Annotated in this window: 78 protein-coding genes and 2 pseudogenes (2 of these 80 running past the window's edge); 29 read left to right on the top strand and 51 right to left on the bottom strand. The window is 72.2% G+C overall.

The window, feature by feature from the left end; genetic code table 11:
* The 12 genes and pseudogenes from B1H29_RS04715 to B1H29_RS40145 all read left to right on the top strand — a co-directional run.
* Positions 1-169 carry the final stretch of a cation:proton antiporter gene (locus B1H29_RS04715; protein ID WP_079160021.1) on the top strand. The gene continues 1,127 nt to the left of window position 1, outside the view, so the window shows 169 of its 1,296 coding nt (coding positions 1,128-1,296); its start codon lies beyond the left edge, outside the window; its stop codon occupies positions 167-169.
* Positions 156-2,969 (top strand): AAA family ATPase, encoded by a 2,814-nt coding sequence (locus B1H29_RS04710; RefSeq protein WP_055420961.1) that lies wholly within the window; start codon positions 156-158, stop codon positions 2,967-2,969. Before B1H29_RS04715 ends, B1H29_RS04710 begins: the two co-directional genes overlap by 14 nt.
* 41 nt (positions 2,970-3,010) lie before the next feature.
* The gene (locus B1H29_RS04705) at positions 3,011-4,660 is read left to right on the top strand and encodes an NAD(P)/FAD-dependent oxidoreductase (protein WP_055420962.1); all 1,650 of its coding nucleotides are present in this window, start codon (positions 3,011-3,013) and stop codon (positions 4,658-4,660) included.
* 218 nt (positions 4,661-4,878) lie between these two features.
* Complete coding sequence (locus B1H29_RS04700; protein ID WP_079160020.1) at positions 4,879-11,277, top strand: type I polyketide synthase; 6,399 nt, start codon at positions 4,879-4,881, stop codon at positions 11,275-11,277.
* Between the two features lie 58 nt (positions 11,278-11,335).
* Positions 11,336-20,779 (top strand): type I polyketide synthase, encoded by a 9,444-nt coding sequence (locus tag B1H29_RS39810; protein ID WP_055420963.1) that lies wholly within the window; start codon positions 11,336-11,338, stop codon positions 20,777-20,779.
* An 11-nt stretch (positions 20,780-20,790) separates the two neighbouring features.
* Positions 20,791-23,214, top strand: a complete 2,424-nt coding sequence (locus B1H29_RS04690; protein WP_055420964.1) for a type I polyketide synthase — start codon at positions 20,791-20,793, stop codon at positions 23,212-23,214.
* Entirely contained in the window at positions 23,211-23,990 is a 780-nt protein-coding gene (locus B1H29_RS04685) for a thioesterase II family protein (RefSeq protein WP_055420965.1), read from the top strand. Before B1H29_RS04690 ends, B1H29_RS04685 begins: the two co-directional genes overlap by 4 nt.
* The gene (locus tag B1H29_RS04680; protein WP_199832429.1) at positions 23,987-24,523 is read left to right on the top strand and encodes a flavin reductase family protein; all 537 of its coding nucleotides are present in this window, start codon (positions 23,987-23,989) and stop codon (positions 24,521-24,523) included. The genes B1H29_RS04685 and B1H29_RS04680 overlap by 4 nt, the downstream gene beginning before the upstream one ends.
* A 157-nt stretch (positions 24,524-24,680) precedes the next feature.
* Positions 24,681-26,492, top strand: coding sequence for an NAD(P)/FAD-dependent oxidoreductase (locus tag B1H29_RS04675; RefSeq protein ID WP_055420966.1), 1,812 nt, complete (start codon positions 24,681-24,683; stop codon positions 26,490-26,492).
* Between the two features lie 713 nt (positions 26,493-27,205).
* Positions 27,206-28,357: a PLP-dependent cysteine synthase family protein gene (locus B1H29_RS04670; RefSeq protein WP_055420967.1), complete on the top strand. Its 1,152-nt coding sequence runs from the start codon at positions 27,206-27,208 to the stop codon at positions 28,355-28,357.
* On the top strand, positions 28,354-29,649 hold the full coding sequence (locus B1H29_RS04665) for an MFS transporter (protein ID WP_055420968.1): 1,296 nt from the start codon (positions 28,354-28,356) through the stop codon (positions 29,647-29,649). The genes B1H29_RS04670 and B1H29_RS04665 overlap by 4 nt, the downstream gene beginning before the upstream one ends.
* A 154-nt stretch (positions 29,650-29,803) precedes the next feature.
* Positions 29,804-29,970, top strand: a pseudogene (locus B1H29_RS40145) (DUF6596 domain-containing protein); the annotation flags it as partial.
* 123 nt (positions 29,971-30,093) lie between these two features.
* Here B1H29_RS40145 and B1H29_RS04660 read toward each other — a convergent pair.
* Positions 30,094-30,870: a peptidoglycan-binding protein gene (locus B1H29_RS04660; RefSeq protein ID WP_159027770.1), complete on the bottom strand. Its 777-nt coding sequence runs from the start codon at positions 30,868-30,870 to the stop codon at positions 30,094-30,096.
* 175 nt (positions 30,871-31,045) lie between these two features.
* On the opposite strand from B1H29_RS04660, the gene B1H29_RS04655 reads away from it, so the two are divergent.
* From B1H29_RS04655 to B1H29_RS04640, 4 genes are all read left to right on the top strand, one after another.
* Complete coding sequence (locus tag B1H29_RS04655; RefSeq protein ID WP_055420970.1) at positions 31,046-32,563, top strand: esterase/lipase family protein; 1,518 nt, start codon at positions 31,046-31,048, stop codon at positions 32,561-32,563.
* Positions 32,564-32,612: 49 nt separating this feature from the next.
* A complete protein-coding gene (locus tag B1H29_RS39120; RefSeq protein ID WP_079160018.1) occupies positions 32,613-33,365 on the top strand; it encodes a peptidoglycan-binding protein in 753 nt (250 codons plus the stop codon).
* A gap of 60 nt (positions 33,366-33,425) precedes the next feature.
* Positions 33,426-33,908: a hypothetical protein gene (locus tag B1H29_RS04645; protein ID WP_055420972.1), complete on the top strand. Its 483-nt coding sequence runs from the start codon at positions 33,426-33,428 to the stop codon at positions 33,906-33,908.
* Between the two features lie 306 nt (positions 33,909-34,214).
* Positions 34,215-34,550: a hypothetical protein gene (locus B1H29_RS04640; RefSeq protein WP_159027769.1), complete on the top strand. Its 336-nt coding sequence runs from the start codon at positions 34,215-34,217 to the stop codon at positions 34,548-34,550.
* 17 nt (positions 34,551-34,567) lie between these two features.
* Here B1H29_RS04640 and B1H29_RS04635 read toward each other — a convergent pair whose 3' ends face one another.
* The 17 genes from B1H29_RS04635 to B1H29_RS04565 form a co-directional block, all read right to left on the bottom strand.
* Positions 34,568-35,932: a DUF6519 domain-containing protein gene (locus B1H29_RS04635; protein WP_055420974.1), complete on the bottom strand. Its 1,365-nt coding sequence runs from the start codon at positions 35,930-35,932 to the stop codon at positions 34,568-34,570.
* A 68-nt stretch (positions 35,933-36,000) separates the two neighbouring features.
* Complete coding sequence (locus B1H29_RS04630; protein ID WP_055420975.1) at positions 36,001-38,142, bottom strand: hypothetical protein; 2,142 nt, start codon at positions 38,140-38,142, stop codon at positions 36,001-36,003.
* Positions 38,139-39,110, bottom strand: a complete 972-nt coding sequence (locus tag B1H29_RS04625) for a putative baseplate assembly protein (protein WP_244209060.1) — start codon at positions 39,108-39,110, stop codon at positions 38,139-38,141. The genes B1H29_RS04630 and B1H29_RS04625 overlap by 4 nt, the downstream gene beginning before the upstream one ends.
* Positions 39,017-41,356, bottom strand: coding sequence for a hypothetical protein (locus tag B1H29_RS39115; protein WP_244209021.1), 2,340 nt, complete (start codon positions 41,354-41,356; stop codon positions 39,017-39,019). Before B1H29_RS39115 ends, B1H29_RS04625 begins: the two co-directional genes overlap by 94 nt.
* Positions 41,353-44,154 carry a putative baseplate assembly protein gene (locus B1H29_RS04620; protein WP_055420977.1) on the bottom strand — a complete coding sequence of 934 codons (2,802 nt, stop codon included), beginning with the start codon at positions 44,152-44,154 and terminating at the stop codon, positions 41,353-41,355. Before B1H29_RS04620 ends, B1H29_RS39115 begins: the two co-directional genes overlap by 4 nt.
* Entirely contained in the window at positions 44,151-44,513 is a 363-nt protein-coding gene (locus B1H29_RS04615; RefSeq protein WP_055421583.1) for a GPW/gp25 family protein, read from the bottom strand. Before B1H29_RS04615 ends, B1H29_RS04620 begins: the two co-directional genes overlap by 4 nt.
* 5 nt (positions 44,514-44,518) lie before the next feature.
* Positions 44,519-44,872, bottom strand: coding sequence for a hypothetical protein (locus B1H29_RS04610; RefSeq protein ID WP_055420978.1), 354 nt, complete (start codon positions 44,870-44,872; stop codon positions 44,519-44,521).
* A gap of 7 nt (positions 44,873-44,879) precedes the next feature.
* A complete protein-coding gene (locus B1H29_RS04605) occupies positions 44,880-45,410 on the bottom strand; it encodes a phage baseplate assembly protein V (RefSeq protein WP_063787546.1) in 531 nt (176 codons plus the stop codon).
* On the bottom strand, positions 45,407-46,528 hold the full coding sequence (locus tag B1H29_RS04600; protein ID WP_055420980.1) for a hypothetical protein: 1,122 nt from the start codon (positions 46,526-46,528) through the stop codon (positions 45,407-45,409). Before B1H29_RS04600 ends, B1H29_RS04605 begins: the two co-directional genes overlap by 4 nt.
* A complete protein-coding gene (locus tag B1H29_RS04595) occupies positions 46,525-46,851 on the bottom strand; it encodes a LysM peptidoglycan-binding domain-containing protein (RefSeq protein ID WP_055420981.1) in 327 nt (108 codons plus the stop codon). Before B1H29_RS04595 ends, B1H29_RS04600 begins: the two co-directional genes overlap by 4 nt.
* 32 nt (positions 46,852-46,883) lie before the next feature.
* Entirely contained in the window at positions 46,884-47,525 is a 642-nt protein-coding gene (locus tag B1H29_RS04590) for a hypothetical protein (protein WP_055420982.1), read from the bottom strand.
* Complete coding sequence (locus B1H29_RS37055) at positions 47,522-47,827, bottom strand: hypothetical protein (RefSeq protein ID WP_055420983.1); 306 nt, start codon at positions 47,825-47,827, stop codon at positions 47,522-47,524. Before B1H29_RS37055 ends, B1H29_RS04590 begins: the two co-directional genes overlap by 4 nt.
* On the bottom strand, positions 47,824-49,023 hold the full coding sequence (locus B1H29_RS04585) for a DUF4255 domain-containing protein (RefSeq protein WP_055420984.1): 1,200 nt from the start codon (positions 49,021-49,023) through the stop codon (positions 47,824-47,826). The genes B1H29_RS37055 and B1H29_RS04585 overlap by 4 nt, the downstream gene beginning before the upstream one ends.
* Positions 49,020-49,214 (bottom strand): hypothetical protein, encoded by a 195-nt coding sequence (locus B1H29_RS04580; protein ID WP_159027767.1) that lies wholly within the window; start codon positions 49,212-49,214, stop codon positions 49,020-49,022. Before B1H29_RS04580 ends, B1H29_RS04585 begins: the two co-directional genes overlap by 4 nt.
* A 1,331-nt stretch (positions 49,215-50,545) precedes the next feature.
* A complete protein-coding gene (locus B1H29_RS04575; RefSeq protein WP_055420986.1) occupies positions 50,546-51,283 on the bottom strand; it encodes a hypothetical protein in 738 nt (245 codons plus the stop codon).
* Positions 51,284-51,287: 4 nt separating this feature from the next.
* A complete protein-coding gene (locus B1H29_RS04570) occupies positions 51,288-51,809 on the bottom strand; it encodes a phage tail protein (protein WP_055420987.1) in 522 nt (173 codons plus the stop codon).
* An 11-nt stretch (positions 51,810-51,820) separates the two neighbouring features.
* Entirely contained in the window at positions 51,821-53,662 is a 1,842-nt protein-coding gene (locus B1H29_RS04565; RefSeq protein WP_055420988.1) for a phage tail sheath family protein, read from the bottom strand.
* A 1,219-nt stretch (positions 53,663-54,881) separates the two neighbouring features.
* On the opposite strand from B1H29_RS04565, the gene B1H29_RS04550 reads away from it, so the two are divergent.
* Positions 54,882-56,180 (top strand): TIGR02679 family protein, encoded by a 1,299-nt coding sequence (locus B1H29_RS04550; RefSeq protein ID WP_055420990.1) that lies wholly within the window; start codon positions 54,882-54,884, stop codon positions 56,178-56,180.
* Positions 56,181-56,473: 293 nt separating this feature from the next.
* The gene (locus B1H29_RS04545; RefSeq protein WP_055420991.1) at positions 56,474-58,126 is read left to right on the top strand and encodes an N-6 DNA methylase; all 1,653 of its coding nucleotides are present in this window, start codon (positions 56,474-56,476) and stop codon (positions 58,124-58,126) included.
* 9 nt (positions 58,127-58,135) lie between these two features.
* Here B1H29_RS04545 and B1H29_RS04540 read toward each other — a convergent pair whose 3' ends face one another.
* The 3 genes and pseudogenes from B1H29_RS04540 to B1H29_RS04530 all read right to left on the bottom strand — a co-directional run.
* Positions 58,136-60,292 carry a UvrD-helicase domain-containing protein gene (locus tag B1H29_RS04540; protein ID WP_055420992.1) on the bottom strand — a complete coding sequence of 719 codons (2,157 nt, stop codon included), beginning with the start codon at positions 60,290-60,292 and terminating at the stop codon, positions 58,136-58,138.
* A gap of 40 nt (positions 60,293-60,332) precedes the next feature.
* Positions 60,333-61,331 (bottom strand): McrC family protein, encoded by a 999-nt coding sequence (locus B1H29_RS04535; protein ID WP_432280066.1) that lies wholly within the window; start codon positions 61,329-61,331, stop codon positions 60,333-60,335.
* 23 nt (positions 61,332-61,354) lie between these two features.
* Positions 61,355-63,064 (bottom strand): annotated as a pseudogene (locus B1H29_RS04530) (DUF4357 domain-containing protein); the annotation flags it as partial.
* Positions 63,065-63,355: 291 nt separating this feature from the next.
* On the opposite strand from B1H29_RS04530, the gene B1H29_RS04525 reads away from it, so the two are divergent.
* Positions 63,356-64,555 carry an IS110 family transposase gene (locus tag B1H29_RS04525; protein WP_055416408.1) on the top strand — a complete coding sequence of 400 codons (1,200 nt, stop codon included), beginning with the start codon at positions 63,356-63,358 and terminating at the stop codon, positions 64,553-64,555.
* Between the two features lie 83 nt (positions 64,556-64,638).
* Positions 64,639-66,954: a DUF2786 domain-containing protein gene (locus tag B1H29_RS04520; RefSeq protein ID WP_079160015.1), complete on the top strand. Its 2,316-nt coding sequence runs from the start codon at positions 64,639-64,641 to the stop codon at positions 66,952-66,954.
* 95 nt (positions 66,955-67,049) lie between these two features.
* On the opposite strand, the gene B1H29_RS04515 is transcribed toward B1H29_RS04520, so the two are convergent.
* From B1H29_RS04515 to B1H29_RS04475, 9 genes are all read right to left on the bottom strand, one after another.
* The gene (locus B1H29_RS04515) at positions 67,050-68,687 is read right to left on the bottom strand and encodes a hypothetical protein (RefSeq protein ID WP_055420994.1); all 1,638 of its coding nucleotides are present in this window, start codon (positions 68,685-68,687) and stop codon (positions 67,050-67,052) included.
* A gap of 33 nt (positions 68,688-68,720) precedes the next feature.
* Positions 68,721-69,119, bottom strand: a complete 399-nt coding sequence (locus B1H29_RS04510; protein WP_055420995.1) for a hypothetical protein — start codon at positions 69,117-69,119, stop codon at positions 68,721-68,723.
* Entirely contained in the window at positions 69,116-71,521 is a 2,406-nt protein-coding gene (locus tag B1H29_RS04505; RefSeq protein ID WP_055420996.1) for an AAA family ATPase, read from the bottom strand. Before B1H29_RS04505 ends, B1H29_RS04510 begins: the two co-directional genes overlap by 4 nt.
* Positions 71,522-71,795: 274 nt before the next feature.
* Positions 71,796-73,034, bottom strand: a complete 1,239-nt coding sequence (locus tag B1H29_RS04500) for an McrC family protein (protein ID WP_055420997.1) — start codon at positions 73,032-73,034, stop codon at positions 71,796-71,798.
* Positions 73,027-75,162: an McrB family protein gene (locus tag B1H29_RS04495; protein ID WP_055421584.1), complete on the bottom strand. Its 2,136-nt coding sequence runs from the start codon at positions 75,160-75,162 to the stop codon at positions 73,027-73,029. The genes B1H29_RS04500 and B1H29_RS04495 overlap by 8 nt, the downstream gene beginning before the upstream one ends.
* Before the next feature lie 100 nt (positions 75,163-75,262).
* The gene (locus B1H29_RS04490) at positions 75,263-75,715 is read right to left on the bottom strand and encodes a PIN domain-containing protein (protein ID WP_055420998.1); all 453 of its coding nucleotides are present in this window, start codon (positions 75,713-75,715) and stop codon (positions 75,263-75,265) included.
* Positions 75,708-75,995: a type II toxin-antitoxin system Phd/YefM family antitoxin gene (locus B1H29_RS04485; protein ID WP_055420999.1), complete on the bottom strand. Its 288-nt coding sequence runs from the start codon at positions 75,993-75,995 to the stop codon at positions 75,708-75,710. The genes B1H29_RS04490 and B1H29_RS04485 overlap by 8 nt, the downstream gene beginning before the upstream one ends.
* Before the next feature lie 63 nt (positions 75,996-76,058).
* Complete coding sequence (locus B1H29_RS04480; RefSeq protein ID WP_055421000.1) at positions 76,059-77,348, bottom strand: PIN-like domain-containing protein; 1,290 nt, start codon at positions 77,346-77,348, stop codon at positions 76,059-76,061.
* 118 nt (positions 77,349-77,466) lie between these two features.
* Positions 77,467-77,931, bottom strand: coding sequence for an ATP-binding protein (locus B1H29_RS04475; protein WP_055421001.1), 465 nt, complete (start codon positions 77,929-77,931; stop codon positions 77,467-77,469).
* A 167-nt stretch (positions 77,932-78,098) separates the two neighbouring features.
* Between B1H29_RS04475 and B1H29_RS04470 the strand changes: the two genes are divergently transcribed.
* A complete protein-coding gene (locus B1H29_RS04470; RefSeq protein WP_055421002.1) occupies positions 78,099-78,950 on the top strand; it encodes a helix-turn-helix domain-containing protein in 852 nt (283 codons plus the stop codon).
* On the top strand, positions 78,947-79,132 hold the full coding sequence (locus tag B1H29_RS04465; RefSeq protein ID WP_055421003.1) for a DUF397 domain-containing protein: 186 nt from the start codon (positions 78,947-78,949) through the stop codon (positions 79,130-79,132). Before B1H29_RS04470 ends, B1H29_RS04465 begins: the two co-directional genes overlap by 4 nt.
* A 23-nt stretch (positions 79,133-79,155) precedes the next feature.
* Here B1H29_RS04465 and B1H29_RS39805 read toward each other — a convergent pair whose 3' ends face one another.
* The 20 genes from B1H29_RS39805 to B1H29_RS04365 all read right to left on the bottom strand — a co-directional run bounded on the left by B1H29_RS39805 (position 79,156) and on the right by B1H29_RS04365 (position 106,219).
* Positions 79,156-79,284, bottom strand: coding sequence for a hypothetical protein (locus B1H29_RS39805; RefSeq protein ID WP_267891988.1), 129 nt, complete (start codon positions 79,282-79,284; stop codon positions 79,156-79,158).
* Between the two features lie 337 nt (positions 79,285-79,621).
* Positions 79,622-80,137 (bottom strand): hypothetical protein, encoded by a 516-nt coding sequence (locus tag B1H29_RS04455; protein WP_159027766.1) that lies wholly within the window; start codon positions 80,135-80,137, stop codon positions 79,622-79,624.
* A gap of 65 nt (positions 80,138-80,202) precedes the next feature.
* Entirely contained in the window at positions 80,203-80,520 is a 318-nt protein-coding gene (locus B1H29_RS04450) for a hypothetical protein (protein WP_055421005.1), read from the bottom strand.
* A 1,291-nt stretch (positions 80,521-81,811) separates the two neighbouring features.
* Positions 81,812-84,778, bottom strand: coding sequence for a carbohydrate binding domain-containing protein (locus tag B1H29_RS04445; protein WP_055421006.1), 2,967 nt, complete (start codon positions 84,776-84,778; stop codon positions 81,812-81,814).
* Between the two features lie 231 nt (positions 84,779-85,009).
* The gene (locus tag B1H29_RS04440; protein WP_234393156.1) at positions 85,010-85,957 is read right to left on the bottom strand and encodes an aldo/keto reductase; all 948 of its coding nucleotides are present in this window, start codon (positions 85,955-85,957) and stop codon (positions 85,010-85,012) included.
* 159 nt (positions 85,958-86,116) lie between these two features.
* A complete protein-coding gene (locus B1H29_RS04435) occupies positions 86,117-87,622 on the bottom strand; it encodes a GMC family oxidoreductase (RefSeq protein ID WP_079160013.1) in 1,506 nt (501 codons plus the stop codon).
* 177 nt (positions 87,623-87,799) lie between these two features.
* Positions 87,800-88,723 carry an SDR family oxidoreductase gene (locus B1H29_RS04430; RefSeq protein WP_055421008.1) on the bottom strand — a complete coding sequence of 308 codons (924 nt, stop codon included), beginning with the start codon at positions 88,721-88,723 and terminating at the stop codon, positions 87,800-87,802.
* Positions 88,720-89,808, bottom strand: a complete 1,089-nt coding sequence (locus tag B1H29_RS04425) for an ROK family protein (RefSeq protein WP_234393157.1) — start codon at positions 89,806-89,808, stop codon at positions 88,720-88,722. The genes B1H29_RS04430 and B1H29_RS04425 overlap by 4 nt, the downstream gene beginning before the upstream one ends.
* A complete protein-coding gene (locus B1H29_RS04420) occupies positions 89,789-90,163 on the bottom strand; it encodes a cupin domain-containing protein (protein WP_055421009.1) in 375 nt (124 codons plus the stop codon). Before B1H29_RS04420 ends, B1H29_RS04425 begins: the two co-directional genes overlap by 20 nt.
* Positions 90,160-91,326, bottom strand: a complete 1,167-nt coding sequence (locus tag B1H29_RS04415) for a sedoheptulose 7-phosphate cyclase (RefSeq protein WP_055421010.1) — start codon at positions 91,324-91,326, stop codon at positions 90,160-90,162. The genes B1H29_RS04420 and B1H29_RS04415 overlap by 4 nt, the downstream gene beginning before the upstream one ends.
* The gene (gene malQ / locus B1H29_RS04410; RefSeq protein WP_055421011.1) at positions 91,307-93,400 is read right to left on the bottom strand and encodes a 4-alpha-glucanotransferase; all 2,094 of its coding nucleotides are present in this window, start codon (positions 93,398-93,400) and stop codon (positions 91,307-91,309) included. Before malQ ends, B1H29_RS04415 begins: the two co-directional genes overlap by 20 nt.
* Positions 93,397-96,648 (bottom strand): HAD-IIB family hydrolase, encoded by a 3,252-nt coding sequence (locus B1H29_RS39990; protein ID WP_159027765.1) that lies wholly within the window; start codon positions 96,646-96,648, stop codon positions 93,397-93,399. Before B1H29_RS39990 ends, malQ begins: the two co-directional genes overlap by 4 nt.
* Before the next feature lie 13 nt (positions 96,649-96,661).
* Positions 96,662-97,585 (bottom strand): carbohydrate kinase family protein, encoded by a 924-nt coding sequence (locus tag B1H29_RS04400; RefSeq protein WP_055421012.1) that lies wholly within the window; start codon positions 97,583-97,585, stop codon positions 96,662-96,664.
* A complete protein-coding gene (locus B1H29_RS04395) occupies positions 97,582-98,715 on the bottom strand; it encodes a sugar phosphate nucleotidyltransferase (RefSeq protein WP_055421013.1) in 1,134 nt (377 codons plus the stop codon). The genes B1H29_RS04400 and B1H29_RS04395 overlap by 4 nt, the downstream gene beginning before the upstream one ends.
* Positions 98,708-100,801, bottom strand: a complete 2,094-nt coding sequence (locus tag B1H29_RS04390; RefSeq protein WP_234393158.1) for a glycosyltransferase — start codon at positions 100,799-100,801, stop codon at positions 98,708-98,710. Before B1H29_RS04390 ends, B1H29_RS04395 begins: the two co-directional genes overlap by 8 nt.
* Before the next feature lie 2 nt (positions 100,802-100,803).
* Positions 100,804-102,273, bottom strand: coding sequence for a phosphotransferase (locus tag B1H29_RS04385; protein ID WP_055421014.1), 1,470 nt, complete (start codon positions 102,271-102,273; stop codon positions 100,804-100,806).
* A gap of 7 nt (positions 102,274-102,280) precedes the next feature.
* Complete coding sequence (locus B1H29_RS04380; protein ID WP_055421015.1) at positions 102,281-103,081, bottom strand: ABC transporter permease; 801 nt, start codon at positions 103,079-103,081, stop codon at positions 102,281-102,283.
* Positions 103,078-103,887: an ABC transporter permease gene (locus B1H29_RS04375; RefSeq protein WP_055421016.1), complete on the bottom strand. Its 810-nt coding sequence runs from the start codon at positions 103,885-103,887 to the stop codon at positions 103,078-103,080. The genes B1H29_RS04380 and B1H29_RS04375 overlap by 4 nt, the downstream gene beginning before the upstream one ends.
* Complete coding sequence (locus B1H29_RS04370) at positions 103,884-104,930, bottom strand: ABC transporter ATP-binding protein (RefSeq protein ID WP_055421017.1); 1,047 nt, start codon at positions 104,928-104,930, stop codon at positions 103,884-103,886. The genes B1H29_RS04375 and B1H29_RS04370 overlap by 4 nt, the downstream gene beginning before the upstream one ends.
* Entirely contained in the window at positions 104,927-106,219 is a 1,293-nt protein-coding gene (locus B1H29_RS04365) for an aspartate aminotransferase family protein (protein ID WP_055421018.1), read from the bottom strand. Before B1H29_RS04365 ends, B1H29_RS04370 begins: the two co-directional genes overlap by 4 nt.
* Before the next feature lie 259 nt (positions 106,220-106,478).
* On the opposite strand from B1H29_RS04365, the gene B1H29_RS04360 reads away from it, so the two are divergent.
* Positions 106,479-107,546, top strand: a complete 1,068-nt coding sequence (locus B1H29_RS04360) for a glucose-1-phosphate thymidylyltransferase (RefSeq protein ID WP_055421019.1) — start codon at positions 106,479-106,481, stop codon at positions 107,544-107,546.
* Positions 107,543-108,520, top strand: coding sequence for a dTDP-glucose 4,6-dehydratase (gene rfbB, locus B1H29_RS04355; RefSeq protein ID WP_055421020.1), 978 nt, complete (start codon positions 107,543-107,545; stop codon positions 108,518-108,520). The genes B1H29_RS04360 and rfbB overlap by 4 nt, the downstream gene beginning before the upstream one ends.
* A 70-nt stretch (positions 108,521-108,590) precedes the next feature.
* On the opposite strand, the gene B1H29_RS04350 is transcribed toward rfbB, so the two are convergent.
* Positions 108,591-109,631: a LacI family DNA-binding transcriptional regulator gene (locus B1H29_RS04350; RefSeq protein ID WP_055421021.1), complete on the bottom strand. Its 1,041-nt coding sequence runs from the start codon at positions 109,629-109,631 to the stop codon at positions 108,591-108,593.
* Between the two features lie 258 nt (positions 109,632-109,889).
* Here B1H29_RS04350 and B1H29_RS04345 point away from each other — a divergent pair, with 258 nt between their 5' ends.
* The 5 genes in view from B1H29_RS04345 to B1H29_RS04325 are tightly spaced (at most 27 nt apart) and all read left to right on the top strand, a layout consistent with a single transcriptional unit that may run on beyond the window.
* Positions 109,890-111,164: an extracellular solute-binding protein gene (locus B1H29_RS04345; RefSeq protein ID WP_055421022.1), complete on the top strand. Its 1,275-nt coding sequence runs from the start codon at positions 109,890-109,892 to the stop codon at positions 111,162-111,164.
* Positions 111,165-111,190: 26 nt separating this feature from the next.
* The gene (locus B1H29_RS04340) at positions 111,191-112,213 is read left to right on the top strand and encodes a carbohydrate ABC transporter permease (RefSeq protein WP_079160011.1); all 1,023 of its coding nucleotides are present in this window, start codon (positions 111,191-111,193) and stop codon (positions 112,211-112,213) included.
* Positions 112,210-113,094, top strand: a complete 885-nt coding sequence (locus tag B1H29_RS04335; RefSeq protein ID WP_107095373.1) for a sugar ABC transporter permease — start codon at positions 112,210-112,212, stop codon at positions 113,092-113,094. Before B1H29_RS04340 ends, B1H29_RS04335 begins: the two co-directional genes overlap by 4 nt.
* A 27-nt stretch (positions 113,095-113,121) precedes the next feature.
* Positions 113,122-114,807, top strand: coding sequence for a glycoside hydrolase family 13 protein (locus B1H29_RS04330; RefSeq protein WP_055421023.1), 1,686 nt, complete (start codon positions 113,122-113,124; stop codon positions 114,805-114,807).
* Positions 114,795-115,343 carry the 5' portion of a LacI family DNA-binding transcriptional regulator gene (locus B1H29_RS04325; protein WP_107095374.1) on the top strand. It continues 510 nt past the right edge of the window, so 549 of the gene's 1,059 nt are visible here — the first part of the coding sequence; its start codon is at positions 114,795-114,797; its stop codon lies off the right edge, out of view. The genes B1H29_RS04330 and B1H29_RS04325 overlap by 13 nt, the downstream gene beginning before the upstream one ends.

The following is a 115,343-nucleotide window of genomic DNA, read 5'->3' as shown; positions in this document are numbered from 1 at the left end:
CATGATCCTCATGGCGCTGGTGACCACGGCCATGACCGGACCACTGCTGACCGTGATCGACCGCCGCGGGGGTCTCGCGTCCCTGCGGGCCGGCCCCCTCGCCTCCGACAACGACGTCATGGGCGACGGCATCGGCACGGGTGGAAGGGGTAATCATGCGGCTCGTTGAACGTGACGACGAACTCGCCGCCCTGGGGGACATGCTCCGGCACGCGGCCGGAGGCCGCGGCGGGGTCACCGTCGTCAGCGGTGGCATCGGCAGTGGCAAGACCGAGCTCCTCGACGTGGTGCGCGAGCAGGCGACGGACGCCGGGTTCCTGACACTGCGGGCCACCGGGTCCTGGGCCGAGCGCCACTCTCCGGGCAGCGTCCTGGGGCAGTTGCCGCGGTACGCCGGCGCGCTCGCCGACGAGAGCGACGTCCTGGCCCAGGCGCTGCGACGCGTCGGCTCCATCCGCTCCGACGCCGACGGCGGAGCCTTCGAGCGGTGGCCGCTCGACCCGGCGACCACGGCCGCGCTGCACCAGTTGTCCACGGAAGTCGTGCGGATCTCCGAGCAGGCGCCCGTGCTGTTGTGCGTCGACGACATCCAGTACGCGGACGCCCTGTCCCTGCACTGGATCCTGCAGCTCGTGCGGGTCCTGCGCACCTCGTCCATCGCGCTGGTGGTCGCCGAGTGCACCCTGTCGAACTCGGTCCACCCCCATCTGCACGCAGAGCTGCTGCGCCATCCGAACTACCGGCGCCTGGATCTCGGCAACCTCTCACCCGACGGTGTCACCGAGGTGCTCGCCGACCACACGGACGCCGCCAGGGCCGCGGGGCTCGGCGCGGAGTGCCATCGCGTCACCGGAGGGAACCCGCTCCTCGTACGGGCCCTGGTGGAGGACCAGCGGCACAGCACCACGCTGTCCGACACCGCGCCGGAACTCGTCGTCGGGGACGGCTACGCGGATACCGTCCTGAGCTGTCTGCACCGTGGCCGTACGCCCGCCCTGCAACTGGCACAGGTACTCGCCGTACTGGACGGGCCGGACCCCGGCATGCAGCTCGCCACCCGGCTCCTCGAACAGGAGCCAGCGGTCGTCGACCAGTGCGGAGCCGCGCTGGAGGAGGCGGGGCTGATCGCGGACGGTCGGCTGCGCCACCCCGTGGCCCGCGCCGCGGTGCTGCGCAACCTCTCCCCGTACCTGCGTCGCGACCTGCACCGCAGAGCCGCGGAACTGCTGTACAAGGACGGGGCGAGCGCCGTCCGGATCGCCCCCCACCTCCTCGGAGCCGAGCACGACCTCGAGAGCTGGGCCCCCGCCATACTCCGCGAGGCAGCCGAGCGCTACCTCGCGGGCAACCGTGCCGCGGACGCGCACGCCTGCCTGGACGCGGCGCTCTCCGCGAGCCAGGACGACGGCGAGCGCGTCGCGCTCAAGGCACAGTTGGCGGGCACGGCCTGGGTGCTCAACCCCTCGATCAGCGCCAGGCACCTGGGTGATCTCGCCTCGGCGCTGCGCGACGGACGGCTTCCCGACCGGCACGCCCTCATGCTGGCCAAGCACCTGCTGTGGCACGGCCGCTTCGAAGAGGCCGTCGAGGCCATCGAGCGGATGGGAGAGCGAGCCGACCCGGACCCCTCGAACGACGCCGAGATCCGGGCCACCCGCGAACTCCTCTCCTCCACCTATCCGCCGCTGGTCCACTCAGCCGTGCTCGCCGTACCGTCAGCCCCGGGTCCCGCGCCGGTCCGCAGGGCGGACGGCGACGCTCGGATCCGGGGCGCCGCGGCGCTCACCCGGGTGCTCACCGGCGGGCCGAGTACCGCCGCCGCCGACGACGCGGAAGCGGCCATGCGTGAGCTGCGGCTGGGCAAGAACACCCAGGAATGGATCATGTGCGCGGTCGCTGCGCTGCAGTTCGCGGACCGTTTCGACGCGGCCGGTAGCTGGTGCGACCACTGGCTGGCCGAGGCCCGGGCCCGCAACGTACCGCTGTGGGAGGCCGAGTTCGCCTCCATGCGGGCGGGCATCCTGCTGCGTCAGGGCGACCTGGAGAGCGCACGCCGGCTGTCCGAGACCGCGCTGGCGAAGGTGTCCGCCAAGAGCTGGGGGGTCTGCCTCGGCGGACCACTGGCCAACCTCGTGCAGGCGGCCACCGAGATGGGCGACTTCGAGGCCGCCGAGGAGTACCTCGAAGTGCCGGTGCTCGACGGGATGTTCTCCACCCGTTTCGGCCTGTACTTCCTGCATGCCCGAGGCCGCTTCCACCTGGAGACCGGCCGTCCCTACGCCGCGCTCGACGACTTCTCGGCCTGCGCCGAGCTGATGCGCGGCTGGGGCTTCGACCAGCCCGCGCTGGTGCCCTGGCGCTCCGAGTCGGCCCGTGCCCACCTCGCCCTCGGCGACCGTGACCGGGCGCACGCGCTGGCCCGCGAGGAGTTCTTGCTGCTCGGCCCGGATCGCACCCGTTCGCGCGGCATCACCCTGCGGGTCCTCGCCGCCACCGGAGACCCCGCGGACCAGGTCGGGCGGCTCACCAGGGCCGCCGAGATCCTGCAGGAGAGCGGCGACCGGCTGCAGGCGGCCGGTGCGCTCGCCGACCTGGGCCGCGCCCACCGCGAGACGGGCCGTCCTTCGCGCGCGCGTCCCGTCCTGGAGCTGGCCGCCCGGCTCGCCGAGCGGAGCGGCGCGAAACCGCTCACCGCCGCCGTGGCCTGCGACCTGGCGGAGATCGGCCGGCGCGGCGTCCGTGCCGCGGGCGACCGCGCCGAGCGGGCCGCCGCCGTCGGCCGGCTCAGCGGCGCCGAACGACGGGTGGCCGCGCTGGCCGCGCGCGGCCACACCAACAGGGAGATTGCCGAGAAACTCTGCATCACCGTCAGCACGGTGGAACAGCATCTCACCCGGGTCTTCCGCAAGATCGGCGTGCGGGCGCGCCGGGAACTCCCCGCGGAAATCGTCCTCGACATGGCCGAATGAGACACACGCGCATGCGACCCCGACAGTGAGGGAGACGACATATGACCGCCTCGAACCCGAGCGCCGAACAGTACGACGTGGCGATACTGGGCAGTGGTATGGCCGGCGGAATGCTGGGAGCGGTCCTGGCCCGCAACGGCGTGAAAGTTCTGCTGCTCGACGCGGGAACTCATCCGCGCTTCGCGGTGGGTGAGTCCACGATCCCCTACACGTCGGGAATGACCCGGCTCATCGCCGACCGTTACAACGTACCCGAGCTGAAACCGCTGTCCAGCCACAAAGGCATCAGTTCACAGGTGTCCAGGTACTGTGGACAGAAGCAGAACTTCGGGTTCGTGTATCACGAAGAGGGGAAGCTGCAGGACCCCGGGAAGATCAATCAGTTGGTGGTTCCGTCCGCGATCCGTACCGAGACGCATCTCTTCCGCCAGGACATCGACTCGTATCTGTTCAATGTCGCGGTGAAATACGGAGCCCACCCGCGCCTGGCCACCCGCATCGCCGATGTCGAGATCGACCCGGAAAAGGGTGCGCTGCTGCGTACCGAGCGCGGTGAGGAATTCCGTGCGAGCTATGTCGTCGACGGCAGCGGATTCCGCTCGCCGCTCGCCGAAAAGTTCGAGCTGCGCGAGACACCGACCCGGGCGAGGACCCACTCCCGCACGCTGTTCACCCACATGATCGGCGTGACGCCCTTCGACAAGGCGCCGGCGGCCAGGAAGCACGATCAGCCCAACCCGTGGCATCACGGCACGCTGCACCACGTCTTCGACGGCGGCTGGCTGTGGGTCATCCCGTTCGACAACCACCCGGAGTCGATCAACCCGCTGTGCAGCGTGGGCCTGACCCTCGACCCCCGGGTCTTCCCCAAGGACGAGACCCCCGGCCAGCAGGAGTTCGACGCGTTCCTCGGGCGGTTCCCGGAGATCGCCTGGCAGTTCAGGAACGCCAAGGCGGTACGCCCCTGGGTGTCCACCGGACGCCTCCAGTACTCCGCCAAGCAGGTCGTCGGCGAGCGCTTCTGCCTGACGTCGCACGCCGCCGGATTCATCGACGCGCTGTACTCGCGCGGGCTGACCAACACCCTGGAACTCGTCAACGCCCTTGGCTGGCGGCTCATCGCGGCCTCCCGCGACGGAGACTGGTCCCAGGAGCGGTTCAACTACCTGGAGACGCTCCAGCAGGGCCTGTTCGACTTCCACGACGATCTCGTCTACAGCTCCTTCGTGGGATTCCGGGACTACGAACTGTGGAACGCCGTCAACCGCACCTGGATGCTCGGCACCATGCTGGGCAATGTGATGCTGGAGGACGCCTATTACCGGTACACCCGCACCGGGGACGAGGATATCCTCCTGGAGCTGGAGAACAGTAAGCGCCCGGGATCTCCGCTCCCAGTCAGTGATGGGTTCAACAGAATGGGCGTCCTCGCGCGCGAAGTGTGCGAATCCGTCGAATCGGGATCGGTCACACCTACCGCGGCCGCCGCCCGGATTCTGGAGCACGTCCGGCAAGCGGACTTCATCGCTCCGTCATTCAGGTTCGGCGAGCGTGACACCCGGTGCTTCAATATGTCGCCGGCCAAGATGGCGACCAATGCCGTGTGGTGCCGCAGGGAGGCCCCGCCCGAGATCGGTCCGAGAATGATCAACGCGAGCAAGGGCCTGGTGCGGATGCGGCTGCGCGGCTGAGTGCGCGAGGTACACCACTCCGCACCGGGAACGACAAACCCCTACCGAATAGGTAGGGGTTTTCGCTTGAGAGCGCGAAATGAGGGGTGTCGAGGCCGTTCCCGATCAACGTACGCTGCCGATACCTCTCGGGATTCTCTCCACACCGAGTGTGTCGCAGTGCGACGAAGTTCAAGGGGGTTTCCGCCCCGGATCCGTAACCGTCCGGAAGGCAGCGCATGGTCGCGAACACAGCAGACGACGCCGCGGAATCCATCGCCGTGGTCGGCATGGCAGGCCGCTTCCCGGGAGCCGCCGACACGGACGCTCTGTGGCGGCTGCTGATGGACAGGGGCGACGCGATCGGCCCGGTACCGGCGGACCGGTGGGACGCGTCCGCGTCCCTCGACCCGGAACGCGAGATCCAGGGCGTCGGAGGGTTCCTGGAGGACGTGGACCGCTTCGACGCCGCCTTCTTCGGCATCTCACCGCGCGAGGCCGCCGCGGTCGACCCGCAGCAGCGCCTCATTCTCCACGAGGCCTGGCGGGCCCTCGAGGACGCCGGCGTCCGCGCGAGCGACCTGGAGGGCACCCGCACCGGTGTGTACGTGGGAGCCTCCTGGCACGACTACGAGCTGCTGCGCAAGGAGCGTGCCGCCCGGCCCACCCCGCACAGCCTCGTCGGCAACGCCCTCGACGTGATCGCCGCTCGGGTGTCGTACGTGTTCGGCCTGCGCGGGCCGAGCCTGACCGTGGAGACCGGCTGCTCCTCCTCGCTGGTGGCGCTCCACCTGGCGGCACAGGCGTTGCGCCAGGGCGAGATCGAGGCGGCCCTCGTCGGCGGTGTGAACCTGATGCTCGACCCCCATGTGACCATCGGGCTCACGCACTTCGGGGCCCTGTCGCCCGACGGCCGCTGCGCGACGTTCTCGGCGCACGCCAACGGCTTCGTACGCGGTGAAGGCGTCGCCGTCCTCCATGTGAAGACCCTGGAACGCGCCCTCGCCGACGGCGACCGGGTGCACGCCGTCATCCCGCGCACCGTCGTCAACAACGACGGCGGCGGCGAGAGCCTGGTCACGCCGAGCCCCGAGGGACAGCGCGACCTGCTCACGCGCGCGTACGGGGACGGGGTCGTGCCGCTCGACTCCGTCGCCTACATCGAGGCACACGGCACCGGCACCGGACGGGGCGACCCGATCGAGGTGACCGAGATCGGCCGGGCCGTGGCCCGGCCCCGCACCGGCGGCCCGCTGGCCGTCGGCTCGGTGAAGACCAACATCGGCCACCTGGAGGCGGCCGCGGGGATGGCGGGACTCTTCAAGATCCTGCTCGCGCTGCGCCACCGCACCGTTCCGCCCAGCCTGCACTCCGCCGAACTCAACCCCGGCATTCCGTTCGACGACCTGAACCTGCATGTCGTGCGCGAGCCCCTGCGGCTGCCGGCCGGAGGGACACTCGCGATGGGTGTGAACTCCTTCGGCTGGGGCGGCACGAACGCGCACGTCATCGCGGTGAGCCCGCCCGAGCCGACCGCCGAGGCGACCCGCGGGGACCTGTCCAGGGGCCCGGCGACGGGCCTGGCGCCCCTGGTGCCGCTGTCCGCGAAGGACCCCCGGGTGCTGGCCCGCCGGGCAGCGGAGCTCGGGGCCGCGCTCGACGGCCTCGACCTCGCCGATGTCGCGGGCACCCTCGCCAGGCGGCGGGACCACTTTCCGGTGCGCGCCGCGTTCCTCGCCGCCGACACCGCACAGCTCGCCGGCAAGCTCGACGCGTTCGCCACCGGGGGCGCCGAGGTGGACGGCGTGGCCCAGGGCCGGGCCACAGGACGCGGACGCACCGCGTTCGTCTTCCCCGGACAGGGCTCGCAGTGGAGTGGAATGGGCCGCGAACTGTACCGGGACAGCCCGCTGTTCGCCGACGTGATCCGCCGCTGCCGGGCCGCCCTCGCCCCGCACGTCACCTGGGACCTGCTCGACATCTTCACCGGCGACGCGGGCGACGCGTGGACCAAGCGCATCGACATGCTCCAGCCCACTCTCTGGGCCATGTCACTGGCCCTGGCCGAGGTGTGGCGGGCCTCGGGTGTCGAGCCGGACGTCGTGCTCGGCCACAGCCAGGGCGAGATCACCGCGGCCACCCTCGCGGGCATCCTCAGCTACGAGGACGCCGCCCTGGTGACGGCACGGCGCAGCGCGATCGCCATGCGTACCTCGGGACAGGGCCGGATGCTCGCCGTCGACCTGGACCGGGAGGCGGCCGCGGCGGCGCTCGAGGGGTTCGAGGACAGTGTGTCCCTCGCCGTGCACAACGGACCCAACTCGTGCGTTCTCTCCGGAGAGAAGGACGCCGTCCTGATGCTCAAGGAACTCCTGGAGGCCGACGGCACGTACTGCAGGCTCGTCAACGTCGACTACGCCTCGCACAGCCCGCAGATGGACCCGCTCGAAGCGGACCTCCTCACCGCGCTCGGGCCCGCCGCACCGCGCGAGGGCACGATCGCCCTCATGTCGACCGTACGGTGCCAGGTCCTCGACGGCGCCGAGCTGGACGCCGCCTACTGGGTGGAGAACCTGCGCAGCCCGGTCCTGTTCGCCGACGCGATGGAAGCGCTGCTCGACGACGGGGTCACCCACGTCGTCGAGATCAGCCCGCACCCCGTGCTGGCCCCGGCCGTCGAGCAGCTCGGTGCCGGGCGGGAGCGACAGCCCGCCGTGCTCACCACGCTGCGCCGGCACCATGGCAGCCCCGACGACCTGGCGCTCGCGCTCGCGGAGGGTTACGTCAGCGGTCTGGAGCCGTTCGGTTCGCTGCCCCGCACCCCCCTGGCGCCGGTGCCCGGCTATCCGCTGGAGGGCGACCGGCACTGGACGCCGCCGCGGCAGCGCGGTTCCGGCGCGGTGCGCGGCTTCGACCCGGAGCCGGTGCCCGCGCCCGGGCGCCCCGATGTGTGGCAGGCGGATCTCGAACTCGCCGTGCCGGACCTGCCGTGGCTCGCGGACCACCGCGTGTACGACACGGCCGTGCTGCCCGGTGCCGGGATGCTCACACTGGCCGTGCACACGGCACGGGCCCGCCTCGGGGCAGGCTCCCTGCGCGTCGACGACGTCGTCTTCCACAAGGAGGTCACGGTCGGCGACGACCCGGTGCGGCTGGCCGCCGAGTGGCACGGCGACGGCGGCGCGCGCGGCGCGTTCCGCCTCCTGTCACTGCCCTCGCAAGCCGCGGAGTGGACGGTGAACGCGACGGCACGCGTCGCCCCGGACCACGGCCGGGAGGCACTCCCGGAGTTCCCCGCCTGGTACGACGATGAGGTGGGGTACGGCCCGGACGCCCGGTACCGGGACGCCCCGCACGGCGTCCCCGCCCCGGCCGGCCCGGTGGCCGCCGACACCTTCTACGACACCTGTGCCGCGCGCGGCCTCCACTACGGTCCGGCCTTCCGCTGCGTGAGGTCGGTACGGGTGCGGCCCGACGCCGGCGAGGCCGTGGGCGAGGTGGTGCTCGGGGAGCGGCTGCGCGCGTCGAACCGGCGGCACGTCCTGCACCCGGCGCTGTGGGACGGCGCGTTGCAGGTCTCGCTGTGCCTTGGCGGCGCGGACGGAGAGGCACTCGTGCCCACGTCCGTGCGCGCGGTGCGGCTGCTGAACGACCACGACCAGCCGGTCACACGCCTGTGGTCGCACGCCGTGCGGCGCCCGGAGGGCGACCTGGACGTCATCGTCTTCGACGAGGAGCGCAAGCCGCTGCTGCTGATGGAGGGCCTGACGCTGCGGCCCCTGCCGGGCGGCGGCGGCGCGGTGTCGGACGCGGAGCGGCTGCACCGCGTGGAGTGGACCGACACGGAGGACGGAACAGAGAGCGGAATGGACGGCGGCACGCTGGCCGGTACCGACGCCGGCCGCTGGCTCGTCGTGGGGGAGACCACCGGCGTGCCCGCCGAACTCGCCCGTGCACTGGAGGAATCGGGCGCCCACGTGGTGTGTGCCGAGGCGCCGCCGCTCACGGGCGACGGGCAGGAGCTCGACCTCGGTGCCGTCGGCGCCGGTGAGGTGGACGGAGTCGTGTTCGTCGCGCCGGGGCCCGCCGCGGGGCACGCGGCGCAGCGTGCGGGCCTCGGCGCGCTCGCCGCGGTCGTCCGCGGCTGCGTCGCACTCGGCGTACCGCCCCGGCTCACGGTGGTCACCGACCGCGCGCAGGGGGCGGGCGGCGAACACGTGCCCGACCCGGGCGCCGCCCAGTACTGGGGTTTCACCCGCGTACTGCGCAGGGAGCACGGCGAGCTGGAACCGCGCCTGGTCGACGTGGTCACCGACGGTGCCGACTGGGCGAAGACCTGCGCCGCGGAGATCCTCGGCGCGGGCACCGACGACCAGGTCGCGCTGCGGGGCGGGCGACGGCTCACGGCCGGCATCGTGCGCGGTCCCGCGCTCGGCTCGGTGACGGGGCTGCCCGCGCCGCGCACCGGCCCTCAGCCGTTCGCGGTCCGGCCCCTGCCCCGGGGAACCGTGGACTGCGTACCGTTGGAGCGGCGCGCACCCGGCCCGGGCGAGATCGAGATCGAGGTCTCCGCGGCGGCTCTGGACCAGACCGACGTGCGTACCGCCGGAGCCGGCCCACGTCCGCCCCGCCGCGAGGGCGGCACCCCCGGAGCCTCGTCCGCCATTCCACCGTCCGACGGCGTCACCACGGGCGCCGGCCCGGGCGCGGCGGTGTTCGGGCACTCCTGCGCCGGAGTCGTCGTCGCGGCCGGTCCCGACGCAGGCGGACTCGCCGTCGGCGACCGCGTCGTGGCCTACGCGCCCGGCGCGCTGGCCAGCCACCTCACGGCGCACGTCGGACGCGTCCGGCCGATACCCGACGGACTCGGCGACGAGGACGCGGCCGGGCTGGTCCTCCCTCTCGTGACCGCCTGGCACGCGCTGACCGGTCCCGGCCGCCTGCGCCGGGGGGAGACGGTCCTCGTCCATACGGCGGGGGACGGACTCGGCGCCGCCGCCGTGCGGGTCGCACACGAACTCGGCGCACGCGTCATCGCCTCCGCGGCCACCACCGAGAGCCGTGCCCGGTTCACGGCACTGGGCGTCGGCGACGTCTTCGACAGCGAGGATCCGTACTGGCACGACCGGGTACGCGCGGCCACCGGAGGCCGAGGGGCCGACATCGTCCTGGGGCCGCTCACCGGTACGGCCGTTCGGTCGGACCTCGAACTCCTCGCCCCGGGCGGCCGGTTCGTCGACACCGGCGACCACGGCCCGGGCGGCGGCTCGATCGGGCTCGACGCGCTGCGCGGCGGCGTCAGCCTCGCCACCGTCGACATCCCCGCCCTGGTCAGGACGGAGCCCGAACGGTTCGCCCGGCTCCTGCGCGACGTGTGGGATCTCGTTGCCGAAGGACGGCTGGAGGCTCTTCCGGTGCGCCGTCACTCCTTCGCCGACGTGCCGCGCGCCCTGCGCGACGTACCGCGCGGCGAGCGCGTCGTCCTCACCGGGCCGAAGGACATCACCGGTGTGACACCCGTGCCGCTTCCCGGCGGCCGGTTGCGGGCCGACGGCACCTACCTGATCAGCGGCGGTCTGGGCGCGCTCGGGCTCTCGCTCGCCGAGTCCCTCGCCCGCGCGGGAGCCGGACACCTGGTCCTGCTCGGCCGCTCGGCGCCGCCCCCGGAGGCGGAGCTGCGGCTCGCGGCGCTGCGCGTCGACGGCACCAGGGTCGAGACGGTGCGCTGCGACGTCGGCGACCGTGCGGCCCTCGACCGGGTGCTCGCCGAGAGGCGCGCGGTCCTGCCGCCGCTGCGCGGGGTGGTGCACGCGGCGGGGCTCCTCGACGACGCAACGGTCCTCAACATCACCTCCCGGCAGCTCATGTCGGTGCTCACGCCGAAGGCGGACGGGGCGCGCAACCTCGACGCGGCGACCGAGGCCGATCCACTGGACTTCTTCGTCCTGTTCTCCTCGGCGGCGACCCTCGTCGGCAATGCGGGCCAGGCCGTCTACGCCGCGGGCAACTCCTATCTCGACGCGGTCGCCGAATCCCGCAGGCGCCGCGGTCGTCCCGCGCTGAGCGTCCAGTGGGGCCCGGTCACCGACGTCGGTCTGGCCGCCGACGCCGACGGGCGGCGCGGTGCACGGCTCGCGGAGCGCGGCATGGGCGGCATCACGGCCGAGGAGGTCTGGCCGGCCCTGGTGCGGCTGCTCGACGGGGACGACCCGGTCGTCGGCTACGTACCCATCGATCTGCGGCAGTGGTTCGACGCCTATCCGGACACCGCCGCCCTCAAGAGCTGGGAGCGGCTGCGCGCCGTCGCCCGCGACAGCGGGCACACCGGCGCCTCGGGTGCCGAGTTCCGTGCGCGGCTGCGCGCGGCCGCCCCCGAGGAGCGGGCCCCGCTCGTGGAGGCCACGGTGCGCGAACTCGCCGGCCGCGTACTGCGCGTGGACCCCGCGGCCATGGACGGCGAGACGCCGTTCAAGGAACTGGGTCTCGACTCGCTGATGAGCCTGGAACTGCGCAACCGGCTCGAGGCGGCGCTCGGCCTCAAGCTGTCGCCCACCCTGCTGTGGTCCTACGGCAGCCCGACCGCGCTCGCCGGAGCGCTCGCCGGGCAACTGCTCGCGGCCCCGTCGCAAGAGCAGTGAGCGAGCCCACCACACCGCTTCCTACCTCCGTCCCACCCGTCTGCGAGGAACTCCGCACATGGACAGTCCCCACCAGGATCACCAGGAACACCGCGAGGCCGACGGCCCGACCGCGGACGGCGCGGCGCCCGGAACCAAGCAGACCCCGCTGACCCGCGCCTTCGCCACCATCCGCAACCTCCAACGGCGCCTGGACGAGCAGCAGGCCAACCAGCCGATCGCCGTCGTCGGCGTCGGCCTCCGGCTGCCCGGCTCCATCGACGGCCTGGACGGCTACTGGACGGCCCTCGCGGAAGGCCGCGACCTCGTGCGGCCGATGCCGGCCTCCCGCAAGGGCCCCTTCGCGCGTGAGTGGGAGGGGCTGCCGCAGCGGGGCGGCTTCCTCGACGAAGTCCTGGACTTCGACGCCGACTTCTTCGGCATCAGCCCCCGCGAGGCCCGCCACCTCGACCCGCAGCACCGCATGCTGCTCGAAGTGACCTGGGAGGCACTGGAGAACGCGGCGCTGCCCGCCGACGCACTCGCGGGCACCAGCGCCGGTCTCTACCTCGGCATCATGTGGCAGGACTACCGGGACTGGCTCACCGGGGAGCCCGACGCCTACTGGACGACCGGCAACGGCCACAACTTCGCGGCGGGGCGCATCGCCTACGCCCTGGGGCTGAACGGCCCCGCCATGTCCGTCGACACGGCCTGCTCCTCCTCGCTCGTGGCCGTGCACCTCGCGGTGCAGGCGCTGCGGCGCGGCGAGTGCGAGACGGCGTTCGCCGCCGGAGCCAACCTGATCATGTCGCCGCGGTCCATGCGGCTCGTGCAGGAGACCCGTTCCCTCTCACCGGACGGGCTGTGCCGCACGTTCGACGCGCGCGCGGCGGGCTTCACCCGCGGCGAGGGCTGCGGGGCCGTCGTTCTCAAACGCCTGGACCACGCGCTGCGCGACGGGGACCGCGTGCACGCCGTGATCCGCGGATCGGCGCTCAACCAGGACGGGCGCTCCGGCGGCTTCACCGCACCGAACGTCCTCTCCCAGGTCTCCCTCATCGAGACGGCCCTGTCCACGGCCGGACTCGAACCGTCCGACATCGGATACGTCGAGGCGCACGGCACCGGCACCTCCCTCGGTGACCCGATCGAGATGGAGGCGCTCGCCACCGCCCTCGGGCGGCGCAACGGCGGGGCGCCCCTGCCCGTCGGCGCCGTCAAGACCAACTTCGGTCACCTGGAGTCGGCGGCGGGAATCGCCGGGCTCGTCAAGGCGGCGCTCTGTCTGCGGCAGCGCCGGATCCCGCCCGTGGTGCACTTTAGGACGCTCAATCCGCGTATCGACCTCTCCGGCACGGGCATCACCGTGCCCACAGCTCTGGAGGAGTGGCCCGAAGGAGCCGGAGACCACGCGGCGGTCAGCTCCTTCGGGATGAGCGGTACGAACGCGCACGTCATCCTCGGCCTGCCGACCGACGAGGAGCGCGCCGCGCACGAGCAACCCCGGCCCGACGTACCCGTCAGGGAGTTCGAGCTGTCCGCCAGGACGCCGCAGGCGCTGCGCGCACTGGCGAGCGCCTGTGCCGAACGCCTCGGCGGGCTGGCCGACACCGACTACGCGGCCTTCGCGCACACGGCGGGCGCCGGCCGGGCACGCCTGGAGGTCCGGGCCCGCGTCGTCGCGGGCGATCCCCGCACGGCGGCGGCCGCGCTGCGCGCCCTGGCGTCCGGCACCCCCACCCCGGACGTGTCCGTGGTGGACACGGCGGACGGCGACGCCCGGGCCGAGCGACCCGGCGGCGACCTGCCGCGTCGGGTCATCGACCTGCCGGGCTATCCGTGGCAGCGCCGGCGGTACGCGCCCGAAGGCATCGAGAAGCGCGCCGTGGAACGCCCGGACGCCGAGCCGACGCGCCGTCACCGACTGGTCTGGGAGGAAACGGAGCCGCCGGCCGCCACGGCGGCGGACGCGATGGCCCCGGACCTGGTGCTGGCCGGCGACGACGGTCCGCTCCTGACCGGCCTGGTCCGGGAGGCGGCGGCGCGCGGCGCACGCGGAACGGTGCTCGTGCCGCCGGACACGGTGCTGCCCGGGACGACGGACTGGGAACGCGCCCCGCTGCCCGCCGACCCCGACGAGTGGCGCGCCTTCTGGGCGACGCGAGCCGGGACCGGAGTGTCCCGCCTCGTCCTCGCACTGAAGGCGACCGCGTTCCCGGACGAGGACGAGATCCGGAGCCAGGCCCAGACCGCGACCGACACCAATACCGCGACCGACACCAATACCGCAGCCGATACCGATTCCGATACCGATACCGATACGGCGACCAAGGTCCGGAACGGAAGCGGGACCGGTGGCGCCGGCCGGAGCGACGACCCGAGGCGGCCGTCCGTGCCCGGCGCCGAGCTGTGCGCCGCCGTCACCGCCGCCGTCACCGTGGCGGCCGAGTCCGTGGCGGCCGAGTCCACGGGCACCCCCGCCGCCCTCGTGTACGCGGTGACACGCGCCGCCCGCCGCACCGGCCCCGCCGACCGGGTGGCCGCCACCGACCACGGCGCCCTGCACGGACTCGCGCCGGTACTGGGCCTCGAACTCCCCGCCGCCTGGGGCGGAGTCGTCGACCTGCCGCACGCGCCGACACGCGACGACCTCGGTGCGCTGCTGACTCTCACCGCCACCCGGGCCCCGCAGCCGGACGGCGCGCAGCCCCGGATCATGGAGGACCTCGCAGCCGTGAGGGACGGGCGCGTCCTCGGCGCGCGACTGCGGCCGGAGCCCCTGCCCGACACCACGGGACTGCCGGTACGTCCCGACGCGACCTACGTGGTCACCGGTGGACTCGGCGCAGTGGGCCGGGAGTTGTCCGCGGAACTGGTACGCCGCGGCGCACGGCACCTGCTGCTGATCGGACGCAGGGACGAGGACGCGCTGGGGCGGCAGGCCGCCGACGCGCTCGCCGAACTGAGGCGGTGCGCCGGGCGGGTGGTCTACCGGGGCGGCGGCTGCGACACGCCGGCCGCGCTGGCCGCCGCCTGCGCCCCGCTCGACGAACTGCCCCCGGTGCGCGGGGTGATCCACGCCGCCGGCACCGTCGAGCGGCACCCGGCCGCCCGTACCGGCGCCGCCCTGTTCGGCCGCGCCCTGCGGGACAAGGCCGCGGGCGCCTGGTGGCTGCACCGGGCCGCTCGGGACTGGGACGTGGACTTCTTCGTACTCGTCTCGTCGGTCTCCGCCGTGTGGGGCACCGATCAGTGCGCCGCCTACGCCGCGGCCAACGGAAGCCTGGACGCCCTCGCCGCGCACCGCGTGTCCCGGGGGCTGCCCGCCGTGAGCGTGGCCTACGGCCCGTGGGCACTGGACGGCCAGGGCATGGCCGACGGCGCGGCGCGCGACCAGTACGCCCGTCTCGGTGTCGGGGCGCTCGACGCCGAGGCGGGGCGCGCGGTCCTGGCCGCGAGGCCGGCCGCGGACAGCGGGCACGTCGTGGCCTGCCCCCTGGACCTTCCGCGCTTTCGGCGGTTGATGTCCGCGCTGCGGCCCCGCGGCCTGACCTCCGTGCCCGAAGCGGCTGGGGAGCGGTCCGACCGGGCCGCATCCAGCGAGCCCGTTGTCGTGCACCGGCTCGCCGAGCTACCGGACCGGGCTCGCGCGGACGCGGCCGGCACCCACGTCGCCCGCATCCTCGCGGACATCCTCGGACACGACGACGAACGGTCCGTGCGCCGCGACACCGGCTTCTTCGACCTCGGCCTCGACTCGATCGCGGCCGTCGATCTGGTGGCCAGGCTCTCCGCCGCCTTCGTCACGCCGCTGCTGCCCGCCGATGTCTTCGACCATCCCACCGTGACCGAACTGGCCGCGTTCCTGTTGACCAGGTCCGCGAGCGGGACCGATCCGGCCGCCCCGGGCGGCCCCGCCCCCGAGCCCACCGGGGCGAAGCGCCGTCGGCGCCCCGTCCCCGAAGCCGACGCCGGGCCGGCCCGGGTCCCCGCCGCCGTAGCCGAAGCGGCGCAGCGCGCCGACGACGGAGCACTCGACGACGGAGCACTCGACGACGGAGCACCCGAGGACGGCACACCGGACGCGGGGGAACCCGTCGCCATCGTCGGTATGGCCGGGCGCTTCCCGGGCGCCGACTCCGTCGACGAACTGTGGGACCTGCTCCGCGAGGGCCGGGACGGCGTCGGCACCATGCCCCGCGAGCGCCGGGAGGCACTGCACGTCCGCGACGACGGGCCCGTCACCAGCGACCAGGGCGGCTATCTGCGGGACATCGACCGGTTCGACGCCGACTTCTTCGGCATCCCGGCCCGCGAGGCCCAGAATCTCGATCCGCAGCAGCGGCTCCTGCTGGAGTCGGCCTGGCACGCCCTGGAGGACGGCGGCATCGACCCGCGCCGCCTGAAGGACACCAGGACCGGTGTGTTCGTCGGCGTCAGCTACGCCGACTACGCGCGCCTGCTCGCCCAGGGGGGAACGGACGGGCTCGACGCGTACTACGGCACCGGCACCGCCCTGAACGCGGCGGCCGGGCGCATCGCCTACGTGCTCGGCCTGACCGGACCCGCCCTCGCCGTCGACACGGCGTGCTCCTCGTCGCTCGTGGCGCTCCACCTGGGCATCCGGTCGCTGCGCTCGGGCGAGAGCGACACCGTGCTCGCGGGCGGCGTCAACGTGATCCTCGACCAGACCGCGTCCATCGCCGTCAGCCGCGCCCACATGCTGTCGCCCGACGGGCGCTGCCGCACCTTCTCCGCCGACGCGAACGGGTTCGTGCGCTCCGAAGGCTGCGGAGTGCTCGTCCTCAAGCGCCTCGCCGACGCCCTGCGCGACGGCGACCCCGTCCTGGCCGTCGTGCGCGGCAGTGCCGTCAACCAGGACGGCGCCTCGTCCGGGCTCACCGCGCCGAGCGGCGCCGCACAGGAGGCGATGCTCACGGCCGCCCTCGCCGACGCGGGGACGGACGGCGCCGAGATCTCCTACCTGGAGGCCCACGGCACCGGCACCACGCTCGGCGACCCCATCGAGATCGGCGCGGCCTGGCGGGTCCTCGGCCCGGACCGCAAGCCGGGCGCCCCGCTGAAGATCGGGTCCGTCAAGAGCAACATCGGGCACTGCGAATCCGCCGCGGGCATGGCCGCGGTCATCAAGACGGTGCTCGCGCTGCGGCACGGACTGCTGCCCGCCAATCTGCACTTCTCGGAACCCAACCCGCACATCGACTGGACTTCGATGAACCTGCGGGTCGTGGAGAGCCCCACACCGTGGCGTGCCTCCGCGGGGCCGCGCGTGGCGGGTGTCTCCGGCTTCGGCTTCACCGGGACCAACGCGCACATCATCCTGGCGGAGGCCCCCACCCCCGCCCCGGACGTCGACCAGGATCCCGCCCCCGGCACCGGCACCGAGACGGCCGACGATCCCCGGGCCGCCCGGCCGCTGTGCCTGCTGCCGCTCTCCGCGCCCGACGCCGCCGGACTCGACCGGCTCTCCTCCGCATGGCGTCACCGCATCGAACGGGCCGCCCCCGGGGAACTCCCGGGCCTCGCCCGCACCGCCGGCGCCGGCCGCGCCCACTTCCCGTACCGCAGGGCGCTGCTCGGCCGCGACCGCGACCAGCTCCTGGCGGGGCTGGACACCCCGGCGCCCGCCCCGCGGCAGGGCGGCGGCCCGCCGCGTGTCGCGTTCCTGTTCTCCGGCCAGGGCAGCCAGTACGCCGGCATGGGGCGCGAACTGTACGAGACCGAACCGGTGTTCCGTTCCGCGTACGACTCCTGCGACCGCGTCCTCGCACCGCTGCTCGGCGCCTCACTGACCGACCTCGTCCTGTACGCGGACGACCGAACAGCCGTGCACGAGACCCGGATCACCCAGCCCGCCCTGGTCTCCCTGGAGTACGCGCTGGCCGCGCTGTGGGAGTCCTGGGGGGTCCGGCCCGACGTCGTGCTGGGGCACAGCGTCGGTGAGATCTCCGCGGCGCTGTGCGCCTCGGTGATGGACCTCGACACGGGCCTGGCACTGATCGCGGAGCGTGCCCGGCTGATGCAGGCCACCGAACGCGGCGCGATGCTCGCCGTCGTCGCGCCGGAGCAGGACGCGGCGGCCTGGGCGGCGGAGGCCGGGCTCGACCTCGCCGCGGTCAACGGACCCAAGGCGACGGTTGTTTCCGGCGCCCCCGACGCGGTCGCCGTCCTGGAGAAGCGCCTCACCGGCCTCGGGGTGCGCCACCGCAGACTCAGCGTCTCGCACGCCTTCCACTCGGCGCTCCTCGACCCCGCCCTCGACGACTTCTCGGCGGCCCTCGCCCCGCTGGAGTTCGGACCGCCCGCCGTACCGCTGGTGTCGAACGTCACCGGCCGGCCGGCGGGTCCCGACGAGCTGGACGCCGCGTACTGGCGCGAGCACGCCCGCCGGCCCGTCCGGTTCCTGGACGGGGCACGGGAGCTGGCGGCACTCGACGTGGACGTCTGCCTGGAGATCGGACCGGACCGCACCCTCGTCAACCTCGTCAAGGCCGCGGGCGTCGCGTCTTTCGACGGCACCGCCTTCTCGCTGCGGCGCGGCGCTCCGGGCGGCGACACGATGCTCACGGCCGCCGCGAAGCTGTACGAGCTGGGCAGGGACCTCGACTGGCGGCGCGTCGGCGCCGCCGCCCGCGGCCGCTCCACGGGCCGGCTCGCCGCCCCGCTCTATCCGTTCGCGGACTCCAGGCACTGGACGCCCGCCGCCGCGCGGACGGCAGTCCCGGCGCCCCCGACCGCCACGGGGACGGGAGAAGCCCCGCCCTGGGGCGTCCCGCTGCGCTCACCCGCCCTGCGCGGCCGCGTCTTCGCCACCCGGCGCGGCACCGACTACCCCGCCCACCTCACCGACCACCGGCTCTTCGGCGTCGTCTCCGTGCCCGGCGCCTCCCAGACGGCCACGGCCCTCTCGGCGCTCGGCAGCGGCGGCACCCCGGTCGCCCTGGAGGACCTGCACTTCCCGCGCGCGCTGGTGCTGCGCGACGGCGAACGCTACGACCTGCAGATCATCGAGGCCGAACAGGCCCACGGCGCTCGCACGGTGAGCGTGCAGAGCCTGGTCGACGCCGGGCGCGGCCGGTGGCAGGAACACCTCGCCGCACGCGTCGTCGACCCGGGCCCGGCCGGGACGGCGCCGCCGCCCGACACGCGGGCCTTCGTCGCGAACGCTTCCACCCATGTGGACGGCGAGCGCTTCTACGCCCATCTGCGGGCCCTCGGCTACCACTTGGGCCCCTCCTTCCGCTGGATCCAGGAGGTGTGGATCGACGGTGACGAGGCGGTCGTACGCTTCGCCGAACCAGAGCGGATGAACGAGAGCCCGGACGGATACGAGATCCACCCGGGCCTGCTCGACTCGCTCCTGCAGTCCACGGTGGCCTTCGCGGTCGCCCGGACCGCACCCGGCTCCGTCACCGAGGAGACGTCCCTCGCCATCCCGTTCGCGGCCGCCCGGGTCGACTTCCCGGGACGGCCGCCGCGTGGCCCGGGCAGCGAACTCTGGGGCCACGTCCGGGTCGTACGCGATGCGCACGCCCGCCGGCCGGCGGACTTCCACGCCATCGGATCGGCGGACCTGCGGCTCTTCGACGGCACGGGTGGGACGGTGCTCGCCGTCGAGGAGTTCCGGTTCCGCGGTGCGCCGCGGGCGCTCCTGGAGCGGTCACTGCGGGAGCGCACGGGACATGCCCACGAGATGACCACCGAGCCGGTCACCGTCGCGGAGCCCACCGGGCGGCACCGGATCGCCGTCGCCGGCGCCGACCAGCCGCCGATCAAGCTGCTCGTGCGCGCCTTCGAGCAGCTCGGTCACCGGGTGACCACCGTGGACGCGCCCGAACTCCTCACCGCGGACGCGGACGCGGACCTGATCGTCGACACCCGGTTCGTCCTGCCGCCCGGCGGACCCGGCGCCGGCAGTCCGCCCGAGGCCGTCCTCGGCTGCGCGGCGGCGCTGGCCCGCACCCTGCGCGAGACGCCGCGGCACATCCCGTACGCCGTGATGAGCGCGGCGCCGCCCCCCGGCGCTCCCGGGCCCGACCCGGCGGCGCCGCTGCGCGACGCGCTCTGGGGGCTGCTCGCCTCGCTGGAGGCCGAGCAGCGGGACCGCAGTCTGCTGCGGGTCACGTCGCGTGCGGGAACCGGCCCGGACACCGTCGCCCGCGTCCTCACCGGAGCCCTGGAGGCAGGATTCCCCGAGCCCCGCCTGGAGATCGGCGCCGAGGGCACCGCGGCGGTCCGCCTGGTGCCGCGGGAAGAGCCCCTGCCCGACGGCGCCCCCGAGGGCGTCGCGGGCGCCGCCGCGCTGATCACCGGAGGCCTGGGCGCGCTCGGCCTGAGCACGGCCCGCGTCCTCGCCGGCTGGGGCGCGTCCGCCGTCACGCTCATGAGCCGTTCGGAACCCGACGCGGCGGCTCGGCACGTCATCGACGAGCTGACGGCGGGCGGCACCGCGGTCCAGGTGGTGCGCGGCGACGTCACCGACGCCGAGGACTGCCGACGCGCCGTCACGGAGGCCGCACGCCGGGCGCCGCTGCGGCTCGTGCTCCATCTGGCGGGCACCACCGACGACCGCGCCTTCGGACACCTCGACGAGCAGGCCTTCGCCGCCGTGTTCGCCGCCAAGGCGTCCGGCGCGGCGCGGCTCGCCGACGCACTGCGGGACCAAGGGCGGACCGAGGACCTGACCGCCCTCGTGCTGTACTCCTCCGTCTCGGCTGTGCTCGGCTCGGCGGGACAGGCCAACTACGCGGCCGCCAACGGCTACCTGAACGGTCTCGCCCGGACCCTGCGCGCCTCGGGCCTGCCCGCCACGAGCGTCTCCTGGGGGCCGTGGCAGCCCGCCGCCAAGGGCGGCCTCGCCGGGTCCGACGCCACCCGGCGGGCCATCGGCAGGCTCGGCATCAGCCCGCTCGACGACGAGGCCGCGGCCGGTCTTCTGCATCTCGCCGTCGCCGGGCAGGCCCCGCACCTGGTGGCCGTCGCCGTGGACACCGCGCAGTACGAACGGGCCGCGGGCCCCGCACGGGCGGCACTGCTGCGCGGCACCTCCCCGGCCCCGGAGCGGGAAGCGGACGGGGAGCCGCGCGGCTGGCTGCGACAGGACCTCGAGGGGCTCGACGCCGAGGCGGCCGACGAGCGACTGCGGACCGCCGTGCGCGAGTTCGCCGCCGAGGTGCTCGGCGAGCGCTTCGAGGCCGACGACGACCTGGGCTTCGGCGATCTGGGCCTCGACTCGATCATGGTCATCGATCTGCGGACCCGGCTCTCCCACGCCCTCGCCACGGACCTGCCCGCGACCGTCGCGCTCGACCACCCGACGGTCGCGCTCCTCGCCGCGTACCTCGCGGACGGCGCGGCCCGCACCGGGCAGGAGCCGGAGCCGGCCGCGCCCCGGACACCCGCCGCCGAACCGGCCCTCCCCCCGGCGGCCGACCCCGCGGCCCTGTCGTTCGACGAACTAGTCCAGGCCGTCCAGGCCGATCTGACCCGAGAGAAGTGAGGACGGACACCATGGACCCGGCGGAGATCCGTCAGCTTATGGAGGACCAACTCAGGCTGTCCCGGCGGCTGCGGGACCGGATACGTGAACTGGAGGACGAGCGGCGCGCCCCGGTCGCCGTCGTCGGCATGGGTCTCAGACTGCCCGGCGGCCTCACGTCCCCCGAGGCGTACTGGGATTTCCTGCGCGGCGACACCACGGCGTACTCCGGCATCCCGGAGGACCGTCCGGGACTGCGTGCCGCCTACGACCCGGACCCCGCGACCCCGGGGCGCAGCTACGTCGACACGGCCGGGTTCCTCGCCGGCATCGGCCACTTCGACGCCGAGTTCTTCGGCATCTCCCGGCGGGAAGCGAAGCTCCTCGACCCGCAGCAGCGACTGCTCCTCGAAACCGCCTGGGAGGCCCTGGAACGCGCCGGCATCGCGGTGCGGCGCGCGGACCGGCTGCCGGTCGGCGTCTACCTCGGCATGATGGCGTCCGAGTACGGCGAACGCCTCGAGGACCGCACGGACATGAGCCGCATCGATCCGTACTACACCACGGGCGGCGGCCTGTGCTTCGGCGCGGGCCGCATCAGTCACACGATGGGCTTCTCCGGCCCCGTCGCCAGTGTGGACACCGCCTGCTCCTCCTCTCTCACGGCGCTGCACCTGGCGCTCAAGGGGCTGCGCGCGGGCGAGTGCCGCTACGCGCTGGTGTGCGGCTCGAACCTCCTCCTGTCGGCCCATCTCATGGTGTCCCTGTGCCGGACGCGGGCCCTCGCCCCCGATGGCCGCTCGAAGTCGTTCCTCGCCTCCGCCGACGGATACGGGCGCGGCGAGGGCGTCGGCGCCGTCGCGCTGATGCGGCTCGCCGACGCGGAACGAGAGGGCCGCCCGGTGCTCGCCGTGCTCCGGGGCTCCGCGATGGGCCACGACGGAGCCGCCTCCGGCCTCACCGCGCCGAACGGCTCCGCCCAGCAGGAGGTGATCGGTGCCGCACTCGCCGACGCCGGGGTCGACGCGGGGGAACTCGGCTGGATCGAGGCGCACGGCACCGGTACCGCGCTCGGTGATCCCATCGAGGTGGGCGCGCTCGACGCCGTCCTCGGTGACGCCGTCCGTGCCCGGGGACTCCCGCTGCCCATCGGCAGCGTCAAGGCGCGCATCGGACACCTGGAAGCCGCGTCGGGCATCGCCGCCCTCATCAAGACGGTCCTGATGCTGCGGCACGGGGAGATACCGGCGGCCGCGAGCCCCGACGACGGGCCGCTCAATCCGCACATCCCCTGGGACAGCATCGCCTTCACCGTGCCGCGCGCCAACCAGCCCTGGCCCAAGGAGCTGCCGCGTCGCGTCGCGGGCATCAACTCCTTCGGGATGAGCGGCACGAACGTGCACGTCGTGCTGGAGGCATACGACCCCGCGCCCGCCGGCGGCGGGGCACCGGTGCCGGCCGGCGAGGCCGGCGTTCGCGCCCCCGAGCCGCATCCGGAGCTGATCACCCTCTCGGCCCGGACCCCCGGGGCTCTCCGTGAACTGGCCGACACGATCGCCGACCTGCTGCACAAGACCGGTCCGGACGAGCTCCCCGCCCTCTGCCACACACTGCGCAGTGGCCGCGCTCCCCAGCCGTGCCGCGTCGCGGTCACCGGCTCCGCACCGGCCGAGCTCGCCGACCGGCTGGCCCGGGCCGCACGGGCGGCGGACGGCGCCACGCGCGGGAGCAGCCCGCTGCGCCGGGTGACGCTGCGGGTGCCCGACGGCGTCGCCGCGCCGGCCCTGGCCGCGCTGGCCCGGGAGTTCCCGTGGCTGTTCGAGGGACCCGCCGAACCGGCCGCTCCGGAGCACCGACTGGCCGCCTTCGTGAGCGAGTTCGGCGTACCGGTCCGTCCCGGCGCCGACGCGTCCGGTGACGTCTTCACCTACCCCGCGGCGGAGGGCGACGACGGCGCGGCAGCCCACCGTCTGGCGCTGCTCACCCTGCTGGGGCGGCTCTTCGAGGCCGGCGCCGATCTGCGCCCGGATGCCCTGTGCGCCCCGGGGACGCCGCTCGTCGGTGACCTGCCGACGTATCCGTTCCAGCGCGAGCGCTACTGGGTCGACGAGCCGAGCACCGGCGTACCGGGCGATGGACGCCCGGCAGCGGGGGCCGACGGCGCGGCGCCGTCCGGGAGCTGGACGCGCGAGCGGATCCACGCCCATCTGCTCGCCGTGCTCAAGGACGCCCTGGAGGCCACCGACGACCCCGACATGGAGTGCTCCTTCCTGGAAGCGGGTGGCGACTCGTTCATCTCCACGCTGTTCATCACCAAGGTCGAGGAGCGCTTCGAGGTCGGGCTCACCCGTGAGGAACTCCCGCTCGACCTGCCGTTGCGCACCCTCATCGGCAGGCTCGCCGACGACATCGCCGCGGGCGAGTCCGCGGCCACCGAACAGGAGCGGCACCGGTGAGCGCCTTCATCCGCCCCCGGCGCAACGACGACCCGGCGCTGCGCCTGGTGGTCTGCCACCACGCCGGCGGTTCCGGCAGTGCCTACTTCCCGCTGGCCGCACACGTGCCCGCGGACTGGGACGTACTCCTCGTCGACCTGCCGGGCCGCGGCCGCAGGCACCGCGAGACACCACTGCGCGACATGGGAGCCATGGCGGCCCGGGTCACCGAGGACGTGCTGCCGTGGACCGGTCCGCCGCTCGCGCTCTTCGGGCACAGCATGGGCGCCGTCGTCGCGGTGGAGACCGCCCTCGCCCTGGAGAAGCGCGGGACACCCGTCGTCTGGGTCGGTGTGTCCGGGCGGCTCGCGCCCGCGGACTGCCGACCCGTCGCCCATCTCGACCCGCGGCTGCCCGACGAGGAACTGATGGCGGGGCTCAGCGCGATGGGCGGCATCCCGGACCGCTTCGACGAAGTACCCGAGTTCCGCCGTCACTTCCTGCGCCTGGTCCGCCACGACCTGACCGCGCTCGGCACGGTGCGGCCGAACGCCCCGGCCCGCGGGCTCGCCGCCCCGCTCACCGCCTTCGGCGCCACGCGCGACGCACTCGCGCCCGTGGGACTGCTGGCCAACTGGGCCGCCGAGACGAGCGGTTCCTTCACCCGGCAGGTCTTCGAAGGCGGCCACTTCCACTTCTTCGAGGACGGCTTCGCCGCGCTGGGCCGGTCCCTCGCGGACGAGGCCCGGTGCGCGCTGCGTGCCCTCGATCCGATCCCGACAGGAGGCCCGGCATGACCGAGACGAGGATCGTGCGGGAGGACATCGACATGCGCGCGCTGATGACGGGGTTCCCCACCGGCGTCTGCGTCGTGACGTCCCTGGACGACGGCGTCCCCTGGGGTATGACCTGCACCTCCCTGTGCAGCGTCGCCCTCGATCCGCCGACGCTCCTGGTGTGTCTGCGCCGCGGCAGCCCGACCCTGGGCGCCGTCCTGGCCAGCAGGGCGTTCGCGATCAACCTGCTGCACGACGAGGCCCGGTCGTCCGCGGAACTCTTCGCGTCCGGCGCCGCCGACCGCTTCGACCGCATCGCCTGGCGGGCCGACGACGGCGCCTGCGGACCGCACCTGGTGCTCTCCGCCCACACCGTCGCCGACTGCGAGGTCAGCGAGGCGAGCGAGGTCGGCGACCATGTCGTGATCATGGGCCGGGTACGGCGCGTGAGCATCCTCCAGTCCCAGCAGCCCCTCCTGTACGGCCTGCGTCGGTACGCGACCTGGCCCCAGGCCGTGGCCGACACCGACCCCCATCTCGACTTCATCAACTAGGCCGTCGACCGGCCCCAGCCACCGGGGCGGTGACGGGCCGGTGCGGTTGAGCAACCTGGAAGGTGCCGACGCCGGGCCGCCTCCATACGCTCGGAACGGACCGGACAACCGCCGGAACCCTCTCCCGTGCCTGCCCTGCCCGACAAGAGGAGACGATGTGCCCGCCAACCAGGACGTGGTCAAGGACCCGGCAGGCAAACGCGTGCGAGCCGATGTGTGTGTCATCGGGTCCGGCATCGTCGGACTGATCAACACCATCGCTCTCGCCAAGCGTGGACTGTCCGTCGTCTGTATCGACCAGCCCACCGAGAAGCAGCAGGAGAGCTACAAGGTCGGCGAGTCCCTGCTGATCTTCTCCAACGCCTTCCTGCGCACGCTCGGCGACTTGGACGACTCGCTCAACAAGTCGTTCCAGAAGGCGGGCTTCTGGATGGCCCACGGCCTGGAGGGCCGCACCTCCTTCGACGACGGCGTCTCCGAGTGGGGTTTCCAGAGCAAGTTGCCCGAGCGCTGGTACGAGAAGTTCACCAACCCCTACTTCCCGCGTGTCATGTTCCAGGACTCGCAGATCGTCCGACCCGAGATCGAGGCCGAGCTGCGCGAGCGGGCCGGCGCCATGGACGGCGTCACGCTGCTGAACCGCGGGCTGGTGCGCGACATCGAACTCGGCGACGACACCTCGGACCACGTCCTGACCTGGGTGTCGCGCAACAAGAAGGAGACCGGCGAGATCGCCGCACGCTGGATGGTCGACTGTTCGGGACGCGCACGTCTGCTCGCCCGCAAGTACGACCACGACCTGCCCTTGGACGAGGAGTTCAGGACCACCGCCGCATGGGCGCAGTTCAGGAACTGCGACGACTCGCTCTTCGACGACCGCTGGAACTACCGGTTCCCCGACGGGGACGTGGCGCGCCGGGACCGCAACACGCTCCACCTGTGGGGCGACGGCTACTGGATCTGGCTCATCCGGCTGGCCGGGGACCGGGTCAGCATCGGCGTCTCCTACCACCGCGGCCGCCCGCCGGAGGACGGCAACGCACGCGAGGTGTTCTGGAAGGTCCTGCGCCGCTATCCCATGCTGGACTGGCTCAAGGAGGAGGACGTCCTCGAGTTCAGCGCCTACCGGGACGTTCAGCACTGCACCGACACCTTCGTCTCGCCGAAGCGGTACGCGATGGTGGGCGACGCCTCGTCGATCATCGATGCCTACTACAGCCAGGGCATCTCCCTGTCGATGACCGCCTCCTGGCACGTGGCGAACATCGCGCAGCGCGACATCCGGGACGGCACTCTCGACCGCGACTACCTGGACCACGTCAACCGCGCGGCGACCGCGGACTGGCGCATCATGCGCTCGATGGTGCGCTCCAAGTTCAGTCCGGCGATCGCGGACAGCCGCTTCTTCGTCCTCGACCACCTCCTGGACCTGACGATCTTCGGAGCGGCGATGCTCGGCCGGTTCCGCGTCTCGCGGTGGCTGATGGAGACCGGCGGCCGCACGAGCCAGGAGACATCGGAGCACGCGGCCCTGCGTGAAGGGCTCGGCCGCCGGCTCTTCCTGTCGCAGTCGGCGCCCTGGCACCACGTCGACCCGCATGTGGTCGCATCGGTGGTGGAGCGGTGGCACCGCAGCCTGGAGCGCCATGCCGTCTGGCGCCTGGACAGCGGGGTGAGGCTGCCCGCGGTCAAGGCGGGTCTGCGGGCGCACGCCGCCGTGCCGGGCGTCTGGAAGCTGCCACTCAAGCAGCGCGCCGACGCGGTCGACATGACGCTGCCCGCGCCGGCCAGGGAGCCGGAGTTCCTGCAGGTGAGGGGAGACGAGTACCGGCCCGTGCACATGGCGGTCTCCGGCACCGCGCTGCTCACTCTCGCGTCCGTCGCCACCCTCGTGGACGTCGCGGATACCCAGGTGCGCAAGCTGCGCGGGCTCGCCGGAACGCTCCGCCGGCGCAAGGCGGGCTGGTGACCTCCGGGCCCCGCCGGTCGAAATCCCGACGCGGTCCTCGACCGGCGGGGCCGTCATACCACGGCGCAGGGAGCCCGTGGTGAGGCCGGCGCGGCGGCCGGGTCCGCACCACACCGGCCGTCATGTCCGTTGCCGCACGCGAGGCACATGAGCCGTGGTCCCTCGCGCCATGCCGCCAGGGGGCGCCGCGGCCTGCCGTCTCACGCCTTCGGCCGGCCGGCCGCTCACCGCCCCGGTGAGCGCCGCCGACGAGAGCGCCGCTCGACCGTGCACGGCCGCTGCACGCGTCCGGCGACGCCGGCGGCGGTCCCTGTCCGTCTTCGGCGCCCAACGGGCCGGCCACCTGCCGCCCGCGGTGACGCCCGCTCACCTCTCCTGACGGGACGTGAGGCGGAGAGGACGGCAGCAGGCGGACAGGACGGCATCAGGTGGGCACGCCGGTGCTCGCCCCGGCCCTGCCCGGCCTGACAGCGACGTGCTCGACGACATCTCGCGAGAGTGATCGGCTCGTGGCGGAAGAGGAGTGAAGCACCATGACCCGCCACCGGCACGCGGTGCTCCCCGTGCCGGTGGCGCACGCGGACCACGCCGTTCGAGCCCTGCACGCCGCAGCCGCCGCTCCTGCGCAGGACCGGGTCACCGGTCCGGAAACGGGCGGCATGCGAGAGATCAGCACCCGACGCGCCAATCACCGAAATGATGAGAGCCGACTGATGCACTCTCCGAAAGCCACCCCCCTCACCAAGACCGGCCGCGCCGCCCTTTCGGGGCTGGTCGGCAACACGCCCCTCCTCCACGTCGGCGAGCCGTTCGCTCCCACCGGTCGGGGGTTCTGGGCGAAACTGGAAGGCTTCAACCCCGGCGGCATCAAGGACCGCCCCGGCCTGCACATGGTCGAACGCGCCCGGGCCCGCGGCGACCTGCGGCCCGGGGGCCGGATCATCGAGTCCACCAGCGGCACCCTCGGCCTCGGCCTGGCCCTGGCCGGCATGGTCTACGGCCACCCGGTCACCCTGGTCACCGACCCGGGCCTGGAGACACCCATGACCCGCCTCCTGACCGCGTACGGCGCCCAGGTCGACGTCGTCTGCGACCCCCACCCCGCCGGGGGCTGGCAGCAGGCCCGCCGCGACCGTGTCACCCAGCTCCTGCGGCAGCACACCGACGCGTGGTGCCCGGACCAGTACAACAACCCCGACAACACCTCGGCGTACACCCCGCTCGCCCTGGAACTGGCCGCCGGACTCGCCCACATCGACATGCTGGTGTGCAGCGTCGGCACCGGCGGCCACTCCGCCGGCGTCTCGCGGGTCCTTCAGCACCTCTACCCCGGCCTGAAGCTCGTGGGTGTGGACACCATCGGTTCCACGATATTCGGCCAGCCCGCCCGTCCCCGCCTGATGCGGGGGCTCGGGTCGAGCATCTATCCCCGCAACGTCGCCTATGACAACTTCTCCGAGGTGCACTGGGTCGCCCCGGCAGAGGCGGTCTGGGCCTGCCGGCGGCTGGCCTCGTCGCACTACGCCACCGGTGGGTGGAGTGTCGGCGCGGTCGCCCTGGTCGCCGGCTGGCTCGCACGCACCACGCCCGCGGACACCCGGATCGCCGCGATCTTCCCGGACGGGCCGCAACGCTACCTGGGCACGGTGTACGACGACGACTACTGCGCCGCCCACGGTCTGCTCGGCTCCCCACCCGGGCCCGAACCGGAGCTGATCGGCCGTCTGGACGAGAAGGAAGTCACCCGCTGGACCCGGTGCGTCAGCGTGGTGGACCCGCTCGTCCTGGCCGGGGACGCGGGTGTGCGAGAGCCGGAGGCCGCCGGGCAGGCGCCGTCCGAGGCGGATGCGGAGGGGGACCGGTGAAGGGAACCCTCACGCAGGTCCGCACCTACGAGCGAAGCGTCCAGCTATTGATGGTCAATCAGTTCACCATCAACCTCGGCTTCTACATGCTGATGCCGTACCTGGCCACGCACCTGGCCGGGCCCCTCGGACTGGCCGGATGGCTCGTGGGCCTGATCCTCGGCGTGCGGAACTTCAGCCAGCAGGGCATGTTCCTGGTCGGCGGCACGCTGGCCGACCGGCTCGGCTACAAGCCGATGATCTTCGCGGGGATGGTACTGCGCGTCATCGGTTTCGCCATGCTCGGGCTCGTCGAATCGGTGCCCGCGCTGATCGCCGCGTCCGCCCTGACGGGACTGGCCGGCGCCCTGTTCAACCCGGCCACCCGCGCCTACCTCGCGGCGGACGCGGGGGACCGGCGGGTCGAGGCGTTCGCCCTGTTCAACGTCTTCTACCAGGCCGGCATCCTGCTCGGCCCGCTGGTCGGCATGGTGCTCACGGGGCTCGACTTCCGGATCACCTGCCTGACGGCGGCCGGTATCTTCGCGGTCCTGAGCGTCGTGCAGATCCGGGCCCTGCCGGCGCGCCGGGCCGACGACGCGAACGGCCGGGCGGACGGCCGCCGGGAGAGTGTGCCGGCGCAGTGGCGGAGCATCCTGGCCAACCGGCCGTTCCTGCTGTTCTCGGTCGCCATGATCGGCTCGTACGTGATGTCGTTCCAGGTCTATCTCGCGTTGCCGCTGGAGGTGCGGCGACTGGGCGGCGAGGGGGACTTCGGAACCGCGGCGGTCGCGGTCCTGTTCGCCGTCTCCGGGCTGAGCACCGTCCTCGGCCAGACGAAGGTGACCGCCTGGTGCAAGGCGCGCACGCAGCCCGGCCGCGCGCTCGGCTTGGGCCTGCTGACCATGGGAGCCGCGTTCCTGCCGCTGCTCGCGGCCACGGCCGTACCGGTACCCGACGGCGGGGTCGGGCGCTGGCTGCTCGCCGCCGTACCGCCGACGCTGGCCGCGTTTCTGCTGGCGCTGGGGACCATGATCGCCTACCCGTTCGAGATGGACACCATCGTCAGCCTCTCCGGTGGCCGCCTCGTCGCCACCCACTACGGGCTCTACAACACCATCTGCGGCGTCGGCATCACCCTCGGCAATCTGCTCACCGGAGCCGCGCTCGACGCCGCCCGTGCCGCGGGCATGGCGGCGCTGCCGTGGCTCACGCTGGCAGCCCTCGGCCTCGCCTGTGCCGCCGCTCTGTACGGGCTGGACCGAACCGGCCGCCTGAAGCCGCCGGCACCGTCCGTGCCCGCCACCGCCTGACACGGGCCCTCATCGCCGAGGGCATCGCCGAGGTGGTGCCGACCTCAGGGCAGGCCGGTGCGGGCGGGGCCGCGCGTGGCTCGTTGCCGCCCGTTGACCGTTCTCCGCGATCGTTCCGCCCGATGTGGCATCGGGTGGCTCGACGTCGGGCCCCGCACATGTCCTGCGCCGGCTGCTGCCCGCCGAGCGGGAGGTCACCGGCCTGCTCGCGCTGATGCCGCTGGTCCACCCGCGCCGCCGCCCGGACCGGCCCCGGCGGTGAACTCGTGCTGCCGGAGACGGGACCGCGGTCGCTGGGGCCGGGCGGAGTTCGCGGAAGGGCCACTCGCCCTGGCCGGCACCGAGCCGGAACACGCCCCTCTCCGACGCCGACTGCGCGAGGTGGAACCCCGGCCCCGGGCCGACCGGTGCCCAACGTCCTCTCGACCGACGCCTGGCGGCCCTTCATCCGCCCTCGGCCTGCAGCCCCCGCGCCCGCAGGGCCGTCGCCAGGGCCACGCGGGTCGCGCTTCCGCAGATGCCGTCCTGTGCCAGGCCGTGGCTGCCCTGGAACGCCGTCGTCGCCGCCCGGGTCTTCGGACCGTCGAGGCCGTCGGCGGCGCCGGGGTCGAAGCCGAGGGCCGCCAGTGCCTCCTGCACGCCGCGCGTCGACCCGAGGTGGAACACCTTCGAACCCCCGCCCCCGCCGCCTCCGCCCCCTCCGGAAACCGGCGGCGACCCGTCCTGACGGAAGGTGACCGGGGTGACCGTCCCGGTGTTCGCCGTGTCCAGGAAGGCCTGGTACAGATCGACACCCTGATACCGGCCGCCGGGGGCGCCCCCGATGATCTCGACCAGCGCCAGATGCAGATGCGAGGCCGTGGGCGGGAACCGGTGGACGTGCCCGAGCACGTCCCCCCGGGACACCCGCGAGCCGACGGCCAGCCCCTCCGGGACGTTCGTGAGATGGGTGTAGAAGCCGCCCATCATGTCGTTCGGGGCGCGCATGAACATCTGGGCGCCGTAGACCTTCTCGTTGTCGGCCGAGGGGTCGTGCGGGCTGTACTTGGTGACATGGGCGTCGAACGCGGCGTGCACCGCCGTGCTCGCACCCGCGCCGAGGTCCATGCCGTACTCGATGTACCACTCGGGAGGCTGGTGCCCTCCCGTTCCGGGGCCACCCATACCACCGGTGAACCCGCTGGGGAACGGATTCGACACGTCAATGGTGAATGCGGACACCTGTCTCGCTCCTTGCTTCGTGACGACTGCCGAAGCGGCCGATCCGTTGTCTTCCCAGTCTCCTGCCATCTGTCTTCGATGGCGGCTGCAATCAGCTCTCCTGAAACGGAGTTTGTGGAATTCGAAACGAACTCTTCAGTGGCTGCCGGACCGCATGGAGCCTAGACTGAAAAACATGGCAGAGATCCCCATCGTCTACGTCAGGGGATACGCAGGCGGTACCTCCGGTGTGAACAGTGTCGTCAAGGATCCGTTCTACGGATTCAACGAGGGATCGACACATGTCAGGGTGGGGCCGCAGAACAAACCAGAATTCCACCAGTTCGAAAGCCCCTTGCTGCGCCTGCACCTCGACGAGGGCTACGAGATCCTCGTCCAGGGAAGCCAGGAGGCCTACCTCGACAGGCACGACGACATCCCGGCCGCGAGCATCTGGGTGCACCGCTTCTACGACGAGTCCGCGACCACATGGGGCGGCGAACCCCGCGAGTTCCGTCTCGAGGACGCCGCGTCCGATCTGCTGCGGCTCATCGACACCCTCAGGGCGAAGACGAAGGCACCCCGGGTCCACCTGGTGGCGCACTCCATGGGCGGGCTCGTCTGCCGCTGCCTGCTGCAGAAGATCCTGCCCGACCTCGGCCGAGCACCGGCGGACTGCGTGGACAAACTGTTCACCTACGGCACCCCGCACGGCGGCATCACCTTCGACGTCGGTCTCGGCGCCGTCGAGCGGCTGCGCGACGCCATCGGTTTCAACGGGGCGGACATCTTCGGACCGCAGCGCATGTACGAGTACCTGACCCCGGAGGCAGAACTGGCACGGCAGCCCGATCCGCCGCACGGCTGGAGCGCGCGAGAGATGCCCGACGGGCCGGGCTCCTTCCCCGTCTCGCGCGTGTTCTGCCTCGTCGGTACCAATCCCACGGACTACGAGGTGGCGCTCGGCCTGTCCTCGTTCGCCGTCGGCGCCCGCAGCGACGGGCTGGTGCGGATCGACAACGCCTACGTGCCACGCGCCCACCGGGCCTACGTGTACCGCAGTCACAGCGGCCGGTACGGGTTGGTGAACGCCGAGGAGGGCTACCAGAACCTGCGGCGTTTCCTCTTCGGCGACACCAGGGTCGAGGCCGACCTCGTCGACCACCGGCTGTCCGGCGAGGGCGAGCACGTCACCTGGCAGGCGGAGGTGAAACTGGCCGTGCGCGGCCTGCCCGTCGTCTTGCACGAACGGCAGGCCGCCCAGTGGTGCCCGCTCCCGCTGCCGCCGCCCGATGCCGACGGCGCGCCCGCCGCGCCCGTCACCCTCGCCACCACCTTCCTGCGAAGCGGCGCCTCCCGTCCCGCCGACAGCACCACCATGCGCTACGCCCTGGAGGTGCGGATCCTCTCGCTGCGGACGCGTGACGGGCTCCTGTGGTTCAAGGACCACCTGGAGCAGACCGCCGACTTCTCCGACACCCTCATCGTCGACATCGGCACGAACGAGACCGGCCGTCCCGGCGTGTGGGCGGACTGGAACTCGGTCATCGCCGGCACGATCCGCGACCACCGGGCCACCGGAACGCCGCGTCCCGCCGACGACGAGGAGTCGGGCGGCGGAGTGTGGCGGGTCCACGTTCCCCTGCCCGACTCGGCACGGTCGATTCTGGGTGAGAGGGCCGCGATCCGGCTCACCGCGACACCGTGGGAATGACCGTGTCAAAAGGACCACCAGCCAGCCCGCTCCACTTTCGGAGGCAAGCATGCCTTGGCCTGAAGCACCGGACATGGAACCCGGTGATGTCGTCAATATCCTCGGTGTCGACCACGTCTTCTACGACGAAGTGATGCGCACCGGCGGCACCGTTGCCTGGAACAACCAGAATCCCGGGAACATCGTGCGTTCGGGGGAGGCGGAGAGATATGGTGCCTACCCCGGAAAGCAGAATGGCGGCTTCGCCGTCTTCCCCGACGAGGCGACGGGCTTCGAAGCCATCCGCCGCTATCTGGCACGACGCGGGGACAGGACGATCTCCTCGGTGATGCACGACTACGCCCCCGCGAAGCACGGCTCCAACGACCCCGCGGCGTACGCCCAGAAGGTCGCCGCCGCCCTCGGGGTCGGAACCGACACGACGCTGGGCTCCCTCGACGACGGCCAACTCACCACGCTCGCCTCCGCGATCCAGCAGATCGAGGGGTGGCGGCCCGGACAGACCCACGGCCCCGGCGCCCTGCCGGGAGACGTCGCGAGGTGGCTGGCCGACCACCCCGGCCGCGCCGAACGCGTCGCCGCGGACCAGCCGTTCGCCCGGCGGGGGACCGTGGCCGAAGGGGTGAAGAACATCCAGCGGCGCCTGAACGGGCTCGGCCGCACCCCGCCCCTCGACGTCGACGGAAACTTCGGCCCGCGCACCGACGAGGCCGTGCGCTGGTTCCAGGCGAACCACGGTCTGACCGCGGACGGCATGGTCGGCAACAAGACGTGGCGGCGGCTCATGGAAGTCCCGGGCTGACCGCACCAAGGGCGACACACCAGGACCACAGCCCCACAGCACCACGACAGGAGAAGCACCATGTCAGCCACCGCGACCATCCTCGACGCCTACTGCATCCGCGCGGCCACCGGCACCGACGCGTCCGTGAACGAGGCGGTGGGCGCCCTGGCCGGCAAGATCCCCCTGAGCAGCATCGGCACGTCTCTGCAGGACTTCGTCGCGTCCGTTCCCCAGGCCGTCGCGGCGATCGACGCCGCCCGGGGCGACCCCGACAACCTGTACATCACCACGAGTACGGAGGGAGACCTCGACAACGCGGTCTGGCCCGGCAACGGTTCGACGGGGACGGTCGGATCGGGACAGACCCAGCCCCTGGGCATGACCGTGCCGGTCGACTTCGTGCAGAACGTCTCCCTGTGGGACTACGACGACGTCTCCAGCGACGACCTGCTGGGCTCGATCCGCATCGAGGAGTCCGAGCGCGGGCAGGGCCCCATCGCCAAACTCGCCACGTCTGCCGTGGAGGGATCCGTCTACTACGTCACCTACCGGGTCGACTAGACCGTGGAAGGCGGCTGGGCTTGCGAGATGTGCGGCACCGATGTGCCGCACGGCGCGCAGCGGTGCCGGGGTTGCGGTGCCTATGTCCCGTTGTACGACGACGGCGAGGGGCCGGAACCGCGGCCGGCCCGGCGGAGGGTCCTCCGGCCGCCTCCACCCCCGCCTCCGTCCCCGCCTCGCCGGGTCCCACCGCCCCCGGTCCCACCGCCTCCGGTCCGCGACGATCCGCCACCCCCACCGCCCGCCCCGCCGCTCCCGGTGGGCACCCTGGCGGGCAGCGGCCTGGTCGAGGGAGTGGCGCGGAACGTGCAGCTCCGTACCGAAGTGCAGGGCAGTTCCGGCAACACCAGCTCGACCGTGGTGTGCAACTTCCGCGTGGAGGTGCACGACCGGCAGGACCGTCCCCTGCGGCTCGTCCCCGTGGAGATGCGCGGCTACTCCTTCGAGGGCGCCGTCAACGAAGGGGACCGGGTGCGCGCCCGGGGCAAGGTGAAACGCGGCACGCTGCGGGTCAAGCGTCTGCACAACCTGACGACGGGAGCGCAGGTGTCCGCCCGCACCACGCCCGTGGCCCTGGTGATCCTGGCGTTCGCGCTCTTCGCTGCCTGGGCCGTCTATCTCTTCGCGTTCGCGGGACGCTGACCCGGTCGCCGCCGGACCTACCGCCGCGGGGGGAACGGCACCCGCAGGTCCACCAGCCGGAAGTCGTCGCCGTCCCGCGGCTCCAGGAACGCGAGCGGGGCGTAGTGATAGTGGACGCCGTGCGGGCGGCGCTTGAGCGGCTGCCCCTGGCGGCCGCGTGGCCACTCGACGTCAGCGGTGAGAGCCCTGGCCGGGAGCAGCCAGTAGTCACCGCGGCGGTAGACGCGCGGCCTGTCCTGGCTCGGCTCGAAACGAACCTCGACGCCGTCCTCGAGCGGCAGCCACTCCCCCTCGCGCAGGGGAAGGCCCATCGCGTCACCATGCCCGCCGTCCCGCCCGCTCGCTCCCTGGTCCCAGCGGCGCAGCAGCGGATGACGAGTCGGCACCCGGCCGGCGGACCGGTGGAACGGGTCGTCGTCGAGATCGCCGTCCAGGGTGACCCGGTACTCGTCGTAGTCGATCCTCTGGACGATGTGGAGCCGGCCGCAGTCCTCGTCGGGCCGGTCCGACGCCCCGCGGCAGACCACGGCGTCGTCGACGATCTCCACCACGTCACCGACGTCCACGCCGAGCTTGTCGTCCCGGCCCAGCGTCTCCAGTTCGACCTGTGTCCCGGACACGCCCCGTACGGGCAGGACCACGGATCCGTTCTCCCGCGACCACTTGAAGGTCGCCGTGCCCTCCCTGCCGCCCCGGTGCACCTCCACCCGGTACAACTGGTTCTCCGGGCCCCGGTAGCCGGACGACGGGACCGTCCCGTCCGGCAGGGCGGCCGCCTCCTCGGGGCGCCGGGTCCGCGCGGCGAGCATGCCGCGCGGCTCGAAACGGCTGCCGACGCGGTCCCGCAGGAAGCGTCCGGCGCTGCGCATGTCGGGCGTGAACGAGCCCGGCTCCAGCGGGAGCACGCACACCTGCCAGACGACCCGGGTGCGCGCCGTCGTGTCCGGGCCGTTCGGACCAAGGGCCGTCTCCCGGATCCACGGCGCTTCCAGGGCGGTGACGAACCGCTCCCACACCCGCAGGTACACCAGGAAGGGGCCGGTGGGCAGTTGGTCGCGCGCGGGGTCCAGGTGCCCGTCGGGCTGGTCCCAGTAGTCGGTGCCGTCGCACTCGCACAGGATGCCGTCGACGTACATGCGCCCCGGGGCCAGGGTGAAGGTGTCCCCGTCGTAGCCGTCGATCCCGAACCCGCCGATGCCGTTGGGTTCGGGCGGGTAGGCCGCGGGACCGAGGACGTCGGCGGCCAGGGTGCGCACGTAGTGCAGGAGGATCGCCGTCTGCTCGTTGAAGTCGGCGTCGAGCTGAACCCGGCCCTGCTGGGACAGAACGGAGGAGAAACGCCGAGCGGGATCGAAGATGACGCGGGAGAAGTCGCCGTGCATGCGTGTGCTTCCTGCCTAAACCGGGGGTGGACGGTACGGGGTGGTCGAAGGGTGCTTCCGGGCGGGACTCAGGTGGCGAAGAAGAGCCCGGCGTCGCATCCGGCGGGCGTGTACTCGGCCAGCCTGGTGCGCAGGTTGTCCGCCCGCTGCGGCTGGAAGAGGTGGTGCAGCGCGCCGGGCTCCGAGCCGTTGTCGCCGCCGCGGCGGATTTCCTCTGCGCAGGTGTCGGCGAGCCGCACGTAGCCGGAGATGCCGTACCGGGTGCCGGCGAAACGCAGCGTCACCCGCTCCGGATCGCCGGAGTGCTCGGGTTCGCAGTGGAAGCGCGGCGGCGTCACCGAGCCCGGCGGAAGCCAGCAGAACCGTACGGAGCCCCGCTCGCACCGGTCGATCCGCACCTCGCCGTTCAGCAGGCAGTTCTCCAGCACGTCCACGGCCCGGGCCCGCACGGACCCGATGACGGTGGTGCGCCGGGCCGTGAGGACGACGTCCGCGGGGGCACCGTCCGGGGAGCCGAGCGCCGTCGCCTCGCGCAGGGTCGCGTCCAACACGCTGTCGCACACGTCGACCCGGTTGGGCTCCCACCCGTCGCGGCCCGCCACCGTGACGGCGCCGAGGACGCTGTACCGGATCTCGGTGCGGACCGGGCTCCCGGCGATGTCCAGGCTGGGCGCCCCCGGCGCCAGCGGCGTGCCCCGGCCCTCCAGTTCCCAGCCCGGTACGAAGGTGCAGTGCCGGACGACGAGGCGGTCCACGCCGCCCCGCACGCGCACGCAGCCACCCGTCACCAGCAGCCCGTCGAGGACGATGCGCGCCGTGGCCTCGGACCGGGGCCCGTTCTCGGGACCGGTGATCGTCAGCGCGCGCGGACGGTCGTCGCCGTGCCGGCCGCGCAGCCGGACGACGGGACGGACCCCGTCGGCGGCGCGCAGAGTGAGCCGGTCTCCCGGGTCGAGGCGGATGTCGCCCGGATCCTCCCAGACGTCGTTGGCGGTGATCTCCACGATCGCCTCCGCCTTGTGCGGATGCCCCCGCTTCGCCGCCTGCCAGTGGTCGAGCGCGTCGGCGATGCTGCCGTGGTCCTCGCCGGGACCCACCCGGTAGCGCTCGGTGCTGTCGGCGGGCGCGGGCTCGGTGCGGGGATACTCGCCGCCGCCGAGGTCGGCCGAGAACGCGTGGTGGTACGTCACCCGGACGCCGTGGGCGGGAGCCGTGCCCGGCGGGAGCATCAGGCGGCCGAGGACGGGGTCGACAGCCACCTGCCCGGCACGGGGCCGATACCGCCAGGCGGACAGGTCGGCGGCGACGATCCGGTCGAGGGACACCACGTCGTCCACGGCGTCGGGACCCGTCCACACACACAGGCTCTTGCCGGGCCCGTAGTAGTCGTAGAGCTGCTCGGCGAGGGCCCTGCGGCCGATGGGCCCCGGGACGTTCGTCTCGTCCGCGACGTGACAGCTCGACGGCTCCGGCACGGGGGCGGTGAACAGGGGTGTGTCGATGGCGAGCACGTTGAAGGTGTAGCAGGCCCGGTCGCGGTCCAGGCAGTGCGCGGGGGCGCGTGTCACGGAGTAGGGGCGCAGCCGCCACAGGTGCAGCCCGACCGACTGGATGCCGTAGCGGCCGGGGCGGCGGGCGGAGCCGGCGCGCGGTACCTCCACGGTGCGGGCGAACTCGTCGAAGGGGCCGCCCAGTCGGTCCAGGGCGACGGGGTGGCGCAGTTCGACGAGTCCGCCGGGCGCCGATCCGCGGCGCCCGGACCCGGCCTCGGAGGTGCAGCGCCGTACGGACTGCGTGACGCACAGCAGACGGCGGTGCTCGACGGCCCGCGCGGGCCACCCGGCCACGGCCGACGCGAGGTCCTCCAACAGCGCCAGGGTGCCCTTGCGGCGGCGGTTGACGACGGTGTCGGCGACATCGCGGCGGGGCACCACGACGGCCGGCAGGCCGGTTCCCCGCGAGATGCCGTCGGACAGGGCGGCGGCGGTACCGGGCAGGATCTCGTACCCGACGAGGTCCCCGATGTAGGGCACGACCCAGTCGTCGCAGGTCTCGATGAACCAGTTGTCGTAGAGCCGCTCGATGTCCTCCTGGAGGAGGGCGACCTGTTCGGCGACGACCGTCAGCAGGGCGCGCAGCGGCCCGCCTTCCTCAGCGTCGCGCCGACGGTGCACGGTGGGCAGCAGCGCGTACAGCTCGTCGGGGGTCATGGGATCCTCCGCAGGATCAGAGTGTCGGGCACGGTCGGGTCGAGCAGGACCAGTTGGGCGGGGCGCATGACCGGGCGCGGCGTGGCCCCGGCGGTCCAGCGGCCGGCCGGACGTGCGGCGACCAGGTGCCGCAGCAGCATCGTCGGGGCCTGCGCGGCGTCGACGGCGGCGGTCGGGTCCGGCGTGCCGCCCTCCGCGGCGCCGTCGGAAGGCACCGGGGCGCGGACCGCGCGCGGGCCGGCGGGCAGGGCGGGAACGCACGAGACGACGGAGGGGTGTTCCGCGAACCGCACGACGGAGGCCGCGTCCGCGCCCTCGGGTACGCCCCCGAAGGCGTCGACGTCGACGAGGTCGACGCCGGCCACCGCATGCGCGGCGGCGACGACGGCGCTCAGGTACACGGGACGGCCCAGGTGCGCCCCCGCGAACCCCAGGCGGTCGGCCAGCGCCTCGCGCACCCGCCGCTCGACCTTCTCCGGGAGGTGACCGGGGGCCGTGCGCACGCCCAGCACCACCACGAGCCGTACGCGCTCGCACGGTTCGACCCGCACCGGCAGCATGGGGTCGCCATACCGGCGCAGTGCCGTGCGCAGCGCGTCCAGCAGGGGCGAGTCGGCGTCCAGCGGGGCGTCGTCGGCGGCCGCCACCGTGACGTGCAGGACCGGGCGGTCGCCGTCCACGCTCCGGCATGCCACGGCCTTGCCGACGCCCGCGAAGGCACGGGCGAAGGACTGGAAGTCACGCACCGACACCAGCCGGTCGAAGGCGGCCTGCCGCAGGGGGACGGCCCGGCGCAGCTCCACGGGGCCGTCGGCGTCGGCCCCGCCGGTCGCGGGCAGCGGGTTGGTGACACCGCTGACTCCGAGCGGCCTGCTCACGACCTGGTTGATCCGGTCGGCCGCGACATTGCCGGCGCGTCCGCCGCCGACGCGGTAGCGGGCGGTGACGTTCTCCGTGCCGGAGGGCAGGCGGGCGCCCTGCCGGCCGTCCCCGAACTCCACGACGGCCCGCCCCCGGGGCCCGCCCGCAGGCTGAACACCCGCGCCGACGGCCCCGCCTCGCTCAGGTCGGCGGTCCGCCGCCACGCCACGTCGTCGACGCGCACCGTGAGGGCCTCCTCGCCGCCGTCGGCGCCCGCCGACGGCAGCCAGACGAGCGGGCCCTGCCGCAGGGGCAGCACTTGGCCGGCCCGGGCGGCGTCACCGCTGCCGAGCACTTCGGTGACGGTCTCGCCCGCGGTCGCCGGGACGACGTTGCCGTGCACGACGACCGTGTCCCGGACGTAGCGGTGCGCGAGCGGCGCAGTCAGCAGCAGCGTGGTGCGCACCCGGTCGTCGCAGGACGTGCCGTCGAAGGCGTGACGTACACCCGCGAGGACGGCGAGTTCGGAGCCCGGCACGCCCGCGCGACGACCGGTGGCCGTACCGTCCTCCGGCACGACGTCCGTGCGCTCGCCCGAGACGACGAGCAGCCTTCCGGGGGCCAGCCCCTCGAAGAGCGCGTCCAGCGGCACGATGCCGCCCGCCAGGTCGTCGGGGTCGGGCGAAGGAGCGAGCACCAGCGGCTCACCGGCCGCCCACACGGTAGTGGTCCGCCGGACCGAGACGTCCTCGCAGTCCTCGGTCCACGGCTCGGCCAGCCGCAGCCGCGTCACCCGCAGGGCGTCCTGGTCGTTGGCGACGGACAGCCGGCCCACCTCGACGACCCGGATGACGCGGATGCGCGTCCGGCCCGCCACCTGCACGGCGATCCAGCTACCCGGCTGGATCTCCTCGTGCACCGCGTCCAGCAGCAGAACGTCGTTCGCGAGCGGGTCGCCTCCCTCAGACCGGGACGGCGTCGCCGCGCGCAGCAGCCGCTTCACCCGGCCGTCGTCCGGGATCGAGGCGCCCAGTGGGGTGGCGGTGACGCGAAAGTGCTGCACGCCGGGCGGCGCCGTGGCCGGAAGGGAGACGGCGGACAGCGCCTGGTACAGGGACTCGGTGAGCCCGGGCCGGTTGCCGGCCAGCAGCCGGGGCAGCGCGTCGGACCCGGCGCCCAGGGCGTCGGTGACCGCCGCGGACGGCCGGGGCGGCGGCTTTCCCGGGCCGAGCGCGTGCAGCAGCGGGTCCACCGCGTGCACGACGCGCCCTCCGGGGCTGCCGAGGTCCCGCAGCAGCGCCTCCCCGCCGGCCGGCGCCGTCGGCGCGGGCTCCTCGGTCAGGCGCCGGACGGCAACCTGGACGGTTGCGAGCCGTACGGCGGCCCGCTCGGCCAGCGCGTCCGCGTCCACGTCGTCGCCGAGGTCGGAAAGACGCTCACGAAACCGGCGCAGCATGCGGTCCAGCCGGGCCGCGAGCGTGTCCGGATCGCGCAGCTCCTCGGCGCGTTGCCGCACGTCCCGCAGCGTGTCCAGCAGGTCCTCGAACGGCCCCCGCGACGACGCCCGCCCCGCGGCTTCCTCCATGTCCTCCCCCAGCGCCTCCACCGCGTTGTCGAGCTGTCGCGGCGGGTCGGGAACCCGCAGCCGCACGGTGGTCCGCCCCACCGCGGGATCCCGCTCCAGGCCCGCCACGAGCCGCGTGAGGCTCAGGCGCGCGTCGGGATAGGTGAACAGCAGGCGGTCACCGGGGCGCAGGGCGTGCTGCAGCCCGTCCACGTCGATGGAACCGATGCCGGTGGCTACGTCGGGAGTGAGCGTGGTCGGGAGCGTGGTGCGCACCGGCAGCGTGTTCCACTCCGCCCTGGCGGTGAGGTCCCTGGTGGTCTCGAACACCGTGGGCAGCCCGCCGGGCTCGGGCTCGCTCCTGACCTGCGAGCCGGCCGGTACGACGCAGGACGTCCCGGCGTCCAGGGTGTAGGCGAGATGGGTGGCGGCCGCGAGCGCCGGGCGCGGCCGGTGGCCGACCAGCCGGCCGAGCCGGGTCAGGGAATCCTGCTCGGTCGCCGTGCGCAGGAACCCCTCGTTGGCGATGCGTTCCTGGTAGAACGTCAGCACGTCGGCGACGACGGCCCAGGCGTCGAGCAGGGCGATCGAGGGGTCGTCCGGCTCCCGGCTGGTCAGCGCGGTCAGCGGCGTCCGGGCGCCGGCCGGGGACAGCCGCGCCAGCATCGCGTCGAGGAACTCCCGGTGGCTGCCCACGCGGTAGGACAGCGCGGGCAGTCCGGGCCGGTTCCACACCCGTGCCGGGCCGCGTCCGCCGGGGCCCTGCCCGCCGGTGGGGGTGCCGGTCATCGTCCGCCTCTCAGACGCAGGGTCAGACGCCCGTTCTCCGGGCGGGTGACGTCACCGTCGAGCCGCGGGATCTCCAGGGGCCGCAGGCGCAGCTCCCCGGAGGGCGGTACGTCCGGCCTCTCGGCCTCCGCTCCGGCGGCCCGGGACCTGCGCAGCAGCGTCACCTCGGCGTGCCGGACCCCGGGCACGCCCATGCAGAGCGCCACCAGGGCACTGGCCCGCACCGGGGTGCCGAAGGTCAGCGCCGACGGGTCGAAGAACCCGGGTGTGCCGTCGGTCCGTCGTCCCGGCAGGAAGTCGCGCAGCAGCGCCTCCCGCACATGGGCGGTGACGTAGTGCGGGTCGACGAGCACGTACAGGGCCACGTCGAGCGGGACCAGCAGGGCGGGGCGCGTGACGACGTCGTGGCCGATACGCCGGTAGCGGTGCAGCACGGCGCGCACGTCCGCCAGCAGCGACGGCCACGGCACGGTGGTGCCCGCAGGGTCGAGGGCGACGTCGGCCTCGTACCAGCTCCCCGTCCAGCGCAGGGTGGCGGCGGCGCGCCGCACCTCGGGATGGCCCGCGGCCAGGGTGGCGTAATCCTCGGCGGTGACGGCGCGCAGCAGGGCGCGGAAGGGGGCGCGCGTGGCGGCACGCCGCGCCTCGGCCACGGGCTCCGGATCGGTGCCGCCGGTCACCGGCACCGGATTGCGCACGCGTGTCACGGACGGCAGCTCCGTGTCCCGGTGGGTGAACCGGTTGACGGCCTCGCTGCCCGCGTTGCCGGACCGGCCGTTGCCCACCCGGTAGGTGACGCGCAGCCGGGTTCCCGGACGGGGCGCCTGTCCGCACCGGCCGTCTCCGAAGCGGAGGGTGAGCACGCCGTCGTCGTCGGTCTCGCCCACGACGTGGCGGTCTCGGGGACCGCTCCCCAGGAGGTCCCGGCGCGGGGTCCACCGAGCCCCGGCACCGTCCGTCTCGTCCGTCTCCGTCACGTGCAGCACCGGCAGCGCCGCACGGGGGTCGGGGCGCAGCGCGGTGCGGGCCGGGCCGTGCAGCGCGGGGTTGTCGCGGTGCAGGGCCTGAGCGGCCCCGTGGCCCCAGGTCTGTCCGAGTTCCCAGGTCGCGTCCCCGGGATCGAGGACGTATCCGGACCGGGCCCGGCGCACGAGTGTGTCCAGGCGGCGCCGCTTGGCTGCGAGCAACTCGTCGAACCTGCAGAGCAGCCGCGCGACGGTGTCCTGGCGGTCGGCGGCGTCGGCGAGGTCGCCGACCACGGACGCGCCGAACCACGTCCGCAGGAAGTCACGGTCGTCCTCGTCGAGCCGGGCCGCCTCGTGGTGGAGATCGCGCAGCCGGCCGCGTGCCTCGGCCGCGAGGTCGAGCAGCCCTCGGGCCTGTGCGGCGGCGACGTCGTCCGGGCGGGGGTGCGGCGGCGACCAGGTGACGGGCGTGCCGCGCACCGTCGCCGTGAAGGGCCGCGTCCGCGCGGCGCCGTCCGGTCCGTCCGGCGCCTGCGGCACCTTGACGGTCTCGTCGGTGTCCCCGCCGGGCAGCCAGGTGCTGTCCAGGCCGTGTTCGACGAGGAGGGCGTTGCCGTGCGCCACGACGGACGCGCCGGGCCGGCCGTCCGGCCCCGGAGGGTTCCGCACGGACAGCGGGAAGGTGAGGGCGTCCTCGTCCGCCCAGGCGATCTTCACGACCGGGGTGCCGGAATCCGCGTCGACGTCGCGGGTGGCGCGGGTGAGGCGGACGGCCTGCCGGTGTCCGGGGTCGGGCGCGCCGCCACCGGGGCCCTGCGTCTCCTCCAGGACGAGAAGGTCACCGGCCTTCAGGTGCAGCGCGCGCTGTCCGCCGTGCCCGTCGACGAGGGCGGCCCGGGTCGTGCCGACGGGCAGCCGGAACGCGTCCTGACCCCAGGCCCACAGAGGTACGCCGTTGTGCTCCGGGCGCAGCAGCACCGTGCGCCGCTCCAGCGGTTGGTAGACCGGATGCGGTCCGGCGGTGAGTGCTTCCCGGGACATCGCCGGGCCGCCGGCCCGCGCGCCCGCGTCCTTGGGCAGCGCGGTGAACGCCAGGTCGTCGGTCCGCACGGTCAGTGGCGCGGACGTCTCGACACAGACGACGGTGCGGGCCGCGCAGCCGTCGTGCATGGCGTGGCCGACGAGGCGGGCGTGCCGCCGCACCGAGGTGCGCAGCCGGGCGGTGTCCAGGTAGGCCTCGGTGGCCACGGCGTCCTGCTGGTAGCTGAGCCGGTCGCCGACGTGGGCCAGGAGCTCGACCAGAGTGACCCAGAGGTCGGGCACGTGCCGCTCGTTCCACTGCGGCAGGGTGAGCGACAGCCGCTCCAGGAGCAGGCGGCGGAAACTGGCGTAGTCCTTGGCCAGATAGTCGATCGCGGGCGCCGGGCCCACGGGCGGCCCGTCCGCGGGGACGATACGCGGCGCTCCCTGCGGGTGACGGCGCACACCGGGGTCGAAGGTGAAGTCCGCTTGGTCGTGGGCGCCGTGGAAGCCGCGTCCCAGCAGCCGCAGCCGGTACGCGGATTCGTCGCCGGGCCGGTCCAGGTCCAGCCGGAGCCGGGTCACCCCGACGCCGTCCGGTTCCGGCCCGGCCTCGGGGGCGACCCGCACGACGCGGACGCCGACGACGCGCCGACCGCCCTCGATCAGGAAGCTGTCGCGGTTCACGCGCTGCGGAAGGGCGCCGAAGAACGTGACGGTCAGCGTCCGCCGGTCCGGGTGCGCCCGTACCTCCGCGATACCGGCCGGTCCCCCCGCGCGCAGGTCGTCGTCCGGGCCGTCCAGCACGGTCATGAGAGGGCTCCTGCGCTCACCGTGACGGTGCGGTGCTCACCGGTCGCGGTGAGGACGTAGGCGACGTGTACGTGCAGTGTCGCCTCCTGGGAGGTCACGGTGAGGGACTCCACGGTGAGCAGGTCGCCGAGCCAGCGCTGCAGCGCCGCCTGCGCGGTCACCTCCAGGGTCGCGGCCAGCTCGGGGCTGTTGCCGGCGAAGACCAGGTCGAGGTGGTTGCACCCGAAGTCCGGCCGGTTGACGCGCTCTCCCGGACTCGTGAACAGGACCAGTTCGACCATGTCCCGCACATGGTCGGCGTGGCCGGCCGTCGCCGTGCGGCCGCGGGCGTCGACCCGGTAGGGAAACTCGATGTCCATCGCGGTCACGTCCCCCGGACCCTGAGCTGCGTCGCCTGCACCATCGGCGGGTTCGGCGGCGGCGTGCCCACACAGATGGCCGGGGCGACGCCGACGGGCGGGGACGGCTGGAGCAGGGCCGGCAGGCCGCCCACGAACACCCGGGTCGAGGTGTGCAGCCAGGTGACGCTCGTGCAGGGCGGCGCGCCGAGCGTGGCGGCCGGGAAGCCGCACCCGGCCACGTGGAACGTGTCGGCGCTGGTGGCGACCGGGTGGGGGCCCACCAGGACGCGCCGCTGGACCGGAGCGGGGATGGTCACGAGGCCGGGCGGGTGGGCGCACGTCATCAGGGCGCCGTGGTGGAGCAGCAGTCCGGACATGGCTTCCTCACAGCACCGTCAACGCGCCGTTGTTGACGGTGACCTGAGGCCCGGCCAGTTGGACGGTGGCCAGTCCGGGCCCGCACGAGATCTCGATCGACGTCTCGTCGATCCTGATGAACGGGCCGTTCTCCCCGTGCAGTTGAAGTTTGATGCCCCCGCCGGGACCCGGCATGTCACTGATCACCAGGGCGTTTCCGGAGGGCGTGGCCAGGACGATCTGCGGGACGCCCGGCGGCGCGGTCCTGGCGGCCGACGGGACGTCCCCCGCCCCGCTCCGCCGGAATCCGACCCACACCGCCCGCTCCGGGTCCCCGTCGAGGAACCGCACCCACACCCCGGAATCCGGGGGCGGCACCACGTACATGCCGCAGTCCAGCGGTGCGGTCCACACGGCGGCCTCGGCGCCCAGTACCTCGGGGACACGCACCCGGAGTCTGCCGACTCCGGTCGGGTCCACGGCCGAGACCACGACACCCTCGTACATGCCGTGCCACTGCCTCGTCCGGGCTGTCGTCGCTGTCGTCGCTGTCGTCATGGGGTCACCGTCCTGGTGTCGGCGCCGAGTCCGTCGCGGACCAGCGTGAAGTGCTGCCTGAAGGTGTCGCGGGTGAGGTCGTGGGTGACGCCCGCCACGAAGTAGCGCCCGTCGTACGCCTGTCCGGCTCCGCGCACCCCCACCAGCCGGTGCGCGCTCAGGACATGGCCGTAGCGCAGCACGTCGAGCGTGCCGCGGCCGGTGACGGCGTCGGTGGCGAGTCGGCTGCCGAGTCCGGCCAGCATCGTCCTGGTCAGGGTGCGGCCGGTCTGGTCGCCGAGCGTGCCGGTGCGCTGGACCTGTGCGGGGCTCGCCGCGAGGCTCCTGCGCAGCAGACGCGGCTCGGGCGCGATGACCTCGGAGGCGGTCGTGGACGGCGGTTCGAGGCGGTGGGTCCGTTGGTCGGAGTCGGCCAGGGCGTCGAACGCGAAAGACAGCTCCTCGACGTTGTCGGCGGCCCCGCAGCCGGTGGTGAGGGCCGGTTGCAGGGCCCCGTCGCGGTTCTGCGGGCCCCAGTAGGCGGTGCTGACGCCCGGCGCCGGGCCGTGTTCGACGTGGAAGACGTGTCCGACGTCAGCGGCTGTCGACCGGAGATAGGCGAGATCGGTCGACGACTGGACCGGAATGTCGAGCAGCGGGTTCGGCTGGTCGGTGAGCACCGGCGCCACGGTCCGCGGTGTGATGCCGTACTGCGCGTACGAGGCGCAGACCGTGGCCGCCCGCAGGTGCGGTGGCAGTCCGGGATAGGCGCGCCTGACATGCTCCAGGTCCATCAGCGCGGACAGGTCCTCGCCGGTGACGACGAGGAACGACCGGCCCGGCTCCCGCGCGGCGTGCATCTCCTGATGGGTGATCACCCCGTCCATGAGGACATGGCACCGGCCCGCCAGGACCACGGCGACCACGACGCGCTTCCTCGGGTGCAGCGCCCCGTCCGGCATGACGGCCCGGGCCGGCTCGGATCCGGCGCTGACGGCGAAGGTCAGTTGGAAGCCGCCGGTCCGGCCGCTGGCGGAGGTGATCCGCGCGCCGCGCAGCGCGTCGACGAGCGCCGCCGGGGCCGGGGCGGGCACGACGTCCCCGACGAGGAGCATGAGGTGCAGGGCCTGGGCCGTCACCGGGCGAACCCGCCGCCGACGCCCGGCGCGGACGCCTCGGCGGGCAGAGTGATCCGCAGCCGCCGGCCGGGCACGGCGGTCAACTCGTCCGGACGCATCGCCCTGTTCGCGTCGGCGATCCGCCACGACTGCTCGGGGTCCCCGCACCGCCGGGCCGCGATCAGGTCCAGCCGGTCCCCGGCGGCGACGACGTGCTCACCCACGGCCGTGAGCTCCTCGGGCCGGGGCAGGAAGCGGCGGCGCAGGTGGGCGACGGTCCGGCCGTCCGGGAACGTGTACGTGGTGGTGGGCACCGCGTGGTACCTGCTGCTGGGCTCGATCATGCCCGACCTCCTCCGGCCTGGTGGTGCACGGCTCAGCCCCCCGCGTAGCCGACTGCTCCGGGGCCGTATCCGACGAGCCCCGCGAAGCGTTCCCTGCCCTGCTGGTACTGCAGATGGAGACCGCCCGCACGGTGGCTGAAGCCGACGTCGTCGACGGTGAGGATCCGCACCGTGAGCGTCACTCGCGCCCGGATCGGGTTCAGCTCCCCGTCGTACGCCTCCTCCGTCACGTCGATGCCGAGCATCCGGACGGGCAGCACCCGGCGCGGGCCCAGCACCAGCACCGGCAGTGGGGCCTGGACGGGGGCGATCTCCAGGATTCCCCTGGCGGCCAGATCGTTCTGCCGGGTCAGTTGCTCGACCGTGGGACTGACGGCCGTCTCCAGCACGGACAGCATTCCCAGCAGCCCGGATTCCGCGGGTGGCGCCGGACCGCCCGCCGCACCCGGCTGGTCGGTGGCGTCGAACTCCGCCTCGATGCGGAAGGTCTCGCGGGGCGGTCCCGGCAACCGCAGTGCCTCCAGCCGGTCCCCGGCATCCGCGCCGATGCCCCGCGGGCGGAGCGTGCGGGTGATGCTGTCGGGGTTGTACTGGAAGGGCACGACGCGCAGCACACGTCCCTGTTCGGGATCGAGGAAGACGATCCCGCCCCGCCGAGGCGCGAGTGCGGTCATGGCCTGTGCTCACCTGCCCGCGGTCGTGGCCGCGCAGCCTCGTGTACGCCCAGCTCCCGCAGGACGGCCAGGGCGACCTGCCGGCCGAGAGCGGTGAGCGCGGCATCCGCCGGTACGGAGCAGCGGCCGGCCCTGCCAGGGCCGGTGCCGTCGGCCCCGGCCCGGTCCCGGTAGGCGGGGCCGAGGCCGAGCCGCGCCGCGACTTCCGCCTCCACGGCCGCGCACAGCGCCGCCCGGGACGGCGCGGTGGCCGCATCGAGCTCCAGTCGGCGGATGTGCAGTTCGACACGGCTGGTCGTCATGTGATCACCACCGCCGTGTCGGCGTCGAACCGCTCGGTTTCCGCGTCGGTCAGCGGGCTGTCCACCCCGTCCACGCGAAGGCGCAGCGGATACCGCCCCGGCGCGCCCGCGGCCAGCCGGAACCGCAGGGTGCGGGTGGCCCGCGTGAAGGGCTCGGCTGTCACCGGCCGACTGTCCACGAGCAGTTCCACCCGCTGGCCCGGGTGGACAGCGGATGCGCAGCGCACCTCCAGCACCGCGGCTCCCTGCGGGTCCCGTACGGCGGTCAGCGGCAGGGCGCTCGTGACACGCGGCGCGACGCGCAGTGTCCGGGGCCGGGTGGCTCGTTCGCCGCCGTCGGCAGCGCTGAGCACGACGACCGCCGACCAGCAGCCCGCACCGAGGTCCTCGCCCAGCGTGGCGCGCACCGCGTCGGCCCTGTCGGCGCGGGCCGGCAGCACGACCGGCGGCCCGCCGAGCAACATGTGCGTCAGGTGTACGCTCGGCGCTCCCGCGGCCAACCCGCTGCCGCTGAGCACGATGTCGGACCCCGGTGCGGCGACGGAGGGCCGGACGGCATCCAGCACCGGCCACGGCGCCGCCGCCGTCGGCGCCGCCACGGGCCCGGCCCCGGCCTCCCCGCGACGCAGCACCGGCAGGGGCGTGCGGCCGGGAGCGGAGCTGTCGATGAGCACGACGCGGGCCTCGTAGGCCACCGACAGCCGGTAGCCGCCGCCCAGGGACGTCCACAGGCGGCACATCTGGTCGGCCGTCAGCACCGACGGCGTGAGCTTCACCGGTTCCTGCTGCAGGTGCAGATCGCTGAAGTCCGCGGCGGCCCTGAGATCGTCCGCGCGCAGCTCGGGCCGGTCGTGCAGCGCCGACATCGCCGCCCCGATCAGCCGCTCCGCAAGGGTGGAGTCGTCCCCCGGCGGCGCGTACGCGGAGAACAGGTAGTGCAGGGCGAGCGCGAGCGCCGGGTGGCGGGTCTCACCGGGGTGGGTGCCGACGGGGTCGGTGTTCCGCCAGGCCGGGTCGACGTCGGTTCTGTACAGGAAGACGTTCAGCGCCGGTCCGGTACGCGCGGCGTCGGCGTCGCCCGCGCCGTTGGGGTGACGGGCCGTCACTTCCGCGCCGGGCACCGTGTGCTGGACGGCTTCTCCCAGCACGGCCCGCACGGTCTCCGTCACCGCGGCGATGGCGAGCGCGTCACTCACGGCCGCCTCCCGAGGTACTCATCGAGGTTCAGCCGCGACCGCCGCTCCGGAGCCGGGGCGTCGACGACAGGCTCGGCGGGCGTGGTGTGCACGACCAGACGGTCGATGGTGACGCGTACGACGGTGTCCGCGGGCTGTGCCGCCGGGGGCGGGGTTCCCCTGTCCGGCGCGGTCGGCACCGGTGGAGCCACGGGGTGATCGGGCGGTGCCGGCGAGCCGGAGGGGGCCCGGCGCGTCACGGAGGCGGGCCGACGGGAGACGGGCGTCGTGGTACGGGCGGGTCGGGCGGGTACGGAAGGCGGGCTCGGAGGCGAAGACGTCCGGGGCGTGTCCGCGACGGGGCAGGCGGCGGACGACTGCGGGGACGGCGCGCCCCCCGCGACGCGGGGTGCGGCGGGGCGGCCCGGTGACGCCGCTGTGGCTTCAGCGGGTTCGATGATCTCAGCGCCCTCGGTGGCCGCGGCGGTGCCGGCGGCCGCTGGTGCCTCGGGGGGCGTGGCGGAGGTCGACTTGCCGTGTGCCGACGCGGAGGGGGCCCCGGCGGAGCCACCGACGTGGGCACGCCGCACCGCGGGGGCGGGGGCGGGGTCGCGTCGCACGGCAGGTCCTTGTCCTGGAGCGCGCGGGACCTCGGGAGCCACGCCCGGCCGCGGCTCCGGTTCCCGCGCCGCCTCGGGGCCGGGCATCGTCGGCTCCCGCGATGACACGTCCGGGTACTCGCGGATCCCACGGGTCCCGTGCGAACGCAGGTAGGGCGGGGGAGAGGCCGGCACGGAGTGCGCTGCCGACGGCGCGGAGGGTGAGGCCTGCGGTTCGCCGGAAGACGGCGTGGCCGTGAGAACCGTGGGATCGGTCCGGGTGGGCGTATCGACGGCGGACGCAGGCCCACAGGCCGGCGGCGGGGAGGCGAACGCGCGATGCCCCGCACCGACGGTGGGCCGATGCGGGTGGTCACGGCTATCGGGACGGTAGGGACGGTCGGGGCGGTTGAGGTGGACAGGACCATGCCCCGGTTGCCCGTCGGCGGTAGGGGTGCGGTCCTCGTCCGTCGGTGACGGGTCGGCCGACGCGGTGCGATCACCGGTCACGGCGCCGGTACGGGAAGGCCGCGGGTTGCCGACGTACGGGGGCACGGACGCCATCCGCTCACCAGGAGCCTCCCCCTTGTCCATGTCGTCAACGCCGTCATCGTCGTCATCACCGGCTCCGGCGACAGCCACAGGCCGGGACGGCGTGTCCGGCGGGGTCGGCGAGATCGGCGGCGTCGAACCGGCCGCATCAGTCGCCGTCGCGGAGGCCGCCGTGTCAGGCGGCATGTCGACCGCCGTCGCCGGACTCGTGGTCGCCGTCAGCTCCTCCTCAGCCTCCACGAGCTCCGCGTCCGCCCGGTCCGCGTCCGCCCGGTCCGCGTCCGCCCGGTCCGCGCCGCCCGGCAGGCGTGGCGCGCGGGGGTCGAACGCGTGGGGCGCCAGCGGTCGCAGGCGCGGGCCCGGCGCTCCCAGCAGCCGGTCCACGAAGTCGGTCATCCGGAGCTCACCTCCAGATAGAACCGCCGCCGCGCCGGGCTGACCGACAGCACGTCGGCCTCCGACCAGCCGTAGGCCCGCGCCAGAGCGTGGACGTCGTGCAGGACCCTGCGCGCGTAGCCGGACACGTCGGCCCACACGTGGTCGGCGATGTCGAGGGCGGCCTCCCAACGGTGCTCGCACTGCGGGCAGTCCAGCGTCAGTACGGTGTCGGCCCCCGGGTCGAGCTCCGCCAACCGCGGGGCCAACGCGTCGAGTACGTCGTCGGGCAGATCGTCGACGGGCGGACTGACGCTCAGCACGCATCGGCGCACCAGAGTCCGGCGTGCCCCGGGCGCCGTGGGGTCGACGGCCCGGACGTCCCGGCCGGTGAGGGCACGGTAGGAGATCGTGAAGCCGCCCGTCGTCAGCGTGGCCGTGGCCGGGACGGCGGCTGCCTCACCGGTCCGACCGCCCGCCGCGGCCGGTCGCAGCTCTTCCGCCGCCACGGTGACGTCGAGGCCGTCGCCGCACGCCGGGCAGTCGGTCGTGCAGGGCAACACGTCGCCGAACGCGCCGCACCGAAGGTCCAGGAGGAGGGTGTTGACGGAGCTCAACGGCAGGTCGGCGACGTCCGGTTCGCCGCGGGACGCCATCGTCATCGAAGCGATCAGCAGGGCGCGGGCCGTCGGCGTGCTGTCGAGTCCGCCCTCCCAGACCTCGAGGACGTTCGCCTCTGTCAGTCGACGCGGCATGCTGTCACCCGGCGGTATCGGTGAACTGCGGCTGCTGCGGCGGGTCGGTGTGTTCCCGCACCCAGCCGTGGTGTTCCACCTTGATCCGCTCGAAGGCGACGGCGTTGGACCCGGCGTCGAGTTCGTGCAGGCCATGGTATTCGGAGACCCAGCAGTCGTGGACGGAGTAGGACAGCACCTGCTGGCCGCCCTCGTCGAAGACGTCGATGATGAGGTCGCGCCGGAAGTCCTTGAGGGAGGTCTCCAGGCCGCCCGCCGAGTTCTTCAGGCTCCAGACCCTGTTGGCCCATTCCTCGAAGGCCGTGTCGATGGTGCATCCCCGTTGCAGGGTGATGGCCTCGTACTCGGTGCGGCCGGGGAGCTTGCGGCTGGTGCCGGGGTCTCCGCCGTCGCGGTGCCGGATGACCTCGGTCGTCCGCGTGAGTCCGCTGACCTTGCTGATTCCGGCGATGTAGGCCGTCTCCCCGCTGAACTTCACCCGGAACCGGAAGTTCTTGAAAGGATCGCGGCGTGTGACTTCCGGCATCGGTCGTCCTCCTAGACCTGGATCTGACCGGCGAGTTGCTGGATGTGGACGATCACGAACTCCGCGGGTTTCAGCGGGGCGAAGCCCACGTGGATGTTCACGATTCCGCGGTCGATGTCGTTCTGGGGGTTGGTGTCCTTGTCGCACTTGACCAGGTAGGCCTCCTGGGGAGTCCGGCCCTGGAACGCGCCCGCGCGGAACAGCGAGTTCATGAACGCGCCGACGTTGAGCCGGACCGACGCCCACAGCGGTTCGTCGTTCGGCTCGAACACCACCCACTGCGTGCCGCGGAACAGGCTCTCCTCGATGAAGAGGGCCAGGCGGCGGACCGGCAGGTACTTCCATTCGTCGGCGAGCCGGTCGGCCCCGCGCAGGGTGCGCGCCCCCCAGGCGACCGGGCCGGCCGCCGGCAGCCGCCGCAGGCAGTTGATGCCGACCGGGTTGAGACGTCCGATCTCCGGATCGGTCAGCGGCACTTCCAGGTCGCTGACACCGCTCAACGAGGCGTCCGTACCGGCCGGGGCCTTCCACACGCCTCGCTGGACATCGGTGCGGGCCAGGACACCGGCCATCACCCCGCAGGGCGGAAAGGGCCGGACGGCTCCGCCGAGCAGAGGGTCGGGCGCGAGGACGCGGGGGTAGTAGACCGCGGCGTTCCTGCCGCCGTCGCCCGCTTCGACCTCCTCCGCACTAGCGAGGACGGCGGCCACGACACCGGCGTTCGAATCGCCGCTCGGTTCCGGGCTCGTCCACTTCGGGGGCGGGTCGACCAGGAGGACGGCCCGTCGTTGCAGGCACAGCCGCAGCGCCTCGGCCCGCAGGGACTTGGCCGCGCCCTCCCTGTGCTCGTCGAGCCAGTGGGCGTCCGGAAGGCAGAGCATGTTGAAGATGTCCGTCTTCAGCAGTTGGTACAGGCCGGTCTTCAGCGACGCATTGCCCGCGTAGGCCGCCAGGGGCGGCGGAGACGTTTCCCTGTCGGTACGGCTCGCGTCGGCGTCGACCGGTGCGTAGTAGAACGGCGCCTGCCCTTTTGGCGCGTGCGGTGTCCTGGCCGCGAAGGGATCGGAAACGTCCTTCGGGACGGCGTTGGCCTGCGGCACCGTGTCGAGTGAGGCGCCGGGGGCGACGCGGACGAGCTGGGAGGACTCCAAGAGCTGGGCGAGACCGCGCGGACTGCCCGGCTCGACACTGACGTTGAGGTACCGCTCCTCGGCGCCGGTCGCCATGTCGCGCACGGTCAGGTTGAACAGCTCGCGCGGCGGGTCGGGGTTGTCCCTCAGCTCGGACGGTTCGAACTCGGAGGTGTCGTGGTCGACACGGGCGCGCAGCTTCCGCGCCCACCGCCCCGGCGAGGCGGCGACGAGGCCCGGCGACCCGGTGGGCTCCCCGCCCGGACGACCGGCGGCCTGCCTGCCGGCGCCACCCGCCCCGTCCCGTCCTCGGTTCTGTTCACCGGAGGCCACGTCGTCCCCTGCGGCGTGGGAGGGTTCCGCCGCCTCGCCGTTCTCCGCGGGCGGGGACGGCGGCCGGGCGGGCTGTCGCGCGGACGGGGTCGTCGGGAGAGGCAGGTGGACGACCTCCTCGTCCTCCTTCACCACCCTGACGATCTCGGCCTCGCTCCCGCCGTTCAGGTAGAACTGGTACACCGCGTAGCTCATCGGGCAGTTCGCCTGGAGGCCACCGAAGTTGGCCTCGTAGTCGGCCCAGCCGGTGATGTGCACCGGCCGGTCCACCGGACCGCGCGGGGCGTGACCGACGAACGCGGCAACCGAGGTCGGAACGCCCGCGATCGTCCTGACGGAACTCTTGACCTCGTCGATGTAGACGCCCGGGTAGGTGACGTTCACCGGCATGCCAGCACCTTCTCTCCGTCCGGCGTGCGCCCGGCCCGGTGTCTGCGGGGGACTGTGCGAGGGACGTGGGTCCGCCGGACGTCGGCCCGGCAGGACGCTGATCGTGATCCACGATCACCGTATACAGAAAAATCGGATCACTGCGCTCTGTGCGCCGACGGGCTGCTTCGATCAGGTGATGCCTGCCCGCTGGTCGGCGGCATGGCGTCTGACAGGGACGCGCGGTGTCGATCATCCGTGTCACGTACTGCTCGGCAGCGTCAGTGAGGCCGAGGCAGCGGTCCAGGGGGCCTGGCCGCGCTACAAAAGGCCACGCCGACGCGATCCACCTCGACCAGGGCCTTCTCGCCGGCCGCCGTCACCCGCATCTCCACCGACGTGCCGCGCTCGGCCCGCGTCCGGCGGGAGACGTACGTCGGACCGTGGCTTCCGCAGCCGCCGCTGACCGACCACTGTGAGGGTCCGGAGCGGTCGGCGGAGCTGATCGGGTCGGGGCGTCCCGTAGTCGCGGCCGGCGCCGGTGGAGCACCAGCCAGTCATGGTCCCACTCGATCGCCTAACGTTTTGGGGCCGGGCGAAGCTCCGGGATGCCGGGTGCCTCGAACGACTTCCAGGTCAATGCGGAGGGTGGCTCCGTGCTCGACGAAGTGCGTACCTGGCACGTCGTCAGGTAAGTCAGCATCTGGTCAGCATTAGTCCTCGCGCATCCCGAGACGGACGCCCGAACGGGTGTTCGGCCGACGACCTGGGCGTCACCCTCGACTGGAAGCTGGCGGACGGTGTCGAAGCCGATGTCAAGGCGGCCGTCGACCTCCTGCGCAGCCCCTCCGGGCTGCGCACCCGTGAGCAGTCCGAGCAACTCCGCGACGTCCTCCAGCGCCGTATCGAGGACGCCCGCCGCGCCGACCCGGCCGCCGGCTATGCCGCCCATCTGCGCACCGCCCTGGACTACCGCGGCTGGTTCGCCTTCATCTCCTGGGTGGTGAACGACGCGGCACCGGGCAGCCGGGGAGACGGCCCTCCCGCCGGCCTGGCTGGCCGAGCTGGAGGGCCGCCCGGACCTCGACCTCGACTTCGTTCTCACCAGCGAGCGACTGATCGGCAACTGGCCCGACGTACCGTCCCGCCACATCTACGAGTGCCTGCGGGACCCGCATGTACGGGGCGTGGCCACGCTCCACTACATGTGGAACGGGCGACAGCGGAGACTGATGTCGGTATGACGGGACGTGAAAGCGCCGACGAACATCCTCCGGCCGCCGAAGCCTTCGCGTTTCTCACCCGGCCGGGCCTCACCCGCCTCTGGACGGCGGTACGGACCGGGCTCGAACGCAACGGCCTCCAACCGGCCGGGAGCATCAGACTCGAGCACCTGGACGCGCAGGAGCGCGAGGCACTTTCCCTCCTCCTGGCTCGACCGATCACCGGCCCCACCACCACGATCCGCCTGCCGGACCTGGACACCCGCCTGCGCACCAGCGCGGTCGGACGGGGCCTGGCCTCCACACTGGAGGAACTGGGGCCGTCCCTGACCAACCGCCGGGCGGTCCGCGACGCGGCGGCAGCCGAACGAGCCCGCGTGTGGTCAGCGGCTCAGACGGAGGTGGAAGTCACGTCACTGTCGGCCCAGCCCTGGACAGCACAGTGGCTGGAGGAGATACGACGCGGCGGCGCACTCGCCCGCCAGGGCCCGAACACCGCGGCCACCGTCATCACCCAGGCCGTCCGGACACTGGCGATGCTCTTCCCCGGCACGGCCCCACGCTCCACCCCGGCCATCTGGGGCCGCGGCGAACTGGCCACCCGCGCCACCGGCTCGGCCCACGGCCTGGACGACGGCACGCTGCTGTCCCGGCTGGTCCTCCGCGGCATCGCGCTGGCGCACGGTGTCGAGCTCCCCGCAGATGCGCCCGCGCGCCGGGCCCTGTGGCGCACGGCCTCGGTCACCCCGGACGAGGTGTCCAGCACGGTGCTCACTTTCGGCCTGCGCCCCACCGGCGGCACGTGGCGGGAGGCGGCCCTGCGTGAGCGAGCCGACCACCACACGGAAACTCATGTGACCCTGCGTGAGCTACGCACACTGAGGCCGGAGATGCCGCCTGGCACCCACGTCCACGTCTGCGAGAACCCACACGTGGTCGAAGCCGCGGCCGACACCGGCCGTACGGCGCACATGGTCTGCACGTCGGGGAGCGCGACGACAGTCGTTCTCACCCTCCTGGACGCGTTGGCGGCGTCCGGGTGCACCTTCGCGTACCACGGTGACTTCGACTGTCCCGGCATCACGCTGGCCAACCGGATCATGCAGCGGTCCGGAGCTGAGCCGTGGCGTATGCGAGCGGCCGACTACGAATACCTCGCGACCCGCACGCAGGTGCGCGGCACACCGCAGATCGCCCTCGCCGGTCCGCCGGCCGAGGCCGTGTGGGACGCGGAACTGGCCCCCACCATGGACGCTCTGGGCATCACCCTGCACGAGGAGGCGGCACTCGATCTGCTGCTGGAGGACCTCGGGTGACGACGCCGGGCGGGGCTGCGGACTCACTGACTGCTCCGTCCAGCGGCGGCACCCCCGGTACCCACCCAGTCGTGTCGACGGAGCGATCGGACGACCGTATCGCTCGCAGCCACGTGGGCGCGAAACACGGCCGGTGTCCGCCGCGAGAACACCGGCCAGTGATCAGGGATGCCTCACATGCCACCGGGAAGAGCCGCTACTTTCAGTACACGGTGTGTCATCAGATCCGTTGTTAGCGGCGTCAACAAATACATACATTGATAGTGGCATGGGCCCTGTGTACGGTTGCCCGTATGACGGACACCTCCGCCCCGCAGGCCACGCCGCTGGTCACCGGCTCCGAGATCGCACGGCTGGCTGGTGTCACCCGCGCCGCGGTCTCGAACTGGCGGCGACGTTACGGTGACTTCCCCGCGCCTGTCGGCGGCGGCGTCAACAGTCCGCTGTTCGACCTGGCCGAGGTGCAGGCCTGGCTGGACAGGCAGCACAAGGGGCAGCAAGTCTCCGTGGAGGTACAGCTGTGGCAGGCGCTGCGCGGAGCCTACGGCGACGACATGCTCGGCGGGCTCGTGGACGTCGCCCGTTTCCTCATCGAGGGAGAGGCAGGTGAGGAGCTTCCGGCGGACGTCGCCCGGCTCGCGCGCGATCTCGCCGGGAGCGGTGGCGCGGCAGAGGCGGTGAGCGCCCTGGCGGAGCGCTTCACCGACTCCGTACGCCGAGCAGGATCGGACCAGGTCACCTCATCGCGCGCCGTTCGTGCCGTACGCCACTTCGCCGGTGAGGTGGCACCTGACGCGACCCTTTTCGACCCGGCCTGCGGGATCGGCTCCCTGCTGCTCGCCGTCGGCCCAGAGCAGGGCCCAAGACGCTGCGGGCAGGAGGCCGACGCCCGCAGGGCCACGTTCGCACAGATGAGGGCCGTCCTCACCGCGAACGTCGGTGCCGACATCGTCGCCGGCGATTCCCTGCGCGATGACCAGTGGACGCATCTCAAGGCCGACCTGGTGGTCTGTGATCCGCCGGTCGGTGAACCAGACTGGGGACGCGAGGATCTGTTGCTCGACTCGCGCTGGGAGTTCGGTACCCCCTCTCGTGCCGAAGGTGAACTCGCCTGGTTGCAACACGCGTACGCGCACACCGCGCCCGGCGGCCGGGTCCTCATGGTCCTGCCTGCCTCGGTCGCCTACCGCAAGGCCGGCCGGCGTATCCGCGCAGAGCTCGTACGACGTGGCATCCTCACCCAGGTCACCGCCCTTCCCTCCGGCACGGCGGCCTCGCATGCGCTTCCGGTCCACCTCTGGCAGCTGCGGCGCCCTCCGACCCCGGGGGATGCCGCCACCAGCGTCCGTATGGTCGATCTGACGGCCGTCGATCCGGACGGCTCACTGGAACCGGACCCTGAGCAGATCGCGGACGTGCCCCTGATCGATCTGCTGGACGATGCCGTGGACCTCACGCCAGGCCGTCATGTCGAGGATTCCCATCGCGACTTCGCGGTCGAATATCAGTCCCTACGAAGGGAGTTGACCGAGCAAGTTCGGCTGCTGGCGGAGTTGCTGCCGGCCTTGGCCGCGGGCGATGGCCCCAGCTCTCTGGACGGACCCACCGTCAGCGTCGCCGACCTCGCGCGGGCAGGGCTCGTCGAGTACGGAGATCCGGAACCGGTCTCGACCAGCGATCAACTCGACACCGCCTATCTTCAGGGCTTTCTGCGCAGCGCCGGCAACACCCGGCGCTCTACGAGCACCAGCGGCACCTTCCGTCTCGACAGCAAGGGCGCCCGCATCCCGCAGATGGACATCACCGAGCAGCGGCGTTACGGGGCGGCCTTCCGCGCGCTGCAGGAGTTCGAGGAGCGGGCGCGGAGAGTGGTCGAGCTGAGCCGGGACGTGACGGCCCTGGCAAGGGACGGGCTCGGCAACGGAGCACTCGCCCCGGAAAGGTGACGCGGCCCGTCAGATCGTCTCGTCCGCGAGTTGATCAGGCCGGGGTACGAACGAACTGGCCGACCCGCTCCAGGTCACCGACAGAGCCTCCCGCGCCCGCGTGCACGCCACGAACAGCAGACACCGCTCGCGCAGCAGATCCGCGTCGCGCTGCAGTGCGTCCACGGAGGCCGGGGTCACCTCGCGGGCGAACGGCACCGCGCCGGCCGTCACGCCCAGGACCGCGACACAGCGGAACTCCAGCCCCTTCATGGCGTGCATGGTGGCGAGCCGCACCCCGTCCTGGTCGGGCCCTGGGTTGTCCCTGACCCGGACGACTGGGACCCCGGCCGCCGCCAGCTTCCCGTAGGCCTTGTCGAGCAGCACGTTGAACCGCGCGCACACCCCGATCTCCGACGGCCGGATGCCTTGGGCGATCCAGTCCTCGACGCGTTCGACGAGTGCGGCGACCTCCGCCTGCTCGGAGCCGTACCCGTTCACGTGCGGCCGGCGGCCGTGCAGGAGGGAACGGTAGCCGGCCAGGGTGTCGCTGCCCTCGCCACCCAGGTCGTCGACCGAGACCGGGCTGAGAACGCCCGTCGACCAGACCAGGATCTCCTCCGTCGAGCGGTAGTTGATCCGCAGACGGTGCGTCCGGCCGGTTACTGAGATGCCCAGGGAGCCGAGGGACACCTTCGAGTCGTAGATACGCTGGTGCGGGTCGCCCGTGATGAACAGGTCGTCGGCGCCCGCCGCCACCGCGCCGCGAAGGACTCGCCACTGCGCGGGATGCAGATCCTGTGCTTCGTCGACCACGACGTGGTCGTGTGTGGGAGCCGACCCGGCCAGGAGGTCGGCCGCACGCGCGCACACCTTCAGGTGTGTGGTGACCTTCTGTGCGCGCAGTATCGACTCGAACAGCTCGACGGCCGACCACAGTTGACCGCGTCGCGCCGACGGCAGCGCGCTGCCGCGTCCGCGGCGCAGGGCGCTGCGGTAGGAGTCGGCGGTGCGCAGGTCCTGGGCGAGGACGACATTCCGGTACTCCTGGGCCAGGAACTGTTCCGTCCACGGCAGGCCCAGCTGTTTGACGACCCGCTGCCACAGCTGCCTCTCGTCCCGGTCGTTGACGGGGGAGGGGGCCCTGCCGTCGAGGTGGGTCACGACGCCGTGCGCGTAGGCGTTGACCGTGGTCACATCGACGCGGCCGAGCAGCGCCTGGTCATCGTCCACGAGCAGCGACAGGTTCTCGCGCAAGGAGGAAACCAGCGCGTTCGTGTAGGTGGTCAGGAGGACGCGGGTGTCCGGCGAGCGGGAGAGGAGGTGCTTGACGCGGTGCAGGGCCGCGACCGTCTTGCCCGTGCCGGGGCCGCCCGTGATCTGGACCGGGCCGCCGTACGACACCCGGTAGGCGACCCGGCGCTGTGAGGGGTGCAGGAACACCCGCCAGGCCGTGAACGGCTTCTCCAGGATGTCCGTCAGCTCTTCGGGACCACTGACCAGCGTGATGCGGCTCGTGGTGTTGGCGATGGCGACTGCGAGGCTCTCGTCGGGGTCGGGGCCCGCGTCGACCGGGCGGCGGACGGCGACCACGTCCCGGTACACCTCGTCGGGGCCGAACCCTTCGGCGAGGTACTGGAGCACCTCGCACTGGTCTTCCGGCAGCAGTGTCTCGAATGCCTTGAGCTGCGCCTCGTCGACGATGGTCCGCACCGCGCGCAGCACCTGGTCGTCGATGCCCAGTTCGCGCAGCACGCCGTCCGAGTACTTCGCGAAGAGCAGGGAGTCGGCGACGGCAGCCGCCTTCTCCAGAGCCGGAGTCAGATGTTCGAGCGCGACCACGTTGCGGACTTCGAGGGCGCGCGTCGCGGAGTTCGTCGTGTACAGCCGCTTGGCCGCCCAGGTGTACGCGTCGTCGTGCCGCACGACGTTGACGAGCAGGAACACATCACTGCCGTCGTCCGGGGCGAGGACGACTCCGCGCCAGAAGTCGTTGATGCGGATCGTCCGCATGCGGGTGTCCTGCGCGTTCTGCACGGACTCGAGGTGGAGTCCCTTGTCCGCGTGCAGTTCGGGCACGGAGAGCAGTTGGAACTTCTGCATCGCCTTGCGCACGCCGGCCTTGACGGGCTTTTCCAGGGAGTCGTAGCTCTCCCAGAAACTGTTGGCGAAGGCGAGCTGCGGCACGAGGTGAACTCCCCACCCTGGTCGGACACTCCGCAGTCGATCATACGCGCGGGGAGTCCACCAGCCGCCGGGCCAGTTCCTCGACCTCCGCGAGCAGTCCGGCGGGCTGCAGGCCCAGGTCGAGGGCGTGCTGATGGATGACGGTGCTCGCGTGACGTACCTGGTGGGAGGCGTGCGGGGCATTGCCCTTCGCATAGACGAGGTGGCCCTCGCGCAGGTCGAGGGCTGTGCAGTACGCCAGCATCTGGTAGAGGTCGGCGTCCGGGTAGCCGCCCCGTTTCTCCGCCTTGTATTTGGCGTCCACGACGGCGCACGGGATGCCGGCGCGCCCGTACAGCACGAAGTCCGGCTTCATGCGGATCGTCGCGGCCTCGTCGAGGTGGTGCGGGTCCTGGAACCGGACGGTGTGACCCGAATCCATGGTTCGGAAGGCCTCACGCAAGGCGACCGTCACGAAGTCCTCGAAGAGCTTGTTCATGTCGAACAGGAACCCTTCGATGCGCAGATCGCCGGGCGTGTGATCGGCGGAGGCACCGTCCAGGACGACGCGTGAGAGACGCAAGGCGTGGTGATAGCGGGAGTTGAGGCGGGTGGGACGCCAGTCGGGGATCGGCTTCCCGCGCACGATGGTGGTGACGTTGGCCAGTCGGGCGCGCTGGTGCAGCAGTCTGTGACGGACGTCGCGCGGTATGCCGGGCAGCCGGAGGAGACGCTCGACAGCCGTGCGCAGGATGCGGTTCTCCGCGATGTCGGTCGTGAACTCGTCGTACGCCACCTCCACCGGCAGCATGGCCCCGAACCGGCGCCGGATCTGTTCGGCCTCCCTGATCCGGCCGCGGACGACGAGCGCGGATTCCTCGGTCTCCCGATACCCCTGCAACAGGCCTTGTCGCAGGGCGCGGTCCACCTGTCGCTCCACGGCATGGGCGAGCGCCGGCAGCAGATCGGGGTGCTCGGCGACCTGGACCTCCCCGTCCCGCCAACTGCGTCGCGGATCAAGCGTGTAGCCGAGCAGGAAGAAGAGCCGGGCGATGGGCACCTTGGGTGTGACACGCACCGTGGCTTCGTACGCCAGGTCCGCTCCAGGCCGCCCTCGCGGTACACACCCTTCTTCATCAGGTACGAGGGCCCGATGTGGAAGTCGGGATCGTCGATGCGGGAGTTCAGCACATCGAGCAGGTCGGCGGGCTCCGCGTCCTTGCCTTCTCTGGCCAGCCAGCGGCGCAGCAGGCCGCGTGTGGGTTCCGTACGCGGTGACAGTTCGACGAAGGCGAAGCGGCGGCGCATCGCCGCGTCCACGAGAGCGATCGAGCGGTCGGCGGTGTTCATCGTGCCGATCACGAACAGGTTCGGCGGCAGCGCGAAGTCGTCGCCGGAGTAGGTGAGCCGCACCGACTTGTTGCGGTATTCCAACAGGAAGTAGAGCTCGCCGAAGACCTTCGCCAGGTTGGCCCGGTTGATCTCGTCGATGATCAGGAAATGCGGGATGTGCCGGTTGCCCTCGCGGGAGGCCAGGTCCGCGAGTTCGCGCAGCGGGCCCGCGGAGAGCCGGAAGGCGACCTCCCTGGTCTGCGCGTCCTCCTGGGGCCGGAAGCCCTCGAAGAAGTCTTCGTAGGCGTACGACGGATGGAACTGCACGAGCTTGACCTGCTCGGGTCCGCCGCCGAGGAACTCGGCGAGCCTCAGCGCCAGGTAGGTCTTGCCGGTGCCGGGCGGCCCGTACAGCACCAGCTGCCGCTCGTCTGCCAGCAGTTCACGCACCTCGCGCAGCCACGCGGCGTCGTGCACGAGGAGCTCGTCCGCCAGCTCATCCGTGGGATCGGGCAGTTCGGGCTCGCGGCGGGCGACGATCGCCGGGAGTTCCACGCTCGGGTCCCGGTCTATGGCCCTGGCCTCCTCCGTCAGCTCTTCGTCGCTTCGGCCCAGCCCTTCCACGAGGGCCTGGACGGGAGTCAGGTCGACGACGTCGTGCTGGATCGAGAGCTTCTGCTGAAGGGCCTCCGGCACCTCGTCGTACGGGATTCCGGACGACCTCCACCTGGCCCTCCGGCGCAGATTGGACAGCCCGCCCTCGGACTCGACCTGCTCGGCCTCACCGGTGACCGTGCCCACGTACAACTGCCCGCCGGAGATGGCGCAGAGGGTGTCGCCCAATCGCATCTGGGTCAGGAAGTAGTGCAGCTCGTCGACCATGGCCTGCTTCTGGCTGTACGAGGTGGTGGCGTCGTACCCCTCCTGCACGTACCGCCGCAGCACGCTCTTGGTGGGGTCCGCCTCGTCCACCTGCGGCAGATGCGTGGCCGCGAGCGTCACCCATCCCTCCGGAACCCACAACCGCCGCACCAGGTCGCGTCCCGACACATTGGAGCCCCGCACCAGCCAGGTCTTGTGCGGGGTGCGCCACGAGCTCCCGAGGTAGTCGACGAGCGGGAAGCCTTCCTCCGTGCGCCATTGCGCCAAACCGTCAGTGCTGCGCCCCGCCACCACGGACGCGGCCGCCGAGGGGGAGTTGCACTCGATGTCCCGTGTCGTCTCCCAGTGATTCGGCCACTGGTCCGACTCCCTGCGGATGCCGCCGTCCGCCACGAGCTTCTCCCGTTGGGCCGCGGGGTACGGCGGGATGCCGGGGGTCGCCTCGGGATGCACGGGCGAGCCGGCGAGGACGAGGAACTTCAGACTTCCGTTCATCCCTTTCTCGGGCAGCACCCGCCCCCGGGCCACCATCTTGCCGTTCGGCAGCCTCAGCCGAAACTCGGGAAACTCGTCGGCCATGGACATCCCTCAGCACGCACTGTCCTCTGTTGCCTGCAGCGTAGTGGCCACCACCGACATTGATCCTGATACTCAGGTTCCGGTGGTCATGGCTCTGCCACTGACTGACGTCCTGCTGGACTGTCTTCTGGCTGTTCTGTCCGGCCACCGGGACCTGTTCTCATGGCTCCGGCCGGGCGGAACATGACCTGATAGGAGCTTGGTCAGAAGCCCCTTCAATGTCCTGTCTGCGCCACCCGGCCGGCGCCCACCTTCGGCTGGGAAGGCACCATCAGCATGACATCAGCGGTCATGGACAACACGGCAGACCAGGATGTGGTCGGCGGGGTCGACTCCCACACCGACACCCTCCACGTCGCGGTCATCAGCGACAACGGCGGCCATCTCGCGGACGCCGAGTTCACCACCACTGCCGCCGGATACGCCGCGGCCCTGGCCTTCCTGACCGCCCACGGCCACGTGATCGCCATCGGGGTGGAGGGCACCGCCTCCTACGGAGCCGGATTCACCCGCGCCGCCCGCGAGGCGGGGCTTCATGTCGTGGAGGTCAACCGGCCCGACCGGGCCGAACGCCGCCGCATCGGCAAGTCCGACCCCATCGACGCCTACGCCGCCGCCCGCGCCGCCCTGTCCGGACGAGCCTCCAGCGCCCCCAAGGACGACACGGTCGCGGGCATACGCGCCCTGCACAACGCCGCCCGCTCCGCGGTCAAGGCCCGCACCGCCGCCCTGAACCAGATCGGCAGCCTCCTCATCACCGCTCCCGACACCATCCGCGCCAAGTACGGCCGGCTCAAAGGAACGGACCGCACCGACGCCCTCGCCCGGCTGCGGCCCGCCGGGGACGCGGTCCATACCGCGGTCCTCACCGCGCTGAAGAGTCTCGCCCGACGCGTCAAGAAACTGACGGTCGAACACGAGACCCTGGTCAAGGCACTGGACAGCGTGGTGAGTGTCCACAACCCCGGACTGCGAGCCGCCCACGGAGTCGGCCCCGACACCGCGGCCCAACTGCTCGTCACCGCCGGAGGCAACCCCGACCGCATGCGGACCGAGGCCTCCTTCGCGGCCCTGTGCGGAGCCGCACCGGTCCCCGCCTCCAGCGGCCGGACCAACCGCCACCGCCTCTCGCGAGGCGGCGACCGGCAAGCAAACGCAGCCCTCTACCGCGTCGCCCTGGTCCGCATGTCGAGCGACTCCCGCACCCGCGAGTACGTGGCACGTCAGACCGCCGCCGGCCGGACGAAGAAGGAGATCATCCGGCTGCTGAAACGGGCCATCGCCCGGGAGATGTTCCGCTGCCTGACCACCACGGTCACCGTCCCCGGCATCGACGATCTACGGCCGCTGCGGCGGTCCAAGAACATCACCCTGACCGCTGCAGCCCGCCACTTCGCCCTCTGGCCGGCCACCATCTCCACCCTCGAACGCGGGACCCGCCGAGACGACGACCTCGCCCACGCCTACCGCAACTGGCTCCAAGCCGTTTGACAGGCAATAGGAGCATCAGCCCGGCTTCTCTCACACGCGACCCGGCTTCCTAGGATGTCCTTTCGCGTCGGGGAGGGGATCACATGACAGCGATGAGCGGTACGGGCGGGTTGTCGGAGCAGGAGTTCCGGCAGGGGCGAGCGGATTGGATGAAGACCAGGGCCGGGGACCTCGCAACCGTCCTGGAGACAGCGGGACCCCGGCTGTTGAGGCTGCTTCCCACCGATCTGGGTGACCGGACACTGGTCGCGGCGGTGACGGCCGCGCGGGTGGCCGCTGATGAGGCGCGGGCCCAGTCCGTTGCGGAGACGGTCCACTGGCTGGAGCGGCTGATACCCGGGGGACCCCTCCACGATCTGGAGGGAGCGGTACGTGAACTCCGGTCCCGGCTGGCGGCGAGTGGCGAGCCGGCCCTGTGGTCCTGGAACGCCGAAGGCTGGGAGGAGATCCTGCTGTGGTGGTGGAGGCGGGTTCAGCCGGGAACCGGTGATCCGGCCGCCGACTTCGCGGGGTGGCGGGCACGGTGGTCGGCGGAGATCCCGCGGGACGGTGAGATCGACCGTCCGGAGTCGATGCCCCGCCGGCACGGCAGGCAACTCCTCACTCCCGCCGGGTTCTTCGCCGACGAGCCTGAGCCGCTACGGCTTCTGTCGCAGGCCGTACTGGATGCACCCGGAATCGTTGCCGCGGTCCAGGACGCGGTGCTGCTCCGGGAGGAACACCTCCAGGGCGCGGGGCACCTGGTGTGGCTGGCCGAGCAGCAGGCCTGCGTCGAACAGCTCGAAGCCTGGCGCCGCAGACAGCAGGCCACCGGATCGGAGGCCACCCGGGCTTTCCTCGTGGAACTGTCCGAAGCGGTCAAGCGATACATGTCGCTCGTACTCCAGCCGGTCATCGACGCCCTCTCCCTGTGCGAGCGGGCTCTGCTCGGTGACAGCAAGCACGGTGCGCGACGCTCCGCCGCCGACTACCTGGACGCCTTCCTCGACGCGCAGGAACAGCCCGGCGCGGATGCCTGGCGGGACGAGCGGCTCGGCACGGATGTCGAACAGCAGGCGCGGGAGCACCATGATAGGGGGGAGATCACCTGGCACGGCGTGCTCGGCGCGGTCCCCGTCTGGTACCGCGTCGTGACCTCCCGCGAAGAGCGGGCGGCCGCGCTGGCCTACTCCGGGAAGCCGTCGACGTCCGTCGTGCGGGTCAGGACCGGCACGGCGACCCAGAGCCTGCTGACCGACCTGTTCGGATTCGGGGGCCCGGACGACGAGCAGGAGGAGTGGTACCCCGAACCCGGGATCGAGATCGCCTACGACCCGGACCGCGCCTTCGACCTGTGCGCGCTACTGGCGGTCGCCCAACTCGGCCACGCACGGATGGAGTTCCTCGTACGGAGCGCCGACGGAACATTCCAGCGGCTTCGCTCGGTGCGGGCACGGGTTCGTCGTGACGACACCGCCGCCTGGCGGCTCTGGGCGCTAAGGGTGCTGTCCGAACTGGTCCCGGACCCGGAGGACCTGGCGGACCTGATCGCCCGGGAGGACGACGAAGGCAGGGACGAGAGCGATGCGGCGGACGCCCGGACGCGCGCCGACGACCGCGCTTCGTCCGACTCCGGCATGTCCGGGTCCGGCCCCCGGGCCGTGCGCGACGGACTGCCCGAGGCGCTGCTCGGCAAGGTCAGGTCGCTGCTGCGGAAGGCGGAGAACGCGGGGGCCACCGAGGAGGAGGCCCGTGTCTACCTGGCCAAGGCCACCGAGCTCATGGCCAAGTACGGCATCGAGCAGGCCATGCTCGACGACGTGACCGAGCCCGAGCGGCCCGCGGACCGGATCGTCGATCTGTACCCGCCCTACGTCAAGGAGGGGCGCCGGCTGCTGGCCAGGATCGGCTACGAGATGCGCTGCCGATCGGTGTACCCCGGCGGCAAGGCCAACCGTCACCGCGTCCACCTCTTCGGTTTCGAGGCCGACATCCAGGCCACCGAGGTGCTGTTCGCGAGCTTGCGCCTGCAGATGCTGGCGGACGCGGACCGTGCGGACCGCCTGCATCGCCCCGAAGGCGAGGACACCCGCGCCTACAAGCGTTCATGGATGCTCGGCTTCATCCGTGAGGTGACCGCGCGGATCGGTGCCGCCCAGCAGGCTGCGAGGGCCGCCGCCGAACAGCGAACCGAAGCGGAGGGAGAGGGGCGGGACGGCCGCAGCGTGGCGCTGGTCCTCGCCGACCGGACGACGGTGGTCGAGGCACGGCTCGCCGCCCGGTACCCGAAGCTGAACAAGACCCGTCCGACGAAATTCACGGGCACCGGGTACCGGCAAGGGGTCGCCGACGGGCGGGACGCCGACATCGGTGGCCCGGCCTTCGACGAAGAGGGCCAGGCTCCCCAGCTCGCCTTCTGAGGCACGTGCCGCCTGGTGACCAGGAGGGTTGCGGGCCGGGGAAGACCCCGTCCCGCACCGGTCAGCCGGGGCGCTGTGGTCCTTCCGGGGCCGCGTCAGGTCATGGTGTTGGTCAGGTGCGGGCCTATGTAACCGACGTAGATTCCGTGATCGGTACAAGCTCCGTCGTAGTAGTGCAGGCGCGGCGCGATGGTGTTGCCTCCGCCGATCCGCAGGTGGGCACCCATGAACAGCTTGCCGTTCGGATGCACGTGGCGGGGCACGGGGAACGTGCGCGCCCGGCTCCACTCGCCGTTCGCCTTCACGGACTTCGATTCGTCCCTGACGACCTTGCGGGGCGAGATGACGTGCGCTCCCTCCGGTGCGTCCGCACACCACTGCTTGAAGTCACAGTTCGCCTCGCCGCTCGCGACGGCTTCCGCGAAGTCCTGGAGGGCCAGCAGCGCGTCCCAGGCCATCCGGACCCAGGACGAGCCGTAGGCCTGGTCGTCGAGTTCCAGGGTGTACTTGCGCCGGCCGCTGAAGTGGACGCGTCGCATGTCGCCGATCCGGTCCAGGATCTCGGTGAAGGAGGTGGGCGCGTCCAGCGAGGGTTCCACCGCCGCGTACGCCTGCTCGGCGGCGCCCAGCCTGAGGAGTTCTCTCTGCAGTTCCCGTATCTGCGCCTTGGCCCGGTGGAGTTCCTTGTACTGCTCGTCGTAGTCGACGACGGCCTGCACCTCGTTGCTCTCCGCCTGACGCAGCTCCCGCTTGAGGTCACGGATCTCGTCGGCCCTGACGCGCTGTTCGCGTGCCGCCTCCTCCAGGATTTCGTGCAGGGCGTCGTTCTCGTCGCGCAGTCGTTCCTGTTCGGAGCCGCCGACTCCGTCCCTGGCTCGTGTGCGCATGAGCGGCACGGAGTCCAGGGCGTCGGGCAACGGCAACCGGGTCGCCAGCCCCTGAGGGAGCTGGTTCAGGATGCGGGCGGCCAGCCGAGGATTCTCGGTGATCAGCCGTTTCGACATCACCCGGTGCCGCTGGCCGTCGGCGGGCCAGGCCGGGTCGACGCCCGGCAGGTAGGTGCGGATCCCGCCGTTGTACACGCGGTGGTGTTCCAGGGCCCGGTTGAAGACCGACTCGGCTTTCGGGGTGAGCACGTAGAGGATCGCCAGCCCAGCCAGGGGACGGACGAGAGGGTCGACCGTGCCCTCCAGCCAGCCGTCGAAGTCGACGTCGTACGGCGTGCTCGCCATGACGACGGGGAGGCGCCGGTCGGCGTCGCACAGTTCGTCGATGACCGCCTCGACATCCTCGGCTTCGACGACTTGGGGCATGGCCGTCACGTCTGCCAGGCCGTCATGCGCGTCGAGCGCCTCCAGCAGATGCCTCGCGAGCCGGGGAGTCCTGGCCGGCACCGGGGCCGCTTCCGCGTCGTCGGGAAGGTGCTCGACGTCCAGCTGGACCCAGGTCGGACCGTCGGTGATCTGCCGCGTCACGAGGGTGGTCTGCCAGGTGCCGCAGGGCGCGGTCTCCCGGAGCCGCCATCGTCCGTAGGCACCGGTGACCCCTGTGACGGAGTCGTGGTCGAGCGTGACTCCGCCGGCTATCTCATTGCGGCCCTCGGCGAACGCGTCGACGTTGTAGCGCTTGGGTGGTTGGGCGAGCCAGTGGCGCAGTTGCTCGTCGACGAGTGCACCGGTGCGCACGTAGTCGGTCCGGCTGGTGACCACCATGCGATAGCGGCGGGCGTCCATCGTGCTGCTCCTCACGTGTCGGGGCGGCGTGGTTCAGGCGCGGGCGGCGGCCAGGACACGCAGCAGTTCACTCACGTCCTGGTGCCAGGCCCGTACCTCGGCGGGGGTGGGAGGCAGCTCGTACGTGTGGTAGTGACAGGCGGCGCTGAGGCCGGACCAGACGGTGTACCACTGACGCGCGACGGAGGGACTGACGTACCACTGCAGGCAGAGCATGCGGGTGCGGCCGGTGCTGCGGGTCATGCGAGGGCTGACCGACCGCCAGAAGGCATCGAGGGTTTCGTCGAGGGCCAGCCGGAGCAGGGTGGCCGCGGCGCGCGCCCGGACACCGGGGGAGAGCGTGGTGCCGTCCGATGGATTGAGCAACTGGTCTGCGGCAGAGAGGAGTTCGTTCGTGGGGAGAACGCGGGGGGAGCGCGCGGGAGTGGTCACCGGGCCAAAACCTCCTTGGCGAGACGCTTCGTACGGTCGACCAGGGCCGCGCGGTCCCCGACGGGCATGGCCGGTGCCTGATGCGATGCCTGGTTCAGCCCCTGGATCAACTCCCTGGCCCACGTGCCATGGTCGCGGGCGACGGCGTCCAGCACCTCGCGCCCCTCCTTGCCCGGCATGCCCATCGCGAGGGCCGCCAGGCCGGTGAGGGGACCTGGCCGGGTGACCCGCTCCTGGATGTCGCGTTGCCCGACCCCGGCCTCACGCAGAGCACGCCGCGCGGTGTCCTGGTAGGCGGCCTCCAGCGCCACACGGCACATCGAGGGCAGCACCCGGTCGGCGACTTCCGGCGGCAGGTGCGGATCGAGGGCGATGGCCCGTGCCTCCGCCAGGGCCTGGCTCACGGGGTCGCTGACGGAAGCGACGTGGACGACGGAGTCGGTCTGCCGGGACACCCGCAGGACCGTCGCCCGCAGACCGAGGCGTTGGACGGCCTCTTCGAGCCGGGTGTCGTGTGTGAAGACGACGACCTGCCGGTGCTGCGCGTACAGGTCGAGAACCTTGGCGAGGCCGTCGACCTTCTCCGGATCCATGGACTGCACCGGGTCGTCGATGACCAGGAAACCGAAGGGACTGTCCCGGTGGGTGGCGCGCGGGACGAACAGGGAGAGGGCGAGTGAGTGCAGTTCGCCCTGGCTCATGACGCCGAAGGCGGGCGCGTCGGCGTCGTCCACGGAGACGGGGAGACTGACCTGCCGCTGCGGGCCGACACCCGTGAGCCCGATCGCACCCAGCGACACGCTGCTGCGCTCGCACAACAGCCGCCAGATTTGCCCGGACTGCTCGGCGAACGGCTTGAACCGAGCGTCCCGCAACTCGTCGGTGAGCGCCCGCACCCAGTCGCGTACGGCCTTGACCTGCTTGCGGGCGGGCTTCACCGCCTGCGCGGCCTCCGCCTGCACCAACCATGCGGACAGGCGTGCGGCCACGGGCTGCCAGCGGCCGTCCTGCGCTGTGACGCGTCGGCGGGCGTCCTCACGGACCTGATCACAGGCATCACCGAGGACTGCCTCGGCGCGTTCCGCACGGTCGGCCAGCTCGCGTGGGTCACGAACCGTGCGGCAGGCGACCAGATCCCGCCAGAGGGTGGCCAGGGAGGGCTCGTCGGCCTGGAGCCAGGTGGGAGCCGGACGCATCAGGTCGTGCACCTCCCTCACCGCGTTCACGAGTTCGCGGTGTGCCGCCTCGGCCTCGGCGGCCTCCACCTGGAGCCTTTCGACCTGCGCGCGCGTCCGTTCCGCCCACGAGCGGTCCAAGAGGTCCGTGCTGCCGCACACGGGGCAGTCGGAGGCGTCGGGATGGCGGCGGCGGTGTTCCAGCGCGGCGTCGAGCAGTTTGATCAACTGCCGGGCGTCCTCGGCGGACCCGTGGCGTGCGTCGTCGGCCACGGCGGCTGCCGACCGCAGCCGGGTCACGGCCTTCGCGATCAACGGCCGGTCCGGGGGCTCCAGATCGGCCAGTCGGCGCAGTCGTGCGACGTGCGCAGAGTCGGCGGCGCCGTGGCCCTTCAACAGGGCCCGGACGGCGTCCAGGTCTGGGCTCCTGCCGGAGAGAGCCGTGATCGCCTCCTTGGCGCGCGGGTCGTCCACCTCCGACAACTCCTGCATCACGGTGGCCGTGAGGGTCTTCGCGGCGCTCTCCGTGTCGGTCAGGGCCTTGGCCCGGGCACGTGCCGCCGCGTCGGTGTCACTGAGCAGTTCGAGGCCGAGGATTCGGGAGATCTCGTCGTGCAGGGTGGTCAGCGGCCCGTTGATCACAGCTCCGAGCTGGGTGTATGGGAGGAACGGCCGGTACAGCGACAGTTGCTCGGCGTCGATCACGTCGTGCAGGGCTTCGCCGGTGGGCTGTCCTGCTTCCTCCACGACGGTGCTGGACTCCTCAAGCCCGTCGCCGTGCCAGATCCGGCGCACGGTTACGGGCTCCTTGGCGCCCTCTCCGTCACTGGCGGCGTCGAAGTCGAGCTCCACCGCGATCTCGGGGGAGGAGTGCTCGTGGAGGTTGCGCCAGCCCTTCTTCCATACCTGAGTGCGCCCCTGCCAGCGGAAGTTGTCGCCTGTCAGGGCCATCTCAGCGGCCTCGGCGAAGCTCGACTTGCCGGAGCCGTTGCGGCCCGCCACCAGCGTCAGACCGGGGCCGGGCTTCAGCCGGACGGTGGCGGTGGGGCCGATGCCGCGCCAGCCGGAAGCCGTGATGGACCGCATGTACACGGTCCCGGAATGGCGACCGTTCCGGGGCTGAGCGGCGGGCAGCAGATCGCGCAGCAGGGCCTGCTCCTCGGCAGAGAGCCCTGATTCGGGCAACCGGGCGAGAAGCAGGTCACGGAGGCTGGCGGTGTCGCTCATCGCTCGGACTTCCTTAGGTGCTCTGGACGGCTGCGGTGGGTGTGCCCAAGGCGACGCGAGGGGACGGTGAGCCGTTGTCGATCTGAGCATGGCGGAAGTGTGTTAGCGATGTCAACAAGCTTTCATGGACTAATAAAGTATGTATCTGTGTACATGCGTTCTAGTGTCGTGCCCGACTCGGGGGCGTGTTCGACTGATACGTCCGCCGAGACGGACGCCCGCCGACCACCTCACCACCCGCGGCGGCCGTCATCGACCGGCCGGCGTGGGATGGTCAGCGCAGCACTGAGCCGATCCAGGCCGCCGCCTGCTCGGGCGTGGCGTGGGTGTCCACGCCGAGGACGGGGATGATGCCCAACAGGCCTCCGGGGCCGCGCACCTGGAGGGTCCGCTGGGCGTGGCCGCCCGGCCGGGGATGGAGGATGACGGCGAGCGGGGTGCCGGCGGACGCGTAGCCGCTGCTGTAGGTGAGGAGCTGGTGGACGTCGTCCGAGCTCACACCGTGACGATCGTAACGTTTGTACTTGGCGTCCACCGGCAGCAGCGTGCGCTGTGCCGCGTCATGTCCTGGAAGGCTGAGCAGGAGATCGGGCCGGAAGGCCGAGGCGTTGCCCAGGTCTCCGCGGACGGTGATGCCGACGCCGCTTCCGCCGGGTACGGCCCGGCCGCCGTGCGGGCCGACGGCCTCCGTGCCGAGACGGCGGACGACGGCTTCCCAGAGCGCGGGCATGGCGAGCAGAAGACCGTCCGCCGTGGCGCCCTGGTCGGTGAGCAGGTCCGTCACACCGCCCCCGCGCAGCAGCAGACGGGCCCAGGTGTGGGCGGGACGGTAGCGGGCGTTGAGGCGCGTGTAGCGGGTGCGGTCCAGGGCGCGGAGTGCCGCGGCCGGGGTCGGGGCCTGCGGGAAGGTGCCGGCGGCTCCGTGCAGGGCACGCGCCAGGACAGGACTGGCGGTGAGACCGAGAGCCGCCCTCAGTGCGCTCCCGAGGACGCGGTTCTCCCAGATGTCCGCCTCCCGGTCGAAGGTGCGGACGTGCAGCTGGTCCAGTTGCCCGAAGCGGTGGGTGGCCTGGGCGGCCACGTCCAGACGCCCCCGCAGCACCGGTTCGACACTCCGGCGGCGTACGTAGTCCCGGCGCAGTCCCTCCCGCAGCAGCCGCTCGCACTCTTCGAGCAGGGCGGCGGCGACCAGGTCGGCGTATCCCTCGGGGCCGGTGGCCCACCGCCTGGCCGTCGCCGGGACGGGCGTGCCGAGGGCGTAGGCGAGCCAGCTCATGAGCTGCTCTCCGGGAATGGCGAACTTCGGTGAGATCACCACGCGGACACGGTCCAGGACCAGAACTCCGACGGTTGCGTCGGCCTTGAGCCGCCACCCGGTGCGCTCCCTGGTCAGGCGGAGGCAGCCCCGTGCCTGGAGTGCCTGCAGACGGTCGACGTCCCGGGAAGTGAGCTGACCGGGCTCCAGCGGAGCGGACTCGTACTCGCCGAGCTGGACCGGGGTGCGGTCAGGCATCCGGGCCGTTGGCGCCGCTGGTGAACTCGGTCGCCAGCGCGTCTGCCAGGTCCTGCGGGGGCATGAGGAGCGGACGCCCGGTCTCGGCGTCGACCAGGTCGCCGAGGATGCGGTGCAGCAGGTCCGCCCGGCCGAGGCAGTAGTCCTCCAGGAGGGGGATCACCTCGTGGTGGAAGGCCGCGGCCAGATCCTCCTCGGTCGCAATGGGCTCACCCTCGCGCAGCAGATACGCGTGCCCGATCTGGTGGTCGGCGTCGAGATGGTGGGAGATGCGGCTGTTGAGGGACTCGAAGAACGCGGCCAGGTCCAGGGGGCCGACGGTTCCGGAGACGGCGTCGGGGTCCGGGTCCACGTGCAGAAAGGCGAAACGGCGGCGGACCGCGGCGTCCAGGTGGCTGATGCTGCGGTCGGCGGTGTTCATCGTGCCGATGACCCGGACGTTCGGCGGGACGGAGAAGCTTCGCTTGCTGACGGGCAGAGCGACCGGCAGGTTCCGTTTGTCGAGTTCGAGGAGCGTGATCAACTCGCCGAAGATCCGGGGCAGGTCACCGCGGTTGATCTCGTCGATGACCAGCAGGAACGTCTGATCGGGATGGGCGGCTGCCCGGCTGCACAAGCCGTGGAACAGACCGTCGGTGAGGGCGAGGGTGAGCCCCGGGCCGGTGGCGCTCAGGTCCGGCTTGAAGCCCTCGACGAAGTCCTCGTACCCGTACGAGGGATGGAAGGTGACCATGCGGATGCGGTCGCCGTGCAGCATCTCGGTCTGTGCCCGGGCACGTTGGCGGGCGTCGGCATCGGCGCCGAGCACGTCCGCGCGGCCGTCCAGGGCGAGGGCGGCGCCGAGCGCGAGCCGGGTCTTGCCCGTACCGGGCGGTCCGTGAAGGATCACCTGGCCTTTGCGTTCCAGGGCGTCCAGTACGGCCTGTACGTCCTCGGGCGGCGCAACCGGCTCACCAGCGCCGGCCTGTGCCTGCACCGTGCCCGGTACGGAGCCGGAGCCGGATCCGGAGTCGGCGTCGTGTGCGGTGAACTTGGCGAAGAGGGACGGGTCGACCTTGGCGAAGGTGGACCGCCACCCGTGCTGGGCCTTCGGCAACTTCCGCGCGTGGGAGGGGTCCCAGACCACCGGGACGACATGGTGGAACTCCGGCCGGTCCGGGTCGTAGCGGTAGCTCCCGTCGACCCTGCCGGTGGCCAGGATCTCCTCCGTCCCACGGTTGGCGACGAGCCGGTCTCCCGCCTCCAGGTCACGGAAGGCCAGCAGCCGTCGGGCGAGGGTCAGGCTGCCACCGCTGCTGCGTGGCCAGTGCGCGTCCAGGGCCTGCTTCAGTTCGGTGTCGCTCTGGTACTGGCCGAGATCGCCGAGCTCGTCCCACCCGACGCAGATGAACCCGCCGTCCCGGCATTCCTCCCACAGCCGGCCGCGCTCGCCTGGGGCGATCTTCCAGATGGTGCGTTGCCGGGGGCGAGGGTCGAAGTGCTCGTACAGGAAACGCATCACTTCATGCCTGGTCCAGCCTCTGAACTCAGACTGTAATCGGACGAGTTCGAGCAGGCGGCGATTGCTGCGCCAGGCCGAGGCTTCGCCCTGGTCCGTGTCGCCCGGCAGCAGGGCGGCGAACCGGCGCAGGTGTTCCCCCGAGTAGATCGGCAGGAAATGCTCGGGGAAGTAGGTTGCCAGGGTCTTCGTCACCAGCGCCGGTCCGTAGCGCAGCACTTCGAGGTCGTCCAAGGCGTCGAAGTCCCCTGCCCCGACCGCGTCGAAGGCCCGGACGAACTGTCCTCGCAGTTCCGCCCAGGCGTCCTGCGGATCCATCCCCTTCAGCGGAGCGGCCAGGCGCCATTCACCGGAGTTGTGGTGGAACATGATGTGCTTCGCGGCACTGCCGCCCTTGATGCTTCCCAGGTGCGGGGTGCCGAACTCCATGAGCCGGCAGTACGTCGGCCCCGACCCGGGCGCCTCTCCCTGCCCGAGGGCGTAGCGCTCCAGCGGCAGCTCCGCCCACTCCTCCAGCGGAAACCGGGAGAGCACCTGCTTGCGCTCGTCCTCGGCGGCCGACTCGGCGGCCGCCACGGCGGTCCGGTCGAACTCGGCCGCCGCCGTGCGCACATCCACCGCGTTCGTCATGGAGGCCATGATGCCGGAGCGTGGAGGAGCACTCCTGCCGCCCGGAAAAGTCGGGTGACTTTGAGGGACGCGACTCAGGTGGCCGAGAGCCGATCGGCTGTCAGAGGTCGTCGGGGAGCAGCCGGAAGGAGGGCTGCCCGGTCAGTGGCCGCATCATGCGGAAGTGGGCGTCTGTGGTGAAGATGTCTGCCGTTTGGAAGGCGGCCGCCAGGGCGACGTTCATCGCGTCCGCCAGACCCACCCCCGCGCCGCCGTCCGCGTCGACATACCCGCGCATCACGGCCATGGCGCTTCTCAAATGCGGTGCGGTGTCGGGGACCTCGAATCGGCGGGCCTCCGCCTGTCCGGTGATGAAGTCCAGAGCGTTCATCGCGGCCTTGGTGCCGACTCGTGAGGTCAGCAGGTAGTCCAGCTCGGTGAGCACCATGGGTGAGACCACGAGGTGCCCCGTTCGTGCGAGAGCTTCCCGGTGAGCGGAGTGGCGGGGGTCCTTCGGTGTGAACAGCCGGTACAGGGCGTTCGTGTCGGCGATGGCGACTGGGATGTCAGTCATCTGTTGCCCCGCGCAGGTCTTCGCCCATACCCCGTAGGCTCGCCGCGATCTCGTCGTCGTCGAGCACGGGGCCACCCAGGTCCGGGATGTCCAGGTCACCCATGGGATCGGTGCGGAACGGGTACGCGGGGCGGCCCGTCGGCGCGCCGCGGGGCACGATGTCTCCTATCGGGACACCGTCCTTGGTGATGGTCACCGTCTCCCCGGCCGCCACTCGGGCCAGGACGCGCGATGTCTGCTGGTTGAGCTCCCTCAGTGGGACCTCTGCGCTGTCGTTCATCCCTCCAATGTACTACCCGTTCTACACGCTCGCGCGGTCACCGGTCGGCGCCGGGTGGGAGCACTACGAGGGGGCCTCCTCCGTCAGCTCATTCACCAGCGGCACGAGGAGCGGGTGGACCGAGAAACCGGAGGCGGGACCCGGGCCCGACGCGTATTCGGCTGTCAGGGCCGGGACAGCGGAGTCCGGAATCTTCCCGAGGTTCCCCAGCAGACGGGCGATGCGGGTGACCGGCTTGGTGAAGCCCCGGAGGGACCGGTCCTCGGCATACTGGCAGATCTCGTAGACGCTCTTCGCGTCCGCGACGCCTTCCATCCCCGCGGCGTACTTGATCACGTCAACCCGGTCCGCGTAACCCTCGTAGGTGAGCCGGTCGAAAAGTTCCTGGAGCGCGTCGGCCGTCCAGCCCCCGTACGTCTCCTCCGTCCCGATGCGCTCGACCCGTTCTATGTCCTCGACGGAACCTTCCTGGAGGCTGAAGTCCAGGATCGGAGCGGCGACCTCCAGGAACCGCTTGGGCGTGAGCATGAAGAGCCGGCCACCGCCGCGGGCCCTGAGTTCCTCTGTCAGCTCCGGCCGGGGACCGCGATTGAAGCCCTGCTCCTTGCGCCACCAGTCCTCCTTGGCGTCCGCTGTCACGAACAGCACGTCACAGTGACGCCGGGCGGCCTCTCGAAGGATCTGTTCCCAGACGAGATAGTCGGCGGCGGCTCCCACACCGTCCTTCGTCCTGTCCATGTAGCCCGGAGGAAGCCGCTTCTCGACCCGACGCATCCCCTCCGCTATCGCCTTGTCGTGATCCTCCCGGCTCAGCGGAGCACCTACTCGGCCGTCGAGGGCGGGCTCCAGCTTCGCGATGACCGGGTCGGTGCTCGTGTCCTGCGTGATGTTCCGCCACTCGCCCTCGCCCACCTTGACGATCGTTTCCCGTACGTCACCGAAGACCTCGTTCAGCTGACTGCGCAGGCGCTCGGTCTCGGCCTCGGGCAGGGCGACGCGATTGGCCCAGGCGCGCAGGGTCCGCTCTGCCTGCGTCGCGTGACCCGCCATGTCTTCGGCAGCTTGCGAGCCGGACGACCGGGCGTCGCTGAGGGTGCTCTCGCGGTTCCGCCAGAACTCCACGAGCGCCTGGTGCGGTACCCAAAGCCGGTTCTCCAGAGTGGCGAGCGCACGCAGCAGGTCGCCGCGCGCCTGCTCCGTGTATCGGTAGAGATTCAGCAGGACGTTGGCGTCGGGAGCGATCAGACCGTGGGTCAGTACGGTCGTGAAGTCCTCGTTGGTCGGTGTCCGGAAGGCCCCGAAGTCGTCGAAAAGACCTCGGCCGCCCACATCGCTCGTCGTGTCCTGCGCCATCGGCAACCCCCGTCGTTCCCATGGATGTCCGAGGGCCGTGCGCCCCCTCGCGTCCGCCTGTGGCGACCGTATCGCTGCGATCGCCCCGAGTGACGGGGAACGGGGGAACAGGGACGTCTTACGGCCGGCGGGCGGGGGACGGTTGCCCGCTTGAGGGGCAGGCCAACTCCGCCCAGACGGTCTTGCCGGAGGGCGGGCGGGGTTCCGTGCCCCAGCGGTCGGCCAGGGCGCCGACCAGGAGCAGCCCGCGGCCCGACTCGTGGTCCAGCCCTCGCTCCAGAGGGATCGCGGGGCGGCGCTCGCCCCGCATGTCGCTCACCGCGACGCGCAGGGTGTCGGCCGCGTCGTCCAGGGACAGCGCCAGCAAGAAATCGCGCCCTTGGACGCGGCCGTGCAGCGCCGCGTTCGCCGCCAGCTCCGCGACGACGTGTTCCGCCCGCTCGATGACCCGGGGTGAGATGTTCCAGGCGGTCAGCCGTTCCACGGCCAGGAGCCGGGCGAGACGGGCGCCGCGACGGGTGGAGGAGAGCCGCTGCGCGAACGTGCGTGCGGTGGCGTGGATTTGGGGTGTGGAGGCGTGCATGGGACAACCGTGGCGGGCGTGCGGGAGTGTGTTCCAGTAGCGTGGCCCGTACGCTGCGTCAGCGTACGGGCACATTCTGTGGACGGTACGGGGATCTTGCCGTCACCCTGGGCGCTGTCGATCGCGGAGTGACCGCAGAGGACGTACGCACCTGGAGGTGGCCGCGTATGACGGACAGCAGCGACGTGACGGCGTGCGACTGGGAGCGCGAGCCCGACCCTTCCGACAGTCTGCGGACCTTCGGGGCGGTCGTCCAGGCCCTGCGCGAGCACGAGGGGCTCAGCCGGGCCGAGTTCGCGGCGCTCGTACGGTTCTCCAAACACACCGTGGAGTCGGCGGAGTTGGGGCGCCGCATGCCCGACGAGTCGTTCGTGGGGCGGGCGGAGGAGGTGCTGGGGAACACGGGGGCGTTACGGAAGGCGGCGGGGCATCTGACGCGGGGTGAGGCGGGGCTGGCGGCCTGGTTCCGGCGGTGGGCTCGGCTGGAGAAGGTGGCGGTGAGCCTGTGTACGTACGAGTGCAGGCTGGTGCCGGGGTTGTTGCAGTCGGAGGGGTATATGCGCGCCCTCTGCGAAGAGGATATCCCGCCCATGTCGGACGATGCCCTTGAGGCCACGGTGCGGGCTCGTATGGAGCGTCAGATGCTTCTGAAGGAGCGCCCGAACACCACCTTCGACTTCATTGTCGAAGAGGCCGTGTTCATGCGCCGCCTGGGAGGGGTCAACGTAACTCGTGATCTGATCGACCACGTCCTTGAGGTGAGTACCCCAAGGAACGTCACCCTGCAGATCATGCCGGCGAACTCCGAGCACCACGCATGCATGGCAGGGCCTATCCAGTTGCTGGAAACCCCCGAGGGGAGTTGGCGAGGTTACTCCGAGGGGCAGGAGAACGGCCGCTTGATCGCTGACCCGAAACAGGTCAGCCGACTGCACATGCGCTATGCAAGACTGCGCTCGCAGGCCCTCTCCCCGAAGGACTCCGTGGGCCTGCTGGAGCGGATCCGAGGAGCGCTATGAGTACGTCCGAACTCGACTGGTTCAAGTCCAGCTACAGCAGCGCGCAGGGAGACAGCTGTGTTGAGGTCGCCGTCACCGAACAGGCCATCTGCGTACGGGACTCCAAAGACGTGACTCGCCCGCACTTCGCCGTCGGGCGTGAGGAGTGGTCGCGGTTCGTGGGGTTCGCGGCGGAGGCCTGAGCGGAGCGGCGTGCGCGTGGCGCTCAGAAGATCTTGCAGTGCGTCATCGCGTTGTCGACGTCACCCGGTGACCCGAGGACGGAGTTGCGGCCCACGTAGATGGTGTCCCACTGCGAGGTTCCGACCGGGCACGAGCCGGAGCTGATGAGCACGCCACCGGAGAGATCGGAGCTCGTAGTGTTGGCGTGCGGTATGCCGAGGGTGGCTGGTTCGGCGGAACTGCCGGGTTCTCCCTCGCCGCCCTTGACGCCGCGTTCGCCTTGTGGCCCCTGCTCGCCCTGAGGCCCCTGAGGCCCCTGAGGCCCCTGAGGCCCCTGCGGTCCCTGAGGCCCCTGCGGTCCCCGAGCCCGTTCCGGTCCCGCCGGGCCCCGCGCGCCGGTTGGACCGGTCGCGACGAAATAGGCGCCGGCTCTGCTCCCGCTGCGCCGGGCAGGGTGATAACGGCTGCAGTGGCGGCTATCCCAATCGCGAGGCGACGACGGTTCGGGCTCATGTCCTTTCATTCGGTGCAGCGGTGCTTGTGGGGCTGTAGGCCGCGAAAGCTAGGGACTGTTCCCGCTTCCGGAACTGACCCAGTTCGATGGGCCGCAAGCCGTGAGGCCGTCCGAGGCGCTTGAGGATCGAGTCGAAGTACGGCACTGGTGTGTGCTCGGAGGCGACCACCAGGGAGGAGAGCAGAACCCCGTGGGGCGAGGTGGGGCTGTCCACGGCGACGAGGATCGCTTCCCTCGCCTTGTCGGAGAGGTCCGTCGGCTTGAGCCCGGCGGCAGCGGCGAGCGTGTGCCAGCCCACGCAGACCTGACGCCGGGCGGCGTCGATCAACGCCCTTCGTGCGGCGTCCACCACTGCTGCTTTGGTGGTCCCCAGCTTGGACCAGTGTGTCCGATCCTCCTCGGCGGGGCGAGCGGCGGGAACGCTCTGGGGCGTGCCGGTGTGCTGGGCGTACGCACGGCCGCTCGCGGCCCACCAGGCAGCCTCCACGGTGGGAGTGGTGGCATCCGGCACCCAGCCCAGTTCCGCCAGCACCTCGCCGAAAACGGCGCGGGGCCTGTCAGCCCACCTTCACCCCTTTACCAAGGCCGATAGCAGGCCGCGGCCGGGGACGTAGGGTCTGTCACTGCGGCCAGGAGTCTGACCTGGTCCCTCGCTGACAGTGCGGAGGGCGGCATGCCCTGCTTCCTGAGCAGCGTCTTCCACTTGATGACGCTGCGTCCGTTGGCGACGAGTTTCAGATGCTCGCGGAAACGAGCCACGATCTGGTCCTCGTTCAACGTGGGGGCGGCGCCGTTCCCGGCCGAGGCGGTCGGGGGCTGCTGACGTGCCGGTACTGCCTCGTTGTGGGCGAGGGCGTAGGCGGTCCTCGGCTCGCGTTCCCAGATCTCCGCCACCTTCGCCTCGGACAGGTCGGATCGCCAGCCGAGGCCGGCGAGGACGTTGGTGAAGTACGGGTCGGGCGCGGCCGGGGCGAGGGCGGGTTTGACGAGCGCCGAGAGCGATGGCTCATCAGGTAAGTCAGCATCCGGTCAGCATGAGTCGCCGGGCTTTCCCGGGGGATTGCCTGAACAGGTGCCGGTGCGGCGCGAAAGCCCAGGCGTGAAGCCGTCTCGCCCGAGCGGAGCGATGTTCCTCACCTTCCTCGACCGACGTGTCCCGGTGTACAGTCGAGACCGCCCTTGACCTGCACAAAGCAAGCAGGGAGCCGTCTTCCAGGAGTCCAAGTGCTGCGTACTCTGTTCAAGTCCAAGATCTAGCATTTGGTCATTACCGCAGGTCAGAGGCATGAATGCCGGGCTGAGGTCAGCAGACAGTCAGCATCGGGCGTGGCGGTGTCCTGGCGTTGCTGACGTCCGGGCCGCGAGGGGAGTGACCCGGCCCGGCGCCACCAGGGCCTCTGGTCAGGACGTGGCTGCATCTCAGCGGACCAAGCCTGACGATCAAGGCGCGGTCGGCCCGGTGAGGACCATGTGGCGGCCAGGGACGGGACCCGCCGGTCCGGGGCGTGGAACGACACGGTGACGGTCTTGCCCGGCGTCGTTTCGCCGTGCCCGGCCGTAGGCCGGACCACGCAGCGCTCCACTCGAAGACCCTCCGATGGCCTAGGCGCGGTGGTGGTCTGCGGCGGAAGGCGAGCACGCCCGGCTTGGCGGCGGGATCACAGCCGCGTTGCGGATCGGATGCGGCATAGGGGTCGATGTCGGGACCGAAGTCCGGTGCGGTGGGTGGCATGGGTGCCCCTCTGGGCTGGCGCCGGTCGTGGTGGAACACCGGGCGGCCCGGTACGCGGATCGCCCGACGGTGTGTGTGGCGGTCTACTGGTGGAGATCGATGCAGCATGCCCGGCCCAGTTCAGGCTGCCGTCGGTCCCGTCCGGAGCCGCTCACCACCGATGATCTCGTCCGGTCCGGTCCGGTCCGGGAAGCGGGGGCAGGGCGTTACCGGTGGCGTGCGGGGTGGTTCGAGGTCGTCCCGCTGTCCGGTCAGCACGGTTCCGGCCGCGCGTTCCGTGTCGGGCGTAACGCGCGGCCGAAACCGTGCGCGGGTCCGTGGTGCTGACGGACGATGGGGGCGAGGTGCCCGCCGCCGGGTCGCGGTGGGCACCTCTGCAACGACGGTTCACTTCTCCGGCCCGGTGGTTGGGGCGGCTCCGCCCGGTGATCCGTCGGCGTGAGCGGGATGTCGCTACTTCAGGTAGGGGCCGTTCTTCCCGATCTTCCCGGTGCCGTTGAGGACGTAGACGCGGAGGTTGGCCTTACCGGGCGCTTGGACGGTGAGCCTGCCGTCGGAGACGATGCGGGTGTCACCGGTGACGGCGTCCCGGTAGGTGCCGTTGGGGATCCCCGTGTACACGGCGGAGCCGGACACGGTGACGAGCGCGAAGCTGTCGGTGCCGCCGTCGGTGTACCGGCGCTTGAAGGCCATGCCGCCGGAGACGCCCTCCGTGGAGTACTGACCCATTTGGAGGGCCGGGACGGCCCGGCGGATCTGGTTCAGTCGCTGCAGGTGCTTCACCAGCGGTTGGTCCAGGGTGGTGGCGACCTTGCCGCTCGCGGACTCCACCGTGCCGAAGCCGGAGGCCGTGACGGAGCCGGCCAGGTGGTCGCCGTAGTAGGCGCGTCCCGTCGTGGCGAGGGGGCAGGTGGGACCGCAGTCGATCTTCTTGCCCCTCTGGAACTCGATCTCCGAGCCGTAGTAGAGGGTGGGGATGCCGCGGAAGGACCACATCAGGGACATGTTCTCGGCCCAGGCGTCGGTGCCGCCCGTGTAGCGTTCGTTGCTCTTGTTGGGTCCGTAGTCGTGGCTGTCGACGTAGACGACGTTGTAGGTGGCGTCGTTGACGCTGTCGTCGGAGTCCTTGCCGTTACCGAAGGCGTTGTACGCGTCACCGAAGTTCATGTGCATGCGCATGTCGATGATGTTCATGCCGGAGAACTTGCTGTGGTCGGGCGCGTGGTAGGCGTTGCCGTTCAGGAAGGCGTTGTTCGACGTCGGCTGGTTGCCCGTGCCCTGGCCGTTCTCGTGATCGTACTGTTCGAGCGCCGCCTTCCCGTCGTCGGCGCTGTACTCCTTGCGCTCCTTCCAGGTGTAGAACTGCGCCGAGTGGTTGACCGAGCCCCGGTTCCACTTGTCGTTGACGAAGGCGGCGACCTCGGCGAAGACGAAGAAATTCTTCGCGGCCTCGGCCCCGAACTTCTGGGTGACGCGCTCCTGGATGGCCGGCAGGAAGTGGCGGTTCCAGGTGACGCGGGGGATGTGGACGGCCGTGTCGACGCGGAAGCCGTCGACACCCATGTCGATGTACTTGTTGTAGGCGCCGATCAGGTAGTTCTGCACCTGCGCGTTCTCGGTGTTGAAGTCGGCGAGGTCGTCGTGCAGCCAGCAGGAGCGGGAGTCCTCGCCCTCCCAGTTGCCGATCCAGCAGTTGTGGTAGTACGCCTTGGGGAACATGCCCGAAGTGGGGTACGGCCACTGGCAGTTGTAGATCGTGTAACCCTCGGGGCTCTTGGCCCCGGTGGGCCTGCCCCAGTTCAGGCAGGTGTTGCCGGTCGGTTCGACGGTCGACCAGAGGTCGCCGTTGTAGTACGACTTGCCGGACTTGGTCTCGACGGTCAGACCGTCGTACTCGAAGCCCGCGTTCTTCTCGTCGTAGAGCCAGCTCCACTGGTTGTCCCGCACGCCGTACACGGTCGGCGTGAACAGTCCCTTGGCGCCCCAGCGGGAGCTGTGGTTGTAGACGACGTCCTGGTAGATCTTCATGCCCTTGGCATGGGCCGCGTTGATCAGATCCTGGTAGGTCGCGCCGGCCGACTCCAGCCGGGCGTCGACCTTGTAGAAGTCGTAGCCGTGGTAACCGTGGAAGTCGTAGTCCGAGCGGTTGAGGACGACCGGGGTGATCCACACGGCGGAGAAACCGAGCGCCTTGATGTAGTCGAGCCGCTCGACCAGGCCCTTGAAGTCGCCACGGAACATGGGGTCGTCGTTGGCGGCGTTGCCCGACTTCACGTGCTGACTGCCGCCGCGGTTGTTGGAGCTGTCGCCGTCGTTGAAACGGGCGGTCATGACGAAGTAGATCGGGTCCTTGCGCGGGTCCGTCCCCAGCGGTGCGCCCGTGGGGGGCGCCGGCGGCTTCTTCCCGGTGGTGGCCGAGGCCGGGGCGGAGGCGGCCGAGGCGTTGCCGGCCGCGTCCACGGCCTTGACCGTGTATGTGTAGGTGGTGTTCTCCTCCAGGCCGGTGTCGGAGAGCACGGTGGAGGTCACGTCGGTGACCGTGGTGCCCTCGGTGCCGCCGGTGCGGGTGACCTGGTACCTGGTCACGCCGGTGTCGTCGGTGGCGGCGTTCCAGGACAGGACCACGGAGGTGTCGGTCGCGCTCGCCCTGACACCGGACGGGGCGGTGGGCGCCTCGGTGTCGGGTTCCTCGGCGGCGCACGGGTCCTTCGCGTTCGCGGTGACGGTGTTGTTCTTCACCGTGCTGGTCCCTGAGGCCAGGGTGTAGTCCGAGCCGTTGTTGTTGTCCCAGACCCCGTTGCCGTTGTTGAAGGCCGCTCTCAGTGAGGGCGCGGAGCCCAGGCCGACCGTCCGCTTCCACCAGCCGGCGCAGGCGGCCTCCATGCCCACGCCGGGCACGGCGGTCCAGGAGCCGCCGGCGGGCTGGTAGTGCAGGTTGGCGGTGGTCCAGCCGAGGGTCTGGGTCGAGTAGTAGACGGTCGCCTCGTTGCCGGGTCCTCCGGGCCCGGCGCAGGGGTCGCTGTGCGCCACTACGCCGTCCTTGACCGTGATGTTCCCGGTGCCCAGGGTGTAGTCCCGGCCGCCGTTGTTGTCCCAGACACCCTTGCCGTTGTTGAAGGTGGCCTTCAGCCCGGCGGCGGATCCCAGGTCGATGGTGAGCTTCACCCAGTCCGTGCAGGCGGCTTCCATGCGCGTGCCGGGGGCGGTCGTCCAGCTTCCGCCGTCGGGGGCGTAGTGGAGGTGGTGGTCCGTCCAGTTCTTCGTCTTCGTGTAGTAGAAGACGGTGGCCGAGGCGGCGGTCGGGGAGGCCGGCGCTGCGGCGGCCTCGGGCGCGGTGGGAGTGGTCAGGGGCAGGACGAGGGTGCCTGCGGCGAGAGCTCCGGCCGCCCAGGGGCGGGTGAGGGAGCGGCGGCGTCTCATGCGCGTCTCCAGGATGCGGTGGGGGAGGGCCAGCTGCCGTGCGGACGCCGGCGGAGACCTTGACGCGCCTCGAAGCCTCCTGCGTCCGTGCCCGCGATGCGCCGCCTGTCGGAAACTTGCAGCAACATTTTGCAGGCATCCGGAGATTACTCGCGCATGACAAGCGCGTAAAGAGCTCGGGCACTCTTTCGCTGCCCGAGCCGCTCACCACCATCCACCGGCGGGCGCCTCTCAGGGCAGCGGCGCGCCCCGCGCGGCGACCCACAGCTCGTACCACTCCTCACGGGACAGGTCGGGCGCCCGGTGCACAGCGTCACGGCAGGCCAGAATGCGCCCGGGCCGGGTGGTGCCCACGACCGGGACGACAGCGGCCGGATGGCGCTGGAGCCACCACAGCAGGACGGTTTCGGGGGTCGTCCCCTTGCGGAGCGCCAGGTCCGTGACCAGCCGGGCGGCCGGGGAGTCCGCCCCGCTCGTGAAGCGGCCCCGCGCCAGCGCCCCCCAGGCCTGCACCTGGATGCCGTGGGTCACGCAGTGCTCCACGGTCCCGTGCGGGAAACCGCCCGCCGCTCCGTCCGGAATGTTCAGCAGGACGCCCGACTCCACCCACTCGTGCCGGGCCAGGCTCATCTCCAACTGGTCGACCACCAGCGGCACGTCCAGGTGCTTCTGCAGGAAGGCGATCTGCGCGGCGCTCATGTTGGACACCCCGAACTGCCGCACCGTCCCCTGCCCGTGCAGGGTGCGGAAGGCCTCAGCGATCTGCTCGGGGTGGGCCAGGGGGTCGGGCCGGTGCAGGAGCAGGACGTCGATGACGTCGGTGCGCAGCCGCGTGAGACTCTCCTCGACTCGCCGGAGGATCGTGCGCCCGCTCAGGTCGTAGGAGCCCACGCGGTCTCCGTCCGGCAGGGTGATGCCGCACTTGGTCTGCACGAGGATGCGCTCACGCAGCCCGGAGGACCGCGCCAGGATCTCCCCGAAGACCTCCTCCGACTTGCCGTGTCGGTAGATGTCGGCGTGGTCGAACGCCGTGATGCCCGCCTCCAGCGCGGCCTCGACGGCCGCTTCGGCGTGGTCGAGATCCGCCGCCGTCCACCGCTGCCGGTCCCAGCCCCCTCCCAGTCCCATGCAGCCGTACAGCAGCCGGACATCGCGTACGTCCGTGTGCGGGGTCGTCATGTGCAGTCGTCCTCTCGTGGGGTCGGCCCGGGCCGGGACGCCCCGGTCCCGTGGGCCTGTCGTTCGTCGCGGGCGGCCCCGATCCGCGCGGCCGGCGCACCTCGGTGCGGGGACGCCTCGGCCGGGCGCCGTCCGCTGCTGTCGTGGTGCCGCGTCGTCTCAGCGCCCGCCCGTCTCGGCCCGTATCGCGTCCGCCAGGAGTTCGGCCACGGCGAGGACCGGCAACTGGGTGTTGGCCGCCGGCACCGTCGGCAGCACGGAGGCGTCGGCGACCCGCAGGTTGGACAACCCGTGCACCCGGCCCGTCCCGTCGACCACGGCGTACGGATCGTCCGCGGGCCCCATGGCGCAGGTCCCCACCGGGTGCCAGTAGGTGCCTGTGCGGGCCCTGATCTCCTCGTCGGTGAGAGCGGCGGGGCGGCTGCCGAGCGGCTGGACCAGCTTCCCGAGCGCGGCCGTCGCCGCCATCTTGGCGACGAGGCCGAGCCCCCACCGGACCACGGCCAGGTCGTGGCCCTCCGGGTCCGAGAAGAACCCGGGTCGGATGTCGAGAGCCTCGGTGGGGTCTGCCGAGCGCAGGGCGACCCGGCCCCGGGAGGCCGGTTTCATGAGGAAGGAGGAGATACCCGCCTCGTACCGGCCCGGCGGCAGGCTGCCGAAGAGCGGAGGGCCCGCCACGGGGAGGATGTGCAGGTCCCAGGAGCCGGGCGGGCACCGGTCGCTGGCGGCCCTGACCAGCATGCGGCTGACGTAGAGGTCGCCCGCCGCCTCCTTGCCGGCCAGCGCGGCATCGAGTGCCCCGGTGGGTGCCAGCGGTACGAACACACCCGGCTGGTCCGACAGGTTGGCTCCGACGCCGCGCAGCTCGACCTCGGGCCGGATGCCGTGTTCCCGCAGGTGGTCCGCCGGCCCGAGGCCACTGCGCAGGAGCACGGCGGGAGACCCGTACGTCCCGCACGCGACGACGTAGTCGTCGGCGGCCAGGGTGGTCCGCTCCCCGCCGCGGACGATGTCGGCGCCCCGCACCCGGCCGCGCACGACGTGCAGCCGGTCGACGAGGGCCGCGTCGACGATCGTCAGATTCGGGCGCTCCCGCACCGGGTCGAGGTAGGCGAACGCCGCGTTCCAGCGCAGTCCGTCGAAGGAGTTGATGAGCGGAGTGCCGTAACCGGGGGCGCCCGAGGCGCCCATGTCGACCGGCGGGTAGCCGAGTTCGTCGGCCGCGTCGAGTGCTGCGCTGCTCCAGACGGAGAACTCGCTCTCCGGAACCGGCCGCAGCCCCATGTGGTCCACCGCGGCCCGGCGGAAGGGTTCCATGGCCCGTGCCGACCACCGCTCGCCCCCCGCCCGTTCCCAGTCCGTGTGGTCCGCGTGGGCGCCCCAGGTGTTCCAGCACCCGTTGACGCACGAGGAGCCGCCGATGATCCGGGCCCGGATGCGGTGCGCGGCCGCGTGCCGCTCCCACACGTGGTCGCGCGGCAGACCCCGCGCGTCGAGCACTGTGCGCGGCCATCCGTCGCCCTGCGGCCCGTAGTCCCGGCCGGCCTCGACCAGACAGACCGACCGGTCCGGGTTCTCGCTCAGCCGGGCGGCGAGTACGCACCCGGCCACACCTCCGCCGAGTACGACGACGTCGTAGCTCTTCACCGGTCCTGTACGTGACATACGTCTGCTCCACCATCTCGCCGCTGGTCGGCGGCGGTCGTACGAACCGGGCGGCGGTGACCCGCCGGCCGGGCGAAGGTCACGCGTGCGGCCGCACGGTGTGCGGGGGCCGCGCGCGGGCCGGGTGCCCCGGCACCCTGTCGGACGTTCGGTCACCGGTGGCGCCGGGCGGGGTGCTCAGCGTGCCGTCGTGAACGCCGGGGCCAGGTACCGGGCCCCCTCCCGCACGCCCCGGACGGTGATCGCCCCGGTCGCCGGCAACCGGGCGAGACGGGAGCCGGTCAGGCACGCGTTCTCCGGCCGGGAGGCGTACCGCGTGGCCGCCCGCGGCACCGGCACGACCAGGTGCGCGGGCGCCCCCAGCGTCTCGGCGACGACCGAGGCCCAGGCGGCACGGCTCACGCGGTCCGGCCCGCCCAGATGGAGGACCGGCGGCAGGGGCGCGCCGGCGCCCAGCAGGGCCGCCGTCACCTCCGCGACGTCGTCCACCAGCACCGGGGTCGTCCACTGGTCCCGCGGCACCCTGACCTGCTCGCCGTGCCGCAGCCGGTGCGCGCACGCGGCGAAGAAGTTGAGCCATTTGCCGGCGTCCGCGGGCTCGTGCCCGTAGACCAGGCTGACCCGCAGCACCACCGCGTCCGCCGCCGCGTCGAGCACGGTCCGTTCCGCCCGCAGTTTCGCGCGGCCGTAGGCGTTGGCCGGGGAGACCGGGGCGTCCTCGGGGTTGTCGGGCCGGGATCCGTCGAAGACGTTGTCGGTGGAGATCATCAGCAGCCTCGCGTCCCCGGCCAGCGCGGCGAAGTGGGCGGCCGCGGCGGTGTGCGCCGCGACGGCCAGATCCGGGTGCTCCTCGCACCACGTGACGTCGGACGGGCCGTGCACGAGGACGATGCGCCGCGGGTCCAGCCGGGCCACGAGCCGGCCGCACGCCGCGGAATCGGTGGCGTCCAGGGCGTGCCACCGGAACCCCGGGAGGCCCGGAAGGTGCTCCGGGCGGTGACGCGAGGTGACGGTGACCGGCTCACCGGCCGCCGCCAGCCGTCGCGCGATGCCCGTGCCGACGAAACCGCTGCCGACGACGAGGGTGCCCCCGGCGCTCACCGGGCACCCGCCGGGGACGGCCGGGACATCCGGTCGGCCAGCAGTCTGCCGGCACCGATCAGTCCGTGGTCGTCGTCCGGTTTGCCGAGCGACACCATGGCGTCGACCGCGTCCGCGTTCAGACCGAAACACCCCAGTCTCACCAACTCGCCCACCAGCAGCTCCCGGTAGCGTTCGCCGACCGCCAGTGCGAAGCCGCCCATCACGATGTACCGGCACACCCCGACGGAGGTGAAGACGGCCCCGATCGCCTGCGCGAGATGCGTGAGGGTGCCGCGCAGCACCTGCGTGGTGAACTCGTCGCCCTCCCGCACCGCGGCCGCGACGGCCGGGTTGTCGATGCCGGGCACGCGGCCGCCGCAGCGCGCGGCCAGCCGGGACCGGGCGAAACCGGCCGGGTCGGCGTCCGCCGCACGGCGGACCGCGGCGAGCACCCCCCGCCCGGAGGCGACGGCACCGAGATGGCCGCGCGCACCGCAGTCGCACAGCGGCGCCCCTGGGGACGGATCGCACACCCAGTGCCCGAGTTCGCCCCCGTGCCCGTCCGCGTCCAGCAGCACCTCCCCGCCCCGGAAGACCTTGTTGCCGATGCCGGAACTGACGGTGATCAGACAGAACGGCTCGGTCTCGGTCGCCGCGTAGCGCCAGGCGGCGGCGGTCAGGTCGTTGACCACCACGACCGGTACGCCGGTCCGCTCCGTCAGGAGCTGCCCCAACGGCAGCGGGTCACCGCGCCGCCCCCACACCGTGGGAGCGGCCAGCACCAGACCGCCGGCGGAGATCGGCCCGGCGAAGGCCACGCCGACGGCGCGCGGCGCCGTCCCCGCGGTGTGCCGGCCGACCTCGTGGACGATCTGGTCCACGACGCGGCGCTGCAGACCGGCCACCGAGTCCTCCGGATGACGGGCCATGCCCTCGACCGGCACCCGGCGCACGCGGGAGACGGCCGCCGTCACCGGGTCGTAGCTCCCGGTCCGCAGCGTCGTGCCTCCCACGTCGAGCACGGTGAAGACGTCGTGGGGCCGCCAGGAGTCCGCGCGGTGCGCCGGACCGGCGGAGAGACGGTCAGACCGCGGGATGGTCACGGAGCTCCTCCTCGAAGACCAGAAGCCACAGATCGGCGGCCGAGTCGTTGACGAGGCCGTGCTCGCCGTACGGGCGGTTGACGACGACGTCCCTGGCGCCGACGCGGAACTCGGCTCCGTCCCGGTACATCAGCCCGCTGCCGCTGAGCACGACGTACGTCTCACGGTCCAGGGCGTGCCGATGACGCCCTATGGACGTGCCGGGCGGCAGCACGGCGATGTCGACGAACTCCGCTCCCACGCCGCCTTCGGCGCGGGCGAACAGGCGGTGCGCGAGGATCGTGCCCAGCCCGCCGTGGTCGTGCTCCTTGCCGCGCAGGAGCGTGTCGAGGTTCACCACGTCGCGGGCGGTCACTCCGTGCCCCCGTCGCGCGCCAGCGCGTCCAGGGCGGCCCGCAGCACGTCGGCGGGCAGGTCTTCCAGCCGCTCCACGAAGTCCGCCTTGCCGATGCCGGTCGGCACGACGAGGTGCAGCTTGCGTCCCCGTCGCTGCCAGGAGGCGTGCAGGGCCTGCGTCATCAGCTCCGGCGTGCAGGTGGCCGGGTCGAACACGGGGAGGCCGATGCGGCGCAGCAGCTTCACCACGCGCGCGCAGCTCTCCGTGTCGACGAGCCCCAGCAGCCGGGCCACATGTGCCGACAGGGCCATGTCGACGGCGACCGCCTCGCCGTGTTCCAGGCGGTGGCCGCCGGCCGTCTCGATCACCGGGCTGAAGGTGTGCCCGAAGTCGACGAGCCGGGCGAGGTCGTGCTCGCGGAGGTTGGGGCAGAGCTCCTCCATCATCAGCCGCATCGAGGTGCGCAGCACGTACGTCTCCAGCGCGCCGTCGGAGGAACGCAGGAAGGCATCCGGGTGCTCCTCCAGCGCCCGGAAGAGATCGGAGTCGAGGATCACGGCCATCTTCACGATCTCCGCGAGGCCGCAGCGGATCTCCCGGGCCGGCAGCGTGGCCAGCAGGGCCGGGTCGTTGAGCGAGGCATGCGCGGGGTGGTAGGCGCCGAACATGTTCTTGGAGCCCAGGGCGTTGACGCCGGTCTTCACCCCGACACCCACGTCCACCTGTCCCACCAGGGTGGTGTTGACCTTGATGTAGCGGATGCCGCGGGCGTACATCGAGGCCGCGAAGCCCACGACGTCCGCGACGATCCCGCCGCCCACGGCGAGCATCACCCCGTGTCGGTCCAGGCCGGACGCCTTGGCGACGGCGCACACCCGCTCCACCGACGTGAGGGTCTTGTTCCGTTCACCGCTGTCGATGGTGTGGACGCTCCAGATGCCCGGTTCCAGCCGGGCGTCGAGGTAGGCGCGCAGCCGGTCGCCGTGGAGACGGTCCACCGTGGGGCCGACGAAGGCCACCACACGCCGTCCCGTCACATAGCCCGCGAGGAGCGGGTTGCGGGGGTCGAACACCCCATCGGTGACGTCCACACGGTAGCGTGTGCCGTCCGGCGCCAGCAGGTCGAAGCCTCCGGAGTCCTCGCGGACCCCCTCGAGCCGATCAAGGGCCTGGCCTGACATCTCTCTCCTCGGTCTTCGTTCCGTGCGGTTCACCGTCGGCGAACACGCGGGCGACGGCCTGTACACGGGGATGGCCGGGCAGGTCCTCCAAGGGCACCGGCCGGCCGTGCCCGTCCGCCACCGGCAGCCTCCAGTTGGGGTGCACGTCAGCGGTACCGGGCAGGTTCTGGGGCCTGCGGTCGCCGGTGGCGTCCGGCAGCCAGACCCCGAGCAGGGTGGACGGGGTACGGGTCAGGAAACGGTGCAGGGCGACCAGCTCGCCGTCGGCGTCGGGCAGCAGGCCCTGCCGGCTCAGTTCGGCCAGCCAGCCGTCCCGCTCGGCCGCCGCTTGCGCCTTCTCCTCCGGTTCCGGGCGGGTCAGCAGTCCCAGCCGGGCCCGCAGGTCGACGTGTTCGCCGCTCAGCCATGCGGTGGTCGTCGGAAGGTCGTGGGTGGTCAGCGTGGCCAGGCAGTTCCTGCGCCACTGCCGCGGCGGCAGCGGACCGTGCCGTCCCTCGGAACCGCCCAGGTACTCGAAGCGCTGCACCGACGTGCCGAGCACGCCGCGCGCGGCCAGCTCCTCGCGGACACCGCGCTCCACCGTGCCGAGGTCCTCGCCGATCACCGCCACCCCAACCCGGTGGGCCTCCAGGAGCAGCACGCCGAGCATGGCCTCGGCGTCGTAGCGGACGTAGGTCCCCTCGGATGGGGGCCGGCCCTCGGGCACCCACCACAACCGGAACAGCCCCATGACGTGGTCGACCCGCAGGGCCCCCGCGTGCCGCATGCCGGCGCGCAGCAGCCCGGCCAGCGGCCGGTATCCCTCGGCGGCCAGCGCGTCCGGCCGCCAGGGCGGCTGGCCCCAGTCCTGACCGAGCGGATTGAAGTCGTCCGGTGGGGCCCCGACGCTCATCCCGCCGGCCAGGCAGTGCTGCAGCGTCCAGGCGTCGGCCCCCTCGGGGGCGACGCCCACCGCCAGGTCGTGCACCAGGCCGATGTCCATGCCCGCGTCCTTCGCCACGCGCTGCGCGGCGGCGAGCTGCTCGTCGGTGATCCACGCCAGCCAGCGGTGGAACGCGACGGCTTCCGCCAGTTCCTCGCGCGCCTCGGCCACCCGCGGCGACCGCGGGTCGCGCAACCCCTCGGGCCAGGACCGCCAGGCGCTCCCGTGCACCTCGGCCAGCGCGGACCAGGTGGCGAAGTCCGTCAGGTCCCCGCCCTCGCGGGCGGTGAACGCCTCCAGAGCCGCACGGCGGCCGGGCGGGGCCGGCACCCGGTACACATGGCGCAGCGCCTCGAACTTGAGGGCGCGCACCACTTCCCGGTCGATCAGGTTCCCACCGCTCAGCACGCGCTCGTTGAGGGCCCGCGCCCGGGCGGCGCAGGAGTCCGCCGCGCGGCGGGCCTCCCGGTCCAGGTACCGGTACTCCGGCACCTCCTCCACCCGGACGTGCATCGGGTCCGCGAACCGCCGTGAACTCGGCCGGTACGGCGACGGATCGGGCAGCGGACCCGGCTCCGCCGCGTGCAGCGGCCCCAGCTGGACGAAGCCGGCGCCCAGCGCGCGGCCGGACCAGGAGGCCAGCTCCGCGAGGTCGGCCAGGTCGCCCATGCCCCAGGACCTGCGGGAGAGCACCGAGTACAGCTGGACCAGGAAGCCCCATGCGCGCCGCTCGGGCACGGGGATGCGCTCGGGCACCGACAGCAGCGGAGCGGACGCCCGCCGCCGGCCCGCCACGGCGTGCAGGACGTGGGCGCCCGGCGGCAGCGGGTCCTCGGGAGCTTTCTCGCCACCGTCCTCCAGGGCGACGCGGGCCTCGGCGCCGGACGGCAGCCGCAGTCCCGCGGCCGATCCGGCACGGACGACCACGCAGGGCGGAAGCAGCCTGTCCGCGTCCGCCGCGCGCCGGGCGGCCAGGGCCCGTCGGGCGGCGTCCGGGGTGCTCGCGTCCACGCCGCACGCGGCCAGGACCGCGACCAGGGTGTCCGCGGCGACGATGACGCGGTCACCGCGGTCGGTGACGTACTCGGTGCTCACGCCGTGCGCGCGGGCCAGGTCCCGCAGGGACGAGCCGGGCGCGGTGGGGCGGGTCACGGACGGCCCCCTTCCGGCGCGAAGAGGCGTTCGAGGACGGCGGCGACCCCGTCCTCGTCGTTGCCCGGGGCGACCTCGTCGGCCATGGCCCGCAGATCGTGGTGGGCATTGGCGACCGCCACGCCGTGAGCGGCCCAGGCCAGCAGCGGGATGTCGTTGGGCATGTCGCCGAAGGCGACGGTGTCGGCGCCGGTGAAGCCCAGCAGTTCGGCGGCCCGGGCCACACCGGCGCCCTTGTCGGTGCCCGCGGGCAGGACCTCCACCATGCCCTTGACCGAGTGCACGACGGTCACCTCACCGTCCGTCAGCCGTTGTGCGACGGCGGCCAGCCGGTCCTCGTCGACGTGCGGGTGGTGCAGGATCAGCTTGTCGATGGGCGCCGCCCACAGCCGGCCCGGGTCGGTGGTCACGTCCCAGCCATGGCGGACCCGTTCCCCGAAGCCGGGGGTCACCTGGAACCGGCTCTCCGGCGGCGAGGTGACGACGCCGAGCTCGACCCGGCCCAGTTCGGCCTCGACCTTCGCGACGACGCCGCGGGCGAGATCACGGTCCAGGGACACCGAGGACAGCAGGCGGTCCGCACCGGCGTCGTACAGTTGCGCGCCCTGGCCGCAGACGGCCAGCCCTCGGTAGCCGAGGGCGTTCAGAAGCTGCCTGCAGGCCACCGCGGGGCGTCCGGTGACCACCAGGTGGTGGGCGCCGGAGGCGGCGACCCGTTCCAGCGCCCGGCGGGTGCGCGCCGACACGGTCAGGTCGCTGCGCAGCAGCGTGCCGTCGAGATCGGTCGCCACCAGCCGGAACGCGGGTGCGCGGGTCGGCACGGTGTCCCAGACCACCCGGCCGGAGCGCAGGGTCACCATGGCGACGGCGTGACTTCCGACGGGCGGTCCGTCCAGTGTCCCCGTGAACACTCCGGCGCCGCCGGCGGCGAGCGGCCGCAGCACGGCACCGCCGGAGGCGGGAGCCGGCTCGTCGGAGGCGAGGGCCTCGGTGACCGACTCCAGCGGGGGGCGCGGAGCGCCGGCTTCCCGCGCTTCACCGTCCGCGGCAGCTGCGTCTGTGGAGGGGACGTCCGTGGAGTCCGTGTCCAGGGCAGCCACGTCCGAGCGGGCCGTGCCGGCGGCAGTCGTGCCCGCGACAGCCGTGACCACGGGTGCCGCGGACACGGTGGCCGTGCTCGGGGCCTGGGCAGCGGGTGCGACGAGGGTGGTGGCCGTCGGGGCCCGGCCGGGGGCCGTGCCCGTCGTCGCGGATGCCTCGACCACCAGCTCGACCCGTTCCGCCTCGGCGTGCGCGTACCGCACGCGCCACGTGCCGTCCGGAGCGGCGGTGAGCCGGAAGCGGTTGGCCTGCCGGGCCCACAGGTCCGGCCGGCCCGCCCGCCGGGCCAGTTCGGCACAGCGGGTGAAGTCCCCCCGGCGGTGGGCCGAGGTGAACAACCGCTCCCAGTCGTCCGCTCCGAGTTCGTCGACGCCGCACCCGAGAACGCGGGCGAGGGCGGTGGCGTCACCGCGTTCCGTCGCCGCCCGCGCGATCAGCTCACGATGCTCGGTGCGGGCGGCGGGCGGCAGCGCCTCCAGCCAGCCCCGCTCGACCAGTTCTCCGGTCGGCGGCTGCGCGCGCTCGCCGCGCAGCAGACGTTCGTAGGCGGCCAGACGCAGGTCCGCGCTGCGGGCCCAGGTGAACGAGCGGCCCAGGCGCCGGGCGTTGCCCGAGAGCCGGGCGTAGGTGCCGGGTGCCGTGCGGAAGACCGTCACTGCCTCGCGTATTCGCCCGGCGAGGGCCCGGGCCAGCCCCGGGTCGTCGTCGCGGAAGGAACCGGGCACGGAGAAGCCCGTCGCGTCCGGGTCGTCGAGGGGTCGCCCGTGCCCGAAGTGGGAGGTCACCCGCTGGGCGGTGGCGATCGGCACCGCCCCGCAGGCCATCGCCTCGGCCTGGGCGATGAGGAAGCCGTCCAGTTCGAACTTGGACGGATACACGCAGAAGTCGGCGCTCGCCGCCTGCTCGAACAACGTGTCCTCGTCGGCGAGCCGCCATTCCAGGCGGAGTTGTCCCGGGAAGCGGTCGGCGAGCCGCTGGAACGCGGCGTTCGCGACCGCCGTCGGCGCGTCACCGCCGCCCCCGGTCGAGCAGCGGATCACGAAACCCACCTCCGGATCTGCGGCCAGCACCTCCTCCACGGCCCGCATCAGCTCCAGCTGGCCCTTGTGGTGCACCGCGTAGCGGGCGGCGTGGTAGAAGACCGGACCGGTGCCCGTCAGACCGAGCGACCGGCGCACCGCGGCCCGGTCCACGGCCTCCGGGTCGCGCGCCAGCCAGCTGTCCGCGATGCCGCAGCCGCCGGCCAGCAGCCGGTCCGGCCGTTCCCGCAGCCGCCGCGCCACGGGCAGCGACCGGAACAGGGCTTCGAACGGCGTGTCCTGCCAGGTGACGTAGTGGTCGCGCTGACCGGGGGACACGAAGTCGATCAGATCCGCGCGGTCGGCGATCAGCGGGAACACACCCACGTGGTCCGGCCCGTACTCGACGTGCATACGGGTGCCGGCCAGCGCCCGGGCCATGGTGGCCAGGGGGGAGTCCTCGGCGGGCGGTGGCCCGTCCAGGGCGTCGAGGTCCGGTCCGCGGACCCCGAAGAGCTCCAGCAGCCGTTCCACCTGCGGCCGGTACACCTTCTGCGTGACGGGGGCGTTCGCGGCGACCGTGGTCACCGTCCGATACCGGTCGTCGTCGGCGAGGACCGCGGGCAGCAGGTAGTGGTAATAGGGCTCGAAGCCGTGCACGACCGCCGGGCCGTCCGCCAGGTGGCGCTGGACGAAGCGCAGGCCGCCGACCTGGAAGACCAGCGGCTTGAGGTACGCCAGGTCCCGGCCCTCGAGGGCCGGAGGCGGGTAGAGCCGGTCCGGCAGCAGGTCCAGGAAGGCGTCGGACAGCAGGTAGACGTCCACGCCGTCCAGGCGTAACAGGTGGGCGCGGGTGTCGAGGGCGAGACCGGTCTCGGCGGGCCGGCCGGGCCACACCTTGGGGTCGAGCACCAGCGGCACCGTGTGCTCGTCGCGGTAGTCGAGCTCCCGGACGTCGAACCGCTCCCGCAGGGCCTGAAGGTGACCGTGCGCGGGTGTGACCAGCGAGACGCGGTGGCCGCGTGCGGCGTACTCACGGGACAGGTTCCACACGAGCGGGGACAGCCCGCCGCGCATCAGCCGGTTGTCGAAGCCGCCGCACTCGAAGGAGAAGGTGACGATGTGCACGCGCGGCGCTCCTTCACTCCGCCGCGGCCTGCGCGCGGGCGCAGGCCGCGCGCAGGCCGGGCAGGTCGATGAACTCGGTGTGGGTGCCGGCGGCACCGCAGGCGAAGGCCCCGGACACCGATCCGGCCAGGACGCACTCCTCCACCGGCCGCCCTTCGAAGCGGGCGTGGAGGAACGCGGTGACGAAGGCGTCACCGGCCCCGTTGGAATCGACGACGGGCCGCTCCGGCCGCACGGCCGGGAAGTGGCGTACCCCAGCCTCACCCCGCACGAGCACATGGCAGCCGTCCGCTCCGTCGGTGGCCACGACGAGGCGGGCCCGGCCCTCGTCGACGATGCCGTGCAGGACCTCCTCCAGCCGGTCGTGGACGGCCGCGGCGCTCATGAAGACGTAGTCGGAGGCGAGGGCGTAGGCGCGGTGGTGGGGGTTGACCCCGTCCCAGTCGTGCAGGTCGGTGGAGCTGGTCACCCCGAGCCGGTGGACGTCCCTGTACAGGTCGCGGTTGTGTCCCACGATGGAGAGGTGGACGTGGCGCGCCCGCTCCAGGTGGGGCAGGTAGAAGGCGCGCGGCAGCCGCAGGTCCGCGGGGTGCCGGGAGTCGTAGAAGGAGAAGCGGCGGCCCTGCGCGTCGACCAGGTTGACGCCGCGCGGGGTGCCGTGCGGGGACACCACGTGGCTGAAGTCCAGACCGTGCCCGGCGTACGCGGCGAGCACCGCGTGACCCTGGGGATCGTCGCCGAGGAAGTCGATGAACTTGGTGGTGAGGCCCAGGGCGTGCCAGCCGAGCGCCACGCCGTTGCCGGTGTGCGCCACGTAGTCGTACACCGGAGGCACGTGCAGCGAGTCGCCCGGGGGGACCTCCAGTTTCTCGACGCTGACGACGGTGTCCACGCCGGCTCCGCCGACCACCAGGACGTCGTAAGGGGACGGGTTCATGTACGGGCTCCTTCCGCAACGGCCGCGGGGTCCTCGACCCGCTGCACCTGTCCGTTCTCCAGGACCACCGCCGAGTCGATGTCCTGACCTGGGCCGACCGTGGCACCGGGCAGCAGTACGCTGCGCCGGACCCGGGCGCCCGCCCCGACGGTGACTCCGGGGAAGAGCACGCTGTGCTCCACCCGGCCCTCGTTGACGAGGTCCGCCGGGACCAACGAGGCGACCACGCCCAGGGAGTCGGCCACCCAGCCCCGGTCCACCCCGGGCCGGACGGTCCTGGGCATCCGTTCGACCGGGAGCCCGGCCCGCGGCCCGCCGGCCGCGAGCATCAGGTGCGCCCGGTGGTAGCGCTCGACGGTGCCGATGTCCTCCCAGTGGCCGGCTACCTCGTGGCCGCGGATGTCCTCGCCGCCCGCGAGCATCGCGGGGATGACGTCCCGGCTGATGTCGTGCTGCCAGTCGGCGCCGTCCAGCTTCTCCAGGTAGCGGTGCAGCACCGCGGCGTCGAATACGCAGAACGCGGCGAACACCAGGTCGCTGGTCGGCTCGGCCGGCTTCTCCGTGAACTCGGTGAGCCGGCCTGCCCGGTCGAAGCGGACCATCCCGAACAGGTGGACCCAGCGCCGCTCGATCCGCTGGTAGGCGACGGTCAGGGCGGCGCCGGAGGCCCGGTGCTCCGCGATCAGCGGCCGGTAGTCGAAGCGGTAGACGTGGTCCGCGTGCAGCACCAGGACCTGCTCGCGGTCACCACCGAAGACGTGTCCGGCCTTGCGGATCAGGGCGTCCGCGGTACCGCGCTCGGCCGGCCAGGTACGAGCGGGCAGCTCGCGGGGGAGCCCGGCGCCCGCGGCGCGGTAGGCGTCGTCGTACGGCCCGAAGTGCACCCGGAAGCCCGGGGCGCGGTTCCACACCCGGTGCAGGTCGTCCATCAGCCGGCGTTCCTCGTACTGGGACAGCAGCAGTACTTCCCCCAGTCCCGAGTCGCGCGCGTTGGCGAGACTGAAGTCGATCAGGCGGCAGGCACCTCCGTACGGGACGAGCGGCTTCAGGCGCCCTTCGCCCAGCGGCCCCATGCGCCGCCCCTCGCCGCCCGCCAGCAGTACCGCGCGCACCCCTCCCCGCTCAGCCATGATGGGCCTCGTCCCAGGTGACCCGGCCGGAGGACAGCGTCAGCAGCAGCCGGGCCCCCGGTGCCGGCGGTGGTCCCTCGAACACACCGGGTGCGGTGCGGCGCAGCTCCCGCACCCCGGGCAGCGCCCGGGCCGACGGGCCGCGCGGGGCCGGGGTCACCAGCTCCACCCGCTCGGCGTGCGGCAGCCGGTACACCAGCCCGCCGTCGCCGCCGACCGAGCACCGCTCCCGCAGGGCGCGCATCTCCTCGGCGCTCACCGCGGCCGGGTGGCGGTCCACGAACCGTTCGCATGTACTGAAGTCGGCCCGCTCCCAGGCCGCGTGGAAGAACCGACGGGCGACCGGGGCGTCGACGGGGGCGCGGCGCGCGTACGCCGCCGGGTCGCCGTGAGCGAGGGCCGCCTCCTCGGTGATCTCCTCGTCCTTCAGCAGGTCGAACCAGCCGTGCCGCAGGGCGCGTTCGACGGGCAGCTCGGCCGGCTCGCCCCGCCACAGGCGGCCGAACGCGGCGAGGTGCAGGTCCGCGCAGTGTTCCCAGGTGAACTGCCGGGCGACCGCCGCCGCGCGCTGAGACAGCTCGCGGTAGCGGGCCGGGTCGTCGGACCACAGCGCCACCGCCTCCCGGATGCACGCGGCGAGCGCGGCGGTGAGCAGCGGGTCGTCCTCGGCGAAGGAGCGGTTGACGGCGAGGCCGGTGGTCTCCGGCTCGGGCCGGGCGTGCCGGAAGTGCGCCATGCCCTCCTGCGCCGTCGCGACGGGCACCGTCCCGCACACCATCGCCTCGCCCTGGGCGATGAGGAAGGTGTCCATCTCGAACTTGGAGGGGAACAGGCAGAAGTCGGCGGCCGACGCGTACTCGAACACCCGCCGCTCGTCCACCCGCTCCGACTCCAGGTGCAGCCGGCCTCGGTGCCGCTCGGCGACCTCGCGGAAGTAGGGGTCGTCGAGCGGGGCGCCGGAGATGCAGCGCACGACGAAGTTCGCGGCCAGGCCGTCGCCCAGCACCCGGTCGACGGCGCGCATCAGCTCCAGCTGGCCCTTGTGGTGCAGGGCATAGCGGGCGTTGTGGAAGAACGTCGGCAGCGCGGGATCCAGTCCCAGCCCTTCGAGTACCGCCGACCGGTCCACCTCGCCCGGGTCCCAGGCGAGCCACTGGCCGGATATGGCGCAGCCCCCGACGAACATCTTGTGCGCGTTCTCCTTCACGGCCTGCGCCAGGGGCAGGTGCGCGAAGAGCGCCTCGAAGGGCGTGTCCCGGAAGGAGGCGTAGAAGTCGAGCTGGCCGGGCGAGAGGAAGTCGATCAGATCGGCGTTCTCCAGGACCAGTTCGTAGAGGGCCACGTGGTCCGGCGGGTACTCGTAGTGCAGATGGGTCAGCTGCTGGTACTGGCGCACCGCTTCGAGGTCCGGCCCGGCCTGCGGGCGCTCCGGCGGGAGGCCGGCCGGTGCGCCCAGGAGCTCGAGCAGGCGTCGGACCTCGGGTGCGTAGACCTTCTTGGTGATCGGCATGTTGCTCTGCACCGTGCTGACGACGTGCTTCGTCGGGTCGTCACGCAGCGCGGCCGGCAGCAGGTAGTGGTAGAAGGGCTCGTGGGCGTGGACGATCGCCCGCTCCCCGCCGAACCAGTGGCGCAGGAAGCGCACGCTGTCCACCTGGAAGACCAGCGGCTTGAAGAAGACCAGGTCCCTGCCTTTGGTGTCGTAGGGCGGGTAGAAGGTGTCCGGCAGCCGGTCGAGGTGCTCGTTGGACAGGAAGTACAGGTCCACGCCGTCGAGGCGGATGCGGTGCGCGGTGGTGCGCACGGGCAGTTCGGTCTCGGCGGGGAAGCCGTGCCACACCTCCGGGTCGAGCACCAGCGGCAGCACGTACTCGTCCGAGTAGCCGAGGTCCTCCACCTCGTACCTGCTGCGCAGGTCGTCGAGTCTGCCGTGCGCGGGGGTGACGAGGGAGACCCGGTGCCCGCGGGCGGCGAACTCCCGGGAGAGGTTCCACAGGTACACCGAGGTGCCGCCCTGCAGGAAGGTGTGGTCGAAGCCGCAGCATTCGAAGTAGGTCTCGATGATGTGCATCGGGGGCTCGGTCACGTTCACGTCCTTGCGGGAAGGGTCGGGGCCGGGGTGCGGGCGCCGAGCGCGAGGGCGTGGCGCAGGTCGATCGCGGCGTGGTACGGGCGGGCGTGGTCGGTGTTGTAGGCGAGTTCGTGCAGCAGCCGGTCCAGGTACAGCAGCCGGCGCAGGGGGTCGTCCACCGTGCGTCCGAGGAGCAGCCGCAGCACGTGCGCCCGCCAGACGTCGGCGGCGTGGAAGACCGGGCGCAGTACGGCGCGCGGCCCGGGCGGCCAGTCGCCGGCGTCCTCCAGTGCCCCCCGCATCGTCTCCATGGAGTCGACGCCGAGGCGCCGCGCGCTCTCGAAGGCCGCCTCGTCGGCGGTGAAGTACTCCAGGGCGCGCTGGACGGCGACCAGGTCCTGGACCGGTGACTGCGCGGCCCAGCCCGCCTCGCCGGGGCCGAGGGCGGGGGTGGACAGGTCGATGACGTTCATCGACCAGCCTCCGTCGTCGCGCGGCCGGCACAGCAGGTGGGACAGGTGCAGGTCGCCGTGGCACGGCCCCGAGGGGAACCCCGCCGGGGCGGCGTCGAAGGCGCTCCGCAGCGCGGCGGTCTCCTGTCGCAGGGCCGCGAAGGCGGCGGTGCGCGGGGCCTCGGGCAGGTCGATGTCCGCCGAGGCCAGTGCGTCCGTGCGGGCGGTGGCCCGGGCCAGCATCTCCCGTACCGGGTACGGCGGTACGGGACCCCGGCCGAGCCGGCCGGCCAGGTCGCGGTGGAAGCCGGCCAGGAAGCGCCCGGCGTCGCGCAGGTTGTCCGCGAGCGGGCGCAGGTGTGCCCGCACGACGTCGTCGAGTGGGCCGGGGGCCCGTCCACCGGTCACCTTCGGCCACAGGGACCGCATGCTGTGTCTCAGCGGCAGGTCGATCCCGTCTCCGGGGGCGTACCGGTAGAACACGCCCAGCGGGCGGTGGGTGCCGTCCGCCGGGTCGACGTAGGCGTAGTCGCCCGCCCAGTCGGGGGTGCGGCCGGTCCCTTTCATCAGCCGCAGGAGTTCCGGCTCCCGGACGGTCTCGTCCAGCCGCCGGTAGGTCTTGTGGACGTAGGCCGTCCCGTCGTTCTCCACCAGGGACAGCACGTTGGAGGACCAGCCCCGGTCGAACGGCAGCCGGCGCACCGAGTGCGCGGTGAGTCCCGCGCCGCGGAAGAGCACCCGGCCGCCGCGGGCGGTGGGCAGCCGGCGTCCGGCGCAGACCGCGTCCAGCACGGCGGAGTCGAACTCGACGCTTCCGTGCGCCTCTTCGGCGCCGTGCCCCGTGGGTGAGGACCGCACCGGCACGAAGTAGCGCCGGCCCGACGCCGGCCCGCCGACGGCGGCCACGACCAGCAGGCGGGCGGTGGCGCCGAGGTCCGCGTGGTCGACGCACTCGAAGCGCTCGGCCCGCCGACCGTCCTCGGGTATCCACGGGGCGGTGCGCAGTAGGGGGCCCAGATCGTCGTTTCTCAACATGCCAGGCTCAACTCCCGGTCATTTCGTAGCGGTTGACGCCGCGGCGCCAGACGGTCAGCGCGAGGGCCAGGGCGCCGGCGGTCACCACGGGCAGCCAGCCGAGCAGGCCGGTCTCGCCGCTCAGCAGGTAGACGCAGGGCACGTAGGCGGTGAAGGCGAAGGGCAGGACCCAGGTGAGCAGGGCCTTGAGCGAGGGGTGGTAGATGTCCAGGGGGTAGGCGGAGAACTCCGACACCTGGTTGGCCGCGTACATCGCGGGCATGCTCGTCACCGTCCAGAAGGACAGGGAGGCGAAGAGCAGCTTCACCGAGGTGTGCAGCAGCGCCCCGCACAGCACCAGCACGGGCGCCAGCAGCCACTGCACGGGGCTGAGCGACAGGCCGAGCTCGCTCCCCGCGTACCCCACCAGGACGGCGCCGACGACGAGTTCGCCGAGCCCGTCGGGGTGGAAGAAGCGCTCCGACAGCAAGGAGAACAGCGGGTCGACCGGCCGGACGAGGTAGCGGTAGAACTCTCCGCGCTGGACCAGTTTGCGGCCCAGTTCCCACAACTGGTCGGTGAAGAGGTGGTCGAGCCCGCGCGGCAGCAGGGAGAACCCCAGCAGGAACAGCACCTCGTGGTACGACCAGCCGCCCACGGCGGGGACCTGCCGGAAGACGAGGCCGACGACCGCCGTCTGGATGCCGACCCGCACCAGGAAGGCGCCCGCGCCGAGCACGAAGTCCATGCGGTACGTCGCCAGCCGGTGCAGGCCCACCCCACCCAGGAACCAGGCCAGCCGCAGGTACCGCGTCATGGTGCGCGTCATCCGCCGAGCACCTCCAGCCGTCCCAGGGCGGTGCGCCACAGCGCGGCGCACAGCAGCGACAGCCCCACTGCCCAGGCCAGTTGCTGGGCGACCAGCCCAGCGGCCTCCGCCCAGCCGTCGTAGCGGCCGAGCAGCAGGGTCAGAGGACTGTCGATCATTCCGCGGAAGGGCAGGGCCTTCGCGAGCGCGGCCAGCGGGCCCGGCATCAGCGCGAGCGGCACGAGCTGTCCGGCGAAGAAGGCGACGACGCTCTGCTTGACCATCCGCACGCCCCAGGTGTTGGTGGTGAGGAAACCGGTCATGCCGGTCAGCAGGTTCACGCAGAACGCCAGCAGCACCGACAGGACGGTGGAGACGGTGAACAGCAGCAGGTCCGCCGGCCGGGGCGCGGTGAGCGGGACGAGCAGCGTGAACAGGCCGAGGACCGGCAGGCCGACCAGGACGGCGTTGGCCCCCACCACGGGCAGGCAGGCGAAGAACCGCATCACCGGGTAGCTGACGGGGCGCACCAGCATGACCGCGACGTCACCCCGGTACACCTCGGCCGCGACCTCGTCGTCCACCCGGTTGGTGTGCAGCACCTGCAGGATCTGGGCCACCAGCAGGTAGGTGGTGATGTCCTCCACGGTGAAGCCGCCGGGTCCGCGGCCGGGTGTGCCCGCGTACACGGCGCGCCACAGGAAGACGGTCACCGCCGCGCCGGCGGCCGCGGTCATCGCGGTCATCGCGAACATCGAGCGGTACTGCAGCAGGGACTGCAGGCCGCTGGTGGCGAACGGCGTGTAGCGGCGCAGGCGGGCGGTCATGCGGCACCGTCAGGTGTACGGCCGGCCCCGTCGGGTGTGTCGCCGGGAACGCGTGCGCGGCCGTAGATCTTGCGTAGCACGTCCTCCAGGCCGGGTTCGGGGGCGTACCAGTCGGCGAGGTCGAAGTGGTCCAGGAGGAAGGTGAGGACCTGTCGGGAGGTGTAGCGGCCGGTCGGGTAGTCGACGCGGATGCGGCCGCCGTCGTCCGGTGTGGCGCGCACGCCCGGCAGACCGGCCTCGATGCGGGCGCGGACGGTACCGGCCGCGGTGCCGTCCCGGTGGTCGAAGACGACCGAGCGGTGGTCGGCGGTGCGCAGCAGGTCCTTCAGGGTCCCCTGGTGGACGACCCGGCCGTGGTCGACGACCAGGGCGCTGTCGCAGATCGCGCCGATGTCGGCGATGTCGTGGCTGGTGAGCACCACGGTGGTGCCCAGCTCCCGATGGGCGCGGTTGACCAGGTGGCGCACCGCGTCCTTGAGTACCATGTCGAGGCCGATGGTGGGCTCGTCCCAGAACAGGACGGCGGGGTCGTGCAGCAGGCTCGCCGCGATCTCGGCGCGCATGCGCTGGCCGAGGCTCAGCTGCCGTACGGGGGTCGAACCCAGCGCGTCGATGTCGAGGAGCTCGCGGAACAGGCCGAGGTTGCGCCGGTAGACCGGCTCGGGGATGTCGTAGACGCGGCGCAGGATGCGGAAGGAGTCCGGCACCGACAGGTCCCACCACAGCTGGCTGCGCTGGCCGAAGACGACGCCGATGGTGCGGGCGTTGCGCTGCCGGTGGCGGTACGGCTCCAGGCCGGCGACCGTGCAGCGGCCGGAGGTGGGGGTCATGATGCCGGTCAGCATCTTGATCGTGGTCGACTTGCCGGCTCCGTTGGCGCCGATGTAGGCCGTCTTGGTGCCGGCCGGTATCTCGAAGGAGACGTCGTCGACCGCGCGCACCACGCGGTGGCGGCGGGTGAGGAGGGTGGAGAGGCTGCCGAGCAGGCCGGGTTTGCGTTCGGCCAGCCGGAACTCCTTGACGAGGTGCTCCGCCACGATCACGCGATCACCCGTTCGAGGGCCTTCTCCAACAGCCGCAGACCCTCCTCGAGCAGCGCCTCGTCGAGGGTGAACGGCGGGGCCAGGCGCAGGACGTGGCCTCCGAGGGAGGTGCGCAGTCCCAGGTCCAGGGCCGTGGTGTAGACGGCCCGGGCCGTCTCCGGCGCGGGTGTGCGGGAGGCGGGGTCGGTGACGAACTCCAGGCCCCACAGCAGCCCGAGGCCGCGCACTTGGCCCAGCCGGTCGAAGCGGGACTCCAGGACGCGCAGCCGGTCCTCCATGATCTCGCCGAGGACGCGTACGCGGTCGATCAGCCGGTCGCGCTCGACGACCTCGAGCGTGGCGCGGGCGGCGGCGATGCCCAGCGGGTTGCTCGCGTACGTCGATGCGTACGCCCCCGAGGTGGCCGCTTCCGGCCTGCGCAGCAGCTCCGCACGGCCGGCGAGAACGGCGAAGGGGAACCCGCTCGCGGTGCCCTTGGACAGCATCGCCAGGTCCGGTTCGACGCCGAGGAGGTCACTGGCGAGGAAGGCCCCCGTGCGTCCGCCGCCGGTGAGCACCTCGTCCGCGACGAGCAGGACGCCGCCCTCCCGGCAGGCGTCCGCGATGCGTTCCCAGTAACCCGGCGGCGGCACGATGACCCCCGCCGCGCCGAGGACGGGTTCGAAGACCAGCGCGGAGACGTTGGGCTTCTCGGCGATGTGCCGGCGCACCAGCGTCGCGCAGCGCACGTCGCACGACGGGTACTCCAGCCCCAGGGGGCAGCGGTAGCAGTAAGGGCTGTAGCCCAGCACGCTGTTGCCGCTGAACGCCTGGTGGCCGATGTCCCAGTGCACGAGCATCCTGGCCCCCATGGTCTTGCCGTGGAAGCCGTGCCGCAGGGCGCCGATCCGGTTGCGTCCCGGCGGCGCGGTCGCCTGGACGACCCGCAGCGCGGCCTCGACCACCTCCGCGCCGGTGGAGAAGAACGCGTAGGTGTCGAGCCGCTCGGGCAGCAGCCTGGCGAGCAGGTCCAGCAGGTCGGCGCGGTCCGGAGTGGCGCTGTCGTGGACGTTCCACAGACGGCGGGCCTGGGCGGAGAGCGCCTCGACCACCTCCGGGTGCCCGTGGCCCAGGGACTGCGTGAGGGTGCCGGCGGCGAAGTCGAGGTACTGGTTGCCGTCGAGGTCGGTCAGCACGGGACCGTGCCCCTCGGCGAACACCCGGCGTCCGTGAACGGCTTCCTCGGAAGCGCCCGGCGCCAGATGCCGGGCCTCCCGTGCCAGGTGCTGGGTCTGCCGTAAACCTGTCATCGCTGTCCCTGCTCGTCGGACCGGCTGTACGCGATCACCGGCGAACTGCGGTGTGACACACCACGGTTGGCGGTTCGGCTTGAGTCAAACACTTGAACACAGATGACTGCAAGACCTTGCGGATCGTTTCAGAAAGTGGTTGCGAGGGGGCACGGCAGTCTGCTTGAGTCGATGTGCCCACGGCGATGCCACGCCTCTCATGCGAGGAGAGACCTGTGAGAAAACGCCCCCCGACCGGTCCGCCCCCGCGGAGGCCGAGGTGAAGGCCCTGGTCCTGGCAGGCGGAACCGGCAGCAGACTGAGGCCGTTCACGCACACCGGCGCCAAGCATCTGCTCCCCATCGCCAACAGACCCGTGCTGTTCTACGCGCTGGACTCCCTCGCCGCGGCGGGCATCCGGGAAGTCGGCGTCGTCGTGGGGTCGCACGGCCGCGAGATCCGCGAACTGACCGGCGACGGGACAGAGTTCGGGTTACGCATCACCTACCTGCAACAGTCCCGCCCGCTCGGCCTCGCGCACGCGGTGCGCATCGCCCGCGACTTCCTCGGTGACGACGACTTCCTGCTGTACCTGGGCGACAACTACCTCCCGCAGGGGGTCACCGACTTCGTGCGTCTTGCCGCCGCCGATGCCGCGGCGGCCCGGCTGCTGCTGACCCCCGTGGCGGACCCCTCCGCGTTCGGAGTCGCGGAGGTCGACGCCGAAGGGAACGTGCTGCGCCTGGAGGAGAAGCCCGACACTCCGCGCAGCGCGCTCGCCCTCATCGGCGTGTACGCCTTCAGCCCGGCCGTGCACGAGGCGGTGCGCGCCATCACCCCCTCGGCACGCGGCGAGCTGGAGATCACCCACGCCGTGCAGTGGATGGTCGACCAAGGGTTGCGCGTGCGCGCCGAGACCACCACCCGGCCCTGGCGCGACACCGGCAGCGCGGAGGACATGCTGGAGGTCAACCGCCACGTCCTCGACGGGCTGGAGGGCCGGATCGAGGGCAAGGTCGACGCGCACAGCACGCTGATCGGCCGAGTCCGGGTGGCCGAGGGCGCGGTGGTGCGCGGGTCACGCGTCGTCGGCCCGGTGGTCATCGGCGCGGGCGCCGTCGTCAGCAACTCCAACGTCGGCCCGTACACCTCCATCGGGGAGGACTGCCGGGTCGAGGACAGTGCCGTCGAGTACTCCGTCCTGCTGCGCGGCGCGCAGGTCGAGGGGGCGTCCCGCATCGAGGCGTCCCTCATCGGCCGCGGCGCCGTCGTGGGCCCCGCTCCCCGTCTTCCGCAAGCTCACCGCCTGGTGATCGGCGACCACAGCAAGGTGTACCTCACCCCATGAACGCAGCGATCCTCGTCACCGGCGGGGCGGGTTTCATCGGCTCCGCCTACGTCCGCTACCTCCTGTCACCCCGAGGACCCGGGGGCACGGCGGTGACCGTCCTCGACAAACTCACCTACGCCGGCAGCCTCGCACGCCTCCACGCGGTGCGCGACCACCCCGACCTCACCTTCGTCCAGGGCGACGTGTGCGACGCGTCCCTGGTGGACGCGCTGGCCCGACGCCACGACCAGATCGTGCACTTCGCCGCCGAGTCGCACGTCGACCGTTCCATCGCCGACGGCGGCGCCTTCACCCGCACCAATGTGCTGGGCACGCAGGTGCTGCTCGACGCCGCACTCCGCCACGGCGTGGGCACCTTCGTGCACGTCTCCACCGACGAGGTGTACGGCTCCCTCCCCCAGGGGGCCGCCAAGGAGAGCGATCCCCTGCGGCCCACCTCGCCGTACGCGGCGTCGAAGGCGGCCTCGGACCTGATCGCCCTGGCCCATCACCGCACGCACGGACTGGATGTCCGGGTGACCCGCTGCTCGAACAATTTCGGGCCCCGTCAGCACCCGGAGAAGCTCATCCCGCGCTTCCTGGCCCGCCTGCTGTCCGGCGGCACCGTCCCGCTCTACGGCGACGGACGGTACGAGCGCGACTGGCTGTACGTCGACGACCACGTCCGGGCCGTCGAACTCGTCCGCGTGTCGGGCCGGCCGGGGGAGGTCTACAACATCGGGGGCGGCACCTCGCTGTCCAACCTGCAGCTCACGCACCGGCTGCTCGCCCTGTGCGGAGCGGTCCCGGAGCGGATCGAACACGTCGAGGACCGCAAGGGGCACGACCGGCGCTACGCGGTCGACCACAGCAAGATCACCGCCGAACTCGGATACCGGCCCCGCACCGACTTCGCGGCCGCCCTGGCCGAGACCGCCCAGTGGTACGAGCGCCACGCGGACTGGTGGCGTCCGCTGCTCGCGTCCGCGTGACGCCGGGCCGGACCGGGACCACGGGGCCTCGGCCGCCCCGGCGTGTGGTGTCCGGGTGGGGGCCGGCGGGTCAGTGCCGGTCCGGCGGCGGGCGCCGGCCGTCTCGCGGAGTGGCGGCGGTGGACCCCCGGACCACCAGTTCCGGCATGAGGACGAACTCGGTGCGCGGCGGCGGCGTTCCGGACATCTCCTCCAGCAGCGCGTCCACGGCGATCTGCCCCATCGCCTTGACGGGCTGTCTGATCGTGGTCAGCGGAGGGTCGGTGAAGGCGATGAGCGGCGAGTCGTCGAAGCCGACGACCGAGAGGTCGCCGGGAACCGCAAGGCCCCTCTGGCGCGCGGTCCGGACAGCGCCGAGGGCCATCATGTCGCTGGCGCACACGACAGCCGTGCACCCCCTGTCGATCAGCGCGGACGTCGCTGCCTGGCCCCCTTCCAGAGAGAACAGCGAGTGCTGGATCAGTTCCCCGGCCTCCTGCGCGGACAGCCCCAGGTGCTCGTGCATACCGACGCGGAAGCCCTCGATCTTGCGCTGGACCGGCACGAAGCGCTCCGGTCCGAGCGCGAGCCCGATGCGCTCGTGTCCCAGCTCGGCCAGATGCGCCACGGCCAGACGCATGGCGGCCCGGTCGTCCGGGGAGACGAACGGCGCCTCGATCAAGGGGGAGAACCCGTTGACGAGCACGAAGGGCACCCGCTGCCGGTGCAGCCGGTCGTAACGTCCGGTGTCTGCGGTGGTGTCGGCGTGCAGCCCGGAGACGAAGACGATGCCGGCCACCCCGCGGCCCACGAGCATCCCGGTGAGTTCGTCCTCGGTCGAACCCCCCGGCGTCTGCGTGGCCAGGACGGGCGTGTAACCCCGGCGCGTGAGCGCCTGCCCCATCACTTCGGCCAGCGCGGGGAAGACGGGATTGTCCAGCTCCGGTGTGATCAGGCCGACCAGCTCCGCACGCCGCTGCCGTGACGGGTACTCGTACCCCAGCGTGTCGAGTGCGGCGAGCACGGAGTCGCGGGTGTCCGTGGCCACACCGCGCGCGCCGTTGAGCACGCGGCTGACCGTGGCCTTGCTGACGCCCGCCTGGGCTGCGATGTCGGCGAGCCGCATGGTCATGGCAGGGCACTTTACCCGCTGGCCACCGCTGTGCCCACTGCGTGGGGAAAACGACGGGGCCGCGCAGTACGCCTGTTCATCGTCCGCGCAATGGCTGTCCGCACAATGGCTGAAAAGACTTGCAGCAAATTACCGCAACGTCTTTCGGTGTTCTTTCGTCCCTGTTACGTTCCTGGCAACCCCGGCGCCGCGCAGGAGCGGTTGGCGTGAGGCCTCGCCGCCTCCGCCCAATTCCGGGAAGAAACAGGGGAGTTCACAATGCGGCGTGGCATTGCGGCCACCGCGCTGGTCGCGGCTCTGGCCATGACGGCATCGGCATGTGGCGGGGACGACGACGGCCGGAACGGTGCCGGCGGGGGCAACGGGGAGCTGTCGGGAACCGTCACCTTCTGGGACACCTCCAACGAGGCGGAGAAGGCGACGTACCAGGCCCTCGCGGAACGTTTCGAGAAGGAACACCCGAAGGTCGACGTCAAGTACGTCAACGTGCCGTTCGGTGAGGCGAACGCCAAGTTCAAGAACGCGGCGGGCGGCAACTCCGGTGCCCCGGACGTGATGCGCACGGAGGTGGCCTGGGTCGCGGACTTCGCCAGCATCGGCTACCTCGCCCCGCTCGACGGCACGGCCGCCCTCGACGACGCGTCGGACTACCTCCCGCAGGCCGCGGCCAGCACGAAGTACGAGGGGAAGACCTACGCGGTCCCGCAGGTGATCGACACCCTGGCGCTCTTCTACAACAAGGAGTTGCTGAAGAAGGCCGGCGTCCCGGCACCCGCCTCCGTCGCCGAGCTGAAGACGGCCGCCACCAGGATCAAGGAGAAGACCGGCGCGACCGGCCTCTACCTGCGGGGCGACGACCCGTACTGGTTCCTGCCCTACCTCTACGGCGAGGGCGGCGATCTGGTCGACGAGAAGAACAAGACCGTCACCATCGACGACGAGCCCGGTGTGAAGGCGTACCGGATCCTCAAGGACCTGGTGGACAGCGAAGCGGCCATCACGGACGCGTCCGACGGCTGGAACAACATGCAGAACGCCTTCAAGTCGGGCAAGGTCGCCATGATGCTCAACGGTCCGTGGGCCATCGAGGACGTCAAGGCGGGAGCCCGGTTCAAGGATCCCGCCAACCTCGGAGTGGCCCCCGTCCCGGCCGGCAGCGCCGGCCAGGGATCACCTCAGGGCGGGTGGAACCTGTCGGTGTACGCCGGCTCGAAGAACCTCGACGCCTCCTACGCCTTCGTGAAGTACATGAGCTCCGCCAAGGTGCAGCAGGAGACCACCGAGAAGCTGAGCCTGCTCCCCACCCGCACCTCCGTATACGAGGTGCCGGCCGTCGCGGAGAACGAGATGGTGAGGTTCTTCAAGCCGGCGGTCGACAAGGCCGTGGAGCGGCCGTGGATCGCCCAGGGCAACGCCCTCTTCGAGCCCGTCCGGCTGCAGATGGCCAACGTGCTGGCCGGCAAGACCAGCCCGGAGAAGGCGGCGTCGAGCACCGGCGACGCCTACCGCAAGCTGCTCAAGGACTACAAGTAGGCCACGGGAAGGCGGACCGACGACCCATGGCTGTCGAGACCGGCCAGTCGGTGACGAAGGCCGGGGGCACACAGGGTGCCCCCGGCCGGGCTCACCGCACCGGCCACAAGAACCCCAGGACCCCGGGGCGTCTGCACAGGGCCCTGGCCACCCACTGGTACGCCTGGAGCATGGTCGCCCCCGTGGTGGCCGTGATCGGCGTGATCATCGGATACCCCCTCGCGCGCGGCGTCTGGCTGTCCTTCACCGACGCCAACGAGGCCAACGTCGAGCGCACCATCGGTGTCAACCACATCCCCGCGACGTACGAGCACGTGGGACTCGCCAACTACCGGGCGATCCTCAGTGACGGAGTCTTCTGGGACCGGCTCGGCTGGACCGTGGTGTGGACGGTCAGCTGCGTGGCGCTCTCCTTCGCCCTCGGGCTGGCCCTGGCCGTCATGCTCAACCGCACCTTCAAGGGCCGCACCCTGTACCGCACGGCCCTGGTCCTGCCCTGGGCGGTGCCGGCGTTCGTCTCCGTGTTCACCTGGCGCCTGCTGTTCAACGAACGCAGCGGCCTGTTCAACGAACTGCTCACCGGCGCCGGGTTCGACGGGATCTCCTGGCTGAACGACCCCACCTGGGCGAAGATCTCCGTCATCGCGGTGAACGTCTGGGTGGGCGTGCCGTTCATGCTCATCGCCCTCCTCGGCGGCCTGCAGTCCATCCCCGGAGACCTCTACGAAGCCGCGGAGATGGACGGGGCGAGCCCCTGGCAGCGCTTCCGCCACATCACCCTGCCCGGACTGCGGTCCGTCTCGAGCACGGTCGTCCTGCTCAGCACCATCTGGACCTTCAACATGTTCCCGGTGATCTTCCTGCTGACCCGGGGCGGCCCGGGCGACGCCACCGAGATCCTGGTGACGTACGCCTACCGCCTGTCCTTCGTCATCAGCCCGCGGGACTACTCCACGTCCGCCGCCTGGGGCGTGCTGATCCTGCTCCTCCTGACCCTCGTCACCGCGGCCTACCGCCGCGCACTGCGCAAGCAGGGAGACACCTGGTGACCGACACGACCACGCGCACCCCCGTACGCACCGAGCAGCCGGCCCCCGCGCGCAAGCGCGGCGAGCGCGGCCCGCTGGCCTCGCTCGGACTGCACCTGACCCTGCTGGCCGCCTCCGTCGTCGCGGTCCTCCCCCCGCTGTGGCTGCTGGCCACCTCCTTCAAACCGAAGACCGACGCGTTCGACACCTCGCTCGTCAAGGACTTCACGCTCGGCAACTACAGCCATGTCGTACGCGACACCGACTTCCTGTCCTGGCTGCAGAACTCGCTGGTGGTCGTCGGACTGACCACGCTGATCGGCGTCTTCATCTCCGCCACCACGGGCTACGCGGTGAGCCGTTTCCGCTTCCCCGGCATGCGCCCCCTGATGTGGATGCTCCTGCTCACCCAGATGTTCCCGGTCGCGGTGCTCATCGTGCCGCTGTACAACCTGCTCGCCGGCCTCGGGCTGCTCAACCAGCCGGTCGGACTGGTCGTCACCTACCTCACCGTCGCCGTGCCGTTCTGCGCCTGGATGATGAAGGGCTACTTCGACGGCATCCCGGTCGAGATCGACGAAGCCGGCCGGGTCGACGGACTCAGCCCGTTCGGCACGTTCTGGCGGCTGGTGCTGCCCCTGGCCAAGCCGGGGCTCGCCGTCACCGCCTTCTACACCTTCATCACCGGCTGGGGCGAGGTGGCCTACGCGTCCGCCTTCATGACCGGCGAGGAGAACCTCACGCTCGCCGGAGGCCTCCAGACGTTCGTCAACCAGTACACGAGCGACTGGGGCGCGCTGACCGCGGCCGCCGTGATTATCGCGGTCCCCGCCGCGATCGTCTTCGGACTCGTCCAGCGGCATCTCGTCTCCGGCCTGACCGCAGGCGCCACCAAGTCCTGACCGTCTCCCAACGCAGGCAGGAGAACCATGACCCAGTACCTTGCCGAACCCGGCACCCGTACCCGACCTTCCAGTCCCGGCGAGCGTCCGGGCTGGTGGCGAGAGGCCGTGATCTACCAGGTCTATCCCCGCAGCTTCGCCGACAGCGACGGCGACGGGGTGGGCGACCTCCAGGGCATCCGCTCCCGGCTGCCGTACCTGAGGGACCTCGGCGTCGACGCCGTCTGGCTCAGCCCCTTCTACGTCTCGCCCCAGGCCGACGGCGGTTACGACGTCGCCGACTACCGGGCCGTCGACCCCGTGTTCGGCACGCTGCTCGACGCGGACGAACTGATCCGCGACGCGCACGCCCTGAGGCTGCGCGTGATCGTCGACGTGGTCCCCAACCACTGTTCGGACCAGCACGACTGGTTCCAGCGCGCCTTGCGCGAGGGCCCCGGCTCCCCGCTGCGCGACCGCTTCCACTTCCGGCCGGGACGCGGAACCGCCGGCGAGGCTCCCCCCAACGACTGGGAGTCCATCTTCGGCGGCCCCGCCTGGACGCGCACGAAGAACCCGGACGGCACACCGGGGGAGTGGTACCTCCACCTCTTCGCTCCCGAGCAGCCCGATTTCAACTGGGACAACCCTGCCGTGCGGGACGAGTTCCGCTCCGTCCTGCGCTACTGGCTCGACATGGGCGTCGACGGCTTCCGCGTCGACGTCGCCCACGGCCTGGTCAAGGCCGCGGGGCTGCCCGACATGGGGCGCACCGGGCAGCTGCACCTGCTGGGCACCCAGCCCCTGCCCTTCTTCGACCAGGACGGCGTGCACGAGATCTACCGCTCCTGGCGCAGGATCCTGGACGAGTACCCGGGAGAGCGCGTCGGCGTCGCCGAGGCGTGGACACCGAGCGCCGAGCGCACGGCCAACTACCTGCGGGCGGACGAGCTGCACCAGGCGTTCAACTTCAACTACCTGGGAGCCGGCTGGGACGCCGGCGCCCTGCGCCGGGCCATCGACGAATGCCTCGACGCCATGCGCCCGGTGGGCGCGCCCAGCACCTGGGTGCTGTCCAACCACGACGTCGTCCGGCACACCACCCGCCTCGCCGTGGACGGTCCCGAGCAGGGGGTGCGCCGAGCCCGCGCGGCGACGCTGCTGATGCTGGCCCTGCCCGGGTCCGCCTACCTCTACCAGGGTGAGGAACTCGGCCTGCCGGAGGTGACCGACCTGCCGGACGAGGTGCGGCAGGACCCCTCGTTCTTCCGGGACAACGGGCAGGACGGGCTCCGGGACGGCTGCCGGGTGCCGATCCCGTGGTCGGGGACCGAGGCGCCGTACGGCTTCGGACCCGTCGAGGGCGGACCGAGCTGGCTGCCGCAGCCGGCGAGCTGGAGGCACCTGTCGGTCGAGGCGCAGTCCGGTGACCCGGGCTCGACGCTGGAGCTCTACCGCAGTGCCCTGGCACTGCGCCGGGAGCATCCCGCCCTGGGCGCCGGCGACGGCGTCGAGTGGCTGGAGGCCCCCGAGGGCGTCCTCGCCTTCCGCCGCACCGCGCGGGCCCCGGGCGACCGGGCCTGGGACGGCGATCTGGTCTGCACCGTCAACCTGACCGGTGCACCGGTGCGGTGGTCACCGCAGGGGCGGCCGCTGCTCAGCAGCTGCGAGCCGGTGACCGAGGGCGACGTGGCCGTGCTCCCCGCGGACAGCACTGTCTGGTGGGCGGTGTGACCCTCTCCCTGACGCGGGGTGCCGAGCACGGCACCCCGCGGCTCACCGACATCGCCGCGCAGGCCGGGGTGAGTGAGGCCACGGCGAGCCGCGTGCTCAACGGGAAACCCGGAGTCGCCCCCGCCACCCGGCGGCGGGTGGTGGCCGCACTCGACATACTCGGCTACGAGCGGCCCGTACGGCTGCGCCAGCGTAGTGCCGGCCTGATCGGGCTGGTGATCCCGGAGCTCACGAACCCGATCTTCCCGGCTTTCGCCCAGGTCATCGAGCAGGTGCTGGCCGGGCACGGATACACGCCCGTGCTGTGCACGCAGATGCCCGGCGGGTCCACCGAGGACGAACTGGTGGAGCAGATGGAGGACCGGGGCGTCACGGGCATCGTCTTCCTGTCCGGGCTGCACGCGGACACGACGGCCGACCCGGTCCGGTACCACAAACTCGCCTCCCGAGGACTGCCGTTCGTTCTGGTGAACGGCTACAACGAGCGCATCACGGCGTCCTTCGTGTCGTCCGACGACCGGTCCGCGGTACGGATG

Source organism: Streptomyces pactum (genome assembly GCF_002005225.1).
GTDB lineage: Bacteria > Actinomycetota > Actinomycetes > Streptomycetales > Streptomycetaceae > Streptomyces > Streptomyces pactum_A.
Note: the sequence above shows the minus strand (reverse complement) of the source record. Positions and strands in the feature narration are given on the sequence as shown.

What these genes read in the sequence shown, in the direction of transcription:
- B1H29_RS04710 (WP_055420961.1), top strand. Translation starts at nt 156, where the DNA reads ATGCGGCTCGTTGAACGTGACGACGAACTCGCCGCCCTGGGGGACATG.
- B1H29_RS04705 (WP_055420962.1), top strand. Translation starts at nt 3,011, where the DNA reads ATGACCGCCTCGAACCCGAGCGCCGAACAGTACGACGTGGCGATACTG.
- B1H29_RS04700 (WP_079160020.1), top strand. Translation starts at nt 4,879, where the DNA reads ATGGTCGCGAACACAGCAGACGACGCCGCGGAATCCATCGCCGTGGTC.
- B1H29_RS39810 (WP_055420963.1), top strand. Translation starts at nt 11,336, where the DNA reads ATGGACAGTCCCCACCAGGATCACCAGGAACACCGCGAGGCCGACGGC.
- B1H29_RS04690 (WP_055420964.1), top strand. Translation starts at nt 20,791, where the DNA reads ATGGACCCGGCGGAGATCCGTCAGCTTATGGAGGACCAACTCAGGCTG.
- B1H29_RS04680 (WP_199832429.1), top strand. Translation starts at nt 23,987, where the DNA reads ATGACCGAGACGAGGATCGTGCGGGAGGACATCGACATGCGCGCGCTG.
- B1H29_RS04670 (WP_055420967.1), top strand. Translation starts at nt 27,206, where the DNA reads ATGCACTCTCCGAAAGCCACCCCCCTCACCAAGACCGGCCGCGCCGCC.
- B1H29_RS04655 (WP_055420970.1), top strand. Translation starts at nt 31,046, where the DNA reads ATGGCAGAGATCCCCATCGTCTACGTCAGGGGATACGCAGGCGGTACC.
- B1H29_RS39120 (WP_079160018.1), top strand. Translation starts at nt 32,613, where the DNA reads ATGCCTTGGCCTGAAGCACCGGACATGGAACCCGGTGATGTCGTCAAT.
- B1H29_RS04645 (WP_055420972.1), top strand. Translation starts at nt 33,426, where the DNA reads ATGTCAGCCACCGCGACCATCCTCGACGCCTACTGCATCCGCGCGGCC.
- B1H29_RS04635 (WP_055420974.1), bottom strand. Translation starts at nt 35,932, where the DNA reads ATGCACGGCGACTTCTCCCGCGTCATCTTCGATCCCGCTCGGCGTTTC.
- B1H29_RS04630 (WP_055420975.1), bottom strand. Translation starts at nt 38,142, where the DNA reads ATGACCCCCGACGAGCTGTACGCGCTGCTGCCCACCGTGCACCGTCGG.
- B1H29_RS39115 (WP_244209021.1), bottom strand. Translation starts at nt 41,356, where the DNA reads ATGACCGGCACCCCCACCGGCGGGCAGGGCCCCGGCGGACGCGGCCCG.
- B1H29_RS04620 (WP_055420977.1), bottom strand. Translation starts at nt 44,154, where the DNA reads ATGACCGTGCTGGACGGCCCGGACGACGACCTGCGCGCGGGGGGACCG.
- B1H29_RS04615 (WP_055421583.1), bottom strand. Translation starts at nt 44,513, where the DNA reads ATGGACATCGAGTTTCCCTACCGGGTCGACGCCCGCGGCCGCACGGCG.
- B1H29_RS04610 (WP_055420978.1), bottom strand. Translation starts at nt 44,872, where the DNA reads ATGTCCGGACTGCTGCTCCACCACGGCGCCCTGATGACGTGCGCCCAC.
- B1H29_RS04605 (WP_063787546.1), bottom strand. Translation starts at nt 45,410, where the DNA reads ATGACGACAGCGACGACAGCGACGACAGCCCGGACGAGGCAGTGGCAC.
- B1H29_RS04595 (WP_055420981.1), bottom strand. Translation starts at nt 46,851, where the DNA reads ATGATCGAGCCCAGCAGCAGGTACCACGCGGTGCCCACCACCACGTAC.
- B1H29_RS04590 (WP_055420982.1), bottom strand. Translation starts at nt 47,525, where the DNA reads ATGACCGCACTCGCGCCTCGGCGGGGCGGGATCGTCTTCCTCGATCCC.
- B1H29_RS37055 (WP_055420983.1), bottom strand. Translation starts at nt 47,827, where the DNA reads ATGACGACCAGCCGTGTCGAACTGCACATCCGCCGACTGGAGCTCGAT.
- B1H29_RS04575 (WP_055420986.1), bottom strand. Translation starts at nt 51,283, where the DNA reads ATGCCGCGTCGACTGACAGAGGCGAACGTCCTCGAGGTCTGGGAGGGC.
- B1H29_RS04570 (WP_055420987.1), bottom strand. Translation starts at nt 51,809, where the DNA reads ATGCCGGAAGTCACACGCCGCGATCCTTTCAAGAACTTCCGGTTCCGG.
- B1H29_RS04565 (WP_055420988.1), bottom strand. Translation starts at nt 53,662, where the DNA reads ATGCCGGTGAACGTCACCTACCCGGGCGTCTACATCGACGAGGTCAAG.
- B1H29_RS04550 (WP_055420990.1), top strand. Translation starts at nt 54,882, where the DNA reads ATGACGGGACGTGAAAGCGCCGACGAACATCCTCCGGCCGCCGAAGCC.
- B1H29_RS04545 (WP_055420991.1), top strand. Translation starts at nt 56,474, where the DNA reads ATGACGGACACCTCCGCCCCGCAGGCCACGCCGCTGGTCACCGGCTCC.
- B1H29_RS04525 (WP_055416408.1), top strand. Translation starts at nt 63,356, where the DNA reads ATGGACAACACGGCAGACCAGGATGTGGTCGGCGGGGTCGACTCCCAC.
- B1H29_RS04520 (WP_079160015.1), top strand. Translation starts at nt 64,639, where the DNA reads ATGACAGCGATGAGCGGTACGGGCGGGTTGTCGGAGCAGGAGTTCCGG.
- B1H29_RS04515 (WP_055420994.1), bottom strand. Translation starts at nt 68,687, where the DNA reads ATGGACGCCCGCCGCTATCGCATGGTGGTCACCAGCCGGACCGACTAC.
- B1H29_RS04505 (WP_055420996.1), bottom strand. Translation starts at nt 71,521, where the DNA reads ATGAGCGACACCGCCAGCCTCCGTGACCTGCTTCTCGCCCGGTTGCCC.
- B1H29_RS04500 (WP_055420997.1), bottom strand. Translation starts at nt 73,034, where the DNA reads ATGCCTGACCGCACCCCGGTCCAGCTCGGCGAGTACGAGTCCGCTCCG.
- B1H29_RS04495 (WP_055421584.1), bottom strand. Translation starts at nt 75,162, where the DNA reads ATGACGAACGCGGTGGATGTGCGCACGGCGGCGGCCGAGTTCGACCGG.
- B1H29_RS04490 (WP_055420998.1), bottom strand. Translation starts at nt 75,715, where the DNA reads ATGACTGACATCCCAGTCGCCATCGCCGACACGAACGCCCTGTACCGG.
- B1H29_RS04485 (WP_055420999.1), bottom strand. Translation starts at nt 75,995, where the DNA reads ATGAACGACAGCGCAGAGGTCCCACTGAGGGAGCTCAACCAGCAGACA.
- B1H29_RS04480 (WP_055421000.1), bottom strand. Translation starts at nt 77,348, where the DNA reads ATGGCGCAGGACACGACGAGCGATGTGGGCGGCCGAGGTCTTTTCGAC.
- B1H29_RS04475 (WP_055421001.1), bottom strand. Translation starts at nt 77,931, where the DNA reads ATGCACGCCTCCACACCCCAAATCCACGCCACCGCACGCACGTTCGCG.
- B1H29_RS04470 (WP_055421002.1), top strand. Translation starts at nt 78,099, where the DNA reads ATGACGGACAGCAGCGACGTGACGGCGTGCGACTGGGAGCGCGAGCCC.
- B1H29_RS04465 (WP_055421003.1), top strand. Translation starts at nt 78,947, where the DNA reads ATGAGTACGTCCGAACTCGACTGGTTCAAGTCCAGCTACAGCAGCGCG.
- B1H29_RS04445 (WP_055421006.1), bottom strand. Translation starts at nt 84,778, where the DNA reads ATGAGACGCCGCCGCTCCCTCACCCGCCCCTGGGCGGCCGGAGCTCTC.
- B1H29_RS04440 (WP_234393156.1), bottom strand. Translation starts at nt 85,957, where the DNA reads ATGACGACCCCGCACACGGACGTACGCGATGTCCGGCTGCTGTACGGC.
- B1H29_RS04435 (WP_079160013.1), bottom strand. Translation starts at nt 87,622, where the DNA reads ATGTCACGTACAGGACCGGTGAAGAGCTACGACGTCGTCGTACTCGGC.
- B1H29_RS04415 (WP_055421010.1), bottom strand. Translation starts at nt 91,326, where the DNA reads ATGTCAGGCCAGGCCCTTGATCGGCTCGAGGGGGTCCGCGAGGACTCC.
- B1H29_RS04400 (WP_055421012.1), bottom strand. Translation starts at nt 97,585, where the DNA reads ATGAACCCGTCCCCTTACGACGTCCTGGTGGTCGGCGGAGCCGGCGTG.
- B1H29_RS04395 (WP_055421013.1), bottom strand. Translation starts at nt 98,715, where the DNA reads ATGGCTGAGCGGGGAGGGGTGCGCGCGGTACTGCTGGCGGGCGGCGAG.
- B1H29_RS04385 (WP_055421014.1), bottom strand. Translation starts at nt 102,273, where the DNA reads ATGTTGAGAAACGACGATCTGGGCCCCCTACTGCGCACCGCCCCGTGG.
- B1H29_RS04380 (WP_055421015.1), bottom strand. Translation starts at nt 103,081, where the DNA reads ATGACGCGCACCATGACGCGGTACCTGCGGCTGGCCTGGTTCCTGGGT.
- B1H29_RS04375 (WP_055421016.1), bottom strand. Translation starts at nt 103,887, where the DNA reads ATGACCGCCCGCCTGCGCCGCTACACGCCGTTCGCCACCAGCGGCCTG.
- B1H29_RS04365 (WP_055421018.1), bottom strand. Translation starts at nt 106,219, where the DNA reads ATGACAGGTTTACGGCAGACCCAGCACCTGGCACGGGAGGCCCGGCAT.
- rfbB (WP_055421020.1), top strand. Translation starts at nt 107,543, where the DNA reads ATGAACGCAGCGATCCTCGTCACCGGCGGGGCGGGTTTCATCGGCTCC.
- B1H29_RS04350 (WP_055421021.1), bottom strand. Translation starts at nt 109,631, where the DNA reads ATGACCATGCGGCTCGCCGACATCGCAGCCCAGGCGGGCGTCAGCAAG.
- B1H29_RS04345 (WP_055421022.1), top strand. Translation starts at nt 109,890, where the DNA reads ATGCGGCGTGGCATTGCGGCCACCGCGCTGGTCGCGGCTCTGGCCATG.
- B1H29_RS04340 (WP_079160011.1), top strand. Translation starts at nt 111,191, where the DNA reads ATGGCTGTCGAGACCGGCCAGTCGGTGACGAAGGCCGGGGGCACACAG.
- B1H29_RS04330 (WP_055421023.1), top strand. Translation starts at nt 113,122, where the DNA reads ATGACCCAGTACCTTGCCGAACCCGGCACCCGTACCCGACCTTCCAGT.